Here is a 111,631-nt window from a genome sequence, read left to right as displayed (position 1 = left end):
AGCTTGCGGATGAGCCGTTTGCGGGTCGAGAGGACGACGTCCTCCGCTGCGCGCTGCATGAGGAAGGTGCCGCTGCCCTGGCAGAGCGCGGACGCCACCACCAGACCAACCAGGATCAGCACCGCCGTCCCGAGCGGCTCGCTGGCGGCGAGCTTGTCCAGCACGAAGCGCACGGCGAGCGGCTGCGCCAACCCCACGGCGGCCGAGATGACGAGCAGTAACAGGCCGAAGGCCATCGCGACGCGCAGCGGTTTGAGGTGCAGCGAGATCGCGCGGAAGGCGGCGCGCAGCGTGTCCGGCTGCTGAGCGGCTTTGCGCGTACGCCGGGCGAGGTCGTCCTCGTCCTGCTCGGCCTTGGTCGCCGGACGCCGACTCGACTCCTCGCCCTTCGGAGGAGTCGCCGCGGGCGCGTCCGCCGACTCCGGTGCGGCCCGCGAGCCCGATGATCCACCCGAACTATCTGGTGCGGTCGATGCCGCTGTCGCGGTGGGCTCAGGCGGAGGAGAGGAAGCCGCGGTCGGGGAGTGGGGCTCGTCAGGCGCTGTCTGGCCGGTCGGTGTGCCAACTGTTCCCAGCCGCCCACGTGTCTGCGGCGCGGGGTACGCCGCAGCATCGGTAACTTGCGGCTGCGGCTGCGGCTGCGGCCGCGGCCGCGGCTTCGGCTGCGGGTGCGGTTGCGGGTGTGCCGTGACCGCCGTGTGCGGTTGTTCGTCGACCTCGTCCCGGCTCGTCGGAGGGGCCTCGGACTCCGGATCGCTCGCCGACGCCGCGAAGAGCCTGCCGGAGGAGTCCCGCAAAGTGTCGTCGTTGGACAGCAGCGGGTCCCAGTCATCGGGTGGCGGGGCGGATGGACGCAGCGTGGTCTCGGACATCGAGTCTCCTCCAGGCGCGGCGACGGATGCGGTGCGCCCCAGGCGCACCGCATCCGTCGACGGTCGACTAGTCGATGGCCTCGCCCACGGCGGCGCCACCCGCGGCGGCTCCGACCAGAGCTGCGCCAGCCGCGACCCCGCCGGCCAGTGCGCCCGGAGTTGCCGTGACAGGGGGCATGTCGCCGAGCTTGGTCGGCTGGTCAGCGTCGATGGGCAGCTCAGCGAGCTCGGCGCTGTTGTTGATCTTCTCGATTCGATTCATGGGGTTCCCTTCTTCGGAGCGAATGGTGTCGGTGTCAGCCGTCGGCGGCTTCTTCGGCTACGAAGCCGGCCACGCCTGCGCCCACGGTCGCTGCCGCGCCCACCGTCGCCGCGGCCGCGGCAGCAGGGGTAGCCAGCACCGGCGCATGCGGGTCGAGCTTGCGACCCTCAGTCGTCGGCGTCAGATCTCCGAGGTCGAACGAGGGGTTCTCGTTGACGTTGCGTGCTAGGTTCCTCATCGGTACCCGTCCTCTCTGTGATGTGTGTACCTCCGCCGTCGGCGTCCCTAGCGTCGACGGCGGACCTATCCCGGCGCGCGGTCGCGTGCCGGAAGCTTGTGTGCGGGCCTAGCGCCTCATCTCGCGCTGGTCACCGGTCGCCGACCCCTGCTTGTCGCGCATAGCGAAGTAGACCGCTGCGGCGATGCCGACGGCGACTGCGATCGCCGGCCCGATGGCGATCGCGGCGGAATCGAAGAACTGCATGAAGGCGAAGGTGAGCGCCACCGCCGCAATGATGAACGTGAGCGTGACCGCGAGCATCTGCTTGGATTGCATCTGACTATCTCTTTCTGTTGGCGGTTGAATCGGACCAGCTCGCGGGATCCAAGACGAATCCCGCGATGTACATCGGGGACGACCGCGAGTAGTGGTCGCCTGCCCAGCTCGACCACGTGAACCGGTGGCGGAGCCCGGCTTCGGTGGCCAGCTTTCCCAACTCGCCGGGGGAGACGAGTCGGGAGATCTCAGTGACCGGCGGCTGCACGGCGTCTCCGGCCATCGCTGTCGTCAGCTCCCAGTGGTCCCCGCCGGGCAGCAGCCGCGAGGTGAGCTCGATCGTGCCGCCTCCCACCTCGAGAAGCTGTCGGTGCACGCCCGTCCGGTGGAGTGCGCGCACGTGGGTCGGATCGTGAGTCTCGATCAGGAGCATCCCGCCCGGGCGGAGCATGGCGACGGCGTTTCGCAGCGTCGCGGCTTGTTCGCGTGGACTCAGTAGCATCGAGAAGGTCGCGCAGAGGCACAGCACCAGGTCGACGCTCGGGAGATCCTGGGGTTCGCGGATGTCCGCCTCGATGAGCGTGGGGTTGGTGGCATGGGGGCGCCGCTTGCCGGCGGCGACCGCCAGGAGCTCCGGCGAGCTGTCCAGCCCGATCACATCGATTCCGTGCTCCGCGAGCGGGATCGCTATTCGCCCGGTCCCTACTCCGAGCTCGACGACGGCCGGGTCCGGCGCCGCACCGGCGAGCAGTGCCCGAATTGCGACGACGGCGCGCTCGGTGTCCGGTCCATCGGCGAAGACATCGTCGTAGATCGCCGCGTATCCGGCCCCGTAGGTGCGTGCCTGGTCGGGCAAGGTGGTGATCTCACTCATCGGGCGTCCAGGGCTCGAAGCGTGAGGCGAAGATGTACCCGATCTCCTCGTCCCCGTCGTACCCGCCGTCGGTGACGACGAGGAACTGGAACCCTCGCGGCGTCGCGCCGTCCTGCACGATCTGGGATCGCACCTGGTCGCGCAGCACCCGGTAAGCCGGAGTGGTAGCGAGCTCGACCTCGGGGTTCTGCAGGAGCTTGATCAACTCGTTGCAGACGTCGTTGATGCCCTTGTCGCGCCGACGTTGCGGGAACCAGATCATGTGGCTCGGACGGCGTTCGGCGATCGAGTGCGTCTCCTGCCAGTGCGTCTGAGTGCCGTCGTCGCAGAGCGTGCGGTGCAAGATCCGGAAGTCGTGCTTGCACGGCTCAGGGGCGAAGAACCGCCAGTTCGGGATCGCGACCCCTGACTTGTCGAGCTTGCGGCATCGGTCGAACTCCCGGTTCGGGTGCTGGCTGAGCGCGGTCGCTGCCAGCCACGCGGCCAGTCCGCCTCGAACCATCAGCTCCATCGTCTTGCTGGCCGTCGACATCTACGCCACCTCCTCATGGGCGCGGTCGGAATGAGCGGAGGAGGCCACCTCGACGAACTCGAGGATCTCCGATACGGCGGCCTCGGCTGTGTGGCGCTCGGTCACGATCGAGTCGTGATCTGCGCCGCGGACGACGACGTGGCGCCCGGCGCTGCTGAGGTCGGCGAGTTCGCGATGCATGGCGCCCTGGGCTTCGTCCTCGACGACGGTTCGCTCGGCGCTGAGGGAGAGGATGGGCACGTCCGATCTCGGCAGGCGGGGAGGATTGCGGAAGTCCCGCAGTATCGCGTGCCACTCACGCTTGGCCGCACGCCACATCCGGGCATCGCGGTACTGCGCGAGCATCGACGCCTGCGCCTCGCGCGGCATCGACCGCACCCACGCCGGAACCTCGAGGAGCAAGCCCGCTCCGGCCGCGAGTGTCGGGGTGATGAGCGAGAGCCCGTCGGAGACGCTCTTGGCACCCAGGTCCTGACGCGGAGAGCGCTTGAGCTCCTCCGAGTGGGTCGAGTCGACCAGGCAGACGGCAAGGGGTGCGCGATCGAGACGGTCCACCGCGCGGAGCGCGATGTAACCGCCCAGCGAGTGTCCGACGAGGACGACGGGACGGTGCGCGGCCACGTGCTCGACGACCTCGGTGAGGCCGCCGACCAGATCGTCGACGACGATCGCGGTGCCGCGTCGCGCCGTGCTGCCGGCGTACCCCGGTCGGTTGTAAGTAACCACCGTTCCGTGGTCGCCGAGCGCGCGTACGAACCATTCCCAGTGCTCGGTCGTGGAGAGCATTGCGTTCTCCAGCACGAAGACCGGCGTGCTCTCGTCGGCCGTGCCGGTGACTCGGTAGGTGATCCGGTTGCCGTCGCGCAACTCGAGCTGACGTTCGTCGCCGCGTCCGGCGAGCGCCCGACGCCTGTTTGCCTGTCGCGTCTGCACGGCGAGTGCGATCAACCCGGCTCCGACGAGGGCGCTGGTGCGAAGGAGTGAATCGTCACGTCGCCCTTCAACCTCGGTGTCGCTGGAGGGGCGGGCGGTGTACTGGACCGGCCCGTGCATCGACATGAACGACGGGACGAACCGGCCGAGGCCCATCACCTGGCCGACGCCCAGGTGGAATGCCGTCGTGCCGGCGATGTAGCCGTTGGCGAGACGACCCCGCGCGGCGTACGCGAGCGGGAAGGTGCACTCGAGCGCCAGGACGGAGACACCGAGAAGCCTCGCCAGCCGCGGGAACCGCTGGGTGAGCTCCCAGAACCGCCGGTCTCCGTACGTCATGGTGCGAGTGACGCCCGACAACGCGGTCCCCTCACGCCAGGAGCGACCAGCGAGCTTGGCCCACCCGGATACCGCATAGGAGAGCGTCGCTTGCAGCGCGACGGCCCAGAGGACATGGTCGGTGACCGCCGTACGTTTGCCGGCCGAGCGGGCGACGAAGGCTGCTGCGCTCGCCAGGAAGCTGACCTGATCCGACCCGTCGGTACCGTAATGGTGACGCGGATGCATGACGACCGACGATGCTGCCAGGGCGCCGTTCGCGGCGGTTCTCAAGGACGGCGACGAGCGGGGCGCCAATACCGCAGCGGCCGCTGCGATTCGAGCAACGTGGACTGCGGCGGTTGCTTCCGGACGCGCGATGAAGTCGAGGAATCGTCGTCCTGCGGCGCTGGTGACTAGGGAGTTGTCGCGGGTGATCTCCCAGTTGTTGACGCCGCCCGCTTGCCGTTCCTTGCCGTTGGCCAGGTGCTCCAGGCTGGACATGAGGTGCGTGAGCGCACCACCACGCTCCATGCGCGTGATTGCGGACTCGCGGGTGGTCGCAGGCGTCGAGGTCAGCCGCTTGGCCAGACCGCTGATCCCTGTCACGAACTCGCTGCGCATTGCCGTGTCCCCTCACCGATTTCCAGTGGTCACGACACTTCACGACCCGGCCCCGCGAGGCCATAGCGAGGGCACAGAATGTCCGCTTGAGGACACGACGCCACGCAGTAGACATGCAAGAAGAGGGAATGATCAACCCTTAATTCAACGTATGTTCATCTCAGCGGATTCCTGCGGATTGCGCAGGATCGATGAAGAAGGCCAGGTCAAACGACCAGTTTCTGCGACAGGTCGATGTGTCGGCGGGTGGTGATGCCCCCGCCTGATCTGCTGCTCCTTGGTGCACCTAGCGAACGCGAGGGGTCATGCTACGACGAAGTAGTCACCCTCGATCTCGATGGCTCGGGTGTCGAGGTCGGTCTCGGCCGGGCCTTTGAGCACCTTGCCTTGAAGGTCGAACTCCGAGCCGTGACAGCCACAGAAGATCTTCTCGTTGCTGACCTCGCGCAGCGTGCACTGCTGGTGACTGCAGATCGCGGACAGCGCGACATACTCACCCTCGGTCGGCTGGGTGATGACCATGCCTGCCTCGGGGTAGATCCGACCGCCGCCGACCCGCACCTGATCCAGCCGGCCGATCCGCTCCCCGGAGCTGAGCTCGGACCGCTTCGGTCCACCGCCCTGCGAGGTGCACGCCGTTAGCGCCGCGGTGGCGGCAACGGCGGTGGTGCCGGCCATGAAGGAGCGGCGGGTGGTCGCGCCGAGTCGGGCGACCTCGGGATCGTGCGGGCCGGACATGGACGGCGCCTCCTTGGTTCGGGACGTCGTCCAGTCTCCCAGATCGGGCTCAGGCGGGGGTGGGCGCCTTGGCGTGCCGTCGCGCGGTGAACTGCATCTGCCGGGTGAGGTCGGCGACGCTCATCGTGGCGCGGTCCAGGGCGTAGTTGTTGCGGACTCGCCACGGCCCGGTAGCGCCGGCCCGCGGTAGCAGGTGAGCGCTCCGGCTGACGTAACCGCTGCTCAGGTCGATCATCGGTCGCTGCTCGATGTCGGGCTGCGCGACGGGCATGGCGACGCCGTATCCGTGCTGGTCCATGTGCTGCAGCAGCCGGCAGACGTACTTGCTGGACAGGTCGGCCCGCAGCGTCCACGAGGCGTTGATGTAGCCGAAGCAGATCGCGGCGTTCGGCACCCCCGATAGCATCAGCCCCCGGTAGAGCCAGCGGGTAGCGGGATCCACCCGCTCGCCGTCCACCGACAGCTCGATCCCGCCGGCGATCTCGAGGGCGAGACCGGTGGCGGTCACGACGATGTCGGCCTGGAGTGTCTTGCCCGAGCGCAGCCGGATGCCCTCGGGCACAAAGGTGTCGATGAGGTCCGTGACCACGTCGACCTTGCCTTCCTTCATGCCGCGGAAGAAGTCGCCGTCCGGCACCAGGCACAGCCGCTGGTCCCAGGGCTCGTATGACGGCGTGAAGTGCTCGTCGAGGGTCTTCGCGTCGACGCCGGACTTCTCGAGGATGCCCCGGAGCAGCTGACGGACCTTCTGCGGCCGCCGCCGGCTCATCTGATAGAGCAGCGAGTTGCCGGCGATGCTCTTGGCCCGGTTGATCTTGTCGGCCACCTTCGGCGGCAGCCGCTTGCCGACGATCCTGGCGATCGGGTCCTCGCTCGGCAGCACGGTCAGATACGTCGGGGTGCGCTGCAGCATCGTGACATGGGCCGCGCCGCCGTCGGCCATCGCGGGCACGACGGTGACGGCGGTGGCTCCTGAGCCCACCACGACGACCTTCTTGCCGCGGTAGTCGAGGTCCTCGGGCCAGAACTGCGGGTGGACGACGGTGCCCCGGAAGGCATCGATGCCGGGAAGCTGGGCGTCGTACGGCTGGTCGTAGGAGTAGTAGCCCGAGCAGAGGTAGAGGAAGCTCGTGGTGACGTGATGCTGCTGGCCCTGGTGGGTGACGGTGAGCGTCCAGCGTTGGTCGTCACTGGACCACTCGGCGCGCTCGACCTTGGTGCCGAACTGGATGTGCCGGTCGATCCCGTTCTCGCGCGCGGTCTGCTCGATGTACTCGCGGATCTCTGCGCCAGACCCGATCATCTGGGCGCTGGTCCACGGCTTGAAGGGATACCCGAGGGTGTACATGTCGGAGTCCGACCGGACCCCTGGGTAGCGGAACAGATCCCACGTGCCGCCGATGGCATCGCGTGCCTCGAGGATGGTGTAGCTGCGCTCGGGGTGCTGCTGCTGCAGCCGGTATGCCGCGCCCACTCCGGACAGGCCCGCGCCGACGATGACCATATCGTGGTGCGCCGTTGTTGAACGAGGTTCAGTAGCCGTCATGGCGTTGATTCTGCGGCGGGCCGGACCGCTCCGCAACCCTCGGCGCGCCCGGCCGCGACGTACCTCGAGACGTGAGACTGCTGTCCTCGCCGCGAGGTACGCCGCTCGTGGGATCACCGGGCGCGCCTGCCCAGCAGGGTCGTGCCGACGCCGAGCAGCAGCAGCGAGCCGCCGATCAGCGCCCATCGGGTGCTGTCGGCACCGGTGTCAGCGAGCTGCTCCGACGCGACGGGCGACGGTGCGGCGGCGCTGGTCGGCGCCGGCATCGACGTGGGCGCCGGCGACGGAGCCGGTGTGCCGGCTGCAGTGCGGCGTGCTCGGAGGGCAGGGACGGCGCTCGTCGGCGGGGAGGGTGCCGGTCGTCGACGGGGTGCACGTTGCCGCGGCGACGTGGTGGACGGCGCGGGCGGGGTACTCGTCGCTGGTGGCGCGGGCGGCTGCTGCACGGTCACGGTCTGCGGCGCGGAGGTGACGTCGGCGTGCTCGGCGACAAGATCGCCGTTCGCGTCGAAGGCCCGCTCGAAAACCACCAGCGTCGTGCCTGGCGGAATGCCTGACGGGAGGACGAGCGGCCCCTCGAAGGTCCCGTCCGTCTGCTCCGCCATGAATGCGACCTCGACCGGCTCACCCACCCGGGCGCCGGTAGCGACGTCGATCAGCTCGCCGGTGACGGTGTAAGTCTCACCGGTCGTGAAGCCCTCGTACGCGACGGTGTCGGTGACCGTGCCTCCTGGGAGCACGAGCTTGTCGCCGTCCGCCGAGTCCACGGCGACGGTGTGCAGCCGCGGAGCGGCCCGCCAGGAGATGACCTTCTCGGCCGTGACGGCGGTGGGCTGGACGGTGGCGAGCACGAGCGTCTGCGTCACCGACTCGGCGTCCGTGCGCGCCGGAGTGAAGATCCGGCCGGTGGGGATGGTGCCTTCAGCGACTGCCGTGATCGTTGCGGTCCCAGGCGGGAGGTCGACGGGGACGTCGAGGAAGACCTCGGTGGCGGTATCGATCGAGTCGACCGGTTTGCCCGCGGCGTCGAGGATCCGCACGCCCTGAGGACCTTCGACGCTCAGCGTGGTCGGGGTGGCGGTGGTGATCATGATCGGGCCGATCCGCTGACCGGCCACGGCATCGTCGGGGACGCCGGCCAGTTCGACCTTCGCATCGGGCACCTCGCTCGTGCCGACATTGTCGGGTCCGGTCAGGTGCGAGTAGAGGGCGACGACGTCCTGCTTCTCGCCCGCGGACCCGACCACGTCGGTTGCCTTCAGCGAGATGCCGTTGCTGTAGTGCCAGATCGCCGCCTGGGTAGCGGCCACGGCCTCCCGCGTCGACAGGCCCTGATCGAAGCTGATCCCGGGAGCGATCTGGTCCAGCGGCAGGTAGGGATAGCTGTGGTGCAGCACCCAGCTGACCTTCGGCGCGAACGGCGCGATCGCCGGCGCCTGGCTCCAGGACGACTCACGGAGCGGTGCGCCCTTACGGTACTTCGTGGTCAGGTCGATGCAGTACGCCGTAGTGACGGGCTGGCCAGGCGTGACGATGTCGTAGGTGTAGGTGCCGAGCTGGCCGTGACCGGCCACCCTGATCGGAACCCCGGAGTCGGCATGGTCGCCGGCATGGCTGGCCGGTTCCTCGGCGATCCCCGGCGACGGGGTGATCAGCAGTACGGCGGCCGCTGCCAGCGCGGCCGTGAGACGGGATTTCATGAGCGTGACCCCTAGCATGGAAGTGAGCGTTCGTCGCCCCGCACGCTAAGGTTCAGGCGGATCGATGGTAAGCGTCGATCCCAGCTGTTGTGGAAAACCCGCGTCCTGTGGACAGCCCCAGGCGCGGCGTCAAGAGATGCGCTAGAAGCGGCCCGCGCCTTCGGCTACGCGTCGCCGGATGAGCTCGGCGGGCTTCCAGTAGTCGCCGTGCTTCGCGTGGTACTCCTCGAGCTTGGCGAGCACGGCAGGGAGGCCGCGGTCCTCTGCCCAGCGCATCGGGCCGCCTCGTTCCGCGGGGTAGCCGTAACCGTTGACGTAGACCACGTCGATGTCCGAGGCACGCTGGGCGATGCCCTCGTCGAGCAGCTGGGCGCCCTCGTTGACGAGCGCGAGCATCGTGCGGTCGATGATCTCGTTCTCGCTGATCTGCTGGCGCTCGATCCCGGCGTCCGCGGCGGCCTTCTCGATGATCTCGTCGACCTGCGGGTCGGGGTGCGGGGTGCGGTCGCCCTTCTCGTAGCGGTACCACCCAGCGCCGGTCTTCTGCCCGAACCGCCCCGCTTCGCACAGCTGGTCGGCGACGGTCGAGTAGCGAAGGTGCTTCGGGCGGGTCGCGGCCTGCCGCTTGCGACCGGCCCAGCTGACGTCGAGGCCCGCGAGATCGCCCATCGCGAACGGGCCCATCGCCATCCCGAAATCCTTGAGCGTGTCGTCGACCTGCTTCGGCGATGCGCCTTCCTCGACGACGAACTCGGCCTCGCGCCGGTATGGCGTCAGCATCCGGTTGCCGATGAACCCGTCGCAGATCCGTGCCAGGACGGGCTTCTTGCCGATCCGCTGCGCGAGCTGCATGCTCGTCTGGATCACGTCCGGTGCCGTCTGTGCGCCGCGGACTACCTCGAGCAACCGCATCACGTTGGCGGGGCTGAAGAAGTGCAGACCGATGACGTCCTGCGGCCGTGAGGTGACGGCGGCGATCTCGTCGATGTCGAGGCGCGAGGTGTTGGTCGCCAGGATCGCGCCGGGCTTGACGATCGCGTCCAGCCGGGTGAAGAGGCCCTTCTTCACGTCCATGTCCTCGAAGACGGCCTCGATGACGAGGTCGGCGTCCGCCGCGTCGTCGAGGCTCAGCGTCGGGGTGATGCGGCCCATGCGGTCGTCGACGTCCTGCTGGGAGATCTTGCCCTTGGAGGCGGTCCGGTCGTAGTTGGCCTGAATGGTGCCCAGTCCGCGATCCAGGCCCTCCTGGGCCTGCTCGATCAGGACGACGGGAATGCCGGCATTGCTGAACACCATCGCGATCCCGCCGCCCATGGTCCCGGCCCCGATCACGGCGACCTGCTCGACGGGGCGCGTCGGGGTGTCCGCGGGAAGGTCGTCGACCTGGACGGCGAGCAGCTCGGCATCGCGCAGGTAATCGCTGGGGGACTGGGCGTTCATGGCTGCTCTCCTTCGGACGACGTTGAGCTCGCGTCTCATTCAACACCGTCCACGGGAGTGATCGCGAACGGCGGACCGGCTCTCGCCGCGCCCGCCGTCCGGGAGATGGAGCATCGGCCTGACCGGTGTCTTCTTCCGCAGGTCTGAACAAGTTGTCCCCGATTGCGGCAAGAACGCCGCAATCGGGGACAACTACCCGCCGGTAACTGGGCTGCGCGTGGTGGGCGGGCCGGTCGGACGATGTGATGGCCGGGCCGGTCGGACGATGTGGTGGCCGGGCCGGTCGGACGATGTGGTGGTCCGGTCGGTCAGAGGACGCGGTCGTCGAGATCGACCAGCATCCGCGACTTCGTCGCGAGCAGGTCCAGCATCGGCGGGACCTTCGGCAGCTCGTACGCGAAGAAGTACTGCGCGGCGAGTCGCTTGCCCTCGTAGAAGTCGCCGTCCTTGCCTTCCGTGGCCAGCGCCATGTCGAGCCAGAGCCAGGCAACGACGGTGTGTCCGAGTGCCTCGAGATAGACCGTGGAGTTGGCCTGGGTGACGTCCGGATCCCCCACCCCGTGCAGCTCGCGGGTGACGGTCTCGAATCGCTCGCACAACGCATCGAGGGAGGATGCCCACTGGGGGTGCGAGCCGGCGGCGCGGGAGGTTGTGTCTCGGATCTTCGACAGCAGCAGCGTCAGGCCGGCGCCGTCCTGCATGGCGACCTTGCGGCCGAGCAGATCGCGGCCCTGGATGCCGGTGGTGCCCTCATGGATCGGGTTGAGCCGCTGATCACGGAAGAACTGCTCGACCGGGAACTCGCGCGTGTAGCCGTAACCGCCGTGCACCTGGATCGCGTGGTCGTTGGCGACCATGCCGTACTGCGACGGCCAGTGCTTCACCATCGGGGTAAGGACGTCCAGCAGCAGGGTGGCCTGGGCGCGTTCCTCGGGAGTCGCGGCGGTCGCCTCGTCGTCGAGCACGCGGGCGGCGTACAGCACCAGCGCAACCGCGCCCTCGACGTACGACTTGGAGGCCAGCAGCATCCGGCGTACGTCGGCGTGCTCGATGATCGGGACCATCGGGTCATTGGGCTTGCTGTTGCGGCTGCGTCCCTGGGTGCGCTCGCGGGCGTACTCGAGCGCGTGGAGGTAGGCGGTGTAGCCGAGCGCCGCCGCACCGGCACCGACGCCGATTCGGGCGTCGTTCATCATGTGGAACATCGCGGCGAGGCCGCCGCCCTCCTCGCCGACGAGGTAGCCGACCGCGCCCGGCCGGCCACCGGGTTGTCGCTTGTCGTCGCCGAACTGCAGCACGGTGTTCACCGTGCCGCGCCAGCCCATCTTGTGGTTCACGCCGACCAGAGTGATGGCATTGCGTTCCCCGAGCGAACCGTCTGGATTGACCAGATACTTGGGAACCAGGTAGAGCGATAGCCCCCGGACACCTTGCGGACCGCCTTCGTAACGGGCGAGGACCAGCGCGACGATGTTCTCGTTGAGGTCGTGCTCACCGCCGGAGATCCACATCTTGGTGCCGAAGACGCGGTAGCTGCCATCGTCCTGGCGGACGCCGCGGGTGGTGACATCGCCCAGCGACGATCCGACGTCCGGCTCGGACAGGCACATGATCCCGGAGTAGCGGCCCTCGGCGATCGGTGGCAGGAAGGTCTCGCGCAGTTCCTCGGACGCGTGGGCGTCCAGCAGGTTCGCGGCGGCGGTGGTCAGCAGCGGGTAGGACGCCGTCCCGATGTTCGCGGCCTGGAACCACATGAAGCAGGCGCGCTGCACGCAGCTGGGCAGCTGCATGCCGCCGGCCTCCTCGTCCATGGTCGCGACGACCATGCCGGTCTCGGCGAACGCGTCGAGGGCCTCCTTGACCTCGGGGATCAGGGTGACCTTCTCGCCGTCGAACTGCGGCTCGTTCTGATCGTTGGCGGCGTTGTGCGGCGCGAACTTCCGGGTGGCGAGCTGCTCGGAGACCTGCAGGAAGGAGTCGAAGGTCTCGCGGGAGTGCTCCTTGAACCGCTCGCGCTCGGTCAGCGATTCGACGTCCAGCCACTCGTACAGCAGGAATCCGAGATCGCGGGCGGACAGGATCTTGCTCATACGGGTCCTCGCAACGGTCGGGTTGGCTGGATGACACCGGGTTCATCCTCAGCCACCCGATGCTAATGGACGGTCGTTCGTTACCGGTGTTGGAGTGATCGCGGGTAAGGATGGACTCATGACCCGCCGACTCGTACTGCTTCTGGCCCTGGTCCTGACGTTGGCCGCGTGCTCGGACGAGCCCTCAGGCGACCCGCCTCCCGCGTCGGCGCCGTCGCCGGCGAACCCGGACGAGGACCCCGGGAACCACGACCAGGTCGGGGTCATCGGTGACTCGCTGACCGCAGAGATGATCGACTACGGCCAGCTCGATCCCGCGCTGCAGGACCTGGGATGGGACGCCGACGACATTCGCCTCGACGGGGTCTGGGGCCGACCCATCAACGGCTCCGGCGCCGGCGCGACGACCGGCGTCATCGAGAGCTGGCGGACGGACGGGTTCGATCCGCGGGTGTGGCTGATCGCGCTCGGGACGAACAACGCCGCAGACGGCGCCTCGTCCTGGCAGCACGACGTCCGCGCCGTGATCAATGAGGTCAACTCAGGCGCCGCGGGCAATTACACGATCTACTGGGTCACCACGGGTTACCGGCAGGCCGACCAGGAGAGCCAGCAGGAGTTCCTCGATACCGTCCAGGACATCGCGACCGAGTACCCGAATGTCGAGGTCGCCGACTACGGGGCCTATCTCGACGAGCACCGTGACGATCCGAAGTGGGACTCGTACTGGGCCGACTCGGTGCACCACTCGGAGTCCGGATATGCCGAGCTGCGGACGCCGTTCTACGTCGAGGTGCTCGAGCCGGAGGCGCCGTCCTAGACGTCTATCAACCACATCTGCAGGTACGGGCTGAACGCGGCGTTGGGGTTCCACTTGTCGTCGATCGTCGCGGTGGCGCGGATCATCCCGTCGCTGACCTCGGACCGGATGTCCTGCAACGAGGGTCCGTTCGGGCTCGTCGGGCCCGAGGGGTTGCTCAACGCCTTGACCAGCGCGTCGGCTCGCGCCTCATCGCCGGGTAGGCAGTAGATCGCGTGCTTCTCGTCGCCGTCGACGGTCAGCCCGACCCCGATCGCCTCGCCGTCCTCGCCTTGGGGCGCGATCAACGCAGCGAGCGGATCGTCCAGACAGCTCACGACGCCGGCGATCTTCTGCTCGTCCTTCAGCGTGTCTCCGTCGGGGTCCAGGGCGTCGAGGTCCGCGTCCTCGCCGCCGATGACGACATCCTCGCCGAGCGGCTGAACCTGGGTCGCCCAGCTGACCGGGTCGGTTGCTTCAGCGACGTCGAGGATCGGATCGCCCTCGTAGCCGAGTTCCGCTGCGCCATCACGGACGGCGTCCTCGCTCTGGCCACCGCTGACCAGGATGACCGCGTCCGGCATGCCGAAACCGACGTTGATCGAGTAGGACGCCGCCTCGAGGTCGAGACCGAGCCCGCTGATGTCAGTCGGGAGCGCCTCGGGACCCGGCCCGCCCCACGACAGCATCCCCGTCCACTGCTTTTCGTCGTCGGCGGCCAGCTCGGCGATCCGCTCGTTGTCGCCGAACAAGATGACATCGAAGCTCGTTGCCTTGGTCGTGGCGGCGCGGACCAGGGTGGACGCGCTGAGCCGGCCGAGTGCCTCGTCGAGCCTCGTGGCTGCCTGCGCACCACCGTTGCTTCCGTCGTCCGGGCGGTTCGTGTCGTCGCCATCGCCAGAGCAGGCGCTGAGGGCGATACCCATCGTCAGGAACATGATGAGGGAAGGGGGCTGCCGAGGTGCCGGTCGCATCCAGACTCCTAGGTGTCGTTGCGCGTGCATCGAACCCGTGGCGGGCCTCGTTCTCGGGCCAGTGCCCAGCAGTCACAGAGCCGGCGCTGGGACCGGCTCTGTGACGATCTGGTTCCAGTGTCTCGCACCCGCCCCGGGTCCCGACTCCCCGGGGCGTCGAGGTGGAGGGACCGCACCGTGGCCAACGCGGGCTGGTACTGGCGAGTAATCTCTACTCATGCCTGCCCACGAACTCAATAGCGACCGCATCACCGAGCGGGCGCGGTCGGTGGGCTGAGCATGACCGCTGGCATGGACGGGCGCGGTCGCCCGTTGCGGATCGCGCTGTCGTCCTATCGCAGCAAGCCGCATTCAGGCGGTCAGGGAATCTACGTCCGCAACCTCAGCCGCGAGCTGGTCGCGCTCGGGCACGAGGTCGAGGTCTTCAGCGGACCGCCGTACCCGCACCTCGATCCTGGCGTCCGGCTCACCAAAGTTCCTAGCCTCGACCTCTATCGGGAGGACGACCCCTTCCGTCAACCTGGCCTGCGAGAGTTCCGGTCCGACCTCGACGTTCTCGAGTACCTGATGATGTGCACGGCCGGATTCCCTGAGCCGAGGATCTTCGCGCGGCGCCTGGAGCGGGTGCTGGGCCCGCGCATCGGCGAGTTCGACATCCTGCACGACAACCAGACCCTCGCGCCGGGCATCCTCCGCCTTGCGCTGCGAGGCCTGCCCCTGCTCACGACCATCCACCACCCGATCAGCCAGGACCGCCGCCTCGAGCTCGCGCACGCCACCGGCTGGCAGCGGATCACCAAGCGCCGCTGGTACGGGTTTGTCGGAATGCAGCGGCGAGTCGCGCGGCGACTGCGGCGCATCCTCACCGTCTCCGAAGGCTCCGCCGGTGACATCGCCGCCGACTTCGGTGTGCTGCGCAACCGCATCGAGATCGTCCCGGTCGGAGTCGCGACCGATGTCTTCCGTCCACCGTCTATCCCACGAGTCGACGGACGGCTCGTCGCGATCGCGTCGGCCGACGTTCCGCTGAAGGGCATCAGCGTCCTCATCCGAGCACTGCGTGACATGGACCCGGGGACGTGGAGCGAGCTGGTGATCGTCGGCCCGTGCAGCGACCGGACGACGGCATCCATCGCGAGCGCCGGGCTCTCCGAGAAGGTGAGCTTCCGCTCCGGCATCAGCGACGAGGAACTAGCCGCACTCATCGGGTCTGCGCAGGCGCTGGTAGTTCCCTCGCTGTACGAGGGGTTCTCACTGCCCGCCGTCGAGGCGATGGCCTGCGCGACCCCGGTCGTCGCCTCCGACGTGGGCGCGCTGCCGACGCTGATCTCGAGCGAGGACGCCCATCCCGCCGGTGTGCTCGTGCCTCCGAAGGACCCGGCAGCGCTTGGCCGAGCGATCGCGGCGGTGCTCGCCGATCCCGAGCGGGCGGCGCGCATGGGCCGCGCGGGCCGCACGCGCGCGGAGTCCACCTATAGCTGGAGAGCCGTGGCCGAGCGCACCGCCGAGCTGTACTACGACGTGATCGAGGCCGGCACTGGCACCTCGGAACCGATTCGCGAGATGCGAACCACGGAAAGGGAAAGCGTCTGATGCTGACCGTTGACTTCGAGCAGTTCCCCTTAGAGCCGGGGATGCAGCTCATCGACGTGGGCTGTGGGCAGGGACGGCACTCCTTCGAGGCGTACCGTCGGGGCGCGCACGTGACAGCGTTCGACATGAACGAGTCCGACCTCGCCGAGGTCGAGACGATGTTCGGTGCGATGGAGGTCGAAGGCCAGGCCGGACCGCAGGCCACGGCGAAGATCCAGGCCGGGGACGCCAGGAACATGCCGTTCGCCGACGACACCTTCGACCGGGTCATCGCATCCGAGATCCTCGAGCACATTCACGAGGACGACGCCGTCATCGCCGAGCTGTTCCGCATCACCAAGCCCGGCGGGCTGCTTGCCGTCACCGTGCCGCGCAACTGGCCCGAGCGGGTCTGCTGGAAGCTCTCCGACGAGTACCACGAGGTCGAGGGCGGGCACATTCGCATCTACCGCGCCAGCGAGCTGGTCGACAAGCTGAAGAAGGCGGGATTCGAGCCCTACGGCCGGCACCATGCCCACGCCCTGCACGCGCCCTACTGGTGGCTCAAGTGCGCGGTCGGGGTCGACAGGGAGAACCTAGCGACGCGGGCGTATCACAAGCTGCTGGTCTGGGACATGATGAAGGCGCCCGCGCTCACCCGGATTGGGGAACGGCTGCTGAATCCCGTGCTGGGCAAGAGCTTCGTGGTTTATCTGCGCAAACCGGAGCGATGATGCGGCGCGCACTCGAGGTACCCGGCGTCCTGACCGCCGAGCAGGTCGTTGCGATCGGCGACTTCATCGCGGCCAGCCAGTACGAGGACGGCTCGATCCCGTGGTTTCGCGGTGGTCAGCTCGACCCCTGGGACCACATCGAGGCCGCGATGGGGCTCGCTGTCGTCGGCAAGTACGACCATGCGATGGCGGCCTTCGACTGGTCAGCGCGCTCCCAGCGGCCGGACGGTTCGTGGCCGATGGAGCAGGTGGACGGCGAGATCCGCGAGGCGGCCGCAGACACCAACCAGTGCGCCTATATCGCCACCGGCGTGTGGCACTACTACCTCATCACTGGCGAGGTGGCCGCGCTCGCGCGTCTCTGGCCGACGATCGAGGCCGCGATCGACTTCGTCGTCGACGCCCAGCTTCCATCGGGCGCGCTGGCCTGGGCGAAGAGCGCAGAAGGTGCCTGGGACCAGACCGCGCTGGTGACCGGCTGCAGCAGTGCGCTGCAGTCGATCGAGTGCGCCTGCCTGATCGCGCATCGGCTCGGCCACGCCCGGCCGCATTGGCAGCGGGCCGGTCGCCGCCTACACGAGGCGATCAGCACCCGGCCGGAAGCGTTCGCCGACCGCAGCCGCTACTCGATGGATTGGTACTACCCGATCCTCACCGGGGCGATTCGCGGGGTGCAGGCGCGTGAGCGCATCGACGCCGGCTGGGATCACTACTATTGGCCCGATCACGGCGTGCGCTGCGTCAGCGACGAGCCGTGGGTGACCGCCGCAGAGACCGTTGAGCTGGTGGCCGCGCTCGATGCGATGGGTGATCACGCCCGCGCCCTCGAGGTCTTCGAGGACATGCACTTCCTGCTGGATCACGAGACCGGCGGCTACTGGACCGGCAAGAACCTCCCTAATGACCAGGTATGGCCGATCGAGCAGACCACCTGGTCGGCCGGCGCCGTCCTGCTCGCCGCCGACGCCCTGACCCAGACCACCGGCGGAGCGGCGTTGTTCCGAGACGCCGGCAGCTGGCCGGTGTGGGAGCGGGCCAGCCAGGAGGGGGTGGCCGGATGATCCCCGCCGATGTCCTCGCCCGCTTCGAGGAAACGACGGGCTTCATGCCCACCGAGGAGGGCGAAGCTCTGCACGCGGTCGCCCGCGGCGCCCGTGCAGGAACGTGGCTGGAGATCGGCACCTACTGTGGCAAGTCCACGGTGCTGCTCGCTGACGCGGCGCGCCAAGTGGGAGCGCGGCTGGTCACGGTTGATCATCACCACGGCTCGGAGGAGAACCAGCCGGGGTGGGAGTGGCACGACGAGTCGCTCGTGGACGCCGACTCGGGCCGTCTCGACACGCTCCCGCACTTTCGACGCGTGCTGGATGAGAACGCCGACGTCCTCTCGGCCATCGTCGCCGACACCCGCCTGGTAGCGACCTGGTGGACGACGCCCCTCGAACTACTCTTTCTCGACGGCAACCACACCGAGGAAACCGCGCAGCAGGACTACACGCAGTTCGCCCGGCATCTGGTGCCTGAGGGACTGCTCCTCGTGCACGACGTCTTCCCCGACCCTGCGGACGGCGGCCAGGCGCCGTGGAACGTCGTCCGACGCGCGGTCGCCGAGGGCTTCGAGCAGATCGCGGTGCACGGATCCCTCCGGGTCTTGCGCCGGAGCTGACCGGACGGCCTTCGGTTGACAGATCCCGTGTCGACGGCTGCGGCGCGCGCGGATAGGGTCTGGCCGTGGAGACCTTCGACGCGATCGTGATCGGCGGCGGCATCGCCGGGGTCTCGCTGGCCTACGAGCTGGCGAGCGATCGGCGCGTGGGCCTGCTCGAGATGGAGACCCACCTCGCCTTCCACACGACCGGGCGCAGCGCGGCGACCTTTCTCGAGACGTACGGCGGGGATCAGATCCGTGCGCTCACCACGGGCAGCCGGGACTTCTTCGAGAACCCGCCGAGCTTCTTGGACCACTCGCCGTTGCGGCCCCTCGGCCTGGTCTGGGTCGCGACGCACGGCCGCGGCGCCCGCCTGCAGCAGATGCATGCCGAGATGTGTGCATTGGTTCCCGATGCCCAGCTGCTCTCGCCGGAGGAGGCGGTGCAGGTCAACCCGATCCTCAAGGGCGAGTACATCGAGCAGGCGATGCTCGAGCCGGGAGCGATGGAGCTCGACGTCCACCTGCTGCATCAGGGGTTCGTCACCGGCTTCCGCGAACGGGGCGGCATCGTTCATACCGCTGCTCGAGTCACCGGCGCGGTGCGCAGCGAGGACTTCGATGAGGACCACGTCTGGACACTCACCGACTCCGGCGACAATAAGTACCGCGCCCCGCTGGTCGTCAACGCGGCCGGATCCTGGGTGGACGTCGTCGCGGCCACCTTCGGAGCGCGCTCGGTCGGGATAGCGCCGCTGCGGCGCACGATCTTCATGGTCCCTTCGCCGCAGGGCTCGCGTACGGCGTCCTTGCCGATGGCGGCGGACGTCGATGACACCTTCTACGTCAAGCCCGACGGCGAGCAGTACCTGTGCTCACCGGCCGACGAGGTGCTGCAGTCGCCGAGCGACCCGCGTCCCGACGAGCTGCGTATCGCGCAGGCGATGGAGGTCATCGACGAGGCCACCCACATCGCCCCGCGCCACGTGCGCTCGTCGTGGGCCGGCCTGCGCAACTTCACCCCGGACCGGCAGCCGGTCGTCGGATTCGACCCGCGCGTCGCGGGCTTCTTCTGGTTCGGCGGACAAGGCGGGTATGGGATCCAGACCGCCCCGTCGATGGCGCGGCTCGGCGCTGCGCTGGCACGTGGGGAACAGCCGCCGGCCGATCTCGTCGCGCGGGGCCTCGACGTCGCTCGCCTGGATCCTGCCCGGTTCATGGGCTAGCCGGCGTCCACCGGTTCGCCGACACGCCACGCTGCCCGGGGAGGCGGTCGCGGATGCATATCCTGGCACGGTGAGCATCGACAACGACCTGACCAGGGACTGGTGGAAGAGCGCCGTCGTCTACCAGATCTACCCGCGAAGCTTCGCCGACAGCGACGGCGACGGCACCGGTGACCTGCGCGGCATCATCGAGCGCCTCGACTACCTGCAGACGCTCGGCGTCGATGTGGTCTGGCTCGGTCCGGTCTACCGCTCACCGCAGTACGACAACGGCTACGACATCAGCGACTATCAGGACGTCGACCCGATCTTCGGGACGCTCGACGACCTCGACGAGCTGATCGAGGAGCTGCACCGGCGCGGCATCCGCCTGCTCATGGACATCGTCGTCAACCACACCAGCGATGAGCATCCCTGGTTCGTCGAGTCGCGCGACCCGTCGAGCGAGCGGCGCGACTGGTACTTCTGGCGTCCGCCCCGGCCAGACCACGCCGGCGGCGAGCCAGGAGCCGAGCCGAACAACTGGAACGCGGTCTTCTCCGGCCCGGCCTGGGAGTGGGATGCGGCGTCCGGCGAGTACTTCCTGCACATGTTCAGCCGCAAGCAACCCGACCTGAACTGGGAGAACCCGCAGGTGCGCTCCGCGATCTACCGGATGATGCGCTGGTGGCTCGACCGCGGGGTCGACGGGTTCCGGCTCGACGTCATCAACCTGATCTCGAAGCCGGAGGGACTGCCGGACGGCGCGGGGTTCACCCAGATCGCCGACGGGCCGCGGATGCACGAGTTCCTGGCCGAGATGAACGCCGAGGTGCTCGCCGATCAGCCGCGGCCCCTCCTGGTAGTGGGCGAGATGCCGGGCGTGACCGTCGAGGATGCCCGGCGCTACACCGACCCGGAGCGGCGAGAGGTCGACATGGTCTTCCAGTTCGAGCATGTCGACCTCGACCACGGGCCGGGTGGCAAGTTCGACCTGGTACCGCTCCCCATGCCCCGGCTGAGGGAGAACCTGATGCGCTGGCAGGTCGAACTCGAGCCGGTCGGCTGGAACAGCCTGTACTGGGACAACCACGATCAGCCCCGTGCCGTGTCGCGCTTCGGGGACGACGACGCGCAGTGGCGGGAGGTGTCGGCGAAGACCCTCGCGACGGTGCTGCACCTGCTGCGCGGTACCCCGTATGTCTATCAGGGGCAAGAGCTCGGCATGACCAACACCCCGTTCGCTGACATCGCTGGATTCCGCGACATCGAGTCGTTGAACTATGCGGCGGAGCAGGAGACCGCCGGCCGGCTGTTCGACGAACTGCTCCCCGGTCTCTCGGCCGGAAGCCGGGACAACGCGCGGACGCCGATGCAGTGGGACGACTCGGCCGGCGCCGGCTTTACCAGCGGCGAGCCGTGGATCGCCGTGAACCCGAATGCCGCACAGATAAACGCGCAACGGCAGGTGGGCGTCGCCGGCTCGGTGTTCGAGCACTATCGAGCGCTCATCGCCTTCCGCCACGACGAGCCGTGCGTGGCGCACGGAGGCGTCACCCCGCTCGCGATGGACCACCCGGACCTGTGGGCCTACCGGCGGGAGCACGAAGGCATCGAGCTACTGGTCCTGGCGTCCTTCACACGCGAGCCGATCGAGATCCCCGCGGACCTGCTCGAGGACTGGATGGACTGCGATGCAGGCGATCCAAGCCGGGACGGCGTGACGGTTGCGATCGCGACCTCGGATGAGGCTGCGAGTGCCGTGCTCGCCGACGGCCGCCTGCCCGGTTGGGAGTCCGTCGTCCTCCGCCGCATCCGGTAGTCACTCGATAGTCGTCGAGCCCACACGCTCTAGTCGAGCTCTGGCAGTACCTTCTCGGCGAAGGTGTCGATGAAGCGCTCCTGGGTCTGGCCGACGAAGTGCAGATAGATGTCGTCGAAGCCGAGATCGGCGTACTCGCGCAGCCAGTCGCGATGCTGACCGAGATCGGCGGACACCCGGACGTGCTCGCGAACCACTGACGAGCTCACGTGCTCACCCACGATGTCGAACTCCGCCGGGGTGGCGGTGTCCCAGCTGACCGGCTCGGCGAACACGTTGGTGCGCCACTGGTCGTGTGCGATCCGCTCGGCCTCGTCCTCGGTCTCCGCCCACGACAGGTGGACCTGAAGGCTGGCCGGACCGCGTCCGCCGGCATCCCGGTACGCCGCCAGCAGGTCGCGCAGCTTGTCGACCGGCTGGTTCAGGGTCGCGATGCCATCCGCCCAGCCGGCGACACGGGCCGCCGACTCGACGGACACAGCAGGCCCGATCAGCGGAGGCACCTGATCGGGCAGGTCCCAGATTCGCGCGCGATCGACTCTCACCAGACCGTCGTGCGAGACCTCCTCGCCCTCGAGCATCCGGCGGATGACGGAGACGCATTCCTCCAGGCGTGCGATGCGCTCCTCCTTGCGTGGCCAGCGGTCGCCGGTGATGTGCTCGTTGGCGTTCTCGCCGCTGCCGAGCGCGACCCAGAACCGGCCAGGGAACATCTGGCCGAGCGTGGCGATCCGCTGCGCGTGCACCGCCGGGTGGTAGCGCTGGCCCGGCGCCGAGACGCAGCCGAGCTGCAGGGAGGTGGTGGCCAGGGCGGCACCGAGCCACGACCAGGTGTAGCCGGAGTGGCCCTGCCGCTTGCTCCATGGGGCGAAGTGGTCCGAGCACATCGCCATGTCGAAGCCAGCGCGTTCGGCGTGCTGGACGTCGGAGAGCAGCTGCCGCGGGTCGATCTGCTCGTGCGAGCAGTGAAGTCCGATGCGAGGCATGTCAGGCCGCCTAGGGGATCGCGAGGTGGCCGGCCTGGCGCACCCGGAGCCACTGGACGCCGTAGCCGTCGAGGGTGACGGTGAGCCTTCCGCCGTCCGGGATCTCGGGTGACTCGTGTGTCAGCAGGTCGGTGATGTGGGGGTCCTCGAACTGACCGGCCGTCGGGATCTGGACCGTCGTCGGGTCGGCGGAGAGGTTGTGGACGGCGATGACCGACGAGTCGTCGAGATCGAGACGGTGCGCGAGGACGCTCTTGCCGCCGTCGTGCTCCAGGACGGTCATCTTGCCCCAGCCCACCTCGGGGCAGGATCGCCGGATCTGGATCAGGCGGCGGATCCACGACATGAGCGAGTCGGGATCGTGCTGCTGGGCCAGTACGTTGATGTGCTCCGGGCCGTAGGCGCCGGGGACGGTGCGCTGGACGAGACGCGACGGGCGGGCGGTGGAGAAGCCGCCGTTCTTCTCAGCGCTCCACTGCATCGGCGTACGGACGGCCATCCGCGCTTCCGCCTCGAGGTCCTCGCCCATCCCGATCTCCTCGCCGTAGTACAGCGTTGGGGTTCCGGGCAGGGCGAACATCAGGGAGTAGGCCATCTTTACGCGCCGTGGGTCGCCGCCGAGCATCGGCGGCAGGCGCCGCTTCAGGCCGCGATCGTAGACCTGCATGTCCTTCTCGGGCCCGAACGCGTCGAAGACCTCCTGGCGCTGCTTGTCGGTGAGCTTGTCCAGAGTCAGCTCGTCGTGGTTGCGCAGGAACATCGCCCACTGGCACGAGCGGTGGATCTCCGGACGGCTGTTCAGTGCCGTGACGATCGGCTGCGCGTCCTCGCGGGCCATCGCCAGGTACATCGCCTGCATGGTGATGAAGTCGAACTGCATCTGCATCTCGTCGGCTGCCTCGCCCCCGAAGAACTTCAGCTGGTCGGAGCGGGTCATATTGACCTCGCCGAGCATCATCGCCGACCCGTTGCGCCACGACATGAAGTCGCGAAGGCTCTTCATGAACTTGTGCGGGTCGACCGCGTACTGCGGATCGGCGTTCTCCGGCTTCTGCTCCAGGAACGGGACGCCGTCCACCCGGAAGCCGTCGAACCCGAGCTGCAGCCAGAAGCCCATGGCGCGCAGGATCTCCTCGACGACCGGCGGGTAGTCGAGGTTGAGGTCGGGCTGGTGCTTGTAGAAGTGGTGCAGGTAGTACTCGCCGGTCTTTGGGTCCTTCTCCCAGATAGAGTCCTCCTTGTCGGGGAAGACGACCTGGTCGGAGGTGTCACCGGGCTCGTCCGAGCGCCAGATGTAGTAATCGCGGTAGGGGTTCTTCTCGGGGTCCTTCTCCTTGCGAGAGGCCTTGAACCACGGGTGCTGGTCACTGGTGTGGTTGACGACGAGATCGGCGATCACCCGGATTCCCCGGTCGTGCGCGATCTGGACGAGCTCGACGAGCTGGCCATGGTTGCCCAGCCGCGAATCGACGCCGTAGTAGTCCATGATGTCGTAGCCGTCGTCCCGGTCGGGGCTCGGATAGAACGGCATCAGCCACAGGCAGTTGATGCCCAGATCGGCCAGGTAGTCGATCCGGTCGGTGAGTCCCTCGATATCGCCTACGCCGTCTCCGTTCGCGTCATAAAAGGTCTCGATGTCGAGACAGTAGACGACGGCGCTCTTCCACCACAGGTCGGTCGTGTCCGTGATTCGCATGTCCCCAGCCTTGCCGACCTGTACGCGCGGCTCAACCGATTCGCCCTGCGGGCCGGTCTTGCTTCACGCGCTCGTAACGTCGCGTGCTGATCGACGACGAGCAGCCAAGCGGCCAGATCCTGCCTAGGTCATCGGGCGCGGATGGGCGTCCGTATTCTGTCTCGGTGCAGGGAGTCTGGTTCGCGCTCGGGGTTGCGCTGCTCGCTGGCCTGGCTACCGGCATCGGCGGGGTCATCATCGCGGTCGGGAAGCAGCCTGGCCCGAAGCTGCTCGCTGGCGGCCTCGGTTTCTCCGCAGGCGTGATGATCTTCTTGTCGTTCGCGGAGATGATGCCTGCGGCGGCCGAGTACATCGGCCGGGAGCAGCCCGAGGACGCGGTGCCGTGGTGGGTCTTCACCGGGTTCTTTGCTGGCGTGGCGCTGATTGCGATCATCGACCGGCTGGTACCGATGTCGATCAACCCGCACGAACCGCTCGAACCCGGGGGCATGGGAAACGGGGCGGGCATCGACCCGGCGTTGCTGCGCACCGGCGTCATGGTGGGGCTCGCGCTCGCGCTGCACAACTTCCCGGAGGGCTTCGCCACCTTCGTGACGGCCCTGGAGGACCCGCGGCTCGCGCTTCCCATCGTCATCGCCATCGCACTGCACAACATCCCGGAGGGCGTCGCCGTCGCCGTCCCTATCCGAGTCGCCACCGGTAGCCGCTGGAAGGCGGCGGGGTTCGCGACACTCACCGGCCTCAGCGAGCCGGTCGGCGCCGTCCTCGGCTATCTGCTGATCCAGCCGTTCATGACCGACACGATCTTCGGCCTCACACTCGCCACCGTGGCCGGCGTGATGGTGTTCGTGTCACTGGACAAGCTGCTGCCGACCGCCGAGAAGTACGGCGAGCATCACGTGGCGATCTACGCGCTGATCGGCGGCATGGCGCTGATGGCGTTGACCCTCGCCGTCGTGCAGTGACATCTGCCTGCCGCGGGATCGAGCGCGGTGTGCTGGGCCGGAACGTCGGTGGTCGAGCGCGGTGTGCTGGGCCGGAACCACGGTGATCGAGCGAGCGAGGCACGAGCGACGCCGAGATCGCCGTCCACAAACACGTCGTCGGTTGCGGCGTCTCGACGTCGGTCGCTGGCGCTCCCTCGCTCGACGACCGTGGGTGGTGGGTCGTGGCGCTGTCTCGCTCGACGACCGTGGGTGGTGGGTCGTGGCGCTGTCTCGCTCGACGACCGTGGATGGTGGGTCGTGGCGCTGTCTCGCTCGACGACTGTCGAGACTCGTCTACCGTAGGGATCTGGGAAACGACGAACCCCAGGTCGAAAACCTGCGTTCTGACCTGGGGCTTTGGAGTGGCCAGGGGCGGGGTCGAACCGCCGACCTTCCGATTTTCAGTCGGACGCTCTGCCAACTGAGCTACCTGGCCTTGGCTACATGTACTGCTCGTCGCTCGCAATGCTGGCGACCCTGACGGGACTCGAACCCGCGACCTCCGCCGTGACAGGGCGGCGCGCTAACCAACTGCGCCACAGGGCCTTGCTATTCAGTTTCTGAAGCACTTGATAGTACCTCGTGACCCCAACGGGGTTCGAACCCGTGTTGCTGCCGTGAAAGGGCAGAGTCCTGGACCGCTAGACGATGGGGCCTCACCCTCCGCCCGACCGCACGCATCCTGCAGGGCGCGTCCCGTCGTTTGGGGCTCAAGAAGCATAAGGGATCGGCGAACCGCCGCGCCACCCGGGGTGCGCTTTGTCACGCCGACCCAGCCACCGGCTCGTCCAGACCTAGCCGCCGGGGCTGGCAGTCGTAGCGGGGGTGGGCTCGGCGGTGGTCTGCGGCTCGGACGGCGCCGTCCCGCTCGTCGGGCCCGACGGGCGGGAGGTGTCGTCGTCCGGCGCGGGAGACTCACTCGGCGTGATGCTCGCGGCTGACTCCTCCGCCTCCTCGATCGCCTCGGGGGCGAGGCTACGGTCGATCGACACGTCGGTCTGGCCCAGCCCACCCAGCCGGATGTCATCCCACGCGATCAGCTCGTTGGTCTCGGTGTCGAAGTAGAGGACCGTCGCGGTCAACGGAGTCGGGTCCTCGCCCTCCAGGCCGCGCAGACCGGCGCCCCCGGTCGACCCCTGCACCATCAGCAGCGTCCCGTTGTCGAGCTGGTCGACGGTGCGCTTGTGGCGGTGCCCGGACAGCACGATGGGCCCGGTCTCCTGCAGGATCTCCTCCGGCTTCGGGTCGTGGAACAGCACGATGTCGGGCCCCTCATCGAGGTCCGCGACGTACTCGGCGAAGTCCTCGGCCGACTTCTCGACCGCCTCGTCGAGGCTGGAGTCGTCGTACGTCGTCCGATCCGGGCTGAACCGCGGATCCCCTACGCCCACGATGGTCAGGCCTTCGATCTCGACGGTGCTCTTTTCGAGCACGGTGACGTTCGGGTACTGGGCAACCTGCTCCTGGGTGGTGAGCGAGTCGTGGTTGCCGCGGATGTACACGTAGGGGATGCCGAGCCCGCCGATGGTCTCGAAGGTCTTCGACTCCTGTGGGGTGCCCCAGTCGACGAGGTCGCCGGTGTCGATCACGAAGTCGATCTGGAACTGCTCGACGAGGCTGGCGATGAGGTCGAACCCGGCGGGATTCATGTGGATGTCGGAGACGTGCAGCACCTTCGTCGTGTTTCCCGTGCCCGGATCCGTCGGCAGCGTCGATACGGCGGTGTAGAGGGTCGACACGTTGGTGACCAGCTTGACCAGAGACTTGCGGTAGTCGGCGAACTTGTCGGCCAGGTCGGTGATGTTGCCGACGATCGCAGGAGCCTGCGCGAGCAGGCCGGTGTACGTCGGCTGCTGCAGTGCCTTCGCATCGAAGGTCAGGTAGCCGACGACGCCGGTGGCGACGATCAGCGCGACCGACGTCCCGACCGAGATCAGCGCCTCGCGAAATCGCCGGAACATAAGGAAACTGGCGATCCCGCCGCCGACGATCGCCCACCCCACGGTCCTGAGCGCGAGCGCCTGCAGAGTGTCACGCAGGTCGCTCTCGACCTCGGCGGTGAGCTGGTCCAGGCTGCTAGCACCGTTGACGTACTGCGTGGCCTTGGCCTGGTCGACCTGCAGCACCGTCATCTCCAGACGGAGCGGTCCTTCGTAGGCGTCGACCTCGAGCGCTCCGAGCGGCGGGATCCGCAGCACGGCCTGACCCGGCCCGACGAAGAGCTCGGCGCTGACTCGGATCGGCCCGATGTCGGCGGTGGTCTGGCCACCCAGCAGGACGCCGATCAGTACCCCGCCGAGCGCAACCGCGATCCGGGCGAAGATCCTCGCGACCGGATGCTCACGCCACCGGCGCCGGACCGTCTCGCTCTCGATGAGCGCGTCGTCCGAGCGCTCACGGGGCTTGACGGGTACGACGTCCGGATCGGCCGGCTCGGCGGTGTGGTCGGACGGCGGGATCGCGTCGTCCGGGCGAGGGCTGTCAGGCATGATCCGTCGAGTTTAGGGCGGCCCGATCAGCCCACGTGTGAGACGCCCGGCCTGGCGGCGCTCAACGTTCGCGGTCGGCCACCCGAGGGCGCCGGCGTCCTTCGCCTGCTGGATCTGGTCGGCCGAGTAGCCGATGCCGGCGAGGATCTCGTCGTTGTTCTCGCCGGCGGGCGGCGGCGCCTTCGGCGCGTCATTGACCGTGCGGCTGAACCGAGGCGCGCCGACTGGCTGGGGGACGCCGTTGATCTCGGTGAAGACCCCCCGTTCGGTGTTCGCGGGGTGCACGAACGCCTCGTCGGGGGACAGGATCGGCGCGACGCAGGCGTCGGTGCCCTCGAAGACCTGCTCCCAGTGGGCGCGCGGCTGCTTCGCGATCGTCTCGGCGAAGCGGGCCTTGATCGCTGGCCACTGCTCGCGGTCGTGCTGGTGCGGCAGGGATTCGGGGTCGATATCTAGTCCCTTGAGGAACTCGGCATAGAACTGCGGCTCGATGCAGCCGACGGCGAGATACCCGCCGTCCGCGCACTCGTAGGTGTCGTAGAAGGGTGCGCCGCCATCGAGCAGGTTCTCACCGCGCGGCTCGCTCCACTGACCGGCGCCACGCAGGCCGAAGATGAACGAGGCGAGCTGGGCGGCGCCGTCCACCATCGCGGCATCGACGACCTGGCCCTTGCCGGAGCTCGCCCGCTCGACCAGCGCCGCGAGGATGCCCAGCGCCATCAGCATGCCGCCGCCACCGAAGTCGCCGAGCAGATTGGCCGGGAACTGCGGCTTGTCGCCGGACTTGCCGAGCATGTGCAGGACGCCGGTCATCGCGATGTAGTTCATGTCGTGGCCGGCGGTCTGCGCGAGCGGGCCGGTCTGGCCCCAGCCGGTCATGCGTGCGTAGACGATGCCGGGGTTGCGGGCGGCGAGGTCGTCAGGGCCGAGGCCGAGTCGCTCGGTGACGCCGGGACGGAAGCCCTCGACGAACACGTCAGCCTCGTCGCAGAGCTTCAACAGGATCTCCAGCGCCTCGGGCTTCTTCAGGTCGAGGGTGATCGAGCGGCGGTTGCGCCGCACCGGGTTGCCGTCGCCGGTGTTGGCGCCGCCCTTGGTGCCACCGGGCCGGTCCACGAGGATGACCTCGGCGCCCAGGTCGGCCAGGATCGTCGTCCCCATCGGGGCGGGTGCCAGGCTGGCGATCTCGATGACCTTGATGCCCTTGAGCGGTCCCATGCGGTGTCTCCCTCTGCGGCGTCCGCCGCGGCTAGGTTCTATACAAACGTGCGGTCTGTCGTCGATTAAATCGCGGCCGTCGCACGGTGCATAGCCGGGCAGGCTTCGTGACCTAGCCAACAGCGCTGCGAGTCGGCAGAATGAGGCCACCGTGGGCTGTCCCGAGCCCATCCTCAACACGCTGGCGTTGATCCCGCAACGCCCCCGTACAGCACCGGAGTTGCGAATGACCGGAGAGGCCTACCGCAAGGGCGAGGACACCCCGCCACTGCTGACCGAGACCATCGGCGAGATGCTCGAGAAGACCGTCGGGCGCTTCGGCGACCGCGAGGCGATCGTGGAGGTCCAGAGCGGTCGACGGTGGACCTGGCGCGAGCTGAACGAGGACGTCGACCGGGTCGCCACGGGCCTGCTCGACCTTGGTGTGAAGAAGGGCGATCGGGTCGGCATCTGGGCGCCGAACTGCGCCGAGTGGACGATCACGCAGTACGCGACAGCGAAGATCGGCGCGATCCTGGTGAACATCAACCCGGCGTACCGCTCGCACGAGCTCGCCTACGTGCTGAACCAGTCCGAGATCTCGATGGTCATCGCGATGGTGTCGTTCAAGACCAGCGAGTACAAGCAGATGCTGCTCGACGTCCAATCGGAGACCCCGACGGTCAGAAAGCTGATCTTCTTCGGCGAGGACAGCTGGAACGACCTGATGTCGACCGAGGCGGACGTCGACCGGATCCACGAAGTGATGAACGGCCTCGAGCAGAACGAGCCGATCAACATTCAGTACACCTCGGGCACGACCGGCTTCCCGAAGGGCGCGACGCTCTCGCACCGCAACATCCTCAACAACGGCTACTTCATGACCGAGACGCAGGCGTGGACGGAGGAGGACCGGGTCTGCCTGCCGGTGCCGTTCTACCACTGCTTCGGCATGGTGATGGGCAACCTCGGCGCGCTCACGCACGGCACCTGCACGGTGATCCCAGCGCCGGCGTTCGATCCGGTGATCACGCTCGATGCGGTCGTGGCCGAGAAGTGCACCGCGCTGTACGGCGTACCGACGATGTTCATCGCGATGCTCGCCGAGCTCGACAAGAACCCGCGCGATCTGTCGTCGCTGCGCACGGGGGTGATCGCTGGCTCGTCGGCGCCGATCGAGGTCGCCAAGCGGATCGTTTCGGACATGAACATGGAGGGGATCACGAACTGCTACGGCATGACCGAGACCTCCCCGGTGTCGTGCCAGACGCGCATGGACGACAACCTGCAGCGGCGTACCGAGACCGTCGGTCGGGTGCTGCCGCACATCGAGATCAAGGTCGTCGACCCGGCGACGGGTGAGACCGTGGGGTACGGCGAGACGGGCGAGTACTGCACCAAGGGGTACTCGGTGATGCTCGGCTACTGGAACAACGAGGAGAAGACCGCCGAGGCAGTCGTCGATGGGTGGATGCACACCGGCGACCTCGCGACCATGGACGAAGAGGGTTACGTCAACATCGTGGGGCGGCTGAAGGACATGATCATCCGCGGCGGCGAGAACGTGTACCCGCGGGAGATCGAGGAGTTCCTCTACACCCATCCCGACATCGAGGACGTGCAGGTGGTCGGCGTCCCGGACGAGAAGTACGGCGAGGAGCTGTGCGCCTGGATCAAGATGAAGCCCGGGGCGTCCGAACATCTCGACTCGGAGCGGGTGCGGGAGTTCTGCAGCGGCAAGATCACCCACTTCAAGATCCCGCGGTATGTGATCGTCGCCGATGAGTTCCCGATGACGGTGACCGGCAAGATCCGCAAGGTAGATATGCGGCAGACCTCGATCGAGCAGCTTGGCCTGGAGAAGGCCGCCGAGATCAAGCACGCCTAGGTTTCGGCAGCCCGCGACCGCACAGCCACGTGGTGATTCCCGGGGTGCCTAGAAGTCCTCTCTTCCGGCCTGTGGTCGCGCGGGGGTGGGGGCGGGCCACCCCGTCGGCGCGCACGGCCGCCAACCGCACGTTCGTCTCTGTCCAGCGGCCAAGACGCAGCCCGCGAGTGCGACCCCACGTTCGTCGATGACGGCCGGACGCCGGCAGAGACGCCTCAAGCCGCCAGTGCTCGTGTATCAGTCGATGACCGCGAATCGGTCTGTGGACAACGCTGGTTTGACCGTCGTGCGCTGGTTATTCTGTGGCGGCTGGAGCTCGAAGCGAGCGAGGGACGCCGACGAGCGGGGAGTGCACGATGGGCCGTGTCATGCGATGGGCCGCAGGGATGATGGTCGGCGCGTTCGTGATGACCGGCGCGGGATGTACCGATGAGCCCACCCAGCCCACCGACCTTAGCGATGCAACATCGTCCGCTACCGCCTCTGAGACTTCGGAAGTCTCGTCCGGCAGCGAGTCGGCCGCTTCCGCGAGCTCGTCGTTCTCCCCGGACGAGCAGGCGGTGGTCGATCAGTACAAGGGTTACTACAACGCGATCTACACGTTGACGACGCCGACCGACGACGAGGTTCGCGCCGCCTTCACCCCCTATGCCGAACAGCATGTGGTCGAGAACTGGGTGAAGGTGTTCCAAGAACTGGCGACTGAAGGAAGCGAGCCAGGTGGCGAAATCCAGTTTGGTCCGCTCGAGGTCGCCATTACGGGGCAGGTGGCTGTGGTGATCGAATGCCGCGACGGCACGTCAGAATTGGTCATTTCGTCGGCGGACAAGTCTACGAAGTCTCACGGTTCTCCGGAGACGAAGGTGGTTGCAGAGCTGTTCCTTAGCGATTCCGGCGAATGGCTGGTGCAAGAAGCTAATGCGACGGAGGGCGGGTGCTGACGACCGGACGGCGAGCTATTGGGCTGGCCGTTGGTCTTCTAATCGTCGCGGCGCCCGGTTTTGCCGATGATGTTGGGGCCGAAAAGCAAGCCAACTCGGTTAGCGTCCGCGGTAACACGAGCGACCGCGGCAGCGGAAGCAGCTCGAGTCAGCCACCGGCGGGAAGCGAAACCTCGACCATCACTGCTCGCGGCGATACTGCGGCCGTGCCCGTAAGCCCGTTCGTCGCAGCCGGAGCTCCACCTATAGGCACGTGCGGGTTGTTGGCCGCCACGAATCCGCGCTGCCAGCCAGCGCCGGTAACAGCGGCGCCGGCGCCTGCGCCGGCGTTGCCTTCGCCGGAGGTGTTGGCGCAGTCAGCTGTCACGTCGGTGACGGTGGTGACACCGGAGGTGAGTCTGGATCCTTTCTATCTGCTGCAGGATGGTCGGCGGGCGACGTTGAAGAACGTACACACCTGGGTGTGGATGAACTCCTCGCAATGGACGACTCTCACGCCGCGGGTCGAGGTCGGCCCGGTCTGGGTGCAGGCGACGATTGCTCCGCACACGATCATCATCGACCCGAACGATGGTGCGACCGCGCAGAAGTCCTGCGCCGGACCGGGGACGCCGGTTCCGGCGGGCACTCCGATGGATGAGCCGTCGCCTACGTGTTCGGTGCAGTTCACGCAGGAGACCGACGGTGGTTCGTGGAATGTGACGGTGCAGGTTGCTTATTCGGTGACCTGGACCGGCTTCGACGGTACGAGCACCGTGGGCGGCACTCTGCCCGACCTCGTGAGCGCACCGGCGACGATCCCGATCGCCGTCCTGACGGCGAAGCCGGAGCTCATCGACCCGAACTCCGACTGACGGGCCAGGCGGCACAGAACAACATGTCCCCAGCTGCGGCGGGATTGCCGCATCCGGGGACAACTACCGACCAGTAACCGGCGAGGCGGAGTTCTGTGCAGGCAGGCTGCCTTTTCGAGATCTTTGAGCGCACCTCGGCAGTGCTGCAGGAGCTTTCCGGATTGGGCGGGAGTATTCGTCGCAGATGGCGTTGTGGACAACCCTGGTTTGACCGTCGTGCGCTGGTTATTCTGTGGCGGCTGGAGCTCGAAGCGAGCGAGGGACGCCGACGAGCGGGGAGTGCACGATGGGCCGTGTCATGCGATGGGCCGCAGGGATGATGGTCGGCGCGTTCGTGATGACCGGCGCGGGATGTACCGATGAGCCCACCCAGCCCACCGACCTTAGCGATGCAACATCGTCCGCTACCGCCTCTGAGACTTCGGAAGTCTCGTCCGGCAGCGAGTCGGCCGCTTCCGCGAGCTCGTCGTTCTCCCCGGACGAGCAGGCGGTGGTTGATCAGTACAAGGGTTACTACAACGCGATCTACACGTTGACGACGCCGACCGACGACGAGGTTCGCGCCGCCTTTACCCCCTTCGCGGAGCAACCCGTCGTCGAGAACTGGGTCAAGGTGTTCCAGCAGTTTGCCGCTGAAGACAGAAAACCTAGCGGAGGGATCACGTTCGGTCCACTCGAAGTGGTCATTGTGGGGAACGGCGCGACGGTCATAGAGTGTCGCGACGGCAGCACCGAGGAGATGGTGAGCATTTCCGGTGGTCAGGTCGTCGCGAGGGGAGGACCCGGCACCCGGGTCGAGGCGCAACTCGTCATCGAGGATGCGGGCAAGTGGATGGTTCATTCGGCGGTCGCGACGAATGAGGCATGTTGACTAGGCTCAGCACGGTCGTTGTGAGCGCCTGCTGCGGCGTGCTGATAATAGGCGTCAGCGCCGCGGGTGCTGCACCGAGCGCCTCTACTGATCCGAGCAACGGAACTGCCTCCGTGGACGGAAGTTTCCATGGTGAGGAACCATCGCCACCACCGCCTGCAGCTGCGACGCCAAGTAACGTCCCAGCCGCTCCCCGAAGGTCTCCTGATCCGCCCCCGATGACGGTCGAGCAGGCTAGTTGGGCAGGAATCTGTGCTGTCGGCCTCACGGGGTGCCCGTCTGGTCCTCCCCCCGCAGCGCCTGCGCCGGAGTTGCCTTCGCCGGAGGTGTTGGCGCAGTCGGCTACCTCGTCGGTCACGGTGGTGACGCCGGAGGTGAGTCTGGATCCTTTCTATCTGCTGCAGGATGGTCGGCGGGCGACGTTGAAGAACGTACACACCTGGGTGTGGATGAATGCTGCACAGTGGACGACTCTCACGCCGCGGGTCGAGGTCGGCCCGGTCTGGGTGCAGGCGACGATTGCTCCGCACACGATCATCATCGACCCGAACGATGGTGCGACCGCGCAGAAGTCCTGCGCCGGACCGGGGACGCCGGTTCCGGCGGGCACTCCGATGGATGAGCCGTCGCCTACGTGTTCGGTGCAGTTCACGCAGGAGACCGACGGTGGTTCGTGGAATGTGACGGTGCAGGTTGCTTATTCGGTGACCTGGACCGGCTTCGACGGTACGAGCACCGTGGGCGGCACTCTGCCGGATCTTGTGAGCGCGCCGGTGACGATCCCGATCGCCGTCCTGACGGCGAAGCCGGAGCTCATCGATCCGAACTCCGACTGACGGGCCAGGCGGCACAGAACAACATGTCCCCAGCTGCGGCGGGATTGCCACATCCGGGGACAACTACCGACCAGTAGCCGGCGAGGCGGGGTTCGGAACCGGCAATAATCCAGGCTAGAGGCGGATGACCCGTCTGCCGAGGTTCTCGCCGCGATACAGACCAGCGATGGCGCCCGGAGCGCTGGACATGCCTTCCAGAACGTCCTCCCGATAGGTGAGCTCGCCGGCGCGCACCATGCCGGCCAGATCAGCGACGGCCTCCTGGAGGCGGTCCATGAAATCGAAGGCCAGCAGCCCTTCGACCCGGGCCCGGGTGGTGAGGATGCGCCGCTCGATGCGCGGACCGGTGGGCCACGGGTCCCACGACGAGATGGACGCCGTACCGCACACCACCATCGCCGCGTGGGTGTTCAGATGCTCGAGGACGGCGTCCGTGATCGACCCGGCGGTGTTGTCGAAGTAGCGGTCGACGCCGTCCGGCAACGCTGCCGCGAGGTCATCGACGAAGGTCGACGAGCGGTAGTCGACCGCGGCGTCGAACCCGAACTCGTCGACGCACAGAGCGACCTTCTCAGCGCTGCCGGTGATGCCGACGGTCCGGCATCCGATCGCCTTGCATAGTTGGCCGACGAGCGAGCCTACGGCTCCGGCGGCGGTCGAGACGACGACGCTCTGACCAGACTCGGGTCGCAGCACCTCGCGGACGCCGGCCCACGCCGTCAGGCCGTTGAGACCGAGGACGCCGAGACTCAGCGAGAGCGGCAGGTCGTCCTCGGTGACCTTGCGCCAGATCGCATCGGCGCCGACGGTGGCGTACTGCTGCCAGCCGAGCATCCCCATGACCTTCGTGCCGACGGGGTAATCGGGGTGCTGCGACTCCACGACCTCGCCTGCGGCGAACGAACGCATGACGGCACCGATCGGCACGGGCTCGGAGTAGTTGGCGACCGCGCTCACCCAACCCCGCATCGCCGGATCGACGGAGAGGTACTCATTGCGGACCACGACCTGACCCGCCGCCGGAGCAGCAACGGGCTCCTCGACGATCTCAAAGCACGACTCGTCCGGGATGCCCGACGGACGCGCCGTCAGGATGGTCTTGGTGTTGGTGCGGGCAGGCGCGCTCGAGTCACTCACGAGAGTGAGTGTAGGCGGCTGGATCGCTAGCGCAGGGCGCGCTGGATCTTGCCGATCTCGCCGCGGATCTTCTCGAGACGCCCCGACTCGATCCACAGCTCGGCGAACTCGCTGTTCTCCCCGAGGATCCGGGTGAGCATCGTGCGCGCGTTCGGCAGCAGTGCACCCACCACCTCTGTCGGGATCTTTGAGACGGCATCGAGGACGTCGGGGGAGGTGACCTCCAGGCGCTCCAGCTTGGCGGCGAGCAGCGCCGCCACGGCGTACGCCTCGGTGCCGTCGACCTCGTCCATCTCCTCGTCAGGATCGGGCACATCGAGGATGTCGGTGAGCAGCTCGGCTACTGCATCGGGCTCGGAATCGTTGATCTCACCGACCAGGTCAAGGGCGTCGTCATTCTCGAACGGGCCGGTGCCCCATGCACCCATCTATCTCCTCCTGCGCGTGGTTGTACCCGGACATCTTCGCAGGGGCCACACGCGTAGCGCTACCTGCACGATGCGAAATCTGCCGGACCTGCGGTCTCGGAGCCGTCGGGAAGTGTGTCGGGCACGCCGTATGATCGTGGGCGGACGTCGCCATAGGCGGCTCCTGGGCCTCTAGCTCAATTGGCAGAGCTGCGGACTTTTAATCCGTAGGTTGTGGGTTCGAGTCCCACGGGGCCCACTATCCGGGGGGTCATTCCGCGGGCTGAACCGTCCCAGGTTTGATGCCGCTTCCTTTCGAGTTGAAAGGACGGGGTTATGCCAAGGAAGATTGATGTTGCTGCCCGTGAGCAGGCGGTGTGGCCGGTGCGCGCGCACCAGGGCGAGTACCCGTCTCGGGCGAAGGCGATCGAGGCCGTCGCTCGCCAGGAAGGTGTCGAATCGTTGCGTCGCTGGGTGGTGCAGGCTGAGGTCGATGCCGGGGAGCGTGATGGGCAGGCCAGCGAGGAAGCCGCCGCGCTCAAACGGCTGAAGGCCGAGAACCGCCGGCTGGGTGATGAGCCCTGACGGTCGCGACGGACGAGGGCGCCAACGCGGGCCACAAGCCCGCCTCGCTGTGGCCGCGATGCCCGCCCATCCTGGAGCCTTGACGTGTCTCGATGCAACTGCGCTCGAGGAGTCGCGCGACGAGGGTAGCGGAGCGGCCAGTTGTCAAGTATTCAAACGTCTGCTACGGTCGCTCGCGAAGGTAAAGAGATCCAGCGCCAAGCCCTAGCTTGCTGGACGGCTTCCCTCAGCCACTGCGGGGTGCCCTAGGTGAATACCTGATCCGGGCCTCAGCCGAGGTCGGATAAAAGTGGTCGCCGCCTCAGACGGTGACTGAAGATCACGGGGTCTCGATGGAAATCAGCTTCCGCGGCTGCAATGTACCGACGTCATGCGCGTCGCGAATGTGCTGTTGTCGCTGAACTAAGTTCCGCTCGCGGACGAGCCGTCGCCTCGCCGTAGACCCCCGGCACCACCCCTTTCCAGCGCTCAGTCGCTGTTCTTTGTATGCCATCGTCCCCACACCTGCTGTGCCAGGTGTGCCGGCGAGGCATGACCACCCACGAAGGAAGATCATGATTCGCACCCTTTCCAGCCGCGCCATCTACCGCGCGGCAGTCGCCGTCACCGCCATCGCCCTCACCGGATCGCTATCAGCCTGCGGGTCCTCCGATGAGGGCGGCTCGAGTGATCCCCTCGTCGTCATGGCGTCGTCGGTGCCACACAGCGAGATCCTCAAGGAGATCCAGAAGGAGGCCCTCCTCGGTGACACCGAGATCGAGATCAAGGAGATCTCTGGAGACATCGACCCCAACCAGCTTCTCGAAGCCGGGGATGTGGACGCCAACTACTTCCAGCACGATCCCTACCTGAAGTCGTGGTCGGCTGAGCACCAGGTCGACGACCTCGTCAACGTGGCGAAGGTGCACGTCGAACCCCTGGGCGTCTACTCACAGAAGGTCAAGAGCCTTACCGACGTCCCCTCGGGGGCTACGGTCGCACTGTCGAACAATGTCAGCAACTTCGCGCGCGGGCTGTTCCTGCTGCAGGACGCCGGACTCGTGCAGCTGAACGTGAACGCCGACGATCCCGGACTCGACTACAGCCAGGTCACCGAGAAGAACGTCGTCGGCAATCCGCATAACCTGTCTTTCGTGCAGATCGACCCGGCACAGTTGCCCAACACGCTGTCCGACGCGAAGATCGCGCTGAGCGTCATCAACGGCAACTACGCGCTCGAGGCCGGGCTCAAGCCGGCGGAGGACGCGCTCGCGTTGGAGAAGGTCGACGGCAACCCATATGCCAACACGCTCACGGTCAAGAAGGAGCTAGCCGACGACCCGCGCGTGAAGGATCTGACCGAGGCACTCGAGTCGGAGGAGATCGCGAAGTGGATCGACCAGACCTATGAGGGCTCCGTCATCGCGGTCAACGGGACCAAGTAGCGATGATCGAGATCGTCGACCTGCGCAAGGAGTACCGGGGCGCCGATGGACCGGTCGTTGCCCTGCGTGACATCAACCTGTCGATCGCGCGAGGCGAGATCTACGGAATCGTCGGACGCAGCGGCGCAGGGAAGAGCACCTTGCTGAGGTGCCTGAACCTACTCGAGCGCCCGACCTCGGGCGAAGTGCTGCTCGACGAGAGGTCGCTTACCGGCCTGTCGAAGCGGGCCTTGCGCGGGGCGCGCCGCGACATCGGCGTCGTCTTCCAGCATTTCAACCTGTTGAGCTCACGTACGGCGCGGGGGAACGTGGAGTTTCCGCTCGAGATCGTCGGCGTGCCCCCGCAACAGCGCCGCGAGCGGGCACTCGAGCTGCTCGAACTGGTGGGTCTGGCCGACAGATCGGAGTCATACCCGGCGCAGCTGTCGGGCGGTCAGAAGCAGCGCGTCGGCATCGCCCGGGCGCTCGCAGCCGACCCGAAGGTATTGCTGTGCGATGAGCCGACCAGCGCGCTCGACTCGGCCACCACCGAGCAGATCCTCGATCTGGTCATCGACATCAACCAGGAGCTCGGTCTTACCGTCGTGGTGATCACGCACGAGCTCGACGTCGTACGGCGGGCCTGTGACTCGGCAGCACTGCTCGCCGACGGGGCGGTGGTGGACGCCGGTCCCCTGGCCGAGCTCGTCGGCGGCTCGTCGCCGCTCGGACAGCTCCTCGAGCACAAGCCGGTCATACCGCGCTACCTACAGCAACGGCAGAGGATGCTGCTATGAGGAAGACGACCGTCGGAGAGGCGCTTCCCGAGCTGTGGGAGGCCCTCGGCCAGACCGCTCTTATGGTCTCGGTCGCCTTCGTTCTGACCGTCGTGATCGGGGGCGCAGTCGGCGTCGTGCTATACATCACGAGCCCGAGCGGACTCTGGCCGCAACGACTCATCAATGCCGTGACGGGTGCGATCGTCAACATCGGACGCTCGCTGCCCTTCCTGATCCTGCTGATCGCTCTGATCCCGGTCACCCGGGCGATCGTCGGGACGGCCTTCGGACCGGAGGCTGCGATCGTGCCACTGACGATCGGGAGCATCCCCTTCTTCGGCCGAGTGGTCGAGTCGGCGCTGCGCGAGATCGCGACCGGCAAGATCGAGGCCGCGCAGGCGATGGGCTCGACCGGCTGGCAGATCGTGCGCAAGGTGCTGCTTCCGGAGTCGCTGCCCGGGCTGATCGCGGCCGCCACCCTCACGCTCGTGATGCTCATCGGCTACTCGACCATGGCCGGCACCATCGGCGGCGGTGGTCTCGGCGACTTCGCCATCCGCTACGGATACCAGCGCTTCAACACGCCGGTGCTGTTGACCGCCGTCGTCCTGCTCATCGTCCTCGTACAAGCCGTCCAGTCGGTCGGCGATCTCCTCGTCCGTCGCCGGCTGCGCCGGACGTCCTGACTAACGAAAGCGAGCAATCCTGATGAACACCACTGTGGAGCGCGCCCTCACCCTGCCAGTGCTCGACCTCGGCACGCTCGACGATCCCACCAGGGAGCGCGAGTTTCTGGACGACCTGCGCGCAGCGACGAGCGAGTACGGCTTCTTCTATCTCACCGGCCACGGCGTACCAGTCGACCTTCAGCGACGACTGATCACCGTGGCACGAGAGTTCTTCGCGCTACCGGTCGCCGAGAAGCTCTCGATCGACAAGCTCAACAGCCCGCACTACCGGGGCTATTCGGCTCTCGGCAACGAGCTCACCCGAGGGAAGCGAGATGAACGTGAGCAGATCGACTTTGGAGCGGAGCGCGAGCCCTCCACACTCGAGGCGGACTGGGCGACGCTCATCGGACCCAACCAGTGGCCGGCAGCACTTCCCGAGCTGCGCACGGTCATCGAGCAGTGGCGTTCGGAAGTAGAGCGCGTCGCCAGGAAGCTGTTGTCGGCGTGGCTGGTCTCGCTCGGTCAGAGCCCGCGGCTGCTTGACTCCGTCTATGAGCCGGCCAACGAGCTCATCAAGGTCGTGCGCTATCCCGGCCGTACGGCGGGCCAGTCCGACCAAGGTGTCGGTGCCCACAAGGACGGCGGAGTGCTGACTCTCCTGTTCGTCGAACCGGGCAAGGCAGGACTGCAGGTCGAGAAGGACGGCGAATGGATCGACGCCCCGCCGGTCGAAAATGCATTCATCGTCAACATCGGCGAGATGCTTGAGGTGGCCACCGACGGCGTCCTGAGGGCGACCGTGCACCGGGTCGTCGCTCAGGAGGGCGAGGACGACCGGATCAGCGTCCCCTATTTCTTCAACCCGAACTTCGACGCGTCGTTCCCCACGTGGGAGCTGCCGCGTGAGTACGACGGGTTGCGGCGCGGCGTCACCCGCGATCCGCAGAACCCCATCCACGCCAGCTACGGGCTCAATGTGCTCAAGAGCCGGGTGCGTAGCCACCCGGACGTCGCCGAGCGCCACCATCCCCACCTGATCGGCAAGTACAGCGCGTAACCCCAGGCAGCCGCGGGTTGGTTGTGATGTCCAGGGACATTGGCGCAAGGCGCAAACGAGCACAACTAGTGCAGCGCGGATCACCGGGCTCGCGGTGAGCACCTACGCGCGGACGTCGCCGGTGTCATCAGGTTCGAGCAGGCGCTGGCCGACATCGCCGCTAGGTCGCTGGCCGAGCTCGCGGTGACATCCGGGTACGCCGACCAAAGCCACCTCACCCGCGACGTCGTCCGCTATGCGGGTGAGCCCCCGCATGCCCTGCGGGCGGCGCGACGCCCCACGGCGTACACGGCAATCGGCGCTGGACCAGGCTGAGCGGTCGCGACTGCGGCTGGCCTCAGCCAGCACAGGCGGACGACGGCGGTTCGCCTGAATGGCCGCGGATTGACCCGTCAGCAACGGGCCTACGAGATGATGCAGTCGGCCTGGCGACGGCCCGCTTCGGGCACCTGGCCTGACTGGATGGACGAATGGGAGATCCCGTTCGCCGAGGCCATCGACCACTCGGAGAAGTGCTACTCGTGAGTGGGATCGACGAGCCCAGCGCGGTAAGCCAAGATCACCAGCTGAGCGCGGTCCCGCGCGCGCAGCTTGGTCATCAGGCGGCTCACGTACGTCCTGGCTGTCTCGGGGCTGAGGTAGAGAGCTTTGCCGATCTCGTCGTTGGTCAGCCCTTTGCCGACCTCGGTGAGGATCTCGAGTTCCCGCTCGGTGAGCCCGGCCAGTCCAGCTTCACGAGCGCGCCGCGTGGGGAGGCGAGCGAATCGGTTCATCAACTGGCGTAGAACCCCCGAGGTCATCTCCGCTTCGCCTGCGTGCACCCTGCGAACTGCCCGCCGCAAGTCCTCTGCGTCGATGTCCTTGAGGAGGTAACCATCGGCCCCGGCCGCAAGCGCCTCCACGATGTCGTCCTCGTCATCGAAGGTGGTAAGGACAAGAATTGGGCAGCCGCGCAGAGTCGGGTCCTGCCGGATCGCGCGGATTGCTTCATGGCCGGTCATGATCGGCATCTGTAGGTCCATCAAGAAGACGTCCGGCCGTAGCTCGCGACCGAGCTGGACCGCTTGGCGGCCATTGCCTGCCTCGCCGACGACCGTGATGTCCTCAGCGGCCTCGAGAATCGACCGCAAGCCCTCCCGCAGTAGCCGCTGATCGTCGGTCACGAGCACCTTGATCATCTGATCTCCTTCGGAATCCTCGCCTCGACTCGCCACCCGGTCCGGTCCGCTTGGACATCGAGGACGCCTCCCAAGTCGATCACCCGTTCGCGCATCCCGCTCAGGCCGTCGCCCAGACTGACCGGCGACCCGATGTCGTTGCATCCATCGTCGCTGACTGTCACGACGACGTCAGCAGACGGTGCTTCGATGACCTGCACCTTGATGGTCCGCCCGTTCGAGTGCTTCAGTACGTTGGTGATGGCCTCTTGAACCAGGCGGTAGATCGCCGACTCGACCGGAGGTGCAACGCAAATCGGCGCCACTTCGAGGTTGACGTCATAACCCGCCTGCTGAGGTGTCTGGATCAATGTCGGCAGGTCCACAATCCCCGGCACAGTGTCGTGGTCGGCGCCACCTCGAAGAACGCGAACCGTCCGACGCAGGTGGGATAGTGCCTCGGAGATCGCGGTGCGCACCATGGCGAGTGACTGCGTGCGTTGGGCTTGGTGGGCTTGTTGGTCCTGAGCCAGCCCGGCGTACAGCGACGCGACTGTCAGGGAGTGCCCGATCGAGTCATGCAGTTCGCGGGCCAGGGACAGTCGGTCGTCCCGGATCCTCGCATCGTCGTCCATCTCCCGCTGACGGTTGAGGAGGCGGGTGACCTGGTCGCGACGCAGGCGAAGCTGACGGGTGGTCCGCACGGTATGCCCCAAGGCGATCACGGCCGCGATTAGGGTCGCATGCGAGGCCAATTCATACCCGAGCACGAAGGCCAAGTCCTGACGGTCCGCCACTCGGTAGGCGGTCGCCCCGGCCAGAGTCCCGAATCCCGTCAGCACCGCCGCGCGCGTGTATCCCATCTCCGCGGCGGAGTAGAGCGCTGCCGAGATCGGTACGGCTACTCCAGCGGCGGGGAAACCCGCCGCATGGTAAATAAAGTAGCCAATCGTGGTGAGCAGCAGGACCAGAATAGGATGGGTTCGGCGCACGGTCATCAACAGCCCTAGGCCTATCGCCCATAGGTAAGCGATCGGGCTGACGGTTTCCACGCCCCCCTGCCCGGACGAGATGATGACGGCCACCACTGACGCGACTCCGATCGCGAGGATCAGATCAACGTGCCGCGCGTTCACTATGGGCCCTCCACACATCGATGCTAAGCCGCATCGGTAGCGCGATGACATCTCCTGGGAGCGATCGGATCGTCGCCTAGCCCTGTCGAGACAGTCTGCGCGCTCATCCAGCGTCGAAAAGTCTCCTGTTGGCTACACGATTCTCGCTCTGGGGCAGGTGTCCACCTGACAAGGGATGCCTAGCGTCCCGAAGGTCCCCTTGGAACTGTGCAGAGGAGCTTACGTGATGGAACGTCTGGCATTGGCGTGTCAGCGTCTACGATTCGTCGTAGTCGCTGGGTGGATAGCAGTGGTGGCGGCGGTGACGGTACTGGCTGGTGCTGCCGGAGGAGACGTCAGTGACGACTATGCCCTCCCTGGATCCGAGAGCCATCACGCGGCCGCCCTTTTGAAGGAGGCTGGGTTCGATCTCGAGGCCGGAACTCAGGCCCAGCTCGTCTTCAGGGTGGACCGGTCTGACGATCAGGCAGCGTTCCAGCAGCAGGTGGATTCTCTGGCTGAAGACGTGAGCGAGAGGATCCCGGAGGCGCGGGTGATTAGCCCGTACTCGCCTGAAGCGCACCGCCAGGTCTCTGCCGATGGTTCGATCGCCTTTGTGTCGGTGCAGCTCCCGACCATGCCGGCCGAGGATCTCGCCGACCTACAGGAGCGACTGGGTCAGATTCAGCAGGATGCCGACGCGCTCGACTTCGAGATCGGTGGTGTTCTGGTGGAGCAAAACGCGCAGTCCGGCCCACCCAGTGAGCTCGTCGGCATCGTGGCCGCGATGATCATCTTGCTGTTCGCGTTCGGATCGATCTTCGCGATGGGGTTGCCAATCCTCATCGGAGTGATGGGCGCAGCCTGCGGTCTGGCCGTCGTGGGCCTTGGCGCGCGATGGGTCGAGATGCCCAGCTTTGCCGCGCCCGTGGCAGCGATGATCGCGATCGGCGTCGGAATCGACTATGCCCTGCTCGTGGTGACCCGGTTCCGCGAGTCGATCCGAGGCGGTGAATCCCCAGATGACGCGGTGATCACCGCGCAGGCGACTGCCGGACGTTCGGTGCTCTTCGCAGGCGTGACCGTCGTGATCGCCTCGCTCGGTCTTGTTCTCATGGATCTGAAACTCATCACCGGAGTCGCGCTCGGCATCGCTGGCTCGGTGCTTGTGACGATGCTCGCAGCGGTGACGTTGTTACCGGCCATGCTGAGCATCGTTGGTAACCGCATCGACAAGTGGTCCGTGCACCGTCGGCGCAGTGATCGTGAGGAGGGGAAGATGGCTCGGGCGTGGAGCCGGCAGGTGCAGCGGCATCCCATGCAATGGGCAATGGCCGCGACCTTGCTACTTCTGGTCATAACCGTGCCCGTTCTCGACATGCGCCTGGGATTCTCCGACGCCGGTACCAAGCCGGAGAGCGACACCTCTCGCGAGGCGTACGACCTGATGGCTGAGGGCTTCGGCCCTGGCTCGAGCGGACCCTTGGTGGTCGCTGCGCGAGTTGGTCCTGCCGGCGACTATATCGATACTCTGCGGGATGCGATCAGCTCGACGGACGGCGTCCACGAAGTCAGCCCTGCCCTGTATAGCGAGAGCGGTGACGTCGCCGTCCTGCGAGTGATCCCAACGACGGGTCCGCGAGATGCTGAGACGACCGAGCTCCTGCATCGACTACGCGAGGACACCATCCCCGAGATCCTCGATGGCTCGCAGGCCGAGGTCGCCATCGGCAGTGCTACAGCCGCGGCCGTGGACTTCGCCGACTACACAGCCGAGCGCCTTCCGCTGTTCCTGAGCGTCGTATTGGGGCTGGCGATGCTGCTGCTCATGGCCGTGTTTCGAGGGGTTGCCGTGGCCGTCAAGGCCGTTCTCGCGAACCTGCTTTCCATCGGGGCTGCATTCGGCGCGACCGTCGCTGTCTTCCAGTGGGGGTGGGGGGTGGACCTGTTGAACCTGGGGGCCAGCGGACTCATCGAGGCGTGGGTGCCGATGATGCTGATCGCCATCGTATTCGGGCTCTCGATGGACTATGAGGTCTTCCTGCTGTCGCGGGTCAAGGAGGAGTACAACCATTCCCGGAACAACGCGCACGCGGTGGCAGAGGGTTTGGCCCGCACTGCTCGAGTGATCACTGCCGCGGCCGCGATTATGATCTGCGTTTTCGGCAGCTTCGTGCTGGGCACCAGCCGGGAACTGCAGCTGTTCGGTTTCGGACTGGCCTTCGCCGTCCTGGTGGATGCGACACTCGTGAGACTCGTCCTGGTGCCCTCGCTCATGGAGTTGCTGGGCGAGCGCAACTGGTGGCTACCCAACTGGCTGGACAGACTCCTACCCACTGTGGTCATCGAACGCCGCACCGAGTTGGAGGTACGACCGTGATCGGGAATGACCACGTCGTCGCGACGTGCGACGACGGTACGATCATCCGCCGGCGCCGCCGTCCGGAGTCCGCAGAGATGGATCTCGCCCAAGAGGCCGCGCTGTTGGGCCGTATCGCCGAGACCTTGCCGCTGCCCGTGCCGGAGGTGCGGGCGCTTTCGGCGGACGGCACGTCGATAGTCATGAGCCGCGTCCGTGGAGAGCCGCTGCTGACGTCGATCGCCGACGTCCGGAAAAGCCATGCAGCGCGCCTCGGAGCACAGCTAGGCGCCTTCCTGACCGCGCTGCACTCTATTGCGGCCGATGACGTCCACGACCTGGTGCCAGTGCAGTCATGCCCCTTGGCGGAGTATCACGCCGACGCGGTGCGGATCGCCGACACGATCCGCGCTGAGCTCCCCGGTCGAGTGGTGGGCCCCCTGGCCGACTTCCTCGCGACCCCCTTGCCGAGCTCTGTGCGCCAACTCCGCCTGTGCCACAACGATCTGGGTGCCGAGCACATCTTCGTCACCTCGCCCGCCCTAGAGATCACCGGCATCATCGACTGGTCCGACGCGGCCCTCAGCGATCCCTGTCTCGACCTCGGGCTGATCTGGCGCGATCTCGGAGAGACCGGGCTTGTTGCTGCCCTGATGTGGCTGCAGACGGATTTCGGCGCCGATGAGGCGTTCTTGGAGAGGACCCAGTTCTACGCGCGTGTCAAGGCGCTGGAGGACTTCGAGTTCGGCCTCAGGACCGGGCGCCGTGACTACCTGGCGAATGCTACGCTCGCCCTCAGTAGGCTGTTCTGATGGCTGGCTGGGACACGCCGACGCTGATCGGAGCTGGGGATCCGGCGACCCCCTCCCAGTGGAGTCCAGCAGACTGGTGTACGACGTCACCGAGCGAGCGTGTCCTGCGGGAGTAGGCGCGATCACCGCTGTGATCCTTCGAGTGAACCTTCCGGGCGAACGGCCAGGTCATGTCACACAGCGATCAGTGCATTAGCCCGGTAGCGCGCTCTGAGGCCTACGAAGGCGCCACGTCGGTAGGCAAGTGCAGCGAGCAACGGCGCACCGGTGAAGACCCGGGACCATGCGATGAACATGGGGGACGCGCCAGCGTCGAGACCCAGAGTGATCAAGGCAGAGGGGATCCCCCACCTCAGCGCAACCGCGACGGAAACCCAGATAGAACGCGGGTTATTCATCGCAGGTCGCACGGAGCGGACCTGCGCAATCCGCAGGACATGGCCGCTGTGCGACCTCGCACAGCCAATCTTCACCGACCCGACACGGTGGGCCTTGTCCCGCTGCGCGTAGTGCGCTCAGCAAGCGGCTGCCAGGGCCGTATCGTCGATGGCGTCGTCGGCGGCCGTCCACGAGACGAAGGTTCCGTGTCGCAGGTGCCACTTCGTACTCCGCGCGACCTTTTGGTCGATGCTCATCGGGCGCCAGTCTAGAAGAGCGCGGGCACGAGTCACGTCGGCGACCACGTGTTGGCTGCGCGTGGCGGTAAGGAGGAGGTCTGGGGCGAGGACATCCTCTTCAACCCTGACCAGTTCGAGATCGGCATCCATACCGGCCGCGATCTGTCGGATCCACGACCCGATGTCATACGGTTCCGGCTCGGCGATGTTAATGGTCTGACCGCGTGCGGCGGGCGCATACAGCGCCGCCTCCACCGCGCCGGCCACGTCATGCACATATGCGCGCGAGAGCTTCAAGTTGGCGGCTCCGACCGGGATGCGCCTTCGCCCCGCCGCAATCCGCCGGATCACGAAACCCTCACGGCATTGACGGTCGTACGGACCGTAGACCATGGGCAGACGCAGAATTGTTGCGCCGTAGGTCTTCCAGGCGTCTTCGACGTCCAATTTCTCATAGTCGCGCGGGACACCCGGCGGTGCCGATTCGGCGTAGAGGTAGCGAGACTTGCGAAGCGGCGCGTTTTCCGAGAGCGGGCCGTCGCTCACCCGAGTATCCGTAACGAAACCGCTCCAGGCGGCATAAACGTCCTGGCTAGAGAGCACGACGGCGGGCAAGCCGCGGAAGGCGGCGACCGCTTGGGCGGCGTCAGCGCGGGTCAAGGCGTAGCAGTCGACCACGGCATCGGGCGAGAAGGAACATAATGACGCTCGTACGTCGAGTAGGCTCTCGCGGTTCACGTGAAGGTGTTCGGCGCCGCCCAGCTCCGACGGTTCCGCTAGGCCGCGATGTACGAGAAGAACCTGGTGACCGCGACGCAACAGTCGCCGTGAGATCGCCCTGCCGATGAACCCCGTTCCACCCAGCACCGTCACACGCATCGCGCCACCTCCATACGTCGCACGGGCGTCAACCCGGCCACTCTGGCACCGACGGACGGTCGCAGGGACGTGTCTGCCTCACGCCCTGGGCGCGCCGTGCGTGCAGTCGGTTCAACCACCACATCAAGGCTAGGCCAACTACAAGTACGGGTGGGACGACGACGACTAGCAGATCGGCGCCGCTGCCGGGTTCGGGCGCAGGCCGCAGCACCGCCAATACGACCAGCGTTGCGCTCGCGCCCAGCAGCTGCCCTCGGGCGCCGAGCGATACCAGTCGTCGCCAGCCCGCCCCGCCGCCGGAGCGGGGGCCGAGCCACAGCCCGATGTCGCGCACCATCCAACCGGTGACAAACAGGGTGGGTGCCCACGGCGCTGCGGCGTAAACAGCGTGCGCGGCACCGGGGAGCACTCCGTGGAAGACGCCGAGCAATACCAGCGTCCAAGCTTCGGTCCCCAAGAACCGGTAACCGATCTTGCGCAGTCTCGCGCTGCCGCCGGAGCCGTTGGCCCGCGCGGCGAGGAATATTGTGGGCACCTCCAGCGCCAGCCAACCAACGAGCACCACGATCGGGAGGAGTACTTCCGATGGAATCACGACGACTCCAGTGTGAAATGCCCTGCTGCGTTGGACCCGGGCGCATCCGGCTCGTCCGTGCGGGCCGCCCGGGCCATGAGCCGCCAGCCCAGGACCGCGGCCGTGAGCCCGAAACCGACGAAGGCGACGGCCATGGCTAGTAGCTGGCCAGGGGGCACGGGGGCAAGGGCTTCGGCCACGGTAACCCGGCCGAAGAGGAACCATGGCTGCCGGGACTCCTCCCGATAGAGCCAGCCCAAGAAGGTCGTGACGAGAGGAATTGCTACACCGTTTGCCAGCAGCGGCCGCCAGAACGGCTGCCGGGTGAGCGCCCCGGACAATGCGAGCGGCAACAGGACGAACCACGTGATGACGGTGACTAGCACCCCCACCAGCATCATCAGTGCGAGCGCAACGCCGAAGGCGCCGGCCGCGGTGGTGGTCGGACGCACCGCGGCGAACTGGATGACCCCTGAGGCTACGGAAAGCGGCGCGGCCCACGCGACCACCACGATGCCGACGCGCACCAGCCGCGCAGCCACCTCGGCGTCCCCGCTTCGTCGCAGCACGCGCGCTCCGGCAGCTGCCGCCCAGAAGCCGCCGACGACCAAGGATGTGGCTAGCACGTGGCCAAGCACCGTCAACGTGGCGGGGCGCATCACCAGCGCTTGGATGTCCACAACACCGAGAACTGCATCGTTGAGCGCAATCGGGTAGTGCAGGAAGCTGTTTGCGCCGATGATGTAGGTCGCGGAGGCGTAGGCCGTCAGGATGACGCCCCAGAACACCAGAGCGCGCACCCGGCGTCCGAGGACGCCGTCGCTGGCTAGCCAGATGCCGAGCAGCGTGGACTCAAGGAAGAACGCCACCGCGGTCTCCAAGGCGAGCATGGTGGCTATCGGGTCATACGCTAAGGCGCCCGGTCCACTCCACACGACCGCCATCTGCAACTCCATGACCAGACCAGTCACGATTCCGACAGCGTAGTTGGTCACGTACATCCGGCCGAGCAGCCGCAGGACCGCATCGCCGGTGGTGGAAGGTCGCAAGGCATTGCGGGTCGACCAGATCGCGATGATCGGGCCCAACCCGAGGGTCGTGGCGACGAAGAGGTAGTGCAGCCCTGCTGTGGTGGCAAATAGCAGCCGGGCGATCATCACCGGATCCATCAGTTCACCGATTGCTGGAGAAACCAGCGACGGCGAGGCCGAGAACCCGAATCCCGTGCTTGTACATGGGCCCTGACATTAAGGAATGCCCATCCTGGCGAACATCGGCGCTGGAGCGACAGGGTTATCGCTTGAAAGCGACACTGTCTCCGGACCGGCTCGCGCCGGTCCTGCCAAGGCTGGATAGGCGTCCAATTGCCGACTCTTGGATCGAGGCGACGCAGGCTTCGGAGGTCGTCACTGATTCCCGGCGCGGCGAGATTTCGGGTCCACATGAGCGGTGAGGCATGGTCCTCCAGCGACACCTCCCGACTCATCTCTTCATCGCGGACCAGGAAGCTCGGACGTGGGCTGCGACCCAGCTCGTGGGTCACCCGTCCTCGACGGCGAGGGGGGCGACTTTGAGTCGCGACGCGGAGTCAGGACCGCGTTGGCAGGTGGCATCTGTTCTCCTGGATCAACGATGGTTGGCCCATCCGGGCCGGCCACCCTTGGTTTGGTCATCTGACGCTTCAGCGGTGAGGAACTCGTCCCCCACCTCTGTACGAAGAACCCGCGCATGCCGTCCGAACCGGCGTTTCACCGGACAGGGGTGACCCGCCGTCGCACACCCAAAGTCCGTGTCCCGCCACCCGCGGGACACGGTGCTAGCGATGGAGCCACTTGGTTCTCGACCTCGTCGATCGCTCTTCGCAGATGTCGGCCCGTTTCGGCTGGCTAGGGGATGGCCGACCGGTGGATCTGTCAGCTACGGCGAATGGGCATGTGTGTCGCGGTTGGAGCCTCCAGGAAATCTCGAACGACCGTGGTGATCTCCCGAGGCTTCTCATTGAGCAGCTGGTGAGAGGTTCCCGGGATCACGGCGAGCTCACCGGCGGCCAGAGACTGGTAGAGCGCAATCTGGCTCTCAAGTGTGACGATGTCATCGTCGGCGGTCATGATCAGCGCTCGGCCCGGGTAGGAAGAGAGAGCGTCGACGGGTGCGACATCGGTGGCGGCCAGCTCGGCGACCTTGCGGACGAGGACCGGGAAATGCTCGCGCCCATCCGGTGAGAGCTGGGCGTACCTATCCACGATGGGCGCCGGATATCCGCCATCAGCGGCATCCTGGGCGGGTGGTTGGGGTCTGATGATCCAGTCGGCGGCGCGCAGCGCCGAGCTGATCATGGTCAATGAGCGCACCAAGTCTGGCCGGTGGATCGCCACCGATGCGGCAACCATGCCTCCGGCGCTGTAGCCGATGACGTGAGCTGGCCGCCCGGCGATGGATTCGATGACGGCGGCGGCGTCGGCACTCATTTCTTCGAAGGTGAAGGCGCCTGTGTCGGCGCTGCGTCCGAATCCCCGCCGGTCATAGCCGATGACGTGGAAACGATCGGCGAGCTCGAAGAGGTTCGTTTCGAAGTTCGCTGTATCGCTCATCCCGCCGTGCAGAAGGACGACCGGGTCCCCGGTTCCGCGCTCTTCGATCCATAGGGAGGCGCCACGAATGGCGCGGTAGCTGCCCATTAGTCGTTTCCTTCCAGATGGCTGGACGAACCCTTGTCGGGGGCGTAGACGATGGCGACCGTGCCCATGCTGGTGGTCGCGATGTCGATGAGCCGCAGCGTCCGGGGCGTGGGGAGATCGGCGAACAGTTGCTTGCCGGTCCCGAGTAGCAAGGGGTGGATGAACAGGCGCAGCTCGTCAATGAGGTCGGCTGCTACCAGCTGGCGAACCACGTTGCCGCTGCCGAGGATGACGACGTCGCCCTGCCCGTCGTCCTTGAGCGCTCGCGCGGCCGTAATCAGCTCACCGCGCAGCGGTGTGGCGCCGTGCCACCGCAGATCCCGAGGCGTTCTGGACGCGACATACTTGGGTAGGGAGTTGAGACTGGCCGCCATCGGATCGTCATGGGACTGGTCGGGCCAGAAGGCCGCGAGCTTGTCGTATGTGCGGCGTCCAAACAGGTAGGCCGTCGTGCGGCCAAGGCTGGTCGGTTCGATGACCTCGTGCAGTGCGTGGGCGTATCGGGCGCCCCAGCCGCCGTGCTCGAAGCCGCCGGAGCGGTCTTCGTCAGGAGAGCCGAGACCTTGCATCACCCCATCGACGCTCAAGAACTCGACAGCCACTAGTCGCTTCACGGTGGACCACCCTTCCTCGTCTATCTCCGATGCTGCTGCCCGAATGCCGTGGTGGCTTGAAGAAAACTGACCGGCGATACTCCGTAGATGGGCAATCCACAGCTGCAGCGGCACCGCGTGCACCCGAGCCTGGTCGGCATGGTCGCGGGAATCGTGGGCTTCACCGAGCATTCCGAAGCTGTCGTCGAGCGACGCCAACCTGCAGGCAGCCTGGTACCGCTGGTGATCTCCTTCGGCGATCCGTTCGAGGTCGTGGCTCTGTCGGACGGCGAGGGCGTGGGCCGCTACTCGTCCTTCGCCGTCGGATTCATGCCCGGACACGCCACCACCCGCTTCGCGGGTACCCACCAGTGCGTGCAGGTCTACCTGACTCCGCTGGGCGTCTATCGGCTGCTCGGTCTGCCGGGTGCAGTGCTCGCGCGGAGGGTGGTCGACCTTGATGATGTCGCGCCGTTCGTGTGCGGTTCGTTGCCTGATCGGCTCGCGGCGGCGACGTGGGCTGAGCGCTTCGACCTCGTCGAGCAGGCCCTGCGCTCCGCCGTAACACGGGGGCCCGAGCCGGAGCCTTTCGTGGCCTGGATGTGGGATCGACTGCGTCGTTCGGGTGGCCGCGCGCGTATCGAGAACCTGGTCGCCGAAACGGGCTGGAGCCACCGGCATGTAGCCACCCGGTTTCGACACCAGGTCGGGCTATCGCCGAAGGCGGCCGCCGGTGTCATCAGGTTCGAGCAGGCAGTGGCCGACATCACCGCTATGTCGCTGGCCGAGCTCGCGGTGACATCCGGGTACGCCGACCAAAGTCACCTCACCCGCGACGTCGTCCGCTATGCGGGTGAGCCCCCGCATGCCCTGCGGGCGGCGCGACGCCCCACGGCGTACACGGCAATCGGCGCTGGACCACGCTGAGCCGTCGCGACTGCGGCTGGCCTCGGCCGGCACAAGCGGACAACGGCGGTTCGCCTGAATGGCCGCGGATTGCGCCGTCAGCAACCGACGTCACTGGTCCTCTCGGTGCTGGCTGCATCCTGCTCGCGCTCCTCCCCGGTATTGGGGAGGGATGGCTCATCCGAAGCGTTACGATTCCCAGCGCCACCTCACCAGACGGGAGCCGCGTCTCACGTCGATCCGGACGGCGACACTCGTCCTAGGACTGGATTGCACGCCTCAGAGGAGAGTAGCGAGATGAGGCCGCTTCGATACTCGATCAATGTGACGCTTGACGGCTGCTGCCATCACGAGGCAGGACTCCCGCCGGACGAGGAGTCGATGCGTTACTGGACCACCGAGATGGAACGAGCCGATGCTCTGCTGTTCGGCCGGGTGACCTACGAGATGATGCAGTCGGCCTGGCGACGGCCCGTTTCGGGCACCTGGCCTGACTGGATGGACGAATGGGAGATCCCCTTCGCCGAGACCATCGACCAGGCGAGGAAGTACGTCGTATCGAGCACGCTGAGCGCGGTTGAATGGAACGCCGAGCTGGTGCGGGGCGACCTGGAGCGAGCAGTTCGACATTTGAAGCAGGAGCCTGGCGAAGGCCTGTGGGTGGGCGGCGTGACGCTTCCCCTGGCGTTGGCGGACCTGCGCCTGATCGACGAGTACGTGTTCGTCGTCCAGCCGGTCGTTGCCGGGCACGGGCCCACCTTGCTCGCCGGGCTGCGCGAGCGCATCCAGCTGGACCTCGTGGACCGTCTCGAGTTCCGGTCGGGGGCGACCGCCCTGCGATACCGGCCACGAGGGTGACGGGTTGCCCCTCGCCTGCACAAGTCCCGGGCACACTATGGAGGCATGACGATCATCTGCGTTACCTGCGGAGTGGAGACCGGCCCGCAGCCGCCTGCCACCTGTCCGATCTGCGCCGATGAGCGGCAGTACGTTCCCGCCAACGGACAGCGGTGGACCAGTCTGGACGAGCTACAAGATTCCGACCAGCAGATCAAGATCTCCGAGCTGGAACCCGACCTGTGGGGGCTGAATGCACCGGGGCACGGGATCGGGCACACTGCGCTGGTGGTGCGCAGCGGGGACGACGTCGTCCTGTGGGATCCGATCGGCTACCTGGACGACGAGACGGTCGAGTTCGTGAGGGGGCTCGGCCGCGCCAAGGCGGTGATCGCCAGCCACCCACATATGTACGGCGTCCAGATCGAGTGGGGCGCGGTGCTGGACGCGCCGGTACTGATCAACGCCCGCGACCAGCAGTGGGTGCAGCGGCAGGACGACCGGCTCGAGCTCGTCGATGGAACCGTCCAGCTGCTCCCGGATCTGGTCCTGCATCGTCTCGGTGGGCATTTCGCCGGAAGCCAGGTACTGGAGTGGACCAGCGGCGCCGACGGTCGTGGGACGCTGCTGGCGTCCGACACGATCGGCGTGAACCCCGATCGCAAGACGGTTGCCTTTCTTCGTAGCTATCCGAACCGGATCCCCCTATCTGCAGAGGTCACGATGCGTCTGGCACGCGACGTACAGGACATGCACTTCGACCGGTGCGTCAACAACTTCGGCGGCGTGCTGGACACCGACGCCAAGGAGGCGATCATGCGGTCGGCGGAGCGACACGTGGCGTGGGTGACCGGAGCGAACGACGCCGACTGCTGAGAAGGTGCGACAGGGACTCGAGAGAATTTCGCTAGGTTGTGTCCATCTGGATCCGTCCCGTTCGTAGAGAGGTTGAACGGCACCGACAACCGGTGCCGCCAACCGAAGGAGCAACGCCATGAAGTACATGCTGCTGATCCAGGCCGCCTCGGCCGATGCCCAGCCGACCTGTGACGTCCAGGACTGGATGCGCTACGACCAGGAGGTCAAGGACGCCGGGATCCTCGTCGCTAGCGAGTCCCTCGCCGACCTCGTCACCGCCACCCGCATCACCATCAAGGACGGTGAGCGCGTCATCACCGACGGCCCGTACGCCGAGAGTCGCGAGGTCCTCGGCGGGTTCTACGTCATCGACGTCCCCGACCTGGACGCCGCCCTCGACTGGGCCGCGCGCTGCCCGGGCGCGATCGACGGTCACATCGACGTCCGCCCGGTCGCCGACTTCGGCTGAGCCGACCCGGCCGATGACCGCACACGACACATGACCGCGCACGACAGATGACCGGGCACGACAGATGACCGGGCACGACAGACGCGATGCCGCGGCGTCGCTGGAGGCCGTCTTCCGCGAAGAGCACGGACGGCTTCTGGCGGCGCTTGCCCGCCGCTACGGCGATCTCGATCTCGCCGAGGAGGTTACCTCCGACGCTATCGAGACTGCCCTGACCCGGTGGCCGGTGGACGGCGTCCCGCCCAACCCCGGTGCCTGGCTGATGACCACGGCCCGCCGCAAGGCGGTCGACCGGCTGCGCAGGGACGCCGCGCTCGCGGCGCGCCTGGCGCGCGTCTGGGCCGAGACCGAGCAGGACGCCGCCGCCGAGGCCGACGACGGCAGCGCCGACGCGTTGCCCGACGAGCGGCTGCAGCTGTTCTTCACCTGCGCGCATCCGGCGCTCGCCCCGGAGGACCGGATCGCCCTCACGCTGCGATTCCTGGCCGGGCTCACCACCGGCGAGGTCGCCCGGGCGCTGCTCGTTCCCGACCAGACGATGGCCAAGCGGCTCACCCGCGCCAAGGCGAAGGTTCACGGCGCACGCGTGCCCTTCCGCGCCCCGGGGCCGGCAGAACTGCCCGGGCGGCTGACCGGCGTCCTGCAGGTCATCTACTCGACCTTCACCGAGGGGTACGCCGCGACGACCGGCGCCCGACTGCAACGAATCGACCTCGCGGACGAGGCGATCAGGCTCGCCCGCATCCTGCGTCGTCTGCTCCCGTACGAGCGTGAGGTCGCCGGCCTTCTCGGCCTGATGCTGCTCGTGCACTCTCGCTCCGACGCTCGCACGGACGACGAAGGACTCCCGCTGCTGGTCCACGAGCAGGACCGCTCGCTGTGGAACCACGAGCTGATCGACGAAGGGGAGCGGCTCGCCGAGGTCGCGCTGACCGGTGGGCCACCCGGGCCGTACGGCGTCCAGGCTGCGATCGCCGCGCTGCATGCGGAGGCGCCCGACGCCGACCGCACCGACTGGCCACAGATCGTCGCGCTGTACGACGTCCTGCACGCCCTCGACGGCTCGGCGATCACGGCGCTCAACCGGGCGGCCGCCATCGCGATGCGCGACGGGCCAGCTGCCGGGCTTCGGCTGATCAGTGAGCTTGAAAGTGAACCGCGGCTGCGTGGGTACGCACCCCTGCACGCCTGCAAGGCGGATCTGCTGGAACGGGCCGGCGACATCGACGCGGCGGTCGCCGAATACACGCACGCGCAGAGATGCGCCGGTACCGAGCCTGAACGTACCTGGTTTGCCCGCCGCATCGATACCCTCTCTGACCAGGTGGTTCAGTGGGTCGGTTTACCGAGTCGACCGCCGGGGTAGGGCTCCGTGGGAAAAGCCTAAAGGCGCTGGGCCTTTCCGGCGCCGCACCCGCCAAGGAGTGGCAATGGAACCCTGGGTATGGATAGTTATCGGCGTCGTCGCGGTGCTACTGATCATCGCCCTGATCGCGATGATGTCGCGCAATTCGGCGTCCGCTAAGCGCAAGGAGGCGCAGGACCTCCGCGAGCAGGCCCGTGAGCGGGACCTGCAGGTCCGCGAGCGTGAGGCCGCTGCTGCCAAGACCGCGGCGGACGCTGATGCCGCTCGTGCCGAGGCCAGCCAGCAGGAGGCCGCCGCCAAGCAGCAGGCCGCCGCCGCCCAGCAGCGCCAGATCGAGGCCGAACGACTCGCCGACGAGGCGCGTCAGCGCAACGGTTCACTACAGGAAGCGCGGTCCGAGCAGGATGACCTGTTGCGCCGCGCCGACGAGGTCGATCCCGACGTGGACAACCGGCGCGGCGGCGCCCGCGGTGACCGGGACGGCGACGGCGACTACGAAATGAACGAGCGTGTGCGCGACCGCGTCGACGAGCGTCGCGATGGCCGCCATGCGGATCAGGATCCGCGGATGCAGGATGTGCAAGGCGGACGCCAGGTTCGCGGGGACCGGGACGGCGACGGCAGGTACGAGATGGGTGAGCGCGCTCGCGACGCCGCCGACCGGGTCCGCGGTCGCGACGGCGACGTCGACGGACGACGCCGCTGACCTGCACAACCCACAGACGGCCGGCCTCCCACTGCGGGAAGCCGGCCGTTCTGGTTCGTTTTGTCTCACCTGCGGTGGGTTACGCCTCGCTATAGCGAGGCGTAACCCACCGCGGGTGGGGTTCGACCTCGCCGCGGATCGCTGACATGATCGACGAATGTCGCTGACCACCTACGCTCGCCGAGAGGATGGTGGGTCGGGCATCGACTCCGGCCGCGCCTGGCTGATCGTCGTCGCCACGTTTCTGTCGACCTTCACCGGATTCGGGCTGGTCTACAGCTTCGGGGTGTTCTTCGAGTCGATGGCCTCGGAGTTCGACGCCGGTCGCGCCGCCACCGCCTTCATCCCCGCGATCACCAGCGCGATCTACTTCACCCTCGGCCTGTTCACCGGCCGCATCGGCGACCGCTTCGGCCCCCGCCCGCTGTTGGTCGCCGCCGCGGCGTCCCTCGCGGCCGGCATGTTGCTCACCTCCCGGGTCGAGTCGCTCACCGTCGGTTATGTGACCTACGGTCTGGGCCTGGGCATCGCCGTGGCCTGCGCGTACGTTCCCATGGTGGCCTTCGTCGGCGGCTGGTTCTTCAAGAAGCGGACGACGGCGCTCGGCGTCGCCGTGTCCGGCATCGGCGTCGGCACCCTCGTCATGGCGCCGGTGGCGCAGGCCCTCGTCGACGCCCATGGCTGGCGGACGGCGTTCGTCATCCTGGGGATCTCAGGTGCAGCGGCGATGCTGATCGCGGCGGTGCTGGCGAAGCGGCCACCGCACGACCACACCGAGACCGCGACGCACAGCATGCGTGACCTGATGCGCAATCCGCAGTTCGTCGCGCTCTACGCCAACGGCATCCTCATCGGGCTGGCGATCCTGATCCCGTTCGTCTTCCTCAAGGACTACTCCGTCGGCCACGGCATCCGTCCCGGCTCCGCGGCCATCCTCGTCGGACTGGTGGGTGCCTCCAGTGTCATCGGCCGCCTCGGACTCGGCGCGCTGGGCGCCCGGTTCGACTCCATGGCGCTGCTTCGCTTCAGCTTCATCCTGATGACGCTCAGCTTCTTCCTCTGGCTGTTCTCCGGCGACAGCTTCACCGCGCTGCTGCTGTTCGCGGGCGTGTTCGGTGTCGGGTACGGCGGATACATCGCGCTGATGCCCGCCACGATGGCCTCGATCTTCGGCCCCGTCGGCCTCGGCCGGACCCTGGGTCTGCTCTATACGTCCGCAGCGATCGGCGGGCTCGTGGGCCCCGCGCTCGTCGGGGGCATCATCGACGCCACGTCGTACACCTGGGGGATCCTCGCCACCATGGCGATGGTGCTCGCCGCCGCCGCGTGCCTGTTCTTCGTGCGCCCGGAGCGCACGCCGCCGCAGGTTGCCACCGGCCGCGCCGATGCCTGAGGGGGACACCGTCTTCCGGGCCGCCGCCAAGCTGCATCGCGCACTCGCGGACCAAGCCCTCACCCGCGCCGAGGTGCGGTGGGGGACCAAATCCATACCGGACGTCGTCGGACGGCGCACCCTCGAGGTCGTGCCGCGCGGCAAGCACATTCTGCACCGCATCGAGGGCGGAATCACCGTCCACACGCACCTCCGCATGGAAGGCACCTGGCGAGTGGTGACCGACGAGCGACTGCGCCCCCGCGAGCTGTATGACCGCAGCATCCGCGCGGTCTTCGCTGTCCAGGGCCGCACCGCGATCGGACGGCGGCTGGGCATGCTCGACGTACTGCCCACCAGTCGCGAGGACATGGTGGTCGGTCACCTCGGCCCGGACATCCTCGGCCCCGACTGGGATCCCGAGCGGGCGGTCGCAGTCCTCGCCGCAGATCCCCGCCCGATCGGCGAGGCTCTGCTCGACCAGCGCCTCCTCGCCGGTATCGGCACGCTGTATGACGCCGAGACCCTGTTCCTGGAAGGGATCGCGCCGTGGACGCCGGCCGACCAGCTCGGCAGCGAGACCGTGGATCGCGTGATCGACCGGGCGCACCGGCTGCTGATGGCCGGTAAGGAGCACGACATCCAGTCAACTACCGGCAGCCGGCGCCGCGGAGAGGAGGTCTACGTGCACGCGCGGTCCGGTCGGCCGTGCCGCCGCTGCGGTACAACCGTGCGGGTGGCGATGATCGGGGCGGCGCCGTACGACCGGACGATGTTCTACTGCCCGGGCTGCCAGGGCGGTCTCGGGCCCACCGACGACGGCCGCCCGCAGGCGCCGCTCGGGCACCGCAGGGCTCACTGAGCCAGGCCGCTCACCTCACGGTCGTCGCGTGGACGCCCCCGCTCCAGCAGGTGCATCGTCGGAGTCGCGGTGATCCCGTGGACGATGACGGACGCGACGATCGTCAGACCGACCGTCGCCCACATCCAGTCGATCGAGCCGAAGTCGCCCTTCGAGGCGGCGTACGCCATGTAGTAGATCGAGCCGATGCCGCGGACGCCGAAGAAGCCGACCGCGCGGCGCTCGCGGGGCCGCAGCTTGTCCGTGCCGAGCAAAGACAGCCACCCGAACAGCGGCCGGAACACGAAGATCAACGAACCGGCGATCACGCAGCTGCGCCAGTCGACCGCGTCCAACAGCCCGTTGGAGACCGAGAATCCCAGGAACAGCAGCAGGAGGAGGGTCAGCAGCCGCTCCAGTCGCTCCACGACCTGGTGCATCAGCTCGTGGTAGTCGTTGTCGCGCTCGCTCGCCCGTAACGCCAGCGCCGCGGCGAAGACCGCGAGGAATCCATAACCGCCGACCAGCTCGGCCAGCCCGTAGGTCACCAGGATCGCGGCGACGGCGAACAGCGGCTCGCCCGTCTCGGCGGTGCGCAGCGCCTGGTGCGGGCCGCGGAAGGCGGTGCGTCCGAGGAGCCAGCCGGCTGCGGCACCGATCGCGACACCGATGACCACCTTGCCGATTAGGTACCAGCCGACCCACTTCAGCCCCCAGCCCGCGAACCCGCCGGCGGTGCTCATCAGGATCGCGGCGTACACGAACGGGAACGCAAGTCCGTCGTTGAGCCCTGCTTCTGAAGACAGCGCGAACCGCGGCTCGTCCGATTCATCGATCTCCTTGCCGGAGGCCACCGTCGGGCCCTCGACCTCGACGTCCGAGGCCAGCACGGGGTCGGTGGGCGCCAGGGCGGCGCCGAGCAGCAGGGCCGCCGCCGGGGCAATCCCGAGCACCGCCCAGCCAAGCAACGCGACCGCGGCGATGCACAGCGGCATCGCGATCGCCAGGAGCCGCCACGCGGGCGCCCACGCGCGCCAGTCGCTCCAGCGCAGCGGATTCAGCGGGCGATCCAGCGCCAGACCGACGCCCATCAGCGCGACGAGCACGGTCACCTCGGCCAGATGCTCGGTGAGCCCCGGGTGGTCCTTGGGGAACAGCGCGACGCCGTCCGAGAACGGCATCATCCCGGCGATCGCGCCGACGGTCACCAGGATCATCGGCGTCGACAACGGGAGGTTCTCGATCAGGTTCGGCAGCACCACTGCGATGAGCAGGGCGAGGCCGACCAGCAGAAAGATGGTGGGGGCAGTCATGGCTCATCTCTCAGGCGTCGCGCGGCGCTCAGCATTGCTCGCCGGGCCGTAGGCCTCGATTATGTCGGTGCGTGGTTGGGTAGGGAGCAGTACCCACGAGCGAAGGAGACGAACCGTGACGACACCGAACGGGCGCGACGCACGCACCGGCGAGAACCTCGACGCAACCGATCCTTCGGTCGGGGGCGATGCCGCCGTAGGCGGGGCCGCCAGGCCGGAGCCGACTCCCCGCACGCCCGATCGTGACTCGGCCGTCAGTGACCTGGCCCCGCGGACCGATCAGCCCGATACTCCGGACGGCGACAAGGACCCGGGCGAGGACGCCGCCGCCGGGTAGCCCGCCGGCGTCACGGTGGGGCGGTCGCGCCAACCCCGCCACGGTCGAGCGGTCGCGCCGACCCCGCCACGGTCGAGCGGTCGCGCCGACCCCGCCACGGTCGTCGAGCGAGCGAGGAACGAGCGACGCCGAGACGTGGTGCGTCAGGCGTACGAGCTCACCAGGTCGATCAGGCGCTTGATGCTCTCGCGCATCTCCTCGGCGGAGATCCGCGGCAGGGTGTAGGTGGCGAGGTACTTCTCATCGGTCACCCGGGACCAGTCGCAGGTCTGGGTGATGACCGTCTCGCCCTTCGGGCCGACATCGAACTCCCAGTCCCACCGAATACCGACTGGCTCGCCGCCGGGGTTGGCCGGCATCCATGCGATCTGCACATCAGGCTCGAAGGCGACCACGACGTTCTCCACCGTGTACTTGCCCCGCGGCAAGAAGTCCATGTTGACCTGGAAGCGGTCGCCGACCGCACGGACGGCGTCGTCCCCGGCGCTCACCAGCTTCCCCGAGCCGTCGAGGCGCACGTGGTTCGAGGGCACCGTCAGGTAGTCGAACAGCTTCGGGATGGCGGCGTCTGTCACGACCGAGACGCTCTGGCTCGTGCCCGTGCGGGTGACCGACTCATCCTTCATGGCTACCAACGTAGTGCGCCGGACCGAACCGCGCGAGTGCCGCGGCGCGGTTCAGGGCAGCGGCGAAGCGTGCACGCGCCGGTCGATCTGCTGACGGGTGCTCGGATGCCGGGGTGTGGAACGTAAAGTGGTCCGCATCTCACCCGCGGCAGATTTCAAGGAGCCCTCGATGAGCCTCAGCATGGTCCATCACAACACCATCGACACCCCGCTCGCGCGCCAGGCGCGGCGCGTGCCGAGGAAGACCGCGGTGACCTACGCCGACCGGTCCTGGACCTATCGGGAGCTCGATGACGCGGTCTCGCGGGTCGCCAAGTACCTCGGCGAGCTGGGTCTACAGAAGGGCGACCGGGTCGCGGCGTACGGCCAGAACTCCGACGCCTACGTGATCCTCTACTACGCCTGCGGGCGCGCCGGGATGATCCACGTGCCGTTGAACTACGCGTTGACCGGCGGTGAGCTCGAGTACCTCATCGAGGACAGCGGCGCGACCGCGATTTTCGTCGACCCGCACCTGGAGGAGTACGTCGACGCGATCAGCAACGCGCCGTCGATCCGCCGGTCAATCTCTGAGGGAGAGGACAGCGTGCTCGCCCGGGCCACCGCAGGCGACGTCCCCGAGCTGGAGCCGGTCGCGGCGCAGAACGATCTAGTGCAGCTGCTGTACACCTCCGGCACGACCTCGCGCCCGAAGGGCTCAATGATGACCCACCGGGCGTTCGTGTTCCACCTGGCCAGCAACATCGTCGCGCTGGACTACTCCGAGAACGACATCAACGTGCAGTGCATGCCGCTGTACCACTCGGCCGGGATGCACGACTTCCTCGAGCCGTTTATCGCCGTCGGCGCCACCACCCATCTGCTGCAGGTGCCCGACATCCCGAAGATCATGGAGAAGGTCGAGGAGGTGCGGGCGACCACGCTGTTCCTCGCCCCGACCGTGTGGGTGCCGCTGACCAATCACCCCGACTTCATGACCCGCGACCTGTCGAGCCTGCAGAAGGCGTACTACGGTGCCTCGATCATGCCGGTGCCCGTCGTCCAGCGGCTCATGGACCGGATGCCGCAGCTGGGGCTGTACAACTGCTTCGGCCAGTCCGAGATCGGACCGTTGGCGACCGTGCTTCGACCTGAAGAGCACGAGGGTCGGATGGATTCCTGCGGGCGCGCCGTGCTGTATGTCGAGATGCGCGTGGTGGACGCCGAGATGAACGACGTCGCCCCCGGCGAGACCGGTGAGGTCGTCTACCGCTCGCCGCAGCTGTGCGAGGGCTACTGGAACAAGCCCGAGGCTACCGAGGAGGCGTTCGCGGGGGGCTGGTTCCACTCCGGCGACCTCGCTCGGATCGACGAGGACGGCTACATCACGGTCGTGGATCGGATCAAGGACGTCATCAACACCGGCGGCGTCCTGGTCGCCTCGCGGGAGGTAGAGGACTGCCTCTACACGCACGAGGCCGTCGCCGAGGCCGCCGTCATCGGTCTGCCGGACGAGAAGTGGATCGAGGCGATCACGGCGTACGTCGTCCTCAAGCCCGACCAGCAGGCAACCAAGGAAGAGCTCATCGAGCACACAAAGCAGTCGCTGGCGAAGTTCAAGATCCCCAAGGATGTCCGGTTCGTCGACGAGCTGCCGCGCAACCAGTCCGGCAAGCTACTCAAGCGCGTCCTCCGCGACCAGGCCTAGACCCGATCTTGGAACGATCCGCTCGCTCAGCGCGCGGATCGTTCCACAATCGGGGGGAGGGAGCGGAGCCAGTCGCGGAGTCGCAGTGTCGAGAGGCAGTCGTAGCGGTTGTAGTCGGCGATTGCGTCGAGCACGGTGCCGGCCTCCCCGTAGTGCCCGCCCTCCCGCAGCTCGGTGAACCGCTGGTAGCCGACCACCGATGCGGCGCCGTCGATCACCTCGCCGGTGCGCAGCTCGTCGCCCATGTAGAGCGGCTCGATCTTCTTCAACCCGTAGCCGGGCTGGGAGGTGCGGATGCTGCTCTTGACCACGGGGAGCAGATCAACGAATAGACCACCCTCGATCCACTCCTCAACCGTGGTCTCGGCGAACTGGAAGCGGCGGGCGACCTCGCGCAGCACCATCGTCTCGTAGCTGCCGTAGTGATAGATGTGCATCGATGGATGATGAGCCAGCCGCTGCTGCACATATCGCACGAAGTCGCGTAGCGCCTGCAGTTCCTCATCGCGGTCATGCGCCCAGAACGCAACATAAGGGTGCTGCTCGCCGGGCACGACCATGCCGAACAGGTAGTGCAGCCCACGGACGTCGGAGCCTTGCTCGCTCCACATCGGGTCGGACTCGAAGTCGAAGAAGACATCACCTGCGGAGGGCTCAGGCAGCGCTGCCAACGGCGTGTCGTCGTACACCTCGAACACCGGGTCGAGCTGCCGGGCCGGGTCGAGCTCGGAGCCCGGCGGCATCTGCCGTACCTGCAGACGAGCCTGCGCCCGGAGCGTCTCGAAGCGCTCCTGCTCCAGCCCGTCCACGGACTCGGACGCGCGTGCCAGATCGTCGATGGTGCGGACGCCGCCCGCGCGCAGCAGTGCCCGGTCGGGCATCCGCAGACCGACCGTCATGCGGACGTCACGGGCGAGGGTCATCTCGTACCGGCAGGTCGGGCACCAGCCGCACGCCGCGATCGAGTCGTCGTCCCAGGACGCCGGGCCCTCGGCGATCAGCCGCTGGTCGGCGGCCCGCTCGAACCGGGTGATCAGCGCGCGGGCCCGGTCCATGGCCTCGACAAGCGGGACGTCGATCCGGGACCGGTCACCGGTGACCAGCACCGCATCGGCGTCCAGCAGGACACCGCGCGAGAGCAGCCCCAGCGCCAGGGCGCCGATCTGCAGCAGGTAGACCTCCTTCAGGCGCAGCCCGAGTCGGACCTCGGTGAGCTGCCAGCGATCGCCTAACCGGACCAGGAAGTCCGCGGCGCCGTACAACCGGCCGGCCGCCACCGGCAGTTGCCCGACCACGCGCGGGGCGTCGTCCCGGGTCAGCAGCTGCATCGCCGCTGCGGCGCTCTCATGGGTCGGCGGCTGGTCCGTCGGCAGCACGAGCACACCACCGGGAGTTCCCGCCTGCCAGCGGCCGTACCGTACGAGGTAGTCCTCGATCAGGTGCGTCTGATGGGCGCGGCCGACCTCGCCGAGCCGCTCACCCAGGACGTCGACCGGCTCGTTGGACTTGCCTTCCGGGATGCGCCCGAGCAGCGCGTCGACCTGTCGCAGAGTGTCGAGCTGGCAGGTCAGGAACGACCGAAGGTCGCCGGGGGAGTAGCTGACCAGCCCGTTGTCGAGGCGCATGGAGCTCCTTTCGTCGTCCACGACCGTATCCGGCGCCCACGACAACCCGGGCGGGTGTGCGGTCTCACCGGGCGGTTCGCTGGCCAGGTGCCTCAGCGGGTCTAAGGTCGAGAACGGCAAGAAACACCACCTGGCATTGGAGCTGGTCCATGACCGCCGAAGTCAACTTCGTCCTGCCGCTGCTGCGCGAGGGTGTGAGCCCCGCGTTCGAGCTCGGCGCCCTGCGTACCGAGGCCCCCGTCGCGAAGCTCGAGCTGCCCGAGGGCATGAATGTGAACGCCTGGCTGATCACGCGGTACGACGACGCCAAGGCGGTGCTCGGTGATCACCAGCGCTTCTCAAACGACTTCACCAAGCTCACCGAAGCCGGTGAGCTCACGGAGCTGATGAACCAGGCCCCGGGTGGCCTGGGACTGCTCGATCCGCCGGATCACACCCGGCTGCGGAGGATCGTTACCCCCGAGTTCACGATGCGCCGGCTGCGCCGCTTGGAGCCGATGATCGCGCGGATCATCCGTGAGCGGCTCGACGCGCTTGAGGCAGCCGGACCCGGCGCCGACCTCGTCGAGCTGTACGCCGTCCCGATTCCGGCCCTTGTGATCTGCGAGCTGCTCGGCGTCCCCTACGAGGACCGCGACGAGTTCACCGACCACAGCGCTGACCGGTTCAACTTCACCGGCGACCTCGGCGACTCCCTTGGCGAGATCGGCGAGTCGCTGAAGTACCTGCGCGGGTTGGTCGCCAAGATTCGCGAGGAACCCAACGACGGGCTGATCGGCCAGATCATCGCCGAGCACGGCGACGAGATCGACGACGTCGAGCTCGCCGGCCTCGCCGACGGCATTCTCACCGGCGGGCATGAGACCACCGCCGCGATGATCGCGCTCGGCGCGCACCACCTCATGCGCAACCCCGAGCACGTGCGCGCCATCATCGACTCGGACGAGAAGCAGGCGCAGGAGATCATCGATGAGCTGCTGCGCTACATGACCGTCGTCCAGATCGGCTTCCCCCGGCTGGCCAAGGAGGACGTCGAGATCGGCGGGCACGTCATCAAGCGCGGTGAGCTCGCGCTCGTCTCGCTGGCTGCGGCTAACCGCGACGAGGCGCTCACGCCGGACGCCGACACCTTCCGGATCGACCGCGGCACCACCTCACACCTGGCTTTCGGGTACGGCATCCACCGCTGCGTCGGGGCCGAGCTGGGCCGGATGGAGATGAAGGTCGCGATCCCCGAGCTGTTCCGCCGCTTCCCGGACCTCGCCCACGCCGAGGATCCAGACGAGGCCGCCTACCGGATGTTCTCGATCGTCTTCGGCCTGGAGTCGCTGCCCGTCACCTGGTGACGCCCGGGATTTAGGATTCCGGGCATGACTTCATTCGCGCAGCAGACCCGTTTCGACGACAAGGTCGTCCTCATCACCGGAGCGTCGTCCGGCCTCGGCGCCGCGATGGCTGTCGCCTTCGCCGAGCAGGGCGCCGACATCGGCATCTGCGCACGTCGTGTCGAGAAGCTGGAGCAGACCGCTGCGGCCGTGGAGCAGACCGGACGTCGCTGCGTCGTCGTCCAGGCCGACACCACCAAGCCGGAGGACTGCGAAAATTTCGCCCAGACGGCTCTCGACGAGCTTGGCCGGATCGACGTCCTGGTCAACAACGCCGGGCTGGGCACCGCCGTCCCGATGACCAAGGAGACCCCTGAGCAGTTCGCCTCGGTCATCGATGTCAACCTCAACGGCGTCTACTGGATGAGCCAGAGCGCCGTGCGCCGCATGAAGGACGGCGGGAACATCGTCAATATCTCCAGCATCATGGCGATCTGGTCGGGTGGCCTGCCCCAGGCGGCGTACACCTCGAGCAAGGCCGCCGTCCTCGGCCTCACCCGTGATCTCGCGGTCCAGCTCACCGGCCGCAAGAACATCCGCGTGAACGCCATTCAGCCGGGTTACTTCCCGACTGAGATGACCGACCAGCAGGAGCAGGAGTACCTCAAGTACGTCTCCGACCTGGCGCCGATCGGGCGCCTCGGCAATGTCGACGAGCTAGTGAACGCGACGATCTTCATGGCCTCGGACGCCGCGTCGTACATCAGCGGCGCCTCGCTCGTCGTGGACGGCGGCCTCACCCTCCGCTAGAGACGCTTCTGCGGGGCAGTGAGACACGCTCTCGGGTGAGTAGCGTGCCCCTCTGCCCCGCAGAAACGGAGAGGCGAGTGCGCGTCAGTCCTGGCGGACGGCGCGGCGGGTGCGCCAGGCCTTCGCGAGCCCGAGGTAGGCGGCGGCGTTGCAGGCGGCGAGCGCCAGCAGCAGGATCGCGTTGAGCAGGTGGTCGTCCAGGAACGGGTTGGTCGCGGCCTGGCCCTCGGCGCCGACGGCGCCGCGGCTGTGACCGGCTGGCCAGGCAGCCATGTACATCATCAGCAGCAGGACGGCGCCCGAGAGGGCAGCCACCCAGGTGAGGACCTTGCCCAGGCCGAGCATCAGCACGATGCCGATGCCGAGCAGGCCGGCCATGAACAGCCAGTCCGACCAGGCCTGGTCGAGGAAAAACTGCCAGACCGACTGGAACGGATTGTTGGGGTCGTTCGCGGCGCCGGTGAGGTAGCCCTGGGTCGGGCTGCCGCCGTTGATCCAGGCCCGGTCGCTCGGCGTACCGAAGCCCAGGCCGAAGGTCTTGTCGAGGAAGGCCCACAGGAACTGCCATCCAATCAGGATGCGGACCAGGCCCAGTAGCCAGCCGCCGATCTTCGGGATGTGGAAGCCGTGCTTGGCAACGCCTTCGTCCTCGGCCGCGTCCGGGACGCCGTCCCGGTTACGATCGACCGCCGCCGCGCCAGCCGTCCCTGCGGCCGCCGGCGTCCCGGTGGCGAACCGCTCCTCCGGGCGGGTGTCATAGCGCGCCGCCGAGACGTAGTGCGAGTCGTCGTACCGCGAGTCGCCCTGCGGAGCGTCGCCGTACTGGCTGTCGCCGTACCGGGAGTCGCCGTACCGGGAGTCGCCGTACCGATCGTCGGCCACCGGAGCGTCGGTTGCCGGCATCATCGCGGTCCGGTCAACATCCACGGCGTCCTCACCACGGGCGGCGGAGAAGGTGCGAGTCGGCTCGTCGCTGTAGTCGGTCGGGCCCACGCCGTCGTGGCGGACCTGGCTGCCGTCGCGGGTGCGCTCGCTCGGGCCGAAGGCGCTCGCGCCGCCGGCGTTCTGGTCCCGGCCGTCGACCGGTGGGAGGTCGCCGCTGCGGATCTCCTCCGCGAGCGTGGGCTGCGGGTCCTGGAAGGCAGGATCGAGATCGGGGCCGCGAGAGCTGTCGCGGGTGGGATCGTGGCGGTCGGAGTCTCCGCCCTTCTTGCTACCGAACATCAGTGGGCCTCCTCAGTCGGCGCTCGCGCCGGTGGCGCAGCGCCAGCTCCTCGGCGTGAGCAGGCCGGCTGACCTGCCGCGTTTCCACTCTAGTGGCGGGTGTCCTCGGGTGGGCGTTGTTCGCGGTGGGCGCGGCGTCACACTGGCGGCTCGATACCCAGCGAGCGCAGCAGAAGTGCCAGATGTGTGTAGTGGCCGACCATCGCACACAGCTCGACCAGCCCCCGCTCACCCCACTCCTGCACGGCCGCCGCCGACAGCTCGCTGGGTAGGCGATCGCCGTCCAACACTGCGTGCGCCGTCCGCCACGCGAGCGCGGTCTGCGAGTCGGACGGCTCGCGGCCCTCGGCGATGGCGCTGAGGTCGTCCTCGTCGATCAGTCCGGCGTCCCGCACGATCGCGGCGTGCGCGTACCACTCGAACCGGGCAGCCCAGCGCACCGCGACCGCCAGGATCGCGGTCTCGGTCACGGCTCGAGGCAGACTGGTCTCGTTGCGCAGCGCCAGTCCGAGCTGCGAGATTGCCTGTCCGACGGCAGGGCTGCGCAGGATCGGGTCGAACGGCCCGAGCAGCGCGCCGTCCGCGTCGGTCAGCGGAGTGAGGGTGTTGATGCCCTGCCGGCCGCCGAGGATCGCGTCGTACAACGGTCGTTGATCGTCGGTCAGCTCGTCGCGAGGGATGGGGCGCAGCACGGGATCGCTCATGCGCACGAGTCTCGCACGAGCGCCGCGGGCCCGCCGGGCGTGGCTACTTGGGGGTCGTGAGGACGGTGTCCTTCGAGACGCTCATCGCGCTGATGTACCAGAGGTCGCCTTGCAGGGTCATGGTGACGGTCTGTACCTGCTCGATGTACTCGTCAGTGGTCTCGTAATGGCAGTACATCGAGACCGTCGACGTCGCCGCGTCGGCCACGTAGTCCCCGCAGCTGACGCTGATCACGGACTGCCAGAACGCGACGTACGACTCGTAGTTCTTCTTGATGCCGCCGGTCAGATAATTCTCGTACGCCGACTCGTAGCCTTCCGGCAGCAGCTCGTAGTACTGCTGGACAGCGAGGGCCATCTCGGTCTCTGCCGTCGCCGCGTCGTCGGTGGCACTGTCGGTCGTCGTGGGCTCGGGAGAGGGCGTCGTCGTGGTGGACGGCGTGGCCTGGCCCGGGGCTGATTGCGCCGGGGTCTCGGAGGTCGGCGGCACGCTGTGCGTCTCGGGAGCATCGGACGACGATGGCGCCTGCTCGGACTGCGTGGTCGACGTGGCGCTGCCGGCCTGGGCGGACTCATCGTCGGGTTCACGCAGGACCAGCACCAGAGTCAGGGCGAGGACGACGGCCGCGGCGGTCGCGATCGCGGCGATGAGTGGTCCGCGCTTCTTGCGCTCCGGCTGGTAGCTGCCGACGTCCGCCCCGGCGTACGTCGCCTGCTGAGCACCGGTCGGCGGAAAGTGCCCGCCGGTCGCCGGGTACTGAGCTCCTGTCGGCGGGTACTGGGCGCCGGTCCAGGGATACTGGCTACCGGTCGTCGGGTACTGCCCTGCGCCGGGCGGCGGCGTGAGCGGTCCGCCGAAAGCGGCGTTCGTGGCCGTCGGCCGGCTGTGCTGCCGCGGATCGACTTGGCCCGTCGGCGGGGTCTCCAGGACCGTGGGCTGCGAGGTGGCCTCCGACAGTGAGATGTTGCCGCGCGGGTCGGCGAGCTCACGCAGCTTGTCGGCGGCCATCGCCATGGTCCAGCGGCTATTCACGTCGGTGTCGAGCAGGTGCCGGAGTGCTGGGGCCAACGGACCGGCGTGGCGCGGCTGAGCGGGCTGCTCGACGCCGATCCGGTAGAGCATCGCGATGGTGTTCTCATCCAGGCCGTAGGGCGGTTGGCCCTCGAGGGCGTGGAAGATCGTGGCACCCAACGCCCACACGTCGGACGGCGGCGCGGGCGTCCGGCCGCGGGCGAGCTCAGGCGCGAAATAGGCGGGGGTGCCGGCCATCATGCCGGTCCTGGTGAGCTGGGGGTCGGCGTTGCCCTTGGCGATCCCGAAGTCGGTGATCTTCGCGGTGCCCAGTTCGTCGACCAGGATGTTGCTGGGCTTGACGTCGCGGTGCACGATGCCCAGCTGGTGGGCCGCCGCCAGCGCCTTGGCGATCTGCGCGGCGATTGCCGCGATCTCGGACGGCGGGAGGGTGCCGCGCTCCTTGATGATCTGCGAGAGATTCTTGGCCGGGACGTACTCCATCACCAGCCAGGGCTTGCCGTCGTGCTCGATGACGTCGTAGATCGAGACGGCGTTCGGGTGGTTGAGCGAGGCGGCGAGCCGGGCCTCACGGCGGGCCCGCGCGGCGCCGTCGCCGTCCTCGCCCGGCAGTGCGCCGATCTGCTTGATCGCGACATCGCGGTCGAGGACCTCGTCGCGGCACAGCCATACGGTGCCCATGCCGCCCCGTCCGATAGGGCGGTCGAGCCGGTAGCGGCCAGCGATCAGCTCGTTCTGCACGTGCGTTCCTTCGCGTCAGGGCGCAAGAATGGTAACCCTCGGACGCGCCGGCCGATCGGATGGTTGCGCCCCGTCCGCGGAGATTCCACCGGCCGCGCTGCTCGGGGCACCGGGTGGCACGATGGGGCCATGACTCCCATCCTCGTCGCCCCGGGTGGCGGTCGCCCCAACGTCATTGCAGCCGGTATGGCAGCGGCGGCCGGGTCGCGTGGCGCGCGCGTGACCCTCGGGGCCATCCAGACCGCCGATATCGACATCCCGGCCTTCGCCACGACCGTCGACGGGCTGCTCCGCGAGTTCGAATTGATGATCGTCTATCTATATCCGGACGTCACGGACGCCGGTTTCGTGTACTCGCTGTGCGAGGCGATCGAGGACGCCGACATCGACCTGGTCCTGCACGTCGCGTGCGGCCGCTCCACCGACGATGCGGTCGAGATGGTGGACGCGCTGCGCGAGCGGCACATCGAGCCCAGCGGGCTGGTCCTCGACGCGGCGCCCACCGACGAGACGAAGTACACCGAAGCCCGGCAGTTCCTCGGTGCGGCCGCCGGCGTGCCGGTGGTCGGAGCGCTCCCGGAAGGCGCCGAACGCCTCGAGCCGCAAGAGTTCGCCCGCCGGTCGGTCACCTGGTTCGACGAGGACACCAGCTTCGACGACTAGGACCGTCAACGGAGGTGGATGAATAACGTACGAGGGCAGGCTGCACGGTCGGGTAGTCCTCGTCATGGGGCCGGTCAGACACCTGGCGAAACTATCGGCAACGGCCGCGCGACGGCGGCGCTCTTCGCGCACGATGGGGCCAGGATCGTCGGCGTCGACCATTCGATCGACGCGGACGCCTTCAGCCGCTGCGCGGATGTGAACCTCCGAGGCACGGTGCTCGCGTGCAAATCTGCTGCCGATCGTGCGCGAGCAACGATCGGGGCTGATGATCAACAGGTACTCTGTCGCCGCCCTGATCGCCGATCCGCTCATCGCCTACGCGCGACGAAGACGGACGTAAACGCGCTCACGTTCGTCCGGCGACATCCACAGCGGGCCGCGCCGCGCGTGGGTGCCCTGCGACCACGGTCAGGCCAGACTCACAGTCCGTCGTGCCCGATCCAGCGGCCTCGGCGCGCTAGCCTGAAGCTCTGGCACGATCCCCATCGGAAGGCACCTCATCCATGACCCGCATGCTCGTCACGGGAGCCGCCGGCTTCATCGGCGCGAACTTCGTCATCCAGGCGCTGCAGCACGATCCCGGCCTCGACATCACGGTCATCGACGCGCTGACTTACGCCGGCAACCGTGACAACATGAAGACCTTCGAGGAGAAGATCAGCTTCGTGCACGGCGACATCGCCGACCGCCAACTGATGGACAAGCTAGTTGCCGACACCGACCTCGTCGTCCACTTCGCGGCCGAGTCGCACGTCGACAACTCCCTCGACGACCCGTCGCCGTTCATCAACAGCAACATCCTCGGCACCTTCTCGATCCTGGAGGCGTGCCGCAAGCACGGCAAGCGTCTGCACCACATCTCGACCGACGAGGTGTTCGGCGACCTCGAGCTTGACTCGCCCGAGAAGTTCCGCGAGGACACGCCGTACGACCCGTCGTCGCCGTACTCCGCCTCGAAGGCGGCCTCCGACCACCTGGTGCGGGCCTGGATTCGCTCGTTCGGGCTCGAGGCGACGCTGTCGAACTGCGCGAACAACTACGGCCCGTACCACCACGTGGAGAAGTTCCTGCCGCGGCAGATCACGAACATCCTCACCGGCCAGCGCCCCAAGCTGTACGGCGCCGGCGTGAACGTGCGCGAGTGGACGCACGTCGACGATCACAACGCCGCTGTCCTGCTCATTCTGGAGAAAGGCCGCATCGGGGAGACCTACCTGATCGGCTCAGGCGAGGAGCGGCAGAACAAGGAGATCCTCACCGAGCTGCTCGACGTCATGGGCCAGCCGGCCGACGCCTTCGACTTCGTGCCCGACCGTCCGGGACACGACCTGCGCTACGCGATCGACTCGACCAAGATCCGCACCGAGCTGGGCTGGGCGCCGAAGTACCAGACGCTGCGCTCCGGTCTGGAGGCCACCGTGGAGTGGTTCCGCGAGAACGAGTGGTGGTGGAAGCCGCAGAAGGAAGCGACCGAGGCGAAGTACGCCAAGCTCGGCCGCTAACCCGTCAATCCTGCATCCTGTCAGCGTTGGGTGGAGATGGCGGCCCGGCGCGCGTGCCGCTTGATCGCGATGTCGACTAGCCGATCGATCAGCTCGGCGTAGCGTAGGCCGCTCGCCTCCCACACCTTCGGGTACATGGAGTACGGCGTGAATCCCGGGAGCGTGTTCGCCTCGTTCAGCAGCCAACCAGCGCCGGGTCGGTCGGCCGTGCCCTCGTCGTAGAAGAAGTCGATGCGCGCCAGGCCGCTGAGCCGGTAGGCGCGGAACACCCGCTTGGCGAGCTCCTGCACCTCGGCCACCTGCTCGCCGCTGAGCTCGGCGGGGATCGACAGGACAGCCCCGCCGGTGACGTACTTGTCGTCGTAGTCGTAGAAGTCGGCGCCGGGGAGGATCTCGCCCGGCAAAGAGGCGTCGATGTCGAGGTCGCCGAGGACGCCGACCTCGATCTCGCGACCGAGGACGCCGGACTCGAGCACCAGCACCTCGTCGTACTGCAGCGCCTTCGTGATTGCCGGGACCAGCTGCCCGGCCTCGGTGACCTTGCTGATGCCGACCGACGAGCCCATGTTGGCCGGCTTGACGAAGATCGGGTAGTCGAGCTCGGCGTCCGCCTGGTGGGCCAGCTGCTCGACGGACTGCCCGGCACCGTCGCGGTACTCCAGCCAGGCGCCCTGGGGGATGCCGGCGGACGCCGCGACGGTCTTGGCCATCGCCTTATCCATCGCGACCGCCGAGCCGAGCACCGGCGAGCCGACGTACGGAACGTTGGCCAGCTCGAGCAGCCCCTGCATGGTGCCGTCCTCGCCGTGCGGGCCGTGCAGCAGCGGCAGGACCACCGTCTGCGCGCCCTCGCCCGCGGCGAGAACCTCCACAGCGTTGACCGGCGTCCCGGTCGGCTCGAGCGCGTTCGGTAGCGGCGCACCTGCCTCCAGCGCCGCGATCGCGGCGTCCTGGCGGAACCACTGACCCTCGCGGGTGATGCCGACCGGCACGAGCTCATAGGCGTCCTTGTCGGCTGCTGCCAGCAGGTGCGCGGCGGAGGTGCAGCTGACGTCGTGCTCGGCGGAGATTCCCCCGAAGAGGACGACGAGACGGACGCGGTCGTGGATCTTGCTCGGCATACGCTCAACCCTACGGGGCTGGGACCTGCCGATCTCGTATCGTCGGTGGGTGCGATTCACCACCAGCGACATTGCCCAAGCCACCTCCGGCGAGCTCGTCGGAGCGGACGTCGAGGCGAGCGGGGCGAGCATCGACTCCCGTTCGGTCGGCCGCGGGCAGCTGTTCGTGCCGATCGTCGCCGAGCGCGACGGCCACGACTTCGTGCCAGGGGCGATCGAGTCGGGAGCGGCGGCCTATCTCGCGAGTCGGCCAGTGGAGAACGTCGATGCACCCGTCGTGCGGGTGGGCGACACCGCTCAGGCCTTGATGGACCTCGGGCGGGCAGCGCGTGCCCGGCTGCCGGAGCGCGTCATCGGCGTCACCGGCTCGGTCGGCAAGACCTCGACCAAGGACTTGCTCGCAGCGGTGCTGCGGACGACGTACACCACCGCCGCCAATGAGCGTTCGTTCAACAACGAGCTGGGCCTCCCGCTGACCTTGCTCAACGCGCCGGACGACGCCGAGGCCGCGGTCGTCGAGATGGGGGCCCGCGGGATCGGGCACATCGAGCTGCTGTGCTCGATCGCTCAGCCCACCGTCGGCATCGTCACCTATGTCGGTGATGCCCACATGGAGCTATTCGGCACCGTCGACGCCGTCGCGCAGGCCAAGGGCGAGCTCGTGGAGGCGCTACCGCACTCCGGCCTGGCCGTGCTCAGCGCCGACCAGGAGGTCGTGTCCGCGATGGCCTCCCGTACGCGCGCCGACGTCCTGACCTTCGGCCGGTCGGTCGGCGCCGACGTGACGGCAGCCAACGTCGTCCTCGACGAGACGCTGCGGCCGGCGTTCACCCTGCAGACCCCCTGGGGCAGCGCGGATCTGCAGCTGGCCGTACGTGGCGAGCACCAGCTGTTCAACGCGCTAGCCGCGGCCGCCGCAGCGGGCGGGGTAGGCGTGCCGTTCGAGCGGATCGCCGCCGGGCTGACCGAGGCGGAGATCTCGGGTCTGCGGATGCAGCTGGAGCGCGCGCCGTCGGGGGCGCTGGTGCTCAACGACGCCTACAACGCCAATCCGACGTCCATGAACGCCGGCCTGGACGCCCTGCTGTCGATGAGGGCCCGGAGGCGGTTCGCGGTGGTCGGGGTGATGGCCGAGCTGGGGGACGACGCGGCGCGCGCGCATCGTGAGATCGCCGATCGTGCTGCCGGCGCCGGCGTCACCGTCATCGCCGTCGATGCTGCCGACTACGGGACTGCTGCCACCCATGCGCTCGATGTGGACAGCGCGCTGGAGATCCTAGGAGCACTGGGCGAGGGGGACGCCGTCCTCGTGAAGGGCAGCCGGGTGGCCGCCCTCGAACGGGTCGCCGAGCGGCTCCTCGGCGGCGACCATGCGCCAACTAACAACTGATTATGGTTTAGTTCCTGCGATTCAACCGAAAATGGTAGCATCTGCGGATATGTTCGCGGTCACGATCGATCAACGCGGGTCGCAGACGCACTCCGACCAGGTCCCTGGGCTTCTGCGGCTGCTCGCTGAGGTGGACGCTTGCCTGCCCTTCGAGCGCACCGCAGGCGACGAGGTGCAGGGCCTCCTCTGCGACGCGGACGCGGTGATCGACGCGATCGAGCGCACCATGCGCTCGCCAGACTGGTCGATCGGCGTGGGGATCGGGCCCGTGGAGCTACCCCTGCCGACGTCGGTGCGGGCCGCGCGCGGGCCGGCGCTCGTCCGCGCCCGAGAGGCCGTCGAGGACGCGAAGAAGTCCACGCCCGTCAAGCTCGCCCTTCACGCGGGCGTGCCCGATGCCCGAGGCAGCGAGATCGAGGCGCTGATGCGGGTCGTGGGCGTCGTGCTGCAGCGGCGCAAGCCGGCGCAGTGGCGGGTCATCGACGCCGTCCGGCAGGCTGCGGATCGCGCCGCCGCCGCTGCGGCGCTCGGCATCACCGTGCAGGCGGTCTCGAAATCCCTGCTCACATCATCCGAGGATGTCGTGCTCGACGTATATCCTCTGCTCGCGCGACTGCTGAGCGAGGCCGATGAACGGAGCGAGTAGATGAGTGCTGGGGCGCATGTCGGCATCCTGCTCGCGGCCCTGATCGCCTCGGTGCTTCTGGGGTGGGCGGTGACGGTCGGCGTCCTGCGGCTGGCCAAGGCGCCTGAGGTCACCAAGCCGTCGTACGAGCCCGACGCGCAGGGCCGGCAGGTGCCGGTCCTCACGGCCGACAAGGCCTCCGACCAGCCCGAGCCGCTGCTTCGGGGTGGCCTGTGGATCGGCATCCTGGAGCGGATCGCCGTCACCGGCGCGGTTCTGGCCGACCAACCCACCTTGATCGCGTTCGTTGTCGCGATCAAGGGGCTGGGGCGGTATCCCGAGCTGAAGGAGCAGGCCGGCGCCAGCGAGCGGTTCATCATCGGCACGCTCGCCTCGCTCACCGTGGCGGTGGGCATCGGGCTCCTTGCGGTCTGGCTGCGGTCTACTCTGGGCGAGTGACCGATTCGATGCGGGTGGCGGTAACCGGAGCCGCCGGCTACATCGGCATTTCGATCAGCACAACGACCGCGCCTGGGCGGTGAAACCCGACGGCGTGCCCGCGGCTACGGGCTGAGGCGGGTCAGCGCGATCCTGTGCGATCTCGTGGCGGATGTAGCGAGATTCTCATGCAGCAGGTCGTCGCCCGCCTCAGTACTCGCTGGCCTTGCCCGGCCCGGCGGCGCGGAACTGCCGGAGCCACAACCGCAGGATCTCGCGCTCTCGATCGGGGCGATCACGAATGACCGACCCGAGCGCCAGACCTCGAAGCATCGCCATCAGGCCGTCGTAGACCAGTGACTGCTGAGCGGGCGACAAGCCAGGATCGAGCGCCGTTGTGACGGCCGCGCGGAGGCGTTCGCTGGCCGATCGAGCGCTCTGCGCCAGCGCCGGCTGCATCACTGGGTCCGTGCGGGCGGCGGCCCAAAGCTCCAGCCCGGCCAGGAAAACCGGACGATGCATCATCTTGTGCAGTGCATCGACGAGAACCTCGGTGGGGTCGGCCTGGCTGGCCGCCGCGATCGTGCGCTCGATCTCCTCGCCGTGACGGTGTGCGATTTCCTCGATGGCCGCCAGCAGCAGGTCCGGCATCGAACCGAAGTGATGGGTCAGCGCACCACGGGACACGCCGGCCTCTCGTTGGATTCGCTCCATGGTGGTCCCGCGGAAGCCATAGCGCACGAGACAGCCCGTAGCCGCGTCCACGATCGCGGCACGGGTTCGCTCGGAACGCTCTTGACGGGCTCTGGTCTGCACGCGATGATCTTGCCATTCCAGTTAAACAGACCAAACGGTCGGATTAACGAAAGGCGCAAGCATGGCGATCGCGGTGAGCCTCATCAGACGAGGTGCAGCTCAGTTCCCAGACCGTACGGCGGTGTACTTCGAGGACCAGACGATGACCTTCAAGGAGGTCGATCAGGCAGCGAACCGCATCTCGGCCGCCTTCGCTGAGATGGGGGTCGCCAAGGGCGAGCGGGTGGCGCTGCTCGTCGGCAACGGCCTGTGGTCCATACCGATCGACTTCGCCACGATGAAGTCCGGGATCGTGCGGGTGCCGCTGAATGCTCGCCTATCTCTGGAAGAGCACGCGCGGATGATCGACGAGGCCGACTGCAGCGTGCTGGTCCACGACGCAGCGCTCGCCGAGCGCGCCCGCGAGCTGGCGACGCGGCGACCAGGCCTGCGTCTGGCGGGCCTGGGTGTGACGGACGACGCCGACGAGCGCGACCTGCTCGATCGGCTCGACGAGCCGGCCCCTGAGCCGGATGTCCAGATCTCGCCCGAGGACCCCTGCCTGCAGCTGTACACCTCCGGCACCACCGGCGTCCTGAAGGCCGTCGTCCACACGCACGGCTCCTTCGGTGCCATCACGACCAACATCCTGTCGAACCTGGTCGATCCGGGCCCGGATAGCGTGATGCTGCACGCCGCATCGCTGATTCACGCCAGCGGCACGTTCGTGCTGCCGTACTGGATACGCGGTGGCGCTTCCGCCGTCCTGTCAGGGTTCGAACCGCAGGGCTACCTGGACGCCGTACGCCGGTACCGCGCCACGGAGCTCAACCTCGTGCCCACGATGATCGGGATGCTCGTGAACTCACCTGCCGCGGCCGAGGCCGACCTGTCCTCGGTGCGGCAGGTCATCTACGGCGCGAGCCCGATGCCGCCTGCGGTGCTGCGCCGCGCCCGCGAGGCGTGGGGTCCGATCCTCACCCAGTACTACGGGCAGAGCGAGGCCCCGCTGTGCATCGCGGTGCTCAGCGCGGCCGACCACGACGACGAGTCGCTGTGGGGCGCGTGCGGGCAGCCCGCGGTGGACGCCGACCTGCGGATCGCGGACGACGACGGGAACCCCGTCGCCCCGGGTGAGGTGGGTGAGATCCAGCTCGATGCACCCTTCCGGATGGCCGGTTACTTCCGGGCCGACGAGCTCAACGCCGAGATGACGACACCGGACGGGTGGCTGCGCACCCGCGACATGGGCCGGATCGACGAACGCGGGTACCTCTACCTCGTCGACCGGCGCAGCGACATGATCATCACCGGCGGCTACAACGTCTATCCGCGCGAGGTCGAGGACGTGCTCTGCGAGCATCCCGCTGTCGGTGAGTGCGCCGTCGTGGGCGCACCGGACGAGAAGTGGGTCGAGGCCGTCACTGCGTTCGTGGCACTGCGCGACGGGCATGAGGCGAGCGAGGGCGAGCTGATCGACTTCGTGAGGGCTCGCCTCGCACCGCACAAGGCGCCGAAGCGGGTGCTCTTCGCCGAGCAGATCCCGAAGTCGGCCGTCGGGAAGATCCTGCGCCGCGCCTTGCGCGAGCCGCTATGGAAGGAGCAGAACAATGGCTGATGTCGTCGTGGAGTACGACGGGCCGGTCGCGATCATCACGATGGCGCGACCCGAGCGGCACAATGCGGTCGATGGCCAGATGGCCGCGCAGCTCGCCGAGGCCATGCGTGCCTTCGATGCCTCGCAGGACGCCTCGATCGCCGTCCTGCGAGGGGAGGGTCCGTCATTCTGCGCGGGCGCGAACCTCAAGGCCATCGGGACCGATCGTGCCAACCGCATGTCGCCAGAAGGTGACGGCCCCATGGGGATCAGCCGGATGCGCTTGCGCAAACCGGTCATCGCGGCGGTCCACGGGAACGCCGTCGCCGGCGGTCTGGAGCTGGCGATCTGGTGCGACCTACGGGTCGTCGAGCGCAGCGCCACCCTGGGCGTGTTCTGCAGGCGGTGGGGGGTGCCGCTGGTCGACGGCGGCACGATCCGGTTGCCGCGGCTGATCGGGCAGAGCCGCGCCCTCGACCTGATCCTGACCGGGCGCCCGGTCGACGGTCAGGAGGCCTACGAGATCGGCCTGGCCAACCGGTTGGTGGACGACGGGACGGCGACCGAGCAGGCCGTGGCGCTGGCCAAGCAGATCGCCCGGATGCCGCAGGAGTGCATGCGCAACGATCGCCGGTCCGTGCTGGAGCAGTGGGGCTATGACGAGCCGGCCGCGATGCGCAACGAGTTCGCGCTCGGCGTCCGGTCACTCGAAGCGAACGGCCTGGACGGGGCCCAGCGCTTCGCTTCGGGGAAGGGCCGCGGCGGCTCGTTCGAGGACATCTAGGGTTCTGGCGCGAAAGCGGTCCACAGTGGCGCGCCGGTCCTAGCGCGCGTCGTCCGCGCGCCTGGATCTGCGGGGCAGCGGAGCACGATATCGGCGCGATAGTGCGCTCCACTGCCCCGCAGATCGGGTTAGGCCGTGCCGGAGCGAGCGGTCAGTGCTCGTACGTCGGGGTCAGGATCGCGCGGGCCAGGGTGTGATAGGCGAGGTTGAAGCTCACGAACGCTGCCGAGGCCTCCTTGGGGATGTCTAGCTTCTCGACATCGAGGGCATGGACGACGAAGTAGTAGCGGTGCGGACCGTCGCCCTGCGGAGGCGCGGCGCCGCCGAAGTCGTTCGTGCCGTAGTCGTTGCGCGCATGCCACGCGCCCTGCGGGAGGCTGCCGCCCTCCGAGCCTGCGCCGGTCTCCAGGGAGGTGACGTCGGCCGGGAGGTCGAGCAGCAGCCAGTGCCAGAAGCCGCACGGAGTCGGCGCGTCGGGATCGAAGCAGGTGACGACATATCCCTTGGTGCCGTCGGGAGCGCCCTCCCAGGACAGTGCCGGCGAGGTGTTCTTGCCGTCCGGGTTGCCCGTCGGGTGGACCTGGTCGAGGCCCATCTGCTCGCCATCTCGGACATCGGCGCTGGTCACGGTGAACGAGCCGGTCTTCGGCATGAGCTCGTACGGGTCGGGGTGCTGCGGTCGCTTGAGCGGGTTCGTCATTGCTGCCTCCAATGGGTCTGGACGTCATCTGCGAACCTACCTGCCTCCGCGTCGGCTCGCAGGCCCTGCGAGCCGGCCTGACCCGCACCAGATATTCCCTTCTCCGCAACAATTTGACATTCTTGTCAAATGCTGACCGAGCCGATCGTCAGCGGGTTGAAAGGGAAACCATGCGCAAGTTGAGCACTGCCGCCGTCTCCGCCACTGCCGTAATTGCACTCGCCGTGACCGGGTGCTCCACCAAGAGCTCAGGAGGCTCAGATGGTGGAGGCGATGGCTCGCTGAAGACTGACTACGGCGTCACCGACGACGAGATCACCCTCCTAGAGCTGTCCGACCTCAGCGGCGTGTTCAAGGTGATTAGCCTCGCCTTCGTCAACGGCACCAAGGTGTGGGCCGAAGAGGTCAACGCCAACGGCGGCATCTGCGACCGCGAGATCAAGCTCGACATCCGCGACACCGCCTACAAGGTCGACAACGCGGTACCGCTGTACGAGGCGGCCAAGAACGAGTCCGTCGGCATGATCAACCTCGGCGGATCGCACATCGTCGCGGCGCTGAAGTCCAAGCTCGTCTCCGACAAGATGCTCACCGTCACCGCGGCGTGGGCGTCGGTCAATCTGGACACGCCCGAGGTGATGATCGTCGGTCAGACCTACGACGTCGAGATGATCAACGGGCTGGCGTTCCTGCAGTCGGAGGGGTTGATCGCCGACGGCGACAAGATCGGCCACATCTACGTCGACTCCGAGTACGGCCAGAACGGGCTGATGGGCAGCAAGGCGTACGCCGCCGAGCACGACATCCAGATCGTCGAGGCACCGATCGCCGCTGCCGACACCGACATGACCGCCACCGTCACCAAGATGAAGAGCGAGGGCGTCAAGGCGATTGCCGTCACCACTCCGCCGGGAGCGCTCACCTCCATCGCCGTCCAGACCCAGGCGCAGGGTCTGGAGGTCCCGCTGATCGGCAACAACCCGTCCTTCGCCCCCAACATGCTCACCGACGCCAACGTCGAGGCCGCCCTGCAGAACTACTACATGGAGTCCTCGGTGGTGCCCTTCGGCGGCGACAACGAGAAGGCCAACGAGATCCTCGCGGCGGTGCAGGAGATGTCCGACGACGAGCCCAACATCGGCTCGGTGCAGGGCTACACCTGGGGCCTGGCGTTCGAGGAGGTGCTCAACATCGCCTGCGAGAACGGTGACATGACCCGCCAGGGTCTGGTCGATGCCAAGGCGGAGATCAGCAGCCTGGAGTCCGACGGCCTGACCGGCAAGCTGGACTTCTCGACCGAGGGTGCCTCCAGTAGCAAGGAGAGCTACATCCTGGTGGTCGACAAGTCCAAGCCGGGCGCGCTGGCCGTCAAGCAGGAGCTCACCGAGTCCGAGGAGGCCAAGAACTACAAGGCCCCGCACCAGAAGTAGCTAGACGCCCGAGGCAGCGGGGACGTCGTCGTCTTCGGCGACGTCCCCGTCGTCCAGGTCCTCCTCGGCCAGCAGCCGGTCGATCGCCTCGCGGCGGACGACGTACACCAGCCCGCCGAGCGTGAGCAGCGCGAACAGCCACCACTGCACGGCGTACGACAGATGCGGGCCGTCGTCCAGCGCGGGAACCGGGATCCGGGAGATCGCCGCGACCGTACCTCCGTCGGTGGGGTCCTCGGCCGTGACCGTGAGGTATCCGCCGGCCAGCTCAGCGCCGAGCTCGTCGGACAGCACGGCGGGGTCGAGAGCGCGCACACTCCGATAAGCGCCGACGTACTCGATGCGGGTGGCCGCTGCGGACGCGTCGTACGGCACCCTGACATTGCCGGTGACGGTGACCGTGCCGGACGGCGGCGGCGGGACTTCCGGGGCGACCTCCGCGCCCGCGGTCGCCACCACGTACCCGCGGTCGACCAGGTAGGTGCGTCCGTCGTCGGCTGCGAAGGGCACCACGATCTCGTAACCCACTCCCTCGTCGAAGGAGCGCTGGCGGATCAGGATCGTCTGCGACTCGTCGTAGCTGCCGGTGATCGACACCTTCGCCCACTCGTTCCCGGGCGCCGGACGCTGGTCGGACGACGCGGGAATGAACTCCGCTGCCGGCTGCGCAGTCGCCTCCAGGTTGGCGCTGATGGCGGCGTTGCGATCCTGCTTCTGGTGCATCCGGTCGAGCTGCCAGACCCCGAGTCGCACCATGGTCGCAGCGGCCAGGAGCACGACGAGGATGCCGGCGATCCACCGTGGCGAGGTCAGGAAGCGATACACATCTCAACGGTACGCGTCCGCAGAACGAACGCGCCCGGCACCTGGGATCGCCAGGGTGCCGGGCGCGGGCCTCGGAGGAGAGAGCCGATCAGCCGAAGCGGCCGGAGATGTAGTCCTCGGTGCGCTTGTTCGACGGGTTGGAGAAGATCTTCGAGGTCTCGTCGTACTCCACGAGCTCGCCGGGCTCGCCGGTCGCCTTCAGGTTGAAGAAGCCGGTCATGTCGGACACGCGAGCGGCCTGCTGCATGTTGTGCGTGACGATGACGATCGTGAACTTCTCCTTCAGCTCCTTCATCAGGTCCTCGATCGCGAGGGTCGAGATGGGGTCGAGCGCGGAGCAGGGCTCGTCCATCAGCAGGACGTCGGGCTGGACGGCGATCGCGCGCGCGATGCACAGGCGCTGCTGCTGGCCGCCGGAGAGGCCGGAGCCGGGCTTGGAGAGGCGGTCCTTGACCTCGTCCCAGAGGTTCGCGCCCTTGAGAGAGCGCTCGACGACCTCGTCGGTCTCGCTCTTCTTGGTGCGTCCCTGCAGCTTCATGCCGGCCACGACGTTGTCGTAGATCGACATGGTGGGGAAGGGATTCGGCCGCTGGAAGACCATGCCGATCTGGCGGCGTACGTTCACCGGGTCGACGGCCGCGGCGTAGATGTCCTCGCCGTCGAGCAGCACCTGGCCCTCGCAGTACGCCCCCGGGATGACCTCGTGCATGCGGTTGAGGGCGCGAAGCACGGTCGACTTGCCACAGCCGGACGGGCCGATGAGGGCGGTGACGGTACGCGGGGCGATCGTCATCGACACATCACGCACCGCGAGGAAGTCGCCGTAGTAGATGTTGAGGTCGTTGACCTCGATGCTCTTGCTCATGTGTTCCTGCTTCTATCGAAGGGGGTCGATGACTACTTCTGCTTGACGCCGGTGTAGCGGGCGATGATCCGCGCGCCGAAGTTGAGCAGCATGATCAGGATGATCAAGGTCAGCGCTGCCGCCCACGCGCGGTCGGCGTTCGCCGACTCGGAGTTGCCGGCAGCGAGGAGGAAGTACTTGTTGACGAATGTCGGCAAGGTCTCCATCTGACCCTCGAAGGGGTCGTAGTTCGTGCGGACGTTGGTGCCGACCAGCAGCAGCAGCGGCGCGGTCTCGCCCATGATGCGGGCGATGCCGAGCATGACGCCGGTGATGATGCCCGACATCGCCGTCGGCAGCACGATCTTGGTGATGGTGCGCCACTTGGGCACGCCCAGGGCGTACGAGGCCTCCCGCAGGTCGTCGTGGACCAGCTTGAGCATCTCCTCGGTCGAGCGGACGACGATCGGCAGCATCAGCAGAACCAGCGACAGCGCGCCGGCCAGGGCGGTGCGGTTGTTGCCGAGGGTCAGCAGCCAGAAGGCGTAGATGAACAGACCCGAGACGATCGACGGGACGCCGGTCATGACGTCGACGAAGAACGAGACCGTGCGGCCGAACCAGGTCTTGCCGCCGTACTCGACCAGGTAGATCGCGGTGAAGATGCCCAGCGGCACCGCGATCGCGGCAGCGATCAGCGAGACGATCAGCGTTCCGTAGATCGCGTGCGTCGCACCGCCCCCGGACTCCGAGGACATGACGCCGAACATCGAGCTGGTGATGAAGTCCATCGTCAACGCGCGGGTCCCGCGGCTGATCGTGTACCAGATGATCATCACCAGCGGCAGCATCGCCAGCGCGAAGCACACGTAGATCAGCGTGGTCGCGAGGCGGTCGCGGGCCTGGCGCGGTCCCTCGGCGGTGAAGCTGAGGATCGTCTGGATGATCAGGTACAGCAGCAGCGCGGTGACGACGAACCCGGCGACCCCCTGGAGGGGGGTGATCAGGAACAGCAGCCAGGTCAGTGCGAGGACGGCGACCGGAAGCGCCCACACGAGCGGCTTGGAGAGCTTGCGTCCGGCGAGGGCGTTGTCGGTCCGCTTCGCGCGCGAAGGCGAGGCAGGGGGAGTGGTCGCGGTGCTCATCAGTGCTTCACCATTCCTCGGCGCAGGATGGCCTGGGCGAGGGAGTTCACGATCAGGGTGATCATGAACAGCACCATTCCGGACGCGATCAGTGCGCCCGTGCCGATGGTGTCGGCCTCGCCGTACTTCAAGGCGATGTTGGAGGCGAACGTGATGCCGCCGGACTCGGTGATGTGCCAGTTGATGTTGTAGGCCGCCGACAGGATGTAGGCCACGGCCATGGTCTCACCGAGCGCGCGGCCCAGGCCGAGGATCGAGGCCGAGACGATGCCGGGGCGGCCGAAGGGCAGCACCGCCATCTTGATCATCTCCCAGCGGGTCGCGCCGAGCGCGTACGCCGCCTCGATGTTGGTGCGCGGGACCTGCCGGAAGACCTCGCGGGCGAGCGCGGCGACGATCGGCAGGATCATGATCGCCAGGACGACGCCGGCGGTGAAGTCCGAGCGGTTGTTGGGCATGTTCTCGGGGCGGTAGTCGAAGATGACCGTCCAGCCGAGGTACTTGTCCAGCCACATCACCAGGCCGGACATGTTCGGCGCGAGGAAGAAGACACCCCACAGGCCGTAGACGATGGAGGGCACCGCGGCGAGGATATCGACGAGGTAGGCGAGGGTCGTGGCGACCCGGCGCGGTGCGTAGAAGGAGATGAACAGCGCGATGCCGACCGCGATCGGCACGGCCAGGATCATCGCGATGATCGAGGTGATCAGCGTGTGGAAGGCGAGTGCCGCGATGCCGAACATCGGAGTCTCGGCGTCCGGCTGCCAGGCGTCGTAGGTCAGGAAGTTCGCCTGGTTCGCAGACAGGGCGTCGATCGCGCGGTAGATCAGGAAGAAGGCGATCGCCGCCATCATGATCAGGACGACGGTGCCCGAACCTGCCGAGAGCCCTCGGAAGACGCGGTCTCCAGCGCGGACCTTGGATGTGTGGCGCGACGGGTCGGTCGGTGGTGATGCTGGTGCGCCGGCGCCGTCTGGCGCGACGACTGATGTCTCAGTGGTCGACATCGGGTTCCTTTGCCTGGGGCTCTTGAGGTCGGACGGCGATTGCCGCGGGGTGCTGCTGGTCCTGCGCGCTAATGCGCCGCACGTGGCTCGAACTGTGCCACGTGCGGCGCGCTAGCGAAACTGCGCGTGGTGCAGTCGACTAGCCGATGGCGTCGATGGCGGACCGGACGTCCTCGAGCAGAGCCTCCGGCAGCTTCGAGTAGCCGGTCTCGGCCAGCACGTCCTGGCCCTCGTCCGACGCGGCGTAGGAGAGGAAGGACTTGACGTTCTTGGCCTTCTCCTCGTCCAGGCCCTTCTCGCAGGTGATCTCGTAGGTGACGAGGACGGCGGGGTAGGCGCCCTCCTCCTTCAGGCCGTAGTTGATCTCCAGCTTGATGTCGTTGCCCTCGCCGGCGCGCTCAGCGGCATCGACGGCCTTGCCGACCGACTCGTCGTTCATCTCGACGCCGCCGAAGCCGGAGTCGAGCTTGACGGTCTTCAGGTCGTTGGCCTTGGCATCGGGTGCATCGACGTACGAGATCGAGCCGTCGGTCGCGTTGACCGCCGACACGATGCCGGCCGAGTCAGGCGCGCCCTGGCCGCCCGGTGCAGCCCAGGCCTTGCCGGTGCCGTAGGTCCACGCGCCGTTGCCGGCCGCGTCCAGGTACTTGGTGAAGTTGTCGGTGGTGCCCGAGTCCTTCGAGCGGTGCACGGTGGCGATCGTGGTACCCGGCAGCTCGACGCCCTCGTTGAGGGCGGCGATGGCCGGGTCGTTCCAGGTGGTGATCTCGCCCGAGAAGATCTTCGACAGGGTCTCGGCGTCCAGGGTCAGGTCCTCGACGCCCCCGACGTTGTAGACCACCGCGACCGGCGAGATGACCAGCGGAATGTTGATCGCCGGGCCGCTCTCGCAGCGGTCGTTGGCCTGAGTGGCCTCTTCCTCGTCGAGCGCGGAGTCCGAGCCGGCCATGTCGGTCTGGCCGGCGATGAAGTCCTTGATGCCCTGGCCGGAGCCGCTGGCGTCGTAGTTGATCGCAACATCGGCGCAGGTCGCCGCGAACTGCGACTGCCAGGCGTCGATGGCCTTGCCCTGAGCGGACGAGCCGCTGGCGTTCAGGTCGCCCGACCCGCACTCGATGTCGGAGCCGCCGCCCGAATCGCCGTTGGCCGAGCCGCCGGAGCCGCTCGAGTCGTCGGAGCAGGCGGACAGGAGCAGCGAGCTCGCGGCGGCGATGCCGGCGAGAGCGTAGGTACGTGAGCGCTTCACCTACATGTTCCCTTCTGGGGTTCGTGTGTCCTCGGAGCGAGGGGGCGTCGTTGCCGAAGCCCGGATTGTGGGCATTGCGCCGCGGTCGGTCGCGGCACCCATCAGCAAGGTAGGGAGACAAGGTGAAGCACCGAGCCGCGATCGGTGAACGCTGCGTGAACTTGCCCTGTCGTGAGCCAAAGCACACGAGGGTATTACGGTAACGAGCGGATGAACGACGCTCTGTCAGCCGAGCGGGAGATCGCGCTGCTCGGCGAGCGCGAAGATCCGGTTCGGGGGTAGGCCGGGGGCGTTCTGGAGGACGACGCGGACCATCCCGTCGCTCACCTCGGCCGCGGCGGCCGTGAAGTAGTCGGAGTGCGGGACGCCATTGAGCGTCGTCCCGGACTCGATCTCCTCGATGATCGCCTCGGCCCGGTCCTGGTCGCCGGCAACGCACAGCACCGACTCGGTCTCGGTGCCGTCGGAGCTGATCGCTGTGCCCACATCGGTCCCGTCGACATCGAGGATCTGCGCCGCAGCGGGATCGCCGAGGCACCGGGCCAGCGCTGCGACGGACTCGTCGTCCATCATGCTCTCGCCGTCCGAATCGGCCCATTGGACCTCGGCCTCCGGACCGGCCAGCGCGACGTCCTCCCCGAGGGTGACCAGCGAATGAACGGTGATCGTCACCTTGACCGTTACGTCCATCTCCTGGCTGAGCACGGGATCGCCGGAGTAGCCAAGCTGCTCGGCGGCCTCGGTCACGGCCTCGCCGTCCTGCCCGCCGGAGAGGAGCATCAGGCGGGCAGGCGGTAGGCCGACGGAAAGGGCGTAGTCCGCCGCACTCAGGTCCATGCCGAGGACGGTCTCGCCGTTGGCCACGGGAGCGAGCGCGGACAGCCCGTAGCCGATCAGAGACTGCCACGTGTCAGGGTCCTCGTCGGCGAGCTCGGTGAGCATGGCGGTGTTGCCGTACTCGACGTACAGGCCCCCGCCGCGGGCGTCCACACTGATCCGCTCGAGCGCCGACGCGACACCAGCCGGGCTATCGGAGGCAGATGCGGATCCTCCAGAGTCGGCCGAGCCGGCAGGGTCCGCGGAATCGGCGCCTGAGCATGCACTGAGCAAAAGCGCTGCCGCCGCGGCGACGATCGGACTGAGTGGGTGGGCGCGCATGAGGACCTGCTTTCAACCGTGCGGCGAGTGCCGATACTGGACGTCGACGGCGTGCTCACCGAACCCGAGTCGGCGATATAGCGCCATCGCCGGGGCGTTGTCGTCATCGACGTACAGCAGCACCGTCGGGATCCTCTTGCCGCGAAGGTGCTCAAGACCCGCGATCGTCAGTGCTTTGCCGAGCCCCCCGCCCTGCGCGCGTGGGCTCACCCCCACGACGTACACCTCACCCAGTGCCCGGCTGGCCGCGTCCGGGTCGGCAGCGAGCTCGGCGGTCGTGGGTCCGTGGATCTTCGTCCAGTGGAACCCGGCGAGCTCGCCGGGCTGCAGGTCGCCGTACGGCGCGGTCGTCTCGGCGATGAGGAAGCCGCCGGCGTCGAACCACTCCTCGCGTTCGCGATCGCGAAGGTCCGCGACCGTCCATGAGCCCTGCTCGGGGTGATCGGCGAAAGCTGCGGCGTTCAACTGCACCCAGGCCTGCTCGTCGCGTGCGGCATCGAAGGTCCGTAATGCCAGCTGCTCGGGCAGCGTCATCGGTGGGAGCGGGGCAGCGAGCGGACGGCGCAGCTGCCACAGGGTCCGTTCGGCGCTCGCGCCGCTGCTTCGCGCGAATGCCTGAGCCGCCTCGAGGTTGCCGTGCGCCCAGATCCGGACGACGTCCGATGGCACCGCCCGGTCGATCTCCCGGAGCAGCGCCGCCCCGACCCCGGTCCGCCGCGCGTCCGGGTCGACGACGATCTCGGCCTCGGCGGCGTCGCGGTCGGCGATCGCATACCCGACCACGGACTCGCCACGTCGGGCGAGCAGATGCTGCCATCGACCTGCCGGGTTGTCTGCGCCGAGCCGGAGGAGCTGATGCTCGGAGATCGGGGCGACGGCGTCGTGATCGGTGGCCCGCTGCACCAGGGCGCGGACGACGCCGCGCATCGTGGAGTCCAGGAGCGCGAGGGCGGTGCATTCGACGGGGCTGCTCACCCCATCGACCCTACGTCGTGGAGTGCTGTGGGGTCGACGTGTCGGTCGAACGCGACTCGGAAGGCGAGACGAACTTGTACCCCACATTGCGCACGGTCCCGATCAGCGCCTCGTGCTCGTTGCCGAGCTTGGCGCGCAGCCGCCGGACGTGCACGTCGACCGTGCGGGTGCCGCCGAAGTAGTCGTAGCCCCACACCTCGGCGAGCAGCTGCGCGCGGGAGAAGACCCGCCCGGGGTGCTGGGCGAGGAACTTCAGCAGCTCGAACTCCTTGTAGGTCAGGTCGAGGGAGCGGCCCTTGATGCGCGCCGCGTAGGAGTCCTCCTCGATCGTGAGGTCTCCCCGGGTGACCACCTGCAGGTCGTCCTCGCTGACCGCCTCCCGGCGGGTGACCGCGAAGCGCAACCGCGCCTCGACCTCTGCGGGGCCCGCACTGGCGAGGATGAAGTCGTCGCAGCCCCACTCCGCCGACATCGCGACCAATCCGCCTTCGGAGACGATCACCAGCAGGGGCGCGGAGACGCCGGTGGTGGACAGCAACCGGGTGAGGGTGCGGGCACCGGCGAGATCCAGACGGGCATCCACGAGCACGGCGTCTCCGCAGTCGTGGTCGATCAGAGCCCCGGGGTCGGGTGAGACGGCGCGGACGGCGTGCGGCAGCAGCCCGAGCGCTGGCAGGATCTCACCCGGCGGCTGGCTGGCGCGCGTCATCATCGTGATCTGCACATCGCCTCCAGCCCGGAATTTCAGGGGATCAGTCTAAGTGTCGGCCGGCGGCAAGTAACGGCGCCGCGAATGTGAGATGGCTCCGCGGTGACCCGCGGGCGTGCCCGCTCGGCGCCGGGGCCGGCACCGGGGCAGAATGGCCCCGATGACTCATCCCGCCTCGCCTGACCTCGGACGCCGGGGACGAGGGCTACGCATCGTGATCGTGTCGGTCATCGTCCTGCTCGCGCTGCTGGTGATCGCCGACCGGGTCGCGGCGTCCGTCGCGGCCTCACGTATCGCCGGCGAGCTGCACTCCCGACTCGGTACCAGCGCCGAGCCTGATGTGACCATCCACGGGTTTCCGCTGCTCACGCAGGCCGTCGCGGGCAGCTACGACAGGGTGCAGATCTCCGGGCAGGGCGTGGACGCCGACCAGCTCGACGAGGTCGACGTGCGGCTGGACCTGCGCGATGTCCAGCTGCCGTTGCGCGATGCGCTCTCGGGCGACGTCAGCGACGCCACCGTCGGCGAAGCGCGCGTCGCGATCGACATCTCCGAGGAGTCCCTCGAGCACCTGACCGGGCTGCCCATCACCATCGAGGGCATCACCGACGAGGTGGCCAGGCTCACAACGAGCTTCGAGGTCCTCGGTCAGCAGATCGAGCTGAGTATCGATGCGATGGTGATCGTGCAGGGCACCATGGCGCACCTCGACGTGCAGGGCGCGAGTGCGGCGGGGATCGACATCCCGACGTATGTCGTCTCGCAGCTCTCCACGGCGATCGGCATCGAGTTCGAGGTGCCCGTGCTCGTCGACGGGATGCACCTCGACGAGGTGACGGCCAGGGACGGCGCGGTCGTACTGCACGCCAGCGGCACCGACGTCCCGATGGTCTTGGGCTAGCCGGGCGGTGTCGTCGCGCGGGATACTCTGACCGGGTGGAAGCGTTCATCACCTCACTGCTGGTCATCGCCGCGTTCCTGATCGCGGTGGCATGCGCGCGCGGCGCCTACCAGACCTTCGGGGGTGAGCGATGACCGAGGCCATTGAGATCCCGCAGGAGCTTCCGATCGACGCCGTCGACGTGCGGAAGGGGCCGGAGATCCACCCTCGCCTGCTCGCGCTGCTGCCGCTGCTCGGCGTGTGGCGCGGTGCGGGGCAGGGCGACTACCCGACGATCGAGGGATTCCGGTACGGCCAGGAGATCCGGTTCTGGCACGACGGGCGGCCGTTCCTGGGCATGCAGACCCGTTCCTGGGTGATGGACGCCGACGGCGCTTTCGTGCGCCCGGCGGCCCGCGAGATGGGCTTCTGGCGACCGGGCGAGGGGGATGACTTCGAGGTGGTTCTCGCGCACCAGTCCGGAATCGTCGAGGTGTACGTCGGCCGAGCCCGGACCACGACCAGCTGGGAGCTGACCACCGACGTCGTGGCCCGGACCGCCACCGCCAAGGAGGTCACAGGCAACCATCGCCTCTACGGCATCGTCGAGGGCGAGCTGATGTACGCGATGGACATGGCCGCCGTCGGGCAGCCGTTGCAGCCGCACCTGTCGGCCCGGCTCTCGCGGGTCCGATGAATCGTTCGCACCTCGAGCACGCCGAAGACCTCGTCGAGCTCGTCGCATCGTCGCCGTCCAGTTACCACGCCGCCGACGCCGTCGCGCGCCGGCTGGCCGCTGCTGGATTCAGCCGTATCGACGAACAGCAAGCCTTCCCCGGCGAGCCGGGCGGGTATGTCTTGGTGCGTGACGGCGCGGTGATCGCCTGGCGGCTGCCGGCGGCTGCGTCCGCGACGACCCCGGTGCGGATAGTCGGTGCGCACACCGACTCGCCGGGCCTGAAGCTCAAGCCGCAGCCGTCGATGAGCAACCAGGGATGGCAGCAGGTGGCGGTCGAGGTGTACGGCGGTCCGCTGCTGAACTCCTGGCTGGATCGCGACCTGGGTGTCGCGGGCCGCCTGGTCACCCGCGACGGGGCCCAGCATCTGGTGTCGACGGGGCCGGTCATGCGGCTGCCGCAGCTGGCGATCCACCTGGACCGGCAGGTCAACGACGGCCTGGCCCTCGGCAAGCAGGCCCACCTCCAGCCCGTGTGGGGACTCGAGGCGGACGGCGTCATGGCGCACCTCGCCGGGCTGGCCGGCATCGACCCGCTCGATGTCGTCGGGCACGACCTGGTCTCCTTCGACACCCAGCGCGGCGCGCCGATCGGCGCGGCCGGCGAGTTGCTGGCCTGCGGCCGGCTGGACAATCTGTCCTCCGTGCACGCCGGACTGGTAGCGCTCGAGCAGGCCGCGTCGGCCGACGAGATAGCCATGCTGGCGGCCTTCGACCACGAGGAGATCGGCAGTGCCTCCCGCTCCGGCGCCGCGGGACCGCTCCTCGCCGACGTGCTGAGCGGCATCGGGCACGCGCTCGGTGGTGGGCCGGACGAGCTGCGCCGGGCGATCGCGGGGTCGTGGTGCATCTCCGCGGACGCCGGGCACGCCGTTCACCCCAACTATCCGGAGCGGCACGACCCGACCCACCGTCCGCTGCCCGGCGCCGGCCCGTTGCTGAAGGTCAACGCCAACCAGCGTTACGCCAGTGACGCGCACGGCGCGGCGCTGTGGGGCCGCGCCTGCGAGAGCGCCGGTGTACCGCACCAGGTGTTCGTCTCGAACAACGCGATTCCGTGCGGCTCGACGATCGGTCCGCTGACCGCCACCCGCCTGGGCATCCGCACGGTCGACGTCGGCGTCCCGCTGCTGTCGATGCACTCTGCCCGCGAGATGTGCGGGATCCAGGACCCGGGCTATCTCTCCGCCGCGTTGCGCGAGTTCTTCCTGGGCAGGTGACCTGTCACCGCGCAGGTGCGTCGTCGGGGTGCACCGGGCCCATGACTCGCGCCCACGGCCGGGTCAGCTGGTCGTAGGCATCCTTGGAGACGACCGACCCGACGAGGTCGCGGACCACCAGCGCGAGCGCCGCATCTGCGGCGGCATCCCGGCACCGCAGCGTGGACGCGCTCCACGCGCGCTGCCGCGCCTCGAGCTGGGCGTCCAGCCGACCATGGCGGCTCGCGGCGTCCGACACCGCGCCGCGGGCAGCGAACCTGCGCGATCCGCGCAGCTCGTACCAGGCCGCCGCGATCGCCTCGTCCTGCTCCTGCGAGACCGTCGCCAGGGACCGGATCAACGAAGCTAGTTGGGCGTGTTGCGGCCCCATGTCGACCGGGGTGTGCGGATCGGGGACCGGATGCGGCCGGGGACCGCGCGGAGGCGTCGTGGCCGACGGCACCGCGCGCGGATCGCCTCCGAGCATGGGCAGTACTCCTCGCGGTCAGGGCGGTCGCGGTGACGAGCGCCTTGACCGCATTGTTACCCAAGCCACTGCCCACGCGCTAGATGGCCCGTCTGCTACTAGCGGGTCACAACTGTGTTTCTCAGTGCCGCCAGCGGTGGAGCAGGGGTTTGAATTGGCCTACTGTTCATGTGTTCACCAGCACCAGGCCGATCTCGGCCGGTTCGTAGGTCACTCGGAGGATGGTCGCCACCAGCCTCACGTTGTCAGCCTGTGGCGGCACCGACAACTCGGCGGACGACGGGGGCGGTTCGGGTGGTGACACCGAGTCGAGCTTCAACCTCGACGACGTCGCCGAGGACGCGGACGCCGCTGGCCTGGTCCCGGAGGACATCAAGAGCAAGGGCACACTGAAGGTCGGCTCGGACACCACCTATCCACCCAACGAGTTCATCGACGACGACGGCAAGACCATCGTCGGCATGGACATCGACCTCATCAAGGCGATCGGCAAGAAGCTGGGCCTGGAGATGGCGCCGGAGACCGCCGCATTCGAGACCATCATCCCGTCGATCGGCCCGAAGTTCGATTTGGCCATCTCCTCGTTCACGATCAACGACGAGCGCAAGCAGGTGGTCGACTTCGTCAGTTACTACGAGGCGGGCACCATGTGGGCGGTCAAGGAGGGCGACTCGATCGACCCGGACGACGCCTGCGGCAAGAAGGTGTCGGTGCAGACCGGAACCGTGCAGGAAGAGGACATCACCGCCAAGTCGGAGGAATGCACCGCCGGAGGCAAGGAGCCGATCGACGTCCAGAAGTTCGACAGCCAGGGTGATGCGACCACCGCCGTGGTGACCGGCAAGACCGACGCCATGCTGGCCGATCTCCCAGTGACCCTCGATGCCATCGCCAAGAGTGATGGAGCGCTGGAAGAAGCGGGCGAGATGTACGACTCCGCGCCGTACGGCATCGCGCTGCCCAAGGGCTCGACCGAGCTCGCCGATGCCGTGCTCGCCGCCCTCAACTCGCTGATGGAGGACGGCACCTACGACGACATCCTGGAGAAGTGGGGCGCCGAGGCGGGCGCGATCGACACTCCGGAGATCAACCCCGGAAGTTGACCGGCCCGCACCGACGGCCGACTGCGAGCCCGCAGTCGGCCGTCGCCGCATCATCATCGAAGGGTGAGCGATGACTGAGAGCCCCGACCGACGATCGGGCAGCACCCCGGCCACCGGGCCGGCCCGCCGCGAGGCCGGAGCGCTCGCCTCGCGCGCGGACTACGACCACGCCGAGGAGATCAAGGCGATTCCGCTGCGCCATCCGTGGCGGTGGGTGTTCGTGGCGCTGCTGGCGTTGCTGGCGGCGATGCTCGTCAACAACCTGATCACCAACCCCAACTACCAGTGGGAGCTGGTCGGGAAGTATCTATACGACCAGCGGGTCGTGGAGGGTATCCGGTACACGCTGATCCTCTCGGTCGGGGCGATGGCCATCGCGCTGGTCGTGGGCGTGACGATCGCCGTGATGCGGATGTCGGACAACCCGGTCGTCTCCGGCGTCGCGTGGTTCTACCTGTGGGTCTTCCGCGGTACGCCGGTCTACACCCAGTTGATCTTCTGGGGCCTGGTCGGCGTGCTGATTCCGAGGGTCGGCATCGGCATCCCGTTCGGGCCGACCTGGGTGGAGTGGAGCACGCCCGAGATCGTGACCCCGTTCGTCGCCGCGCTGTTCGGCCTGGCGCTCAACGAGGCGGCCTACATGGCCGAGATCGTGCGCGCGGGCCTGCTGTCGGTCGACGGCGGCCAGCAGGAGGCCGCAGCCGCGCTCGGCATGAGCCGCGGCAAGACCATGAGGCGGATCGTGCTGCCGCAGGCGATGCGGGTGATCGTCCCGCCGACCGGCAACGAGTTCATCTCTATGCTCAAGACCACCTCGCTGGTCTCGGCGGTCCCGTTCACCCTCGAGCTGCAGGCGCAGACGCGCAACATCGCCGTCCCGATCTTCAAGCCGATCCCGCTGCTGATCGTGGCAGCCTTCTGGTACCTCGTGATCACCAGCATCCTGATGATCGGGCAGTTCTACCTGGAGCGCTACTTCGGACGCGGCTCGAACCGGGTGCAGCCGCTGACCCCGATCCAGAAGCTCAAGCTGCGGCTGGGCATCGGGGGGCCGCCCAAGCAGACCGTGGACCCGAAGGGCGCGGCGGTCGACCCGGACGCCGAGATCGCGCTCGAGCAGATGGGGCCGAAGGGATGAGCGCGGTAGCGGACGACTTCGACGTCCCACTGTCCTGTGCCGAGGGTGGCCCGATGGTGCGGGCCAGCAAGGTCTCCAAGCGGTTCGGTCCGGTCGAGGTGCTCAAGGGTATCGACCTGGAGGTCGGGCAGGGCGAGGTCATGTGCATCATCGGGCCCTCCGGCTCCGGTAAGTCGACCTTCCTGCGCTGCATCAACCACCTCGAGCAGATCACCGCGGGCCGGCTGTGGGTCGACGGTGAGCTGATCGGCTACCAGCAGCGCGGCGACAAGCTGCACGAGATGAAGCCGGCCGCGATCGCCGCGCAGCGCCGTGACATCGGCATGGTCTTCCAGCGCTTCAACCTCTTCCCGCACAAGACCTCCATCGAGAACGTCGTCGAGGCCCCCATGAAGGTCAAGGGGATCGGCAAGAAGGAGGCGCACGCGAAGGCCGAGGAGCTGCTCGATCGCGTCGGGCTCTCGGATCGGATGAAGATGTATCCCTCGCAGCTCTCCGGCGGACAGCAGCAGCGGGTGGCGATCGCCCGCGCGCTGGCGATGGAGCCGAAGCTGATGCTGTTCGACGAGCCGACGTCCGCCCTCGACCCCGAGCTGGTCGGCGACGTCCTCAATGTGATGAAGGAGCTCGCGCAATCGGGCATGACCATGGTCGTGGTCACCCATGAGATGGGCTTCGCCCGTGAGGTCGGCGACTCGCTGGTGTTCATGGACGGCGGGTACGTCGTCGAGGCCGGCGACCCTCGCGCGGTGCTCACCAACCCGCAGCACGAACGCACCCAGGCATTCCTCTCGAAGGTGCTCTAGCCACCGCGTGCACGAGGGCGTCGTCCGGGCTAGGGAAGGGGAAGGCCGGAGAGCTGCTGCAGCAGGCGGGTCTTCTCGGCGTCCTGCTTGACCTGCTGGCCGTCGATGGTCTTCACGGCCGCGACGCCGCGAGTCGACGAGCTCATCCAGGCGGCGTCGGCGGCGAGGATCTCCGCCACCGTCGCATGCGTGACGATCGGCCGCAGGCCATGACGCATCGCCTGGCTGAAGATCTCCTCCTGGGTGGTGCCGCGCAGGATCCCGGTGTGCGAGGAGGTCGTCTTCAGAGCGTCGCCCTCCAACCACAGGATCGTCGCGTTCGGACCCTCGAGCGCCTCGCCGTCGTGCGAGGTGAACAGGACGTCGTCCGCGCCGCGATGGGCAGCCTCGCGCTTGGCGGCCATGTTGACGGCGTACGAGAGGTACTTGGTCGAGCCGAGCAGCCAGGGGGCCTGCTCCCGCACCTCGGCGGGGTAGCCGAAGGTCAGCGTGATGATGTCGATACCGTCGCGGCGCTGGTCGATCAGCAGCTGCTCGAGCGGCACCAGAGTGCCGTAGACCGTCGGGTCCTGATCGGCCGGGCCACCCTCCTGGCCCCGGCTGATCACCAGCTTCAGCACGCCTTCGATGTCGTCCGGCCACTGCGTGATCAGGTCGTCGACGAGCGCGCGCCAGGCGGCGTACGGCGGCCCGACGATCTCCAGGTTGTGCAGCGATCGGGCCATCCGCTCCAGATGGCGACCGGGCTTGTTCGCCGTTCCGTTGACCACATGCATCGCCTCGAAGGCGCCGTCCCCGCGGGTGGCGGCGTAGTCGAAGGCGGTGAGCAACGGGGCGTCCGGATCGTGGCGGTGCACCGCCCACGACTCGCTATCGCGGCGCAGGACACTGAGGAATCGGGGGTCAGCAGCAGCGGTCATGCGCCCAGTTTTTCACAGCGGCCTACGATGAGGGACATGTCCGACGCTCTGGCCGATCAGCTGCACGAGCGTGGGCTGCGGCTGACCGCGCAGCGTCGCCGGGTGCTGGAGGCGGTACGCGCGTTGCGCCACGCCACGCCCGATCAGATCGCCGAACGGGTCCGCGAGGACGGCGGGAGCCTGAACCTCACCACCGTCTACCGTGCGCTCGATCTGCTCGAGGGGCTCGCGCTGGTCCGCCACACCCACATCGGGCACGGTCCGCCGACCTACCACCCGGCCGAGCACTACGACCACGTGCACGTGCGCTGCAACGGATGCGGCGACGTCGAGTCGATGTCGACTGAGCTGCTCGCCGGGGTGGCCAGAGAGCTGATGGAACGCGACGGATTCCGGCTCGATGCCAACCATGTGGCGCTGGCCGGGTTGTGCGCGAAGTGCGTGGCGGCAGCGCCACCAGCAGAGAAGGAGTGAGCCGATGACAGCGCTGACTGAACGCCCCGGACGGGTCGCGGGCGAGGGAATCGACGCCGGCGTCGCCGCCCACTACGGAGACCCGCTGCGCGAGCAGCGGACCATGACCCGCTCGGCCGGTGTCCTCGACCGCAGTGACCGAGGGCTGGTCGTCGTCACCGGCGCCGACCGGCTGAGCTGGCTGCACTCGCTGACCTCGCAGCACCTCGAGCAGATGCCGGACCGGACCACGATCGAGGGCCTCATCCTGTCCCCGCACGGGCACGTCGAGCAGGACCTGTGGTTCACCTCGCTCGGAGACGAGGTCTGGATCGACACCGAGCCAGGCAAAGCGGCCGAGCTGGCCGACTACCTCGACCGAATGCGCTTCATGCTACGAGTCGAGGTCGAGGACCGCAGCGAACGCTTCGCAATGGCGACGGTCGCCGGCCCTCGGGCCGAGGAGATCGTGTCCTCGATCCTGCAGCAGCCCACCCCTGGTGCGGGAACGGTGGCACCGGCCTCGTGGGGCTGGGTGCGCACGCTGCCGTTCCCCGGCGAGATCGACCTGCTCGGATCTCGTGACGGGATCGACGAGGCGGTGCGCGCAGTCCTCGAGGCAGGGGCCGAACCTGCGGGCCAGATGGCATATGACGCCTGGCGGGTGGAGCGGTTGCGCCCTCGCCTGGGGCGTGAGACCGACCATCGCACCATCCCGCACGAGATCGGCCTGATCGGGAAAGCAGTTCACCTGAACAAGGGCTGCTACCGAGGCCAGGAGACGGTGGCCCGCGTGCACAATCTGGGCCGGCCGCCTCGCAGGCTGGTGAAGCTGCAGGTCGACGGATCGCAGCACACCGTGCCGGCGTCCGGAGCCAAGGTGGTCAGCAAGGGTCGGGAGGTCGGATTCCTAGGTACGTCGGTGATCCACCATGAGGAAGGGCCGATCGCTCTCGCCGTCCTGAAGCGCAACATCGCAGACGGGGCAGAGGTCCTCATCGTTGATGAGGAGGTCGAGTACGCCGCGATCGTCGACGAGGGGCTCGACGTCTAGGTCCCAATATTCGGAATGGCATTCCGAATGATGAGCATCAACGCCATGCTGGTGGGATGGGCGACGAGTATCTGCATGGGCATCACGAGAGCGTCCTGCGTTCGCACTCCTGGCGTACGGCGGAGAACTCTGCCGCCTACCTGCTGCCGCGTCTGCGGCCGGGGCTAAGTCTGCTCGACGTCGGCTGCGGGCCCGGAACGATCACCGCTGACCTGGCCGCAGTGGTTGCCCCCGGACGTGTGGTCGGGCTGGAGGCAGCTCCCGAGGTGCTGGTCGCGGCGGGCGAGAATGCTGAAGCCGCGGGTGTCGCCCACCGCATCTCCTTCGAGGAGGGCGATGTTTATGCACTGCCGTACGACGACGACAGCTTCGACGTGGTGCACGCTCACCAGGTGTTGCAGCACCTCAGCGACCCGATCGCCGCACTGCGTGAGATGCGGCGAGTCTGCCGTCCGGGTGGGGTTGTGGCCGCGCGCGACGTCGACTACGGAGCGATCGCCTTCTTCCCTGCTATATCTGGGATCCAACAGTGGCAGCGGGTGTATCGCGACACGGCGTACGCCGGCGGCTGCCACCCGGACGCGGGCCGCATGCTGAAGTCCTGGGCGCTGGCCGTGGGCTTCGAAGATGTCGCATCTTCCGGGAGCGTGTGGTGCTATGCGTCGGACGACGAGGTTCAGTGGTGGTCGCAGCTGTGGGCCGACCGTGTCATTCACTCCGACTTCGCAACCCAGGCCGTCGAGCGCGGCCTCGCCGACGACGCGCGCCTGCGGGAGATCCAGTGCGCATGGCGTGAATGGGGAAGTGCGCCGGATGCGTGGATCCTGCTCCCCCATGGGGAGATACTCTGCCGGGCTTGAGGTGGGACTAGACCTCCTCCGACTCGAGCTCTGCCGGATCCCAGGAGCCGATTCCGCGCTCTGCCCACCCGCGAGCACGTACCGCCCGCTTCGACATTCGCTTGTGCCGGCCCACCAGCCGGTCGAGGTAGACGAAGCCGTCGAGATGGTCCACTTCGTGCTGCAGCATGCGCGCGAGGAAGCCGGTCCCTTCGAGGACGACGGCATTCCCGTCGAGGTCGGTACCGGTCACCTTGGCCCAGTCGGCCCGCCCGGTCGGGAATGCCTCGCCCGGCACCGAGAGGCAGCCTTCGTAGTCGTCGTCCGGATCCGGCATACCGTCGGGCTTCTCGCTGGTCTGGATCTCGGGGTTGATGAACAGCCCTCGGTGGAAGTTCCCCTCGTCGTCGGGGCAGTCGTACACGAACATGCGGAGGTCCACGCCGATCTGGTTCGCGGCGAGACCTACCCCGCGCGCTGCCGCCATGGTCGCGAACATGTCGTCGACCAATGCGCGTACCGCGTCATCCACGCGATCGACGGGACGGGTGGGTGAGTGCAGCACGGGGTCGCCGGTGATGACGATGGGCCTGACGGTCATGGGGCCATCGTAGGTGGGGTCCCGCGTGTCTGGAGTCATATACACGGGCGTTAGCAGCCTGCTTGCAGTTGCAAGCAGTAGCGCCTAGCCTAGGTGGGGGAAGGGGACCGATGCCGACGTTGAGCGACCCCATCGAGGGGCTGGGCGCATTCATTCGAACCCAGCGAGAGCAGGCCAAGGTCTCGCTGCGCCAGCTCGCCGAGCTCGCCGACGTCAGCAATCCATATCTCTCGCAGATCGAGCGTGGGCTCCGACGCCCCAGCGCCGAGATCCTCGCCCAGATCGCCAAGGGGCTGCGCATCTCGGCCGAGACACTCTACGTCCGCGCTGGGCTGCTCGAGCCGTCCGAAGGCGGCGGTGATGTGGTCGCTGCGATCCGGGGTGACGAACGGCTCAATGACCGCCAGAAGCAGGCGCTGATCGAGGTCTATCAGTCCTTCTGCGAGCACGACGACAGCTCTGACACGAACCGACAAGGAGACACAGGATGAGCATGAGCGACGACATCAAGTCGGCCACGGAGAACGCCCTGAACGAGGCGAAGAAGGTCGCCGAGGACGGCCGCCGGCCGTTCTACGCGATGGTCGGGCTGAACGACCTGATGGTCGAGCAGACCAAGGCGATGGCCGAGCGCACCCAGGCCGCGATCGACACCTACCGCGACGCGATTGTCGAGAGCATCGCGAAGCTGCGCGAGGAGCTCGAGACGGCCTTCGCCGACGGCCGCAAGAAGGCCGCCGACTTCCAGAAGAGCATCAGCGAGACCACCACGCACGACATCCAGGCCAACATGCAGGAATACACCAACGCCCTGCTGAAGAGCTACGAGGCGCTGACCGAGCGCGGCGAGAAGGCCGTCGGCGAGCTGACCAAGACCATCAGTGAGAGCCCGGTCGTGCAGCGGGTAGCGGAGGTCAGCGAGAAGGCATCGGACGACGCCGCCGCGCTGATCTCACGCGGCCAGCAGATGGCTCGCGAGGCCGGCTCGCGGGCGAAGGACACCGTCGCCGAGATGGAGAAGGCCGCTCGTAAGAGCACCGACGCTGCCATCGGGCTTGCGAAGGAGACCGCCGGCGCGACGAAGGACGCGACCAGTCGGGCAACGGACGCAGCGGCCAAGGCCGGTCAGGAGGTCACCGACGCGGCCAAGGACGCGACGACGAAGACCGCCGACGCCACGGCCAAGGCGACGAGGGGCGCTGCGGAGGCGAACCGGGACGCGGCCCAAAAGGTGACCGGCGCTGCCGCAGACGCCACCAAGGAGGTCGCCGACGCGACAAAGGTTGCCGCGGACAGCGTGACCGGCGCGGCGGCGGACGCCACCAAGGGCGCGGCCGACGCCACCAAGGACGCGGCCGACGCCGCCAAGAGTGCCGCGGACCGTGCGGCCAACGCTGCGGCAGATGGGACCGAGGACGCCGCGGATGCCGCCAAGAAGGCCGCGCCTGCCAAGGCGAGCGCTCCCGCGAAGAAGGCCCCGGCCAGAAAGGCCCCGGCCAAGAAGGCCCCGGTCAAGAAGACGGCGAAGAAGACCGCTGCCAAGAAGACGCCGGCCAAGAAGACGACTGCGAAGAAGTCCAGCCCCGCGAAGTCGACCCAGCCAGCCAAGGCGGCCGATCCCACCAAGGCGCAGCCGGTGAAGGCGACGCAGGAGGCTCTCCCGACGGAGTAACCCCGCGGTACGCGCGCCGGCCGGCTCTCCGCCGGCCGGCGCGTTCGGCTATAAACTGGCGATCGTGCTGATCGTCGAGTACTACCTCTCGCTCGCCCTCGACTTCGGGCTGCTCGCCCTCTGTCTGTGGGCCTTCGTCGACTCAGCGATCCGGCCCGCGGCCGCCTTCCCGGCGGTCGACAAGCTCAGCAAGCCCGCCTGGATGGGGATCCTCCTGCTGTGCGGACTGGTCGTCTACTTCATGGGGTACCTGTCCTTCCTCGGCATCATCGCCGCGGTGGGTATCGGCATCTACCTGGCCGACGTGCGCCCGGCCGTCCGCGAGCTGCAGGAAGGCGGAAGCCGCTGGTGAGCCGCGGCGCCCTCGAACCTCACGAGATCGCCACGCGAGCCCCTCGGCGTGCTCTCGCCCCGCACGAGGGCCGCGCTCAGCGCGGCTGCGCGAACTGATCAGCGGGTTCCGCGGCTACTTCGATACCTTCTATAACGTGACGACGCCGCAGCACATCCGCCTCGCCGACTACACCACCATGCGCCTGGGAGGCCCATCGCGGATGGTGACCGCGGGCACCGCCGACGAGCTGGCCGATGCAGTCCGGGAGGCGGACGACGCCGGATCGCCGGTGTTGCTGCTCGGCGGCGGCAGCAACCTGGTGATCGCTGACGACGGCTTCGCCGGAGCCACGATCCGGATCGCCACCGCCGGCGAGGACCGATGCGACGACGGCGACACCGTGCTGCTCGACCTCGCGGCCGGCGAGAACTGGGACGATCTGGTCGCGCGTACCGTCGACGACGGGCTTTCTGGACTGGAATGCCTCTCTGGCATTCCCGGGCTGGTGGGCGCGACCCCGGTGCAGAACGTCGGCGCGTACGGCGCCGAGATCGCCGACGTCCTCGAGGCGGTGGAGGTGCTCGACCGGTCGGCCGGCAGCGTGGTCACCATGGGCGCGGCCGACTGCGGGTTCGGCTACCGGACCAGCGTCTTTAAGCATTCCCGGCAGTACGTCGTCCTCTCGGTGCGGCTGCGCCTGACCCGCTCGCCGCTGTCGGCGCCGATCCGCTACGCCGAGCTCGCCCGCACCCTCGGCGTCCAGCCCGGTGAGCGAGCACCCCTGGGCGAGGTGCGCGCGGCCGTGGTCGGGCTGCGCCGCTCCAAGGGCATGGTGCTCGATCCGGACGATCACGACACGTGGAGCGCCGGGTCGTTCTTCACCAACCCGATCGTCCCACCGCAGGCTGTGCCGGACGGCGCGCCGGCGTACGACGCGGGCGACGGGCTGGTGAAGGCCTCGGCCGCGTGGCTGATCGACCACGCCGGGTTCCAGAAGGGCTACGGCAACGATCGCGTGTCCCTGTCGACGAAGCACACCCTGGCGCTCACCAACCGAGGCGGGGCGAGCACGGAAGACCTGATCGCGCTGGCGCGGGAGGTGCGAGACGGGGTGCAGGGCAGGTTCGCGATCGAGCTGACCCCGGAGCCCCTGCTGATCGGCTGCCGGCTTTAGCGAGCGCGCGCTAGCGGCGCCCGGTGACGCCGCCGTCGCGGGCGACCTTGTGCTGCGCGGCCTGCGCGATCGGCCGGATCACCAGCTGGTCGACGTTCACGTGCTGTGGTCGCGTGACGGTCCAGGTAATGGCGTCGGCGACGTCCTCGGCCAGCAGCGGGCCGTCGACGCCCGCGTACACCGCATCGGCCTTCGCCTGATCCCCTCCGAGCCGGTTCAGTGAGAACTCCTCGGTATGCACCATGCCCGGCAGCACCTCGATCACCCGCACCGGCTTCCCGCACAGCTCCAGACGAAGGGTGCCCATGAGGGCATGCGCGCCGTGCTTGGCTGCGGTGTAGCCCCCGCCGCCCTCGTATACGCCGATCCCCGCGGTGGAGGTGACCGTGACGATGGTGCCGGCACCGGATGCCTCAAGAGCCGGCAGCAGGGCCCGCGTCACCCGCATCACGCCGAGCACGTTGATCTGCAGCATCCGCTCCCAGTCATCGTCCTTCGCATCCGCGATGAAGTCGGTGCCGAACGCCCCGCCGGCGTTGTTCACCAGGACGTCGACGCGCTCCAGCGAGTCGGCCAGGGACTGCACGGACTCGTTCGACGTGACGTCCAGGCTGACCGCCTCGCCGCTGATCTCATCGGCCAGCTCGGTCAACCGGTCCATCCGCCGAGCGACACACACGACGTGGAACCCCTGGTGCGCAAGGGAACGGGCGGTCGCAGCACCGATGCCGCTGGATGCCCCGGTGACCACGGCAGTTCGCTTGATCGACATGGCGTCATCCTCGCATGTTCGGGGCGGGACGGGCAGGATAGGGGAATGGCGCAGACCTACACGACCTCATCGCACGCGAACGGGCAGCAGCCGGAGGTGGCCGCGGCCGCGAAGGTCATCGAGGAGACCCTCGCCAGCATGGAGCTCGATCACCAGAAGCTCGCCGATGACCACTTCGCCGCCGACCTCCCCGGTACCAGGCGGCTCAAGACGACCTGCCATCTGAAGATCTCGCCGCACTCGCTGCAGATCTCGGCATTCGTGATGCGCCACCCCGATGAGGGCTTCGAGGAGCTCTGGGCCTACCTGCTGACCAAGAACGCCCGCAGCTACAGCGTCGCGTGGGCGATCGACAAGGTGGGTGACGTCTACCTCATGGGGCGGCTGCCGCTGGCTGCCGTCACGCACGAGGAGATCGACCGGCTGCTGGGCACCGTGCTGCAGATGGCCGACGACAACTTCAACCCAATGATCGAGATCGGCTTCCGGACGGCGATCGCTCGCGAGTGGAAGTGGCGCACCAGCCGCGGCGAGCCCACCCACAACCTCGAGGCGTTCAAGGGGCTGATCGATCAGATGATGCGCGAGGAGAAGCAGCCCGACCTCGGTGACGAGACCGGCGAGCAGGTTTGACAAGGTGGAGACATGACCAACATCGGCACGCTCATCCTGCTGCGGCACGGCGAGAGCGATTGGAACAAGAAGAACCTGTTCACCGGATGGGTCGACGTCCCGCTGACCGAGACGGGTGTCGCCCAGGCGCAGCGCGGCGGCGAGCTGCTCGCCGAGCGCGATCTGCTGCCCGATGTCGCCTTCACCTCGGTACTGCGGCGCGCGATCATCACCTGTCAGCTGTCACTGGACACGGCCGATCGGCACTGGATTCCGGTGCACCGCTCCTGGCGGCTTAACGAGCGCCATTACGGAGCCCTGCAGGGCAAGGACAAGACGCAGGTTCGTGACGAGTTCGGCGAGGAGCAGTTCATGCTCTGGCGCCGCTCGTACGACACGCCACCGCCCGAGCTGGACCGCGACGATGAATGGTCGCAGTTCCACGACGCTCGTTACCAGATGCTCCCGCCGGAGGCCCGCCCGCAGACCGAGTGCCTGAAGGACGTCGTCGTCCGCATGCTGCCGTACTGGTACGACGCGATCGTCCCCGAGCTGCTGGCGGGCATGAACGTACTGGTCGCGGCGCACGGCAACAGCCTCCGAGCGCTGGTCAAGCACCTCGACGGCATGAGCGAGGACGCCGTTGTCGGGCTGAACATCCCCACCGGCATCCCGCTGGTGTACCACCTCGACGAGGAGCTGAAGCCGACCAATCCCGGCGGCGAGTACCTCGACCCGGACGCCGCCGCGGCCGCGATCCAGGCGGTGGCCAACCAGGGCAAGAAGTAACCGCCGGACCCGGTGGTCAGGCGGTGGGCTCGTCGGAGTCCTCGGCGACCCCGATCGCGTGCGGCAGCTCGAGAGATCCGGCGCTCGCGGTCTGCTCGCTGCGCTCGCCGGTGACGATGTAGATCACCCGGCGGGCCACCGCGACGGCGTGGTCGGAGAAGCGCTCGTAGTAGCGGCCGAGCAGGGTGATGTCGATGGCGGCCTCGATACCGTGCGACCACTTCGGGTCCAGCAGGATCCGGAACAGCTCGCGATGCTGGCGATCGACGCTGTCGTCATCCTCCTCCAGCTCGTGGGCGCGTTCGGCGTCCCGCGAGGCGATCGCGGAGCCGGCCTTGGCCACGTTTCGCTGCGCGCTCTGCGCCATCTCGAGGATGACCGGCCGTACCGGCTGGGGTAGTGCGCTGTTGGGGTAGCGCATCCGCGCCACCTTGGCGATGTGGGCGGCCAGATCACCCATCCGCTCGAGGTCGGTGGCCATCTGCAGCGCGGTCACGACGACCCGGAGGTCAGTGGCGACCGGCTGCTGACGGGCGAGCAGATCGAAGGCTTGTGCCTCGATGTCGACCCGGATCTGGTCGATGTGGTCGTCGCTGTCGATCACGCTTTCGGCCAGCTTGATATCGGCGTCCATGAGCGCGGTCGTGGCCCGGCTGATGGCGGATCCGGCCAGGTTCGTCATGTCGACGAGCTGGTTGCTCACCTGGTCGAGGGCATCCTGAAAGGTTTCGCGCATGGGAGAGTGGCTCCTGCAGTCTCGGGCGGCCCTATGCTGACCGCCACGTCTTCGGGCACGACGAAGGTCGTGATGACTGCATCATCGTGCACCCAGAGCCTAGGCGCGCCGTATGGTCGCCTCGCGGTCGGGCGGTAAACAGCGGTTGGATCCATGGTGAACAATCCGACCGGCGGCTGTGATCTTGGGGCCGGCGCAGGCTCACGGGCAGGCCCCGAGATCGCCCATCTCCTAGCATCGATCACATGACCGCCTGGATAGTCGCATCGACCTGCGCTCTCGTCGCGCTCGTCGTCGGCTACCTGATCGGGCGCCGTACCGCCCCCGCGCCGCCGGCCGAGCGCCCGGTAGACGAGGCGCCGAGCCCCAGCCCCGCGCCAGACGGTTCACGGACGGCGTTGCGGCTCATCGAGTACATGTCGCCCGCCGTCGCCGTGATCGACTCATCGGACCGCTTGCTGCTGGCCAACCGCACCGCCCGCGAGATCCGGCTCGTGCGCGGCGACCGGGTGGTTGTGCGGCGGATCCTGGCGCTCAGCCGCGAGGTGCTGGCCGACGGCGAGGCGTGGTGCGACCTGGTGATCAGCCCGCAGGGCGGTGGTGAGAACCTCACGGTCCGGGCCCACGGCTTCGGCCTCGGTGACGGCCTGGTCGGCGTGGTGCTGATCGACGTCACCGAGTCGCACCGCGTCGAGGCGGTGCGCCGCGACTTCGTCGCCAACGTCAGCCATGAGCTGAAGACCCCGGTGGGCGCCATCACGCTGCTCGGCGAGGCGATCGAGGACGCCGCCGACGACCAGGCCGCCGTCCGCCGGTTCGCGCTGAGCATGCAGAAGGAGAGCAAGCGCCTGAGCCTGCTGGTGCAGGAGCTCATCGAGCTGTCGCGGCTGCAGGGCGGCGAGCCCGCGCCGCCCGCGTCGGTGGTGCGCATCGCCGACATCGTCGCCGAGTGCGCAGACCGGGCGCGCACCATGGCCTCCTCCAAGGACATCCGGATCCAGACCGCGGGGGATGCCGACCTCACCGTCGTGGGCGTTGAGCGGCACCTGGTCATGGCACTGACCAACCTGCTCACGAACGCGGTCTCCTACAGCCCCGACTCCACGACCGTCGCAGTCACCTATCGCGCGTCCGACCAGGACGCCGAGATCGTCGTGAAGGACCAGGGCATCGGCATCGCGCCGCGCGACCTCAAGCGAGTCTTCGAGCGCTTCTATCGTGTCGACCGGGCGCGCAGCCGACAGACCGGGGGCACCGGCCTGGGCCTGGCGATCGTGAAGCACATCGCCAACAACCATGGTGGCTCGATCTCGGTGTGGAGCAGCGAGGGCCAAGGCTCTACATTCACACTGCGGATCCCCCGCACCCCACCGGTCGGCCCCTACGATCGGTCCGTCGACCACTCGCTGGTCAGCGACACCGCACTCGCCGAGCCCGACGATCTCGAGCCGGTAGCAGGAACGCCCCCGGACGCCGCGGCTCCGCGGCAGGGCTGAGGATGGAAGGAACGCACGTGGCACGAGTACTGGTCGTCGAGGACGAGGAGTCCTTCTCCGACGCGCTCTCTTACATGCTCCGCAAGGAGGGCTTCGAGGTCGCGGTCGCCGGGACCGGACCGGACGCGCTGGCCGAGTTCGACCGCAACGGCGCCGACATCGTTCTGCTTGACCTGATGCTCCCGGGCATCCCCGGCACCGAGGTGTGCCGCTCGCTGCGCGCGCGCTCGACGGTCCCGATCATCATGCTCACCGCCAAGGACAGCGAGATCGACAAGGTGGTTGGGCTCGAGCTGGGGGCCGACGACTACGTCACCAAGCCTTACTCCGCCCGTGAGCTGATCGCGCGGATCCGCGCGGTGCTGCGCCGCGGTTCCGAGGCCGAGGAGTCCGGCGCCGCGACCCTGGAGTCCGGCCGGGTGCGGATGGACGTCGACCGGCACGTCGTCTCGATCGACGGCGAGGTCGTCCCGATGCCGCTGAAGGAGTTCGATCTGCTCGAGCTGCTGCTGCGCAATGCCGGTCGGGTGCTGACCCGCTCGCAGCTGATCGACCGGATCTGGGGAGCGGACTACGTCGGCGACACCAAGACCCTCGACGTGCACATCAAGCGGCTGCGCGCCAAGATCGAGCCCGACCCGGCCAACCCCCGCTACGTGCTGACCGTCCGCGGTCTCGGCTACAAGTTCGACGGCTAGCCGGCAAGCCCGGCGACCGCGAGCTGTGGACGCCGTCCGCGTCGTCCACAACCCGGCCGGACGGCGACCTGCGCGCCCCGGAGGCCCGTAGCGTTCCCCGCGACTCATCGACAGGGAACGAGGTAATGCCATGGGGACCAGCCAGTTCGACATCGGCCAGCTCACCGAAGCCGCCGGCAGCTATGAAGCCGCGGCGCAGCAGGCTACGGCGGCGCGCCAGGCCCTCGCCGGGTCCGCGCTTGACCCGAGCGCGCTCGGGGGCACGGCGTCCTCGCTCGCGCTCGGCTCGGCGCTGAAGGCATTCCATGACACTCACGCCCAGGCGGCGCAGGGCAACGCGAGCGCCTTGACGGCATTCGCGGCGAAGCTGCACGGGCTCAGTGCGATCGGCGAGGAGTCCGTGGCCCAGACCAGCGCCGCAGCAGGGATCTAGGTGGTGGTCGCGGGGTAGCAGAACTAGTCGGCGGCGGCGGTGGCCGGGTGCTCGGCCACCAGGCCGCGGTCCATCCGGGCGTCGGCCAGCCGCCGCAGCTCGTCGTAGGCCGGCTGGCCGATCAGCGCGATGAGCTCCGGCGCGTACGACACGTAGACCGGCTCGCTGCCGACGTGCGCCTCGGGGGAGGAGGTGCAGTACCAGTCGAGGTCGTGCCCGCCCTCGCCCCAGCCGCGGCGGTCGTATTCCTCGATCCGGGTCAGCAGGATCTCGGTGCCGTCCGGGCGGGTCACGTAGCTCTGCTCGCGCCGGATCGGCAGCTGCCAGCACACGTCCGGTTTCGTCTCCAGCGGATGGCGCCCGGTCCGCAGGGCCAGTGCGTGCAGCGCGCAGCCCACGCCCATCGGCGACCCTGGCGGATTCTGAAACACGCACGCGCCGCCCTGGGTTCGGGTGCGTTGGGCTCGCCTGCCCTCCAGCTCACCGTCCTCGATCCAGTCGTCCTTGCGGACCTTGCGGCCCGGATGACGATGCCAGTCCTCGGGCGTGAGCTCAAGGACGAACCGCTTGACTCGCTTGCGGTCGTCGTCGTCGCTGAAGAAGGCGCCATGCACGCAGCAGCCGAGGTCGGGCTTGCGGCGGTCGATGCCATGGCAGCCGGCTGCGAAGATGCACGTCCACCGGGAGCCCAGCCAGGTCAGATCAGCGCGGATGAGGTGGTTGTCGTTCGCGGGATCGTAGAACTCGATCCATTCCCGGGCGAAGTCCAGCCCGACCTCGTGCGGACGGCCCGGTTCGGTGGAAGAGCGACTCATAGCAGAAAGCCTAGGGGAGTGCGAAGTGGTGCCGGTCGCGGACGCTAGCGTAATGCCATGCGACTTGGGGTGCTCGACGTGGGATCGAACACGGTGCACCTGCTCGTGGTCGATGCGCACACCTGGTCGCACCCGATGCCGATGCACGACGACAAGGTGTACCTGCGGCTGGCGGAGTGCATCAACAAGTCGGGTGCGCTCACGAAGTCCGGCGAGCAGTCGCTGATCAAGTTCGTTGCGCATGCCGCCGAGGTTGCCGATCAGCAGGGCTGCGAGGAGATGATCGCCTTCGCGACCAGCGCGGTGCGTGACGCCTCCAACTCCAAGGAGGTCCTCGACCGGGTGCACGCTAAGACCGGGGTGCGGCTCAGCGTGCTCTCCGGCGCGGACGAGGCCCGCCTGACCTTCCTCGCCGTCCGTCGCTGGTTCGGGTGGAGCGCCGGTCAGCTGCTGTGCCTCGACATCGGTGGCGGCTCGCTCGAGCTGGGTACCGGCATGGACGAGATGCCCGACATCGCCAGTAGCATGCCGCTCGGCGCCGGACGGCTGACCCGCGAGTGGCTCGCCGGTGACCCGGCGACCAAGTCCGAGCTCGCCAAGCTCCGCGAGTATGTCGACGACACGATCGCCTCTCAGGTCAAACCCTTCCTCAAGGCGCCCCGACCGGATCGGGCGGTCGCCACGTCGAAGACCTTCCGATCGCTCGCCCGCCTGACCGGCGCCGCGCCGTCGTCTGAGGGGCTTAGGGTGCCGCGCGAGCTGACCCTGCCCGGGCTACGGCAGATCATCGGCTTCATCTCGCACATGTCGAGCAAGGACCTGTCCGACCTTGAGGGCGTCAGCTCGCAACGTGCTCACCAGTTGCTGGCCGGGGCCGTCGTCGCGGAGTCCGCGATGCGTCACCTGAAGCTCTCGCGCCTGGAGATCTGCCCGTGGGCGCTGCGCGAGGGTGTCATCCTGCGCCGGCTCGACATGATGGACGAGGACGAGTAGTCCGATGACGGCGCTGGGACCGGGCCCTCGGGTGATGCTCTCGTCCGCGTCGGTCTTTCCCGAGCCGCTGGACGCCGCCTTCGAGATCGCGCACGAGCTCGGGTATGACGGGCTCGAGGTGATGATCTGGGGCGATCCCCCCAGCCAGGACGCCGCCGCGATCAATGAGCTCATCGACGCCGTGCAGCTGCCGGTTGGATCGGTGCACGCGCCCTGCCTGCTGATCACCGCCCGCGTCTGGGGTACCGACCCGGGACCCAAGCTGGCCCGCTCGGTGCGGCTGGCCGGCCGGATCGGCGCCCGGACCATCGTGATCCACCCACCCATGCGCTGGCAGACGCGTTACGCGCGCGAGTTCACCGCCGGGGTGCGGGCGCTGGAGGAGCGCTCGGGCCGGATCATCGCGGTCGAGAACATGTTCCCGATGCGACTGGGCGACCGCGAGGTCTCGGCGTTCGTCCCGCACTGGGACGTCGTCACCGGACCGTTCGATCACCTCACCCTCGACACCTCGCACACCGCGGTCTCGCGCAGCGACCCCGTGGAGATGCTGTGGCGGATGGGCCGGCGGCTGGCGCACGTGCACATCGCGGACGGCACCGGAAAGGGCTCCGACGAGCACCTCGTCCCCGGGCGGGGGATCAGCCGATGCACCGAGGTACTGCAGGCTTTGCCCTCGTCGTACGCCGGCGACGTCGTGGTCGAGGTCAGCACCCGGCGGGCGGCGGACCGCGACGAGCGGATGGCCGACCTCGCCGAGGCGTTGACCGTCACCCGCGCGGCGCTCGGCGGTCGCGACGCGATTTGACGCCTCCGAGCGAGCGCTCGTACGGTGGTCGCATGCCTGATGCCCCTGCCGTCGTCCGCTCGTGGCAGGAGTACGAGCATCCCGACCTCGACCCGGTGTTGACCGCGGCGGTGGACGCTTTCAACGAGGTCGGCTACCACGGCGCAACCGTGCGCGACATCGCCCGCCGGTGCGGGCTGTCGGTGGCCGGCATTTACCACCACCACGCCGGCAAGCAGGAGATGCTCGTGGCCATCCTGGCGGCGACGATGAACGAGCTGCTGTGGCGCAACCAGGCCGCGCGTGCCGCCGGGGGAGACGACCCTGTCGCGCGCTTCCGCAACCAGATCCGCACCCTCACGCTCTCGCACATCTACTGGCTGAAGCCCGCCGCGATCGGCTCGAGCGAGATGCGCTCGCTCGCGCCGGACAACCGCCGCGCGATCGTGGCGATGCGGTCCGGGCTGCAGCAGCACATCCAGAAGGACGTCGACGAGGCGGTCGCCCGCGGCCTGTTCCGCACGCCCTACCCGAAAGAGGCCGTGCGCTCGGTCGTCGGGATGTGCATCCAGACCGGTCAGTGGTACGACGAGGCCGGTGAGCTCCGGCCGGAGCAGATCGCCGACCGGATCGTGCAGATCGCCCTGGACACCATGGCGTACGTCCCGGAGCGGGAGGAGTCCACCGATGCTTGAGACCAGCACGATCGGCTTCATCGGCGGCGGCAACATGGCCGAGGCGCTGCTGGCCGGAATCGTGGAGGACGGCGCCGTCCCGGCCGGGTCGGTGCTCGTCGTCGAACCCGATGCCGACCGCGCTGCGGCGCTCGCCGATCGGTACGGCATCTCGCCGGCGAGCATAGACGAGCTGGCCGCCAGGGCCGACATCATCGTGGTCGCCGTGAAGCCGCAGGTGGTCGACGAGGTGCTCGAGGAGTTGCGCGGAGGCGTCACGGCCCGCAGCCTCGTGCTCTCGGTCGCAGCCGGTGTGCCGACGTCGCGATTCGAGGCGGCGCTGCCCGGAGTGCCCGTCGTCCGCGCAATGCCCAACACCCCGGCCCTGCTCGGCGCCGGGATGTCGGTGATCAGCGCCGGCGCGGCCGCCGATGCCACGCATCTCGAGGCGGCGCGCGCGATCCTGGCTCCGACCGGCAAGGTGCTGGCTCTCGACGAGAGCCAGCTGGATGCCGTCACCGCGGTGTCCGGAAGCGGACCGGCCTACTTCTTCTACCTGGCCGAGGCGTTGATCGACGCCGCGCAAGGAATCGGGCTCGATCACGATGTGGCCGCGGAACTGGTCGTGCAGACTGCCTTCGGCGCGGCGAGCATGCTGCGCGAGTCCGGCAAGGACGCCGCTGCGCTTCGGGCGGCGGTCACCTCCCCCGGTGGGACGACGGAGGCCGGGCTCGCGGTGCTCTATGAGCGTGACGCCAACACGCTGATCGCGGATGTCGTGAGGGCTGCGCGGGACAGATCCGCCGAGCTCGGACGCGGCTGACATGAATCCCCGGCGGTCTCGATGCCCGTCCGCGAGTAATTGGTGCGTGCGGAGCTGGTCCGGCGTCGGGAACGGCGAACTGGCCGGGCGTCCGGTCAATTCGCCCGAGCGCCGGTATCAGAGC

At 67.9% G+C, this 111,631-nt stretch carries 111 protein-coding genes, 4 tRNA genes, 1 pseudogene and 1 riboswitch (1 of these 117 only partly in view); of the genes and pseudogenes, 64 read left to right on the top strand and 52 right to left on the bottom strand.

From position 1 onward, the window contains the following. The 12 genes from DAA40_RS05885 to DAA40_RS05835 all read right to left on the bottom strand — a co-directional run. Positions 1-872, bottom strand: the 5' portion of a protein-coding gene (locus DAA40_RS05885) for an ABC transporter ATP-binding protein (RefSeq protein WP_158716266.1). 1,453 nt of this gene lie to the left of the window's left edge; only the first 872 of its 2,325 coding nucleotides appear in the window; its start codon is at positions 870-872; its stop codon lies off the left edge, out of view. A gap of 67 nt (positions 873-939) precedes the next feature. After that, positions 940-1,134: a hypothetical protein gene (locus tag DAA40_RS16130; RefSeq protein WP_158716265.1), complete on the bottom strand. Its 195-nt coding sequence runs from the start codon at positions 1,132-1,134 to the stop codon at positions 940-942. 34 nt (positions 1,135-1,168) lie between these two features. Then, on the bottom strand, positions 1,169-1,372 hold the full coding sequence (locus DAA40_RS16125; protein WP_158716264.1) for a hypothetical protein: 204 nt from the start codon (positions 1,370-1,372) through the stop codon (positions 1,169-1,171). 108 nt (positions 1,373-1,480) lie between these two features. After that, a complete protein-coding gene (locus tag DAA40_RS05875; RefSeq protein ID WP_106848710.1) occupies positions 1,481-1,690 on the bottom strand; it encodes a hypothetical protein in 210 nt (69 codons plus the stop codon). A gap of 4 nt (positions 1,691-1,694) precedes the next feature. After that, a complete protein-coding gene (locus tag DAA40_RS05870; protein WP_106848709.1) occupies positions 1,695-2,504 on the bottom strand; it encodes a class I SAM-dependent methyltransferase in 810 nt (269 codons plus the stop codon). After that, positions 2,497-3,036: a hypothetical protein gene (locus DAA40_RS05865; protein ID WP_106848708.1), complete on the bottom strand. Its 540-nt coding sequence runs from the start codon at positions 3,034-3,036 to the stop codon at positions 2,497-2,499. Before DAA40_RS05865 ends, DAA40_RS05870 begins: the two co-directional genes overlap by 8 nt. Further along, positions 3,037-4,911 carry an alpha/beta fold hydrolase gene (locus DAA40_RS05860; protein ID WP_106848707.1) on the bottom strand — a complete coding sequence of 625 codons (1,875 nt, stop codon included), beginning with the start codon at positions 4,909-4,911 and terminating at the stop codon, positions 3,037-3,039. Positions 4,912-5,214: 303 nt separating this feature from the next. Then, positions 5,215-5,649, bottom strand: coding sequence for a ubiquinol-cytochrome c reductase iron-sulfur subunit (locus DAA40_RS05855; protein WP_106849285.1), 435 nt, complete (start codon positions 5,647-5,649; stop codon positions 5,215-5,217). A 49-nt stretch (positions 5,650-5,698) separates the two neighbouring features. After that, entirely contained in the window at positions 5,699-7,195 is a 1,497-nt protein-coding gene (locus tag DAA40_RS05850; RefSeq protein WP_106848706.1) for an NAD(P)/FAD-dependent oxidoreductase, read from the bottom strand. 113 nt (positions 7,196-7,308) lie between these two features. Next, on the bottom strand, positions 7,309-8,895 hold the full coding sequence (locus tag DAA40_RS05845; RefSeq protein ID WP_158716263.1) for a Cys-Gln thioester bond-forming surface protein: 1,587 nt from the start codon (positions 8,893-8,895) through the stop codon (positions 7,309-7,311). Positions 8,896-9,036: 141 nt separating this feature from the next. Next, complete coding sequence (locus tag DAA40_RS05840) at positions 9,037-10,335, bottom strand: 3-hydroxyacyl-CoA dehydrogenase (RefSeq protein WP_199849533.1); 1,299 nt, start codon at positions 10,333-10,335, stop codon at positions 9,037-9,039. Between the two features lie 308 nt (positions 10,336-10,643). Then, positions 10,644-12,425 carry an acyl-CoA dehydrogenase gene (locus tag DAA40_RS05835; RefSeq protein WP_106848703.1) on the bottom strand — a complete coding sequence of 594 codons (1,782 nt, stop codon included), beginning with the start codon at positions 12,423-12,425 and terminating at the stop codon, positions 10,644-10,646. Between the two features lie 118 nt (positions 12,426-12,543). On the opposite strand from DAA40_RS05835, the gene DAA40_RS05830 reads away from it, so the two are divergent. Further along, entirely contained in the window at positions 12,544-13,245 is a 702-nt protein-coding gene (locus DAA40_RS05830) for an SGNH/GDSL hydrolase family protein (protein WP_106848702.1), read from the top strand. On the opposite strand, the gene DAA40_RS05825 is transcribed toward DAA40_RS05830, so the two are convergent. Then, positions 13,242-14,198, bottom strand: a complete 957-nt coding sequence (locus DAA40_RS05825) for a hypothetical protein (protein WP_158716262.1) — start codon at positions 14,196-14,198, stop codon at positions 13,242-13,244. The genes DAA40_RS05830 and DAA40_RS05825 overlap by 4 nt on opposite strands. Positions 14,199-14,477: 279 nt before the next feature. On the opposite strand from DAA40_RS05825, the gene DAA40_RS05820 reads away from it, so the two are divergent. The 6 genes from DAA40_RS05820 (at position 14,478) to DAA40_RS05795 (ending at position 21,179) form a co-directional block, all read left to right on the top strand. Beyond that, positions 14,478-15,791, top strand: a complete 1,314-nt coding sequence (locus tag DAA40_RS05820; RefSeq protein ID WP_234356250.1) for a glycosyltransferase family 4 protein — start codon at positions 14,478-14,480, stop codon at positions 15,789-15,791. Beyond that, on the top strand, positions 15,791-16,504 hold the full coding sequence (locus tag DAA40_RS05815; RefSeq protein ID WP_106848700.1) for a class I SAM-dependent methyltransferase: 714 nt from the start codon (positions 15,791-15,793) through the stop codon (positions 16,502-16,504). The genes DAA40_RS05820 and DAA40_RS05815 overlap by 1 nt, the downstream gene beginning before the upstream one ends. Then, entirely contained in the window at positions 16,504-17,565 is a 1,062-nt protein-coding gene (locus tag DAA40_RS05810) for a prenyltransferase (protein WP_106848699.1), read from the top strand. The genes DAA40_RS05815 and DAA40_RS05810 overlap by 1 nt, the downstream gene beginning before the upstream one ends. After that, entirely contained in the window at positions 17,562-18,170 is a 609-nt protein-coding gene (locus DAA40_RS05805; protein WP_199849531.1) for a class I SAM-dependent methyltransferase, read from the top strand. The genes DAA40_RS05810 and DAA40_RS05805 overlap by 4 nt, the downstream gene beginning before the upstream one ends. 65 nt (positions 18,171-18,235) lie before the next feature. Next, positions 18,236-19,378: an FAD-binding oxidoreductase gene (locus DAA40_RS16585; RefSeq protein ID WP_106848698.1), complete on the top strand. Its 1,143-nt coding sequence runs from the start codon at positions 18,236-18,238 to the stop codon at positions 19,376-19,378. Between the two features lie 70 nt (positions 19,379-19,448). Next, positions 19,449-21,179, top strand: coding sequence for an alpha-glucosidase (locus tag DAA40_RS05795; RefSeq protein ID WP_234356249.1), 1,731 nt, complete (start codon positions 19,449-19,451; stop codon positions 21,177-21,179). 29 nt (positions 21,180-21,208) lie between these two features. On the opposite strand, the gene DAA40_RS05790 is transcribed toward DAA40_RS05795, so the two are convergent. Next, positions 21,209-22,165, bottom strand: a complete 957-nt coding sequence (locus tag DAA40_RS05790) for a TIGR03885 family FMN-dependent LLM class oxidoreductase (protein WP_106848697.1) — start codon at positions 22,163-22,165, stop codon at positions 21,209-21,211. A gap of 10 nt (positions 22,166-22,175) precedes the next feature. Beyond that, positions 22,176-23,861 carry an alpha-amylase family protein gene (locus tag DAA40_RS05785; RefSeq protein ID WP_106848696.1) on the bottom strand — a complete coding sequence of 562 codons (1,686 nt, stop codon included), beginning with the start codon at positions 23,859-23,861 and terminating at the stop codon, positions 22,176-22,178. Positions 23,862-24,025: 164 nt separating this feature from the next. Between DAA40_RS05785 and zupT the strand changes: the two genes are divergently transcribed. Then, positions 24,026-24,826 carry a zinc transporter ZupT gene (gene zupT / locus DAA40_RS05780; RefSeq protein ID WP_106848695.1) on the top strand — a complete coding sequence of 267 codons (801 nt, stop codon included), beginning with the start codon at positions 24,026-24,028 and terminating at the stop codon, positions 24,824-24,826. Positions 24,827-25,210: 384 nt separating this feature from the next. On the opposite strand, the gene DAA40_RS05775 is transcribed toward zupT, so the two are convergent. From DAA40_RS05775 to DAA40_RS05755, 5 genes are all read right to left on the bottom strand, one after another. Then, a tRNA-Phe gene (locus tag DAA40_RS05775) sits at positions 25,211-25,283 on the bottom strand. Between the two features lie 33 nt (positions 25,284-25,316). Continuing rightward, positions 25,317-25,393: transfer RNA gene (locus tag DAA40_RS05770), tRNA-Asp, on the bottom strand. A 37-nt stretch (positions 25,394-25,430) separates the two neighbouring features. After that, positions 25,431-25,503 (bottom strand) — tRNA-Glu (locus DAA40_RS05765). Positions 25,504-25,641: 138 nt separating this feature from the next. Beyond that, a complete protein-coding gene (locus DAA40_RS05760; protein WP_106848694.1) occupies positions 25,642-27,336 on the bottom strand; it encodes a metallophosphoesterase in 1,695 nt (564 codons plus the stop codon). A gap of 12 nt (positions 27,337-27,348) precedes the next feature. Further along, positions 27,349-28,554 (bottom strand): CaiB/BaiF CoA-transferase family protein, encoded by a 1,206-nt coding sequence (locus DAA40_RS05755; RefSeq protein WP_106848693.1) that lies wholly within the window; start codon positions 28,552-28,554, stop codon positions 27,349-27,351. Between the two features lie 226 nt (positions 28,555-28,780). Here DAA40_RS05755 and DAA40_RS05750 point away from each other — a divergent pair, with 226 nt between their 5' ends. The 5 genes from DAA40_RS05750 (at position 28,781) to DAA40_RS05730 (ending at position 33,923) form a co-directional block, all read left to right on the top strand. Then, entirely contained in the window at positions 28,781-30,421 is a 1,641-nt protein-coding gene (locus DAA40_RS05750) for an AMP-binding protein (protein ID WP_106848692.1), read from the top strand. Between the two features lie 356 nt (positions 30,422-30,777). Beyond that, positions 30,778-31,362: a hypothetical protein gene (locus tag DAA40_RS05745; RefSeq protein ID WP_158716261.1), complete on the top strand. Its 585-nt coding sequence runs from the start codon at positions 30,778-30,780 to the stop codon at positions 31,360-31,362. Between the two features lie 392 nt (positions 31,363-31,754). Next, positions 31,755-32,216, top strand: coding sequence for a hypothetical protein (locus DAA40_RS05740; protein WP_158716260.1), 462 nt, complete (start codon positions 31,755-31,757; stop codon positions 32,214-32,216). Between the two features lie 286 nt (positions 32,217-32,502). Beyond that, complete coding sequence (locus DAA40_RS05735) at positions 32,503-33,087, top strand: hypothetical protein (RefSeq protein WP_158716259.1); 585 nt, start codon at positions 32,503-32,505, stop codon at positions 33,085-33,087. A gap of 218 nt (positions 33,088-33,305) precedes the next feature. Beyond that, positions 33,306-33,923 (top strand): hypothetical protein, encoded by a 618-nt coding sequence (locus tag DAA40_RS05730; protein ID WP_158716258.1) that lies wholly within the window; start codon positions 33,306-33,308, stop codon positions 33,921-33,923. A gap of 114 nt (positions 33,924-34,037) precedes the next feature. Here the strand turns inward: DAA40_RS05730 and DAA40_RS05725 are convergent, their stop codons facing one another. Both DAA40_RS05725 and DAA40_RS05720 read right to left on the bottom strand, forming a co-directional pair. Beyond that, the gene (locus tag DAA40_RS05725; RefSeq protein ID WP_106848687.1) at positions 34,038-35,060 is read right to left on the bottom strand and encodes an NADP-dependent oxidoreductase; all 1,023 of its coding nucleotides are present in this window, start codon (positions 35,058-35,060) and stop codon (positions 34,038-34,040) included. Between the two features lie 26 nt (positions 35,061-35,086). Continuing rightward, the gene (locus DAA40_RS05720) at positions 35,087-35,488 is read right to left on the bottom strand and encodes a DUF4259 domain-containing protein (protein ID WP_106848686.1); all 402 of its coding nucleotides are present in this window, start codon (positions 35,486-35,488) and stop codon (positions 35,087-35,089) included. A gap of 165 nt (positions 35,489-35,653) precedes the next feature. On the opposite strand from DAA40_RS05720, the gene DAA40_RS05715 reads away from it, so the two are divergent. The 7 genes and pseudogenes from DAA40_RS05715 to DAA40_RS16120 all read left to right on the top strand — a co-directional run bounded on the left by DAA40_RS05715 (position 35,654) and on the right by DAA40_RS16120 (position 40,487). Next, positions 35,654-35,726, top strand: a tRNA-Lys gene (locus tag DAA40_RS05715). A gap of 77 nt (positions 35,727-35,803) precedes the next feature. Beyond that, a pseudogene (locus DAA40_RS05710) lies at positions 35,804-36,046 on the top strand (IS3 family transposase); the annotation flags it as partial. 186 nt (positions 36,047-36,232) lie between these two features. Beyond that, a riboswitch (SAM riboswitch) is annotated at positions 36,233-36,348 on the top strand. Between the two features lie 258 nt (positions 36,349-36,606). Next, entirely contained in the window at positions 36,607-37,476 is an 870-nt protein-coding gene (locus DAA40_RS05705; RefSeq protein WP_106848684.1) for a MetQ/NlpA family ABC transporter substrate-binding protein, read from the top strand. A 2-nt stretch (positions 37,477-37,478) separates the two neighbouring features. Further along, entirely contained in the window at positions 37,479-38,252 is a 774-nt protein-coding gene (locus tag DAA40_RS05700) for a methionine ABC transporter ATP-binding protein (protein ID WP_106848683.1), read from the top strand. Next, a complete protein-coding gene (locus DAA40_RS05695) occupies positions 38,249-38,920 on the top strand; it encodes a methionine ABC transporter permease (RefSeq protein ID WP_106848682.1) in 672 nt (223 codons plus the stop codon). Before DAA40_RS05700 ends, DAA40_RS05695 begins: the two co-directional genes overlap by 4 nt. Before the next feature lie 22 nt (positions 38,921-38,942). Further along, positions 38,943-39,962, top strand: coding sequence for an isopenicillin N synthase family oxygenase (locus DAA40_RS05690; RefSeq protein WP_106848681.1), 1,020 nt, complete (start codon positions 38,943-38,945; stop codon positions 39,960-39,962). A 384-nt stretch (positions 39,963-40,346) separates the two neighbouring features. After that, positions 40,347-40,487, top strand: coding sequence for a hypothetical protein (locus DAA40_RS16120; protein ID WP_158716256.1), 141 nt, complete (start codon positions 40,347-40,349; stop codon positions 40,485-40,487). Here DAA40_RS16120 and DAA40_RS05685 read toward each other — a convergent pair. Further along, entirely contained in the window at positions 40,478-41,140 is a 663-nt protein-coding gene (locus tag DAA40_RS05685; RefSeq protein ID WP_106848680.1) for a response regulator transcription factor, read from the bottom strand. The genes DAA40_RS16120 and DAA40_RS05685 overlap by 10 nt on opposite strands. Beyond that, the gene (locus DAA40_RS05680) at positions 41,137-42,255 is read right to left on the bottom strand and encodes a sensor histidine kinase (RefSeq protein ID WP_158716255.1); all 1,119 of its coding nucleotides are present in this window, start codon (positions 42,253-42,255) and stop codon (positions 41,137-41,139) included. Before DAA40_RS05680 ends, DAA40_RS05685 begins: the two co-directional genes overlap by 4 nt. A gap of 175 nt (positions 42,256-42,430) precedes the next feature. Here DAA40_RS05680 and DAA40_RS05675 point away from each other — a divergent pair, with 175 nt between their 5' ends. After that, positions 42,431-44,614 (top strand): MMPL family transporter, encoded by a 2,184-nt coding sequence (locus tag DAA40_RS05675; RefSeq protein ID WP_106848678.1) that lies wholly within the window; start codon positions 42,431-42,433, stop codon positions 44,612-44,614. Continuing rightward, positions 44,611-45,405, top strand: coding sequence for a phosphotransferase family protein (locus tag DAA40_RS05670; RefSeq protein ID WP_158716253.1), 795 nt, complete (start codon positions 44,611-44,613; stop codon positions 45,403-45,405). Before DAA40_RS05675 ends, DAA40_RS05670 begins: the two co-directional genes overlap by 4 nt. 515 nt (positions 45,406-45,920) lie before the next feature. Here the strand turns inward: DAA40_RS05670 and DAA40_RS05665 are convergent. From DAA40_RS05665 to DAA40_RS05645, 5 genes are all read right to left on the bottom strand, one after another. Then, on the bottom strand, positions 45,921-46,901 hold the full coding sequence (locus DAA40_RS05665; protein ID WP_106848676.1) for an NAD-dependent epimerase/dehydratase family protein: 981 nt from the start codon (positions 46,899-46,901) through the stop codon (positions 45,921-45,923). A gap of 28 nt (positions 46,902-46,929) precedes the next feature. Next, positions 46,930-47,496 carry a hypothetical protein gene (locus DAA40_RS05660; RefSeq protein WP_106848675.1) on the bottom strand — a complete coding sequence of 189 codons (567 nt, stop codon included), beginning with the start codon at positions 47,494-47,496 and terminating at the stop codon, positions 46,930-46,932. Continuing rightward, positions 47,493-48,644 carry a cytochrome ubiquinol oxidase subunit I gene (locus DAA40_RS05655; protein WP_106848674.1) on the bottom strand — a complete coding sequence of 384 codons (1,152 nt, stop codon included), beginning with the start codon at positions 48,642-48,644 and terminating at the stop codon, positions 47,493-47,495. The genes DAA40_RS05660 and DAA40_RS05655 overlap by 4 nt, the downstream gene beginning before the upstream one ends. Positions 48,645-49,388: 744 nt before the next feature. Continuing rightward, a complete protein-coding gene (locus tag DAA40_RS05650; RefSeq protein ID WP_106848673.1) occupies positions 49,389-50,153 on the bottom strand; it encodes an alpha/beta fold hydrolase in 765 nt (254 codons plus the stop codon). Further along, positions 50,153-50,767, bottom strand: coding sequence for a dihydrofolate reductase family protein (locus tag DAA40_RS05645; protein ID WP_106848672.1), 615 nt, complete (start codon positions 50,765-50,767; stop codon positions 50,153-50,155). The genes DAA40_RS05650 and DAA40_RS05645 overlap by 1 nt, the downstream gene beginning before the upstream one ends. 87 nt (positions 50,768-50,854) lie before the next feature. On the opposite strand from DAA40_RS05645, the gene DAA40_RS05640 reads away from it, so the two are divergent. The 8 genes from DAA40_RS05640 to DAA40_RS05605 all read left to right on the top strand — a co-directional run bounded on the left by DAA40_RS05640 (position 50,855) and on the right by DAA40_RS05605 (position 58,122). After that, complete coding sequence (locus DAA40_RS05640; protein ID WP_106848671.1) at positions 50,855-51,673, top strand: helix-turn-helix domain-containing protein; 819 nt, start codon at positions 50,855-50,857, stop codon at positions 51,671-51,673. Positions 51,674-51,949: 276 nt separating this feature from the next. After that, positions 51,950-52,510: a dihydrofolate reductase family protein gene (locus DAA40_RS05635; protein WP_106848670.1), complete on the top strand. Its 561-nt coding sequence runs from the start codon at positions 51,950-51,952 to the stop codon at positions 52,508-52,510. 45 nt (positions 52,511-52,555) lie between these two features. Continuing rightward, entirely contained in the window at positions 52,556-53,365 is an 810-nt protein-coding gene (locus tag DAA40_RS05630; RefSeq protein WP_106848669.1) for a hydrolase, read from the top strand. A gap of 118 nt (positions 53,366-53,483) precedes the next feature. Further along, positions 53,484-53,816: a YciI family protein gene (locus DAA40_RS05625; RefSeq protein WP_106848668.1), complete on the top strand. Its 333-nt coding sequence runs from the start codon at positions 53,484-53,486 to the stop codon at positions 53,814-53,816. A 64-nt stretch (positions 53,817-53,880) separates the two neighbouring features. Next, positions 53,881-55,182 carry an RNA polymerase sigma factor gene (locus DAA40_RS05620; RefSeq protein WP_106848667.1) on the top strand — a complete coding sequence of 434 codons (1,302 nt, stop codon included), beginning with the start codon at positions 53,881-53,883 and terminating at the stop codon, positions 55,180-55,182. A 64-nt stretch (positions 55,183-55,246) separates the two neighbouring features. Further along, positions 55,247-55,888, top strand: a complete 642-nt coding sequence (locus DAA40_RS05615) for a hypothetical protein (protein ID WP_106848666.1) — start codon at positions 55,247-55,249, stop codon at positions 55,886-55,888. Positions 55,889-56,045: 157 nt separating this feature from the next. Further along, complete coding sequence (locus DAA40_RS05610) at positions 56,046-57,281, top strand: MFS transporter (RefSeq protein ID WP_106848665.1); 1,236 nt, start codon at positions 56,046-56,048, stop codon at positions 57,279-57,281. Next, on the top strand, positions 57,274-58,122 hold the full coding sequence (locus tag DAA40_RS05605; RefSeq protein WP_106848664.1) for an Fpg/Nei family DNA glycosylase: 849 nt from the start codon (positions 57,274-57,276) through the stop codon (positions 58,120-58,122). Before DAA40_RS05610 ends, DAA40_RS05605 begins: the two co-directional genes overlap by 8 nt. On the opposite strand, the gene DAA40_RS05600 is transcribed toward DAA40_RS05605, so the two are convergent. After that, positions 58,116-59,414: a sodium:proton antiporter gene (locus DAA40_RS05600; protein WP_106848663.1), complete on the bottom strand. Its 1,299-nt coding sequence runs from the start codon at positions 59,412-59,414 to the stop codon at positions 58,116-58,118. The two genes, DAA40_RS05605 and DAA40_RS05600, sit on opposite strands and share 7 nt — an antisense overlap. A 115-nt stretch (positions 59,415-59,529) precedes the next feature. Between DAA40_RS05600 and DAA40_RS05595 the strand changes: the two genes are divergently transcribed. After that, positions 59,530-59,751: a hypothetical protein gene (locus tag DAA40_RS05595; RefSeq protein ID WP_106848662.1), complete on the top strand. Its 222-nt coding sequence runs from the start codon at positions 59,530-59,532 to the stop codon at positions 59,749-59,751. Between the two features lie 143 nt (positions 59,752-59,894). Here the strand turns inward: DAA40_RS05595 and DAA40_RS05590 are convergent, their stop codons facing one another. Beyond that, positions 59,895-60,377 (bottom strand): hypothetical protein, encoded by a 483-nt coding sequence (locus tag DAA40_RS05590; RefSeq protein ID WP_106848661.1) that lies wholly within the window; start codon positions 60,375-60,377, stop codon positions 59,895-59,897. Between the two features lie 169 nt (positions 60,378-60,546). Between DAA40_RS05590 and DAA40_RS05585 the strand changes: the two genes are divergently transcribed. Next, positions 60,547-62,064 carry a fatty acyl-CoA synthetase gene (locus DAA40_RS05585; RefSeq protein ID WP_106848660.1) on the top strand — a complete coding sequence of 506 codons (1,518 nt, stop codon included), beginning with the start codon at positions 60,547-60,549 and terminating at the stop codon, positions 62,062-62,064. Positions 62,065-62,090: 26 nt separating this feature from the next. On the opposite strand, the gene DAA40_RS05580 is transcribed toward DAA40_RS05585, so the two are convergent. After that, entirely contained in the window at positions 62,091-63,689 is a 1,599-nt protein-coding gene (locus tag DAA40_RS05580; protein WP_106848659.1) for a TM0106 family RecB-like putative nuclease, read from the bottom strand. Positions 63,690-63,838: 149 nt separating this feature from the next. Between DAA40_RS05580 and DAA40_RS05575 the strand changes: the two genes are divergently transcribed. Together DAA40_RS05575 and DAA40_RS05570 are read left to right on the top strand one after the other, a co-directional pair. After that, a complete protein-coding gene (locus DAA40_RS05575; protein WP_106848658.1) occupies positions 63,839-65,035 on the top strand; it encodes a cytochrome P450 in 1,197 nt (398 codons plus the stop codon). Between the two features lie 24 nt (positions 65,036-65,059). Further along, positions 65,060-65,824, top strand: a complete 765-nt coding sequence (locus tag DAA40_RS05570; protein WP_106848657.1) for an SDR family NAD(P)-dependent oxidoreductase — start codon at positions 65,060-65,062, stop codon at positions 65,822-65,824. 84 nt (positions 65,825-65,908) lie between these two features. Here the strand turns inward: DAA40_RS05570 and DAA40_RS05565 are convergent, their stop codons facing one another. The 3 genes from DAA40_RS05565 to DAA40_RS05555 all read right to left on the bottom strand — a co-directional run bounded on the left by DAA40_RS05565 (position 65,909) and on the right by DAA40_RS05555 (position 69,526). After that, entirely contained in the window at positions 65,909-67,048 is a 1,140-nt protein-coding gene (locus DAA40_RS05565) for a DoxX family protein (protein WP_106848656.1), read from the bottom strand. Between the two features lie 137 nt (positions 67,049-67,185). Next, a complete protein-coding gene (locus DAA40_RS05560; protein WP_106848655.1) occupies positions 67,186-67,752 on the bottom strand; it encodes a carboxymuconolactone decarboxylase family protein in 567 nt (188 codons plus the stop codon). 43 nt (positions 67,753-67,795) lie between these two features. Next, positions 67,796-69,526, bottom strand: a complete 1,731-nt coding sequence (locus DAA40_RS05555; RefSeq protein WP_106848654.1) for a serine/threonine-protein kinase — start codon at positions 69,524-69,526, stop codon at positions 67,796-67,798. A gap of 129 nt (positions 69,527-69,655) precedes the next feature. On the opposite strand from DAA40_RS05555, the gene DAA40_RS05550 reads away from it, so the two are divergent. Beyond that, positions 69,656-70,189 carry a hypothetical protein gene (locus DAA40_RS05550; protein WP_106848653.1) on the top strand — a complete coding sequence of 178 codons (534 nt, stop codon included), beginning with the start codon at positions 69,656-69,658 and terminating at the stop codon, positions 70,187-70,189. A gap of 506 nt (positions 70,190-70,695) precedes the next feature. Beyond that, complete coding sequence (gene rfbB, locus DAA40_RS05540; protein WP_199849529.1) at positions 70,696-71,694, top strand: dTDP-glucose 4,6-dehydratase; 999 nt, start codon at positions 70,696-70,698, stop codon at positions 71,692-71,694. A gap of 20 nt (positions 71,695-71,714) precedes the next feature. Here the strand turns inward: rfbB and DAA40_RS05535 are convergent, their stop codons facing one another. After that, a complete protein-coding gene (locus DAA40_RS05535; RefSeq protein WP_106848651.1) occupies positions 71,715-72,815 on the bottom strand; it encodes a D-alanine--D-alanine ligase family protein in 1,101 nt (366 codons plus the stop codon). Between the two features lie 49 nt (positions 72,816-72,864). Between DAA40_RS05535 and murF the strand changes: the two genes are divergently transcribed. The 3 genes from murF to DAA40_RS05520 are packed head-to-tail and all read left to right on the top strand — an operon-like array spanning position 72,865 to position 75,289. Beyond that, positions 72,865-74,205, top strand: a complete 1,341-nt coding sequence (murF, locus tag DAA40_RS05530) for a UDP-N-acetylmuramoyl-tripeptide--D-alanyl-D-alanine ligase (protein ID WP_106848650.1) — start codon at positions 72,865-72,867, stop codon at positions 74,203-74,205. 49 nt (positions 74,206-74,254) lie between these two features. Beyond that, positions 74,255-74,851 carry a hypothetical protein gene (locus DAA40_RS05525; protein ID WP_106848649.1) on the top strand — a complete coding sequence of 199 codons (597 nt, stop codon included), beginning with the start codon at positions 74,255-74,257 and terminating at the stop codon, positions 74,849-74,851. Beyond that, positions 74,852-75,289: a hypothetical protein gene (locus DAA40_RS05520; RefSeq protein ID WP_106848648.1), complete on the top strand. Its 438-nt coding sequence runs from the start codon at positions 74,852-74,854 to the stop codon at positions 75,287-75,289. A 189-nt stretch (positions 75,290-75,478) separates the two neighbouring features. Here the strand turns inward: DAA40_RS05520 and DAA40_RS05515 are convergent, their stop codons facing one another. Further along, a complete protein-coding gene (locus tag DAA40_RS05515; RefSeq protein WP_106848647.1) occupies positions 75,479-76,084 on the bottom strand; it encodes a TetR/AcrR family transcriptional regulator in 606 nt (201 codons plus the stop codon). Between the two features lie 61 nt (positions 76,085-76,145). Here DAA40_RS05515 and DAA40_RS05510 point away from each other — a divergent pair, with 61 nt between their 5' ends. Further along, complete coding sequence (locus DAA40_RS05510) at positions 76,146-77,681, top strand: class I adenylate-forming enzyme family protein (protein WP_106848646.1); 1,536 nt, start codon at positions 76,146-76,148, stop codon at positions 77,679-77,681. Next, a complete protein-coding gene (locus tag DAA40_RS05505; RefSeq protein ID WP_106848645.1) occupies positions 77,674-78,444 on the top strand; it encodes a crotonase/enoyl-CoA hydratase family protein in 771 nt (256 codons plus the stop codon). Before DAA40_RS05510 ends, DAA40_RS05505 begins: the two co-directional genes overlap by 8 nt. A gap of 151 nt (positions 78,445-78,595) precedes the next feature. Here the strand turns inward: DAA40_RS05505 and DAA40_RS05500 are convergent, their stop codons facing one another. Next, a complete protein-coding gene (locus DAA40_RS05500) occupies positions 78,596-79,144 on the bottom strand; it encodes a YbhB/YbcL family Raf kinase inhibitor-like protein (RefSeq protein WP_106848644.1) in 549 nt (182 codons plus the stop codon). Between the two features lie 179 nt (positions 79,145-79,323). Here DAA40_RS05500 and DAA40_RS05495 point away from each other — a divergent pair, with 179 nt between their 5' ends. Further along, positions 79,324-80,574 (top strand): ABC transporter substrate-binding protein, encoded by a 1,251-nt coding sequence (locus DAA40_RS05495; RefSeq protein ID WP_158716252.1) that lies wholly within the window; start codon positions 79,324-79,326, stop codon positions 80,572-80,574. On the opposite strand, the gene DAA40_RS05490 is transcribed toward DAA40_RS05495, so the two are convergent. From DAA40_RS05490 to DAA40_RS05455, 8 genes are all read right to left on the bottom strand, one after another. After that, positions 80,575-81,399, bottom strand: a complete 825-nt coding sequence (locus DAA40_RS05490; protein ID WP_106848642.1) for an SURF1 family protein — start codon at positions 81,397-81,399, stop codon at positions 80,575-80,577. It lies immediately after the preceding gene. An 88-nt stretch (positions 81,400-81,487) separates the two neighbouring features. Beyond that, positions 81,488-82,264: a phosphate ABC transporter ATP-binding protein PstB gene (gene pstB, locus DAA40_RS05485; RefSeq protein ID WP_106848641.1), complete on the bottom strand. Its 777-nt coding sequence runs from the start codon at positions 82,262-82,264 to the stop codon at positions 81,488-81,490. A 32-nt stretch (positions 82,265-82,296) separates the two neighbouring features. Then, entirely contained in the window at positions 82,297-83,388 is a 1,092-nt protein-coding gene (gene pstA, locus DAA40_RS05480; protein WP_106848640.1) for a phosphate ABC transporter permease PstA, read from the bottom strand. Beyond that, positions 83,388-84,395, bottom strand: a complete 1,008-nt coding sequence (gene pstC / locus DAA40_RS05475) for a phosphate ABC transporter permease subunit PstC (protein ID WP_106848639.1) — start codon at positions 84,393-84,395, stop codon at positions 83,388-83,390. Before pstC ends, pstA begins: the two co-directional genes overlap by 1 nt. Before the next feature lie 139 nt (positions 84,396-84,534). After that, positions 84,535-85,641, bottom strand: a complete 1,107-nt coding sequence (pstS, locus tag DAA40_RS05470; protein WP_106848638.1) for a phosphate ABC transporter substrate-binding protein PstS — start codon at positions 85,639-85,641, stop codon at positions 84,535-84,537. A gap of 225 nt (positions 85,642-85,866) precedes the next feature. Next, positions 85,867-86,631 carry a hypothetical protein gene (locus DAA40_RS05465; RefSeq protein WP_106848637.1) on the bottom strand — a complete coding sequence of 255 codons (765 nt, stop codon included), beginning with the start codon at positions 86,629-86,631 and terminating at the stop codon, positions 85,867-85,869. Between the two features lie 180 nt (positions 86,632-86,811). After that, positions 86,812-87,774, bottom strand: a complete 963-nt coding sequence (gene mshD / locus DAA40_RS05460; RefSeq protein WP_199849528.1) for a mycothiol synthase — start codon at positions 87,772-87,774, stop codon at positions 86,812-86,814. A 10-nt stretch (positions 87,775-87,784) separates the two neighbouring features. Next, positions 87,785-88,498, bottom strand: coding sequence for a response regulator transcription factor (locus DAA40_RS05455; protein ID WP_304529198.1), 714 nt, complete (start codon positions 88,496-88,498; stop codon positions 87,785-87,787). 145 nt (positions 88,499-88,643) lie between these two features. Between DAA40_RS05455 and DAA40_RS05450 the strand changes: the two genes are divergently transcribed. The 3 genes from DAA40_RS05450 (at position 88,644) to DAA40_RS05440 (ending at position 91,319) form a co-directional block, all read left to right on the top strand. Beyond that, complete coding sequence (locus DAA40_RS05450) at positions 88,644-89,384, top strand: DUF2993 domain-containing protein (RefSeq protein ID WP_158716251.1); 741 nt, start codon at positions 88,644-88,646, stop codon at positions 89,382-89,384. Positions 89,385-89,514: 130 nt separating this feature from the next. Next, positions 89,515-90,060: an FABP family protein gene (locus DAA40_RS05445; protein ID WP_106848635.1), complete on the top strand. Its 546-nt coding sequence runs from the start codon at positions 89,515-89,517 to the stop codon at positions 90,058-90,060. Further along, complete coding sequence (locus DAA40_RS05440; protein WP_106848634.1) at positions 90,057-91,319, top strand: M18 family aminopeptidase; 1,263 nt, start codon at positions 90,057-90,059, stop codon at positions 91,317-91,319. The genes DAA40_RS05445 and DAA40_RS05440 overlap by 4 nt, the downstream gene beginning before the upstream one ends. A 4-nt stretch (positions 91,320-91,323) precedes the next feature. Here the strand turns inward: DAA40_RS05440 and DAA40_RS05435 are convergent, their stop codons facing one another. After that, a complete protein-coding gene (locus tag DAA40_RS05435; protein ID WP_106848633.1) occupies positions 91,324-91,785 on the bottom strand; it encodes a hypothetical protein in 462 nt (153 codons plus the stop codon). Positions 91,786-92,006: 221 nt separating this feature from the next. Between DAA40_RS05435 and DAA40_RS05430 the strand changes: the two genes are divergently transcribed. The 3 genes from DAA40_RS05430 to DAA40_RS05420 all read left to right on the top strand — a co-directional run bounded on the left by DAA40_RS05430 (position 92,007) and on the right by DAA40_RS05420 (position 94,832). Beyond that, a complete protein-coding gene (locus DAA40_RS05430) occupies positions 92,007-92,888 on the top strand; it encodes an ABC transporter substrate-binding protein (RefSeq protein ID WP_106848632.1) in 882 nt (293 codons plus the stop codon). A 70-nt stretch (positions 92,889-92,958) separates the two neighbouring features. Continuing rightward, positions 92,959-94,026 (top strand): amino acid ABC transporter permease, encoded by a 1,068-nt coding sequence (locus DAA40_RS05425; RefSeq protein WP_106848631.1) that lies wholly within the window; start codon positions 92,959-92,961, stop codon positions 94,024-94,026. A 53-nt stretch (positions 94,027-94,079) separates the two neighbouring features. Beyond that, entirely contained in the window at positions 94,080-94,832 is a 753-nt protein-coding gene (locus DAA40_RS05420) for an amino acid ABC transporter ATP-binding protein (protein ID WP_106849278.1), read from the top strand. Between the two features lie 29 nt (positions 94,833-94,861). Here DAA40_RS05420 and DAA40_RS05415 read toward each other — a convergent pair whose 3' ends face one another. Beyond that, on the bottom strand, positions 94,862-95,752 hold the full coding sequence (locus DAA40_RS05415) for an aminotransferase class IV (RefSeq protein WP_106848630.1): 891 nt from the start codon (positions 95,750-95,752) through the stop codon (positions 94,862-94,864). 36 nt (positions 95,753-95,788) lie between these two features. Here DAA40_RS05415 and DAA40_RS05410 point away from each other — a divergent pair, with 36 nt between their 5' ends. The 3 genes from DAA40_RS05410 to DAA40_RS05400 are packed head-to-tail and all read left to right on the top strand — an operon-like array spanning position 95,789 to position 98,119. Beyond that, on the top strand, positions 95,789-96,226 hold the full coding sequence (locus tag DAA40_RS05410; RefSeq protein WP_106848629.1) for a Fur family transcriptional regulator: 438 nt from the start codon (positions 95,789-95,791) through the stop codon (positions 96,224-96,226). Between the two features lie 4 nt (positions 96,227-96,230). Continuing rightward, complete coding sequence (locus DAA40_RS05405; protein ID WP_158716250.1) at positions 96,231-97,259, top strand: folate-binding protein YgfZ; 1,029 nt, start codon at positions 96,231-96,233, stop codon at positions 97,257-97,259. Positions 97,260-97,315: 56 nt separating this feature from the next. Continuing rightward, a complete protein-coding gene (locus DAA40_RS05400) occupies positions 97,316-98,119 on the top strand; it encodes a class I SAM-dependent methyltransferase (RefSeq protein WP_106848627.1) in 804 nt (267 codons plus the stop codon). A 7-nt stretch (positions 98,120-98,126) separates the two neighbouring features. On the opposite strand, the gene DAA40_RS05395 is transcribed toward DAA40_RS05400, so the two are convergent. Then, entirely contained in the window at positions 98,127-98,699 is a 573-nt protein-coding gene (locus DAA40_RS05395) for a peptide deformylase (protein WP_106848626.1), read from the bottom strand. Positions 98,700-98,809: 110 nt separating this feature from the next. Here DAA40_RS05395 and DAA40_RS05390 point away from each other — a divergent pair, with 110 nt between their 5' ends. The 4 genes from DAA40_RS05390 to DAA40_RS05375 all read left to right on the top strand — a co-directional run bounded on the left by DAA40_RS05390 (position 98,810) and on the right by DAA40_RS05375 (position 101,879). After that, positions 98,810-99,190 (top strand): helix-turn-helix domain-containing protein, encoded by a 381-nt coding sequence (locus DAA40_RS05390; protein WP_106848625.1) that lies wholly within the window; start codon positions 98,810-98,812, stop codon positions 99,188-99,190. A 2-nt stretch (positions 99,191-99,192) separates the two neighbouring features. Continuing rightward, complete coding sequence (locus DAA40_RS05385; protein ID WP_158716249.1) at positions 99,193-100,371, top strand: hypothetical protein; 1,179 nt, start codon at positions 99,193-99,195, stop codon at positions 100,369-100,371. 64 nt (positions 100,372-100,435) lie between these two features. Continuing rightward, on the top strand, positions 100,436-100,723 hold the full coding sequence (locus DAA40_RS05380; RefSeq protein ID WP_199849526.1) for a DUF2516 family protein: 288 nt from the start codon (positions 100,436-100,438) through the stop codon (positions 100,721-100,723). 136 nt (positions 100,724-100,859) lie between these two features. After that, the gene (locus tag DAA40_RS05375) at positions 100,860-101,879 is read left to right on the top strand and encodes a UDP-N-acetylmuramate dehydrogenase (protein WP_106848622.1); all 1,020 of its coding nucleotides are present in this window, start codon (positions 100,860-100,862) and stop codon (positions 101,877-101,879) included. Between the two features lie 10 nt (positions 101,880-101,889). Here the strand turns inward: DAA40_RS05375 and DAA40_RS05370 are convergent, their stop codons facing one another. Then, positions 101,890-102,651 (bottom strand): SDR family oxidoreductase, encoded by a 762-nt coding sequence (locus DAA40_RS05370; protein WP_199849525.1) that lies wholly within the window; start codon positions 102,649-102,651, stop codon positions 101,890-101,892. Positions 102,652-102,696: 45 nt separating this feature from the next. On the opposite strand from DAA40_RS05370, the gene DAA40_RS05365 reads away from it, so the two are divergent. Next, positions 102,697-103,284 (top strand): YbjN domain-containing protein, encoded by a 588-nt coding sequence (locus DAA40_RS05365; RefSeq protein ID WP_106848621.1) that lies wholly within the window; start codon positions 102,697-102,699, stop codon positions 103,282-103,284. A 12-nt stretch (positions 103,285-103,296) separates the two neighbouring features. Continuing rightward, on the top strand, positions 103,297-104,052 hold the full coding sequence (locus DAA40_RS05360; RefSeq protein WP_106848620.1) for a phosphoglyceromutase: 756 nt from the start codon (positions 103,297-103,299) through the stop codon (positions 104,050-104,052). Positions 104,053-104,068: 16 nt separating this feature from the next. Here the strand turns inward: DAA40_RS05360 and phoU are convergent, their stop codons facing one another. Then, positions 104,069-104,788 carry a phosphate signaling complex protein PhoU gene (gene phoU, locus DAA40_RS05355; RefSeq protein WP_106848619.1) on the bottom strand — a complete coding sequence of 240 codons (720 nt, stop codon included), beginning with the start codon at positions 104,786-104,788 and terminating at the stop codon, positions 104,069-104,071. Between the two features lie 245 nt (positions 104,789-105,033). On the opposite strand from phoU, the gene DAA40_RS05350 reads away from it, so the two are divergent. The 3 genes from DAA40_RS05350 (at position 105,034) to DAA40_RS05340 (ending at position 107,415) form a co-directional block, all read left to right on the top strand. After that, on the top strand, positions 105,034-106,284 hold the full coding sequence (locus tag DAA40_RS05350) for a cell wall metabolism sensor histidine kinase WalK (RefSeq protein ID WP_106848618.1): 1,251 nt from the start codon (positions 105,034-105,036) through the stop codon (positions 106,282-106,284). A gap of 17 nt (positions 106,285-106,301) precedes the next feature. After that, complete coding sequence (locus tag DAA40_RS05345) at positions 106,302-106,982, top strand: response regulator transcription factor (RefSeq protein WP_106848617.1); 681 nt, start codon at positions 106,302-106,304, stop codon at positions 106,980-106,982. 130 nt (positions 106,983-107,112) lie between these two features. Further along, a complete protein-coding gene (locus DAA40_RS05340; protein WP_106848616.1) occupies positions 107,113-107,415 on the top strand; it encodes a hypothetical protein in 303 nt (100 codons plus the stop codon). A gap of 23 nt (positions 107,416-107,438) precedes the next feature. Here DAA40_RS05340 and DAA40_RS05335 read toward each other — a convergent pair whose 3' ends face one another. Continuing rightward, positions 107,439-108,230 (bottom strand): hypothetical protein, encoded by a 792-nt coding sequence (locus DAA40_RS05335; protein ID WP_106848615.1) that lies wholly within the window; start codon positions 108,228-108,230, stop codon positions 107,439-107,441. 57 nt (positions 108,231-108,287) lie between these two features. Here DAA40_RS05335 and DAA40_RS05330 point away from each other — a divergent pair, with 57 nt between their 5' ends. The 4 genes from DAA40_RS05330 to proC are packed head-to-tail and all read left to right on the top strand — an operon-like array spanning position 108,288 to position 111,507. After that, complete coding sequence (locus DAA40_RS05330) at positions 108,288-109,223, top strand: Ppx/GppA phosphatase family protein (RefSeq protein WP_106848614.1); 936 nt, start codon at positions 108,288-108,290, stop codon at positions 109,221-109,223. Positions 109,224-109,227: 4 nt separating this feature from the next. After that, a complete protein-coding gene (locus DAA40_RS05325) occupies positions 109,228-110,031 on the top strand; it encodes a sugar phosphate isomerase/epimerase (RefSeq protein WP_106848613.1) in 804 nt (267 codons plus the stop codon). 32 nt (positions 110,032-110,063) lie between these two features. Next, positions 110,064-110,705, top strand: coding sequence for a TetR/AcrR family transcriptional regulator (locus tag DAA40_RS05320; RefSeq protein WP_106848612.1), 642 nt, complete (start codon positions 110,064-110,066; stop codon positions 110,703-110,705). Next, positions 110,698-111,507 carry a pyrroline-5-carboxylate reductase gene (gene proC / locus DAA40_RS05315; protein ID WP_106848611.1) on the top strand — a complete coding sequence of 270 codons (810 nt, stop codon included), beginning with the start codon at positions 110,698-110,700 and terminating at the stop codon, positions 111,505-111,507. Before DAA40_RS05320 ends, proC begins: the two co-directional genes overlap by 8 nt. Positions 111,508-111,631: the final 124 nt, after the last annotated feature.

It is taken from the genome of Blastococcus sp. Marseille-P5729 (assembly GCF_900292035.1).
Classification (GTDB): domain Bacteria; phylum Actinomycetota; class Actinomycetes; order Mycobacteriales; family Antricoccaceae; genus Cumulibacter.
Note: the sequence above shows the minus strand (reverse complement) of the source record. Positions and strands in the feature narration are given on the sequence as shown.

Excerpts from the sequence above, each read along its gene's own strand:
- pstB (WP_106848641.1), bottom strand. The coding sequence starts at position 82,264 with ATGAGCAAGAGCATCGAGGTCAACGACCTCAACATCTACTACGGCGAC.
- DAA40_RS05325 (WP_106848613.1), top strand. The coding sequence starts at position 109,228 with ATGACGGCGCTGGGACCGGGCCCTCGGGTGATGCTCTCGTCCGCGTCG.
- DAA40_RS05835 (WP_106848703.1), bottom strand. The coding sequence starts at position 12,425 with ATGAGCAAGATCCTGTCCGCCCGCGATCTCGGATTCCTGCTGTACGAG.
- DAA40_RS05700 (WP_106848683.1), top strand. The coding sequence starts at position 37,479 with ATGATCGAGATCGTCGACCTGCGCAAGGAGTACCGGGGCGCCGATGGA.
- DAA40_RS05605 (WP_106848664.1), top strand. The coding sequence starts at position 57,274 with ATGCCTGAGGGGGACACCGTCTTCCGGGCCGCCGCCAAGCTGCATCGC.
- DAA40_RS05525 (WP_106848649.1), top strand. The coding sequence starts at position 74,255 with ATGTTCGCGGTCACGATCGATCAACGCGGGTCGCAGACGCACTCCGAC.
- DAA40_RS05435 (WP_106848633.1), bottom strand. The coding sequence starts at position 91,785 with ATGCTCGGAGGCGATCCGCGCGCGGTGCCGTCGGCCACGACGCCTCCG.
- DAA40_RS05330 (WP_106848614.1), top strand. The coding sequence starts at position 108,288 with ATGCGACTTGGGGTGCTCGACGTGGGATCGAACACGGTGCACCTGCTC.
- DAA40_RS05370 (WP_199849525.1), bottom strand. The coding sequence starts at position 102,651 with ATGTCGATCAAGCGAACTGCCGTGGTCACCGGGGCATCCAGCGGCATC.
- DAA40_RS16125 (WP_158716264.1), bottom strand. The coding sequence starts at position 1,372 with ATGAGGAACCTAGCACGCAACGTCAACGAGAACCCCTCGTTCGACCTC.
- DAA40_RS05335 (WP_106848615.1), bottom strand. The coding sequence starts at position 108,230 with ATGAGTCGCTCTTCCACCGAACCGGGCCGTCCGCACGAGGTCGGGCTG.
- DAA40_RS05350 (WP_106848618.1), top strand. The coding sequence starts at position 105,034 with ATGACCGCCTGGATAGTCGCATCGACCTGCGCTCTCGTCGCGCTCGTC.
- DAA40_RS05385 (WP_158716249.1), top strand. The coding sequence starts at position 99,193 with ATGAGCGACGACATCAAGTCGGCCACGGAGAACGCCCTGAACGAGGCG.
- DAA40_RS05550 (WP_106848653.1), top strand. The coding sequence starts at position 69,656 with ATGACTCCCATCCTCGTCGCCCCGGGTGGCGGTCGCCCCAACGTCATT.
- DAA40_RS05450 (WP_158716251.1), top strand. The coding sequence starts at position 88,644 with ATGACTCATCCCGCCTCGCCTGACCTCGGACGCCGGGGACGAGGGCTA.
- DAA40_RS05855 (WP_106849285.1), bottom strand. The coding sequence starts at position 5,649 with ATGTCCGGCCCGCACGATCCCGAGGTCGCCCGACTCGGCGCGACCACC.
- DAA40_RS05610 (WP_106848665.1), top strand. The coding sequence starts at position 56,046 with ATGTCGCTGACCACCTACGCTCGCCGAGAGGATGGTGGGTCGGGCATC.
- DAA40_RS05415 (WP_106848630.1), bottom strand. The coding sequence starts at position 95,752 with ATGACCGCTGCTGCTGACCCCCGATTCCTCAGTGTCCTGCGCCGCGAT.
- DAA40_RS05840 (WP_199849533.1), bottom strand. The coding sequence starts at position 10,335 with ATGAACGCCCAGTCCCCCAGCGATTACCTGCGCGATGCCGAGCTGCTC.
- DAA40_RS05730 (WP_158716258.1), top strand. The coding sequence starts at position 33,306 with ATGACGGTCGAGCAGGCTAGTTGGGCAGGAATCTGTGCTGTCGGCCTC.
- DAA40_RS05405 (WP_158716250.1), top strand. The coding sequence starts at position 96,231 with ATGACAGCGCTGACTGAACGCCCCGGACGGGTCGCGGGCGAGGGAATC.
- DAA40_RS05790 (WP_106848697.1), bottom strand. The coding sequence starts at position 22,165 with ATGCCTCGCATCGGACTTCACTGCTCGCACGAGCAGATCGACCCGCGG.
- DAA40_RS05860 (WP_106848707.1), bottom strand. The coding sequence starts at position 4,911 with ATGCGCAGCGAGTTCGTGACAGGGATCAGCGGTCTGGCCAAGCGGCTG.
- DAA40_RS05320 (WP_106848612.1), top strand. The coding sequence starts at position 110,064 with ATGCCTGATGCCCCTGCCGTCGTCCGCTCGTGGCAGGAGTACGAGCAT.
- DAA40_RS05745 (WP_158716261.1), top strand. The coding sequence starts at position 30,778 with ATGGGCCGTGTCATGCGATGGGCCGCAGGGATGATGGTCGGCGCGTTC.
- DAA40_RS05815 (WP_106848700.1), top strand. The coding sequence starts at position 15,791 with ATGCTGACCGTTGACTTCGAGCAGTTCCCCTTAGAGCCGGGGATGCAG.
- DAA40_RS05570 (WP_106848657.1), top strand. The coding sequence starts at position 65,060 with ATGACTTCATTCGCGCAGCAGACCCGTTTCGACGACAAGGTCGTCCTC.
- DAA40_RS05340 (WP_106848616.1), top strand. The coding sequence starts at position 107,113 with ATGGGGACCAGCCAGTTCGACATCGGCCAGCTCACCGAAGCCGCCGGC.
- DAA40_RS05695 (WP_106848682.1), top strand. The coding sequence starts at position 38,249 with ATGAGGAAGACGACCGTCGGAGAGGCGCTTCCCGAGCTGTGGGAGGCC.
- pstC (WP_106848639.1), bottom strand. The coding sequence starts at position 84,395 with ATGTCGACCACTGAGACATCAGTCGTCGCGCCAGACGGCGCCGGCGCA.
- DAA40_RS05705 (WP_106848684.1), top strand. The coding sequence starts at position 36,607 with ATGATTCGCACCCTTTCCAGCCGCGCCATCTACCGCGCGGCAGTCGCC.
- DAA40_RS05410 (WP_106848629.1), top strand. The coding sequence starts at position 95,789 with ATGTCCGACGCTCTGGCCGATCAGCTGCACGAGCGTGGGCTGCGGCTG.
- DAA40_RS05620 (WP_106848667.1), top strand. The coding sequence starts at position 53,881 with ATGACCGGGCACGACAGACGCGATGCCGCGGCGTCGCTGGAGGCCGTC.
- DAA40_RS05720 (WP_106848686.1), bottom strand. The coding sequence starts at position 35,488 with ATGGGTGCATGGGGCACCGGCCCGTTCGAGAATGACGACGCCCTTGAC.
- DAA40_RS05755 (WP_106848693.1), bottom strand. The coding sequence starts at position 28,554 with ATGGGACCGCTCAAGGGCATCAAGGTCATCGAGATCGCCAGCCTGGCA.
- DAA40_RS05655 (WP_106848674.1), bottom strand. The coding sequence starts at position 48,644 with ATGGATCCGGTGATGATCGCCCGGCTGCTATTTGCCACCACAGCAGGG.
- DAA40_RS05820 (WP_234356250.1), top strand. The coding sequence starts at position 14,478 with ATGACCGCTGGCATGGACGGGCGCGGTCGCCCGTTGCGGATCGCGCTG.
- DAA40_RS05400 (WP_106848627.1), top strand. The coding sequence starts at position 97,316 with ATGGGCGACGAGTATCTGCATGGGCATCACGAGAGCGTCCTGCGTTCG.
- DAA40_RS05810 (WP_106848699.1), top strand. The coding sequence starts at position 16,504 with ATGCGGCGCGCACTCGAGGTACCCGGCGTCCTGACCGCCGAGCAGGTC.
- DAA40_RS16130 (WP_158716265.1), bottom strand. The coding sequence starts at position 1,134 with ATGAATCGAATCGAGAAGATCAACAACAGCGCCGAGCTCGCTGAGCTG.
- DAA40_RS05640 (WP_106848671.1), top strand. The coding sequence starts at position 50,855 with ATGGGCAATCCACAGCTGCAGCGGCACCGCGTGCACCCGAGCCTGGTC.
- DAA40_RS05675 (WP_106848678.1), top strand. The coding sequence starts at position 42,431 with ATGCCTAGCGTCCCGAAGGTCCCCTTGGAACTGTGCAGAGGAGCTTAC.
- DAA40_RS05785 (WP_106848696.1), bottom strand. The coding sequence starts at position 23,861 with ATGCGAATCACGGACACGACCGACCTGTGGTGGAAGAGCGCCGTCGTC.
- DAA40_RS05425 (WP_106848631.1), top strand. The coding sequence starts at position 92,959 with ATGACTGAGAGCCCCGACCGACGATCGGGCAGCACCCCGGCCACCGGG.
- phoU (WP_106848619.1), bottom strand. The coding sequence starts at position 104,788 with ATGCGCGAAACCTTTCAGGATGCCCTCGACCAGGTGAGCAACCAGCTC.
- DAA40_RS05615 (WP_106848666.1), top strand. The coding sequence starts at position 55,247 with ATGGAACCCTGGGTATGGATAGTTATCGGCGTCGTCGCGGTGCTACTG.
- DAA40_RS05865 (WP_106848708.1), bottom strand. The coding sequence starts at position 3,036 with ATGTCGACGGCCAGCAAGACGATGGAGCTGATGGTTCGAGGCGGACTG.
- DAA40_RS05440 (WP_106848634.1), top strand. The coding sequence starts at position 90,057 with ATGAATCGTTCGCACCTCGAGCACGCCGAAGACCTCGTCGAGCTCGTC.
- DAA40_RS05665 (WP_106848676.1), bottom strand. The coding sequence starts at position 46,901 with ATGCGTGTGACGGTGCTGGGTGGAACGGGGTTCATCGGCAGGGCGATC.
- DAA40_RS05685 (WP_106848680.1), bottom strand. The coding sequence starts at position 41,140 with ATGATCAAGGTGCTCGTGACCGACGATCAGCGGCTACTGCGGGAGGGC.
- DAA40_RS05650 (WP_106848673.1), bottom strand. The coding sequence starts at position 50,153 with ATGGGCAGCTACCGCGCCATTCGTGGCGCCTCCCTATGGATCGAAGAG.
- DAA40_RS05805 (WP_199849531.1), top strand. The coding sequence starts at position 17,562 with ATGATCCCCGCCGATGTCCTCGCCCGCTTCGAGGAAACGACGGGCTTC.
- DAA40_RS05870 (WP_106848709.1), bottom strand. The coding sequence starts at position 2,504 with ATGAGTGAGATCACCACCTTGCCCGACCAGGCACGCACCTACGGGGCC.
- DAA40_RS05520 (WP_106848648.1), top strand. The coding sequence starts at position 74,852 with ATGAGTGCTGGGGCGCATGTCGGCATCCTGCTCGCGGCCCTGATCGCC.
- proC (WP_106848611.1), top strand. The coding sequence starts at position 110,698 with ATGCTTGAGACCAGCACGATCGGCTTCATCGGCGGCGGCAACATGGCC.
- pstA (WP_106848640.1), bottom strand. The coding sequence starts at position 83,388 with ATGAGCACCGCGACCACTCCCCCTGCCTCGCCTTCGCGCGCGAAGCGG.
- DAA40_RS05750 (WP_106848692.1), top strand. The coding sequence starts at position 28,781 with ATGACCGGAGAGGCCTACCGCAAGGGCGAGGACACCCCGCCACTGCTG.
- DAA40_RS05360 (WP_106848620.1), top strand. The coding sequence starts at position 103,297 with ATGACCAACATCGGCACGCTCATCCTGCTGCGGCACGGCGAGAGCGAT.
- DAA40_RS05630 (WP_106848669.1), top strand. The coding sequence starts at position 52,556 with ATGACGATCATCTGCGTTACCTGCGGAGTGGAGACCGGCCCGCAGCCG.
- DAA40_RS05510 (WP_106848646.1), top strand. The coding sequence starts at position 76,146 with ATGGCGATCGCGGTGAGCCTCATCAGACGAGGTGCAGCTCAGTTCCCA.
- DAA40_RS05825 (WP_158716262.1), bottom strand. The coding sequence starts at position 14,198 with ATGCGACCGGCACCTCGGCAGCCCCCTTCCCTCATCATGTTCCTGACG.
- DAA40_RS05635 (WP_106848670.1), top strand. The coding sequence starts at position 51,950 with ATGAGGCCGCTTCGATACTCGATCAATGTGACGCTTGACGGCTGCTGC.
- DAA40_RS05875 (WP_106848710.1), bottom strand. The coding sequence starts at position 1,690 with ATGCAATCCAAGCAGATGCTCGCGGTCACGCTCACGTTCATCATTGCG.
- DAA40_RS05690 (WP_106848681.1), top strand. The coding sequence starts at position 38,943 with ATGAACACCACTGTGGAGCGCGCCCTCACCCTGCCAGTGCTCGACCTC.
- DAA40_RS05565 (WP_106848656.1), bottom strand. The coding sequence starts at position 67,048 with ATGTTCGGTAGCAAGAAGGGCGGAGACTCCGACCGCCACGATCCCACC.
- DAA40_RS05735 (WP_158716259.1), top strand. The coding sequence starts at position 32,503 with ATGGGCCGTGTCATGCGATGGGCCGCAGGGATGATGGTCGGCGCGTTC.
- DAA40_RS05575 (WP_106848658.1), top strand. The coding sequence starts at position 63,839 with ATGACCGCCGAAGTCAACTTCGTCCTGCCGCTGCTGCGCGAGGGTGTG.
- DAA40_RS05430 (WP_106848632.1), top strand. The coding sequence starts at position 92,007 with ATGGTCGCCACCAGCCTCACGTTGTCAGCCTGTGGCGGCACCGACAAC.
- DAA40_RS05445 (WP_106848635.1), top strand. The coding sequence starts at position 89,515 with ATGACCGAGGCCATTGAGATCCCGCAGGAGCTTCCGATCGACGCCGTC.
- DAA40_RS05535 (WP_106848651.1), bottom strand. The coding sequence starts at position 72,815 with ATGCCGAGCAAGATCCACGACCGCGTCCGTCTCGTCGTCCTCTTCGGG.
- DAA40_RS05580 (WP_106848659.1), bottom strand. The coding sequence starts at position 63,689 with ATGCGCCTCGACAACGGGCTGGTCAGCTACTCCCCCGGCGACCTTCGG.
- DAA40_RS05500 (WP_106848644.1), bottom strand. The coding sequence starts at position 79,144 with ATGACGAACCCGCTCAAGCGACCGCAGCACCCCGACCCGTACGAGCTC.
- DAA40_RS05590 (WP_106848661.1), bottom strand. The coding sequence starts at position 60,377 with ATGAAGGATGAGTCGGTCACCCGCACGGGCACGAGCCAGAGCGTCTCG.
- DAA40_RS05830 (WP_106848702.1), top strand. The coding sequence starts at position 12,544 with ATGACCCGCCGACTCGTACTGCTTCTGGCCCTGGTCCTGACGTTGGCC.
- rfbB (WP_199849529.1), top strand. The coding sequence starts at position 70,696 with ATGACCCGCATGCTCGTCACGGGAGCCGCCGGCTTCATCGGCGCGAAC.
- DAA40_RS05420 (WP_106849278.1), top strand. The coding sequence starts at position 94,080 with ATGGTGCGGGCCAGCAAGGTCTCCAAGCGGTTCGGTCCGGTCGAGGTG.
- DAA40_RS05585 (WP_106848660.1), top strand. The coding sequence starts at position 60,547 with ATGAGCCTCAGCATGGTCCATCACAACACCATCGACACCCCGCTCGCG.
- DAA40_RS05560 (WP_106848655.1), bottom strand. The coding sequence starts at position 67,752 with ATGAGCGATCCCGTGCTGCGCCCCATCCCTCGCGACGAGCTGACCGAC.
- DAA40_RS05365 (WP_106848621.1), top strand. The coding sequence starts at position 102,697 with ATGGCGCAGACCTACACGACCTCATCGCACGCGAACGGGCAGCAGCCG.
- DAA40_RS05395 (WP_106848626.1), bottom strand. The coding sequence starts at position 98,699 with ATGACCGTCAGGCCCATCGTCATCACCGGCGACCCCGTGCTGCACTCA.
- DAA40_RS05600 (WP_106848663.1), bottom strand. The coding sequence starts at position 59,414 with ATGACTGCCCCCACCATCTTTCTGCTGGTCGGCCTCGCCCTGCTCATC.
- DAA40_RS05505 (WP_106848645.1), top strand. The coding sequence starts at position 77,674 with ATGGCTGATGTCGTCGTGGAGTACGACGGGCCGGTCGCGATCATCACG.
- DAA40_RS05845 (WP_158716263.1), bottom strand. The coding sequence starts at position 8,895 with ATGAAATCCCGTCTCACGGCCGCGCTGGCAGCGGCCGCCGTACTGCTG.
- DAA40_RS05850 (WP_106848706.1), bottom strand. The coding sequence starts at position 7,195 with ATGACGGCTACTGAACCTCGTTCAACAACGGCGCACCACGATATGGTC.
- DAA40_RS05625 (WP_106848668.1), top strand. The coding sequence starts at position 53,484 with ATGAAGTACATGCTGCTGATCCAGGCCGCCTCGGCCGATGCCCAGCCG.
- DAA40_RS05390 (WP_106848625.1), top strand. The coding sequence starts at position 98,810 with ATGCCGACGTTGAGCGACCCCATCGAGGGGCTGGGCGCATTCATTCGA.
- DAA40_RS05760 (WP_106848694.1), bottom strand. The coding sequence starts at position 27,336 with ATGCCTGACAGCCCTCGCCCGGACGACGCGATCCCGCCGTCCGACCAC.